The 106,052-nt window shown below is 39.1% G+C and carries 101 protein-coding genes and 1 rRNA gene (1 of these 102 cut by a window edge); 70 read left to right on the top strand and 32 right to left on the bottom strand.

The genetic code is table 11. The features are described from left to right. On the top strand, positions 1 to 592 hold a 592-nt coding region (locus tag LEP1GSC203_RS15320; RefSeq protein ID WP_039938190.1), incomplete at its 5' end, for an integrase core domain-containing protein. A 7-nt stretch (positions 593 to 599) separates the two neighbouring features. Here the strand turns inward: LEP1GSC203_RS15320 and LEP1GSC203_RS19795 are convergent. Together LEP1GSC203_RS19795 and LEP1GSC203_RS15315 are read right to left on the bottom strand one after the other, a co-directional pair. After that, positions 600 to 791, bottom strand: a complete 192-nt coding sequence (locus tag LEP1GSC203_RS19795) for an AraC family transcriptional regulator (RefSeq protein ID WP_084765008.1) — start codon at positions 789 to 791, stop codon at positions 600 to 602. 66 nt (positions 792 to 857) lie between these two features. Next, the gene (locus LEP1GSC203_RS15315; RefSeq protein WP_002974970.1) at positions 858 to 1,250 is read right to left on the bottom strand and encodes a VOC family protein; all 393 of its coding nucleotides are present in this window, start codon (positions 1,248 to 1,250) and stop codon (positions 858 to 860) included. Positions 1,251 to 1,503: 253 nt separating this feature from the next. On the opposite strand from LEP1GSC203_RS15315, the gene LEP1GSC203_RS15305 reads away from it, so the two are divergent. Further along, positions 1,504 to 1,968 (top strand): hypothetical protein, encoded by a 465-nt coding sequence (locus LEP1GSC203_RS15305; protein ID WP_002974885.1) that lies wholly within the window; start codon positions 1,504 to 1,506, stop codon positions 1,966 to 1,968. Positions 1,969 to 2,151: 183 nt separating this feature from the next. Next, a complete protein-coding gene (locus LEP1GSC203_RS15300) occupies positions 2,152 to 3,018 on the top strand; it encodes a DUF6544 family protein (protein WP_002974913.1) in 867 nt (288 codons plus the stop codon). 29 nt (positions 3,019 to 3,047) lie between these two features. Here the strand turns inward: LEP1GSC203_RS15300 and LEP1GSC203_RS15295 are convergent, their stop codons facing one another. Genes LEP1GSC203_RS15295 through LEP1GSC203_RS15285 form a run of 3 tightly spaced genes read right to left on the bottom strand, consistent with a single transcriptional unit; the run spans position 3,048 to position 5,163 of the window. After that, positions 3,048 to 3,776: a class I SAM-dependent methyltransferase gene (locus LEP1GSC203_RS15295; RefSeq protein WP_002974910.1), complete on the bottom strand. Its 729-nt coding sequence runs from the start codon at positions 3,774 to 3,776 to the stop codon at positions 3,048 to 3,050. Continuing rightward, positions 3,773 to 4,768 (bottom strand): hypothetical protein, encoded by a 996-nt coding sequence (locus LEP1GSC203_RS15290; RefSeq protein WP_002974920.1) that lies wholly within the window; start codon positions 4,766 to 4,768, stop codon positions 3,773 to 3,775. The genes LEP1GSC203_RS15295 and LEP1GSC203_RS15290 overlap by 4 nt, the downstream gene beginning before the upstream one ends. Before the next feature lie 53 nt (positions 4,769 to 4,821). After that, a complete protein-coding gene (locus LEP1GSC203_RS15285) occupies positions 4,822 to 5,163 on the bottom strand; it encodes a hypothetical protein (protein WP_039938178.1) in 342 nt (113 codons plus the stop codon). A 558-nt stretch (positions 5,164 to 5,721) separates the two neighbouring features. Between LEP1GSC203_RS15285 and LEP1GSC203_RS15275 the strand changes: the two genes are divergently transcribed. The 15 genes from LEP1GSC203_RS15275 to LEP1GSC203_RS15205 all read left to right on the top strand — a co-directional run bounded on the left by LEP1GSC203_RS15275 (position 5,722) and on the right by LEP1GSC203_RS15205 (position 22,106). After that, positions 5,722 to 5,955 carry a hypothetical protein gene (locus LEP1GSC203_RS15275; protein ID WP_002974969.1) on the top strand — a complete coding sequence of 78 codons (234 nt, stop codon included), beginning with the start codon at positions 5,722 to 5,724 and terminating at the stop codon, positions 5,953 to 5,955. Positions 5,956 to 5,957: 2 nt separating this feature from the next. Then, complete coding sequence (rpsB, locus tag LEP1GSC203_RS15270; protein WP_039938175.1) at positions 5,958 to 6,863, top strand: 30S ribosomal protein S2; 906 nt, start codon at positions 5,958 to 5,960, stop codon at positions 6,861 to 6,863. Beyond that, entirely contained in the window at positions 6,863 to 7,459 is a 597-nt protein-coding gene (gene tsf / locus LEP1GSC203_RS15265; RefSeq protein ID WP_002974916.1) for a translation elongation factor Ts, read from the top strand. Before rpsB ends, tsf begins: the two co-directional genes overlap by 1 nt. Continuing rightward, a complete protein-coding gene (pyrH, locus tag LEP1GSC203_RS15260) occupies positions 7,449 to 8,195 on the top strand; it encodes a UMP kinase (protein ID WP_002974914.1) in 747 nt (248 codons plus the stop codon). Before tsf ends, pyrH begins: the two co-directional genes overlap by 11 nt. Continuing rightward, entirely contained in the window at positions 8,185 to 8,736 is a 552-nt protein-coding gene (frr, locus tag LEP1GSC203_RS15255) for a ribosome recycling factor (protein WP_002974976.1), read from the top strand. Before pyrH ends, frr begins: the two co-directional genes overlap by 11 nt. A 6-nt stretch (positions 8,737 to 8,742) precedes the next feature. Then, complete coding sequence (locus LEP1GSC203_RS15250; RefSeq protein ID WP_002974932.1) at positions 8,743 to 9,456, top strand: isoprenyl transferase; 714 nt, start codon at positions 8,743 to 8,745, stop codon at positions 9,454 to 9,456. Next, a complete protein-coding gene (locus LEP1GSC203_RS15245; protein WP_002974898.1) occupies positions 9,453 to 10,364 on the top strand; it encodes a phosphatidate cytidylyltransferase in 912 nt (303 codons plus the stop codon). The genes LEP1GSC203_RS15250 and LEP1GSC203_RS15245 overlap by 4 nt, the downstream gene beginning before the upstream one ends. Before the next feature lie 30 nt (positions 10,365 to 10,394). After that, positions 10,395 to 11,555, top strand: a complete 1,161-nt coding sequence (gene dxr / locus LEP1GSC203_RS15240; RefSeq protein ID WP_002974911.1) for a 1-deoxy-D-xylulose-5-phosphate reductoisomerase — start codon at positions 10,395 to 10,397, stop codon at positions 11,553 to 11,555. Beyond that, positions 11,552 to 13,258: a site-2 protease family protein gene (locus tag LEP1GSC203_RS15235; RefSeq protein WP_039938171.1), complete on the top strand. Its 1,707-nt coding sequence runs from the start codon at positions 11,552 to 11,554 to the stop codon at positions 13,256 to 13,258. Before dxr ends, LEP1GSC203_RS15235 begins: the two co-directional genes overlap by 4 nt. 43 nt (positions 13,259 to 13,301) lie before the next feature. Beyond that, positions 13,302 to 15,062: a proline--tRNA ligase gene (locus LEP1GSC203_RS15230; RefSeq protein WP_002974945.1), complete on the top strand. Its 1,761-nt coding sequence runs from the start codon at positions 13,302 to 13,304 to the stop codon at positions 15,060 to 15,062. Positions 15,063 to 15,255: 193 nt separating this feature from the next. Further along, entirely contained in the window at positions 15,256 to 16,446 is a 1,191-nt protein-coding gene (gene trpB / locus LEP1GSC203_RS15225) for a tryptophan synthase subunit beta (protein ID WP_002974884.1), read from the top strand. Continuing rightward, complete coding sequence (trpA, locus tag LEP1GSC203_RS15220; protein WP_002974893.1) at positions 16,443 to 17,243, top strand: tryptophan synthase subunit alpha; 801 nt, start codon at positions 16,443 to 16,445, stop codon at positions 17,241 to 17,243. Before trpB ends, trpA begins: the two co-directional genes overlap by 4 nt. 90 nt (positions 17,244 to 17,333) lie before the next feature. Continuing rightward, positions 17,334 to 19,661: an adenylate/guanylate cyclase domain-containing protein gene (locus tag LEP1GSC203_RS15215; protein ID WP_002974912.1), complete on the top strand. Its 2,328-nt coding sequence runs from the start codon at positions 17,334 to 17,336 to the stop codon at positions 19,659 to 19,661. Between the two features lie 7 nt (positions 19,662 to 19,668). After that, positions 19,669 to 21,558 carry a 1-deoxy-D-xylulose-5-phosphate synthase gene (dxs, locus tag LEP1GSC203_RS15210; protein ID WP_002974921.1) on the top strand — a complete coding sequence of 630 codons (1,890 nt, stop codon included), beginning with the start codon at positions 19,669 to 19,671 and terminating at the stop codon, positions 21,556 to 21,558. Between the two features lie 62 nt (positions 21,559 to 21,620). Beyond that, positions 21,621 to 22,106, top strand: a complete 486-nt coding sequence (locus LEP1GSC203_RS15205; protein ID WP_002974979.1) for a tetratricopeptide repeat protein — start codon at positions 21,621 to 21,623, stop codon at positions 22,104 to 22,106. On the opposite strand, the gene LEP1GSC203_RS15200 is transcribed toward LEP1GSC203_RS15205, so the two are convergent. Next, positions 22,103 to 22,594, bottom strand: coding sequence for a hypothetical protein (locus LEP1GSC203_RS15200; RefSeq protein ID WP_002974905.1), 492 nt, complete (start codon positions 22,592 to 22,594; stop codon positions 22,103 to 22,105). The genes LEP1GSC203_RS15205 and LEP1GSC203_RS15200 overlap by 4 nt on opposite strands. A gap of 6 nt (positions 22,595 to 22,600) precedes the next feature. After that, positions 22,601 to 23,005, bottom strand: a complete 405-nt coding sequence (locus tag LEP1GSC203_RS15195) for a hypothetical protein (RefSeq protein WP_002974886.1) — start codon at positions 23,003 to 23,005, stop codon at positions 22,601 to 22,603. Positions 23,006 to 23,088: 83 nt separating this feature from the next. Here LEP1GSC203_RS15195 and LEP1GSC203_RS15190 point away from each other — a divergent pair, with 83 nt between their 5' ends. Next, positions 23,089 to 23,775 (top strand): hypothetical protein, encoded by a 687-nt coding sequence (locus tag LEP1GSC203_RS15190; protein WP_002974889.1) that lies wholly within the window; start codon positions 23,089 to 23,091, stop codon positions 23,773 to 23,775. Here the strand turns inward: LEP1GSC203_RS15190 and LEP1GSC203_RS15185 are convergent, their stop codons facing one another. After that, entirely contained in the window at positions 23,776 to 24,678 is a 903-nt protein-coding gene (locus LEP1GSC203_RS15185; RefSeq protein WP_002974919.1) for an NAD(P)/FAD-dependent oxidoreductase, read from the bottom strand. 38 nt (positions 24,679 to 24,716) lie between these two features. Beyond that, positions 24,717 to 27,254 (bottom strand): cyclic nucleotide-binding domain-containing protein, encoded by a 2,538-nt coding sequence (locus tag LEP1GSC203_RS15180; RefSeq protein ID WP_039938168.1) that lies wholly within the window; start codon positions 27,252 to 27,254, stop codon positions 24,717 to 24,719. Positions 27,255 to 27,341: 87 nt separating this feature from the next. Here LEP1GSC203_RS15180 and aroA point away from each other — a divergent pair, with 87 nt between their 5' ends. The 4 genes from aroA to LEP1GSC203_RS15160 all read left to right on the top strand — a co-directional run bounded on the left by aroA (position 27,342) and on the right by LEP1GSC203_RS15160 (position 32,206). Further along, a complete protein-coding gene (aroA, locus tag LEP1GSC203_RS15175; RefSeq protein ID WP_002974896.1) occupies positions 27,342 to 28,628 on the top strand; it encodes a 3-phosphoshikimate 1-carboxyvinyltransferase in 1,287 nt (428 codons plus the stop codon). A gap of 180 nt (positions 28,629 to 28,808) precedes the next feature. Then, positions 28,809 to 29,930, top strand: coding sequence for an AraC family transcriptional regulator (locus tag LEP1GSC203_RS15170; protein ID WP_002974946.1), 1,122 nt, complete (start codon positions 28,809 to 28,811; stop codon positions 29,928 to 29,930). Between the two features lie 137 nt (positions 29,931 to 30,067). Continuing rightward, positions 30,068 to 30,493, top strand: a complete 426-nt coding sequence (locus LEP1GSC203_RS15165; protein ID WP_002974915.1) for a hypothetical protein — start codon at positions 30,068 to 30,070, stop codon at positions 30,491 to 30,493. A gap of 111 nt (positions 30,494 to 30,604) precedes the next feature. Continuing rightward, positions 30,605 to 32,206 carry a hypothetical protein gene (locus LEP1GSC203_RS15160; protein WP_002974955.1) on the top strand — a complete coding sequence of 534 codons (1,602 nt, stop codon included), beginning with the start codon at positions 30,605 to 30,607 and terminating at the stop codon, positions 32,204 to 32,206. On the opposite strand, the gene LEP1GSC203_RS15155 is transcribed toward LEP1GSC203_RS15160, so the two are convergent. Further along, positions 32,184 to 33,716, bottom strand: coding sequence for a histidine kinase dimerization/phosphoacceptor domain -containing protein (locus tag LEP1GSC203_RS15155; RefSeq protein ID WP_002974987.1), 1,533 nt, complete (start codon positions 33,714 to 33,716; stop codon positions 32,184 to 32,186). The two genes, LEP1GSC203_RS15160 and LEP1GSC203_RS15155, sit on opposite strands and share 23 nt — an antisense overlap. A gap of 142 nt (positions 33,717 to 33,858) precedes the next feature. Between LEP1GSC203_RS15155 and cmk the strand changes: the two genes are divergently transcribed. The 7 genes from cmk to fabG all read left to right on the top strand — a co-directional run bounded on the left by cmk (position 33,859) and on the right by fabG (position 39,837). Further along, on the top strand, positions 33,859 to 34,611 hold the full coding sequence (cmk, locus tag LEP1GSC203_RS15150; protein WP_039938188.1) for a (d)CMP kinase: 753 nt from the start codon (positions 33,859 to 33,861) through the stop codon (positions 34,609 to 34,611). 20 nt (positions 34,612 to 34,631) lie between these two features. Next, the gene (locus LEP1GSC203_RS15145; protein ID WP_002974929.1) at positions 34,632 to 36,335 is read left to right on the top strand and encodes a 30S ribosomal protein S1; all 1,704 of its coding nucleotides are present in this window, start codon (positions 34,632 to 34,634) and stop codon (positions 36,333 to 36,335) included. Between the two features lie 4 nt (positions 36,336 to 36,339). Further along, complete coding sequence (locus LEP1GSC203_RS15140) at positions 36,340 to 37,086, top strand: tetratricopeptide repeat protein (protein ID WP_002974897.1); 747 nt, start codon at positions 36,340 to 36,342, stop codon at positions 37,084 to 37,086. 3 nt (positions 37,087 to 37,089) lie between these two features. Continuing rightward, positions 37,090 to 37,704, top strand: coding sequence for an ATP phosphoribosyltransferase (gene hisG / locus LEP1GSC203_RS15135; protein WP_002974892.1), 615 nt, complete (start codon positions 37,090 to 37,092; stop codon positions 37,702 to 37,704). A 67-nt stretch (positions 37,705 to 37,771) separates the two neighbouring features. Next, positions 37,772 to 37,972 (top strand): 50S ribosomal protein L32, encoded by a 201-nt coding sequence (rpmF, locus tag LEP1GSC203_RS19615; protein ID WP_015679024.1) that lies wholly within the window; start codon positions 37,772 to 37,774, stop codon positions 37,970 to 37,972. Positions 37,973 to 37,977: 5 nt separating this feature from the next. Next, positions 37,978 to 39,000 carry a phosphate acyltransferase PlsX gene (plsX, locus tag LEP1GSC203_RS15130; RefSeq protein WP_002974930.1) on the top strand — a complete coding sequence of 341 codons (1,023 nt, stop codon included), beginning with the start codon at positions 37,978 to 37,980 and terminating at the stop codon, positions 38,998 to 39,000. 75 nt (positions 39,001 to 39,075) lie between these two features. Then, complete coding sequence (gene fabG, locus LEP1GSC203_RS15125; RefSeq protein ID WP_002974939.1) at positions 39,076 to 39,837, top strand: 3-oxoacyl-ACP reductase FabG; 762 nt, start codon at positions 39,076 to 39,078, stop codon at positions 39,835 to 39,837. A 125-nt stretch (positions 39,838 to 39,962) separates the two neighbouring features. On the opposite strand, the gene LEP1GSC203_RS15120 is transcribed toward fabG, so the two are convergent. The 3 genes from LEP1GSC203_RS15120 to LEP1GSC203_RS15110 form a co-directional block, all read right to left on the bottom strand. Continuing rightward, positions 39,963 to 41,087 (bottom strand): hypothetical protein, encoded by a 1,125-nt coding sequence (locus LEP1GSC203_RS15120; RefSeq protein WP_002974944.1) that lies wholly within the window; start codon positions 41,085 to 41,087, stop codon positions 39,963 to 39,965. Between the two features lies 1 nt (position 41,088). Then, on the bottom strand, positions 41,089 to 42,993 hold the full coding sequence (locus LEP1GSC203_RS15115) for a DUF1538 domain-containing protein (RefSeq protein WP_002974952.1): 1,905 nt from the start codon (positions 42,991 to 42,993) through the stop codon (positions 41,089 to 41,091). 98 nt (positions 42,994 to 43,091) lie between these two features. Beyond that, on the bottom strand, positions 43,092 to 44,585 hold the full coding sequence (locus LEP1GSC203_RS15110; RefSeq protein WP_002974909.1) for a sulfurtransferase: 1,494 nt from the start codon (positions 44,583 to 44,585) through the stop codon (positions 43,092 to 43,094). Positions 44,586 to 44,964: 379 nt separating this feature from the next. On the opposite strand from LEP1GSC203_RS15110, the gene acpP reads away from it, so the two are divergent. The 6 genes from acpP to LEP1GSC203_RS15075 are packed head-to-tail and all read left to right on the top strand — an operon-like array spanning position 44,965 to position 49,143. After that, the gene (gene acpP / locus LEP1GSC203_RS15100) at positions 44,965 to 45,198 is read left to right on the top strand and encodes an acyl carrier protein (protein WP_002974954.1); all 234 of its coding nucleotides are present in this window, start codon (positions 44,965 to 44,967) and stop codon (positions 45,196 to 45,198) included. 53 nt (positions 45,199 to 45,251) lie between these two features. After that, entirely contained in the window at positions 45,252 to 45,980 is a 729-nt protein-coding gene (gene rnc / locus LEP1GSC203_RS15095) for a ribonuclease III (protein ID WP_002974934.1), read from the top strand. Continuing rightward, complete coding sequence (locus LEP1GSC203_RS15090) at positions 45,977 to 46,441, top strand: NUDIX domain-containing protein (RefSeq protein ID WP_002974960.1); 465 nt, start codon at positions 45,977 to 45,979, stop codon at positions 46,439 to 46,441. Before rnc ends, LEP1GSC203_RS15090 begins: the two co-directional genes overlap by 4 nt. Then, on the top strand, positions 46,438 to 47,529 hold the full coding sequence (gene aroB / locus LEP1GSC203_RS15085) for a 3-dehydroquinate synthase (RefSeq protein WP_002974981.1): 1,092 nt from the start codon (positions 46,438 to 46,440) through the stop codon (positions 47,527 to 47,529). Before LEP1GSC203_RS15090 ends, aroB begins: the two co-directional genes overlap by 4 nt. Positions 47,530 to 47,531: 2 nt before the next feature. Continuing rightward, on the top strand, positions 47,532 to 48,428 hold the full coding sequence (locus tag LEP1GSC203_RS15080; RefSeq protein WP_002974942.1) for a mechanosensitive ion channel family protein: 897 nt from the start codon (positions 47,532 to 47,534) through the stop codon (positions 48,426 to 48,428). Beyond that, positions 48,403 to 49,143 carry a toxin-antitoxin system YwqK family antitoxin gene (locus LEP1GSC203_RS15075; RefSeq protein ID WP_002974947.1) on the top strand — a complete coding sequence of 247 codons (741 nt, stop codon included), beginning with the start codon at positions 48,403 to 48,405 and terminating at the stop codon, positions 49,141 to 49,143. The genes LEP1GSC203_RS15080 and LEP1GSC203_RS15075 overlap by 26 nt, the downstream gene beginning before the upstream one ends. Positions 49,144 to 49,164: 21 nt before the next feature. Here LEP1GSC203_RS15075 and LEP1GSC203_RS15070 read toward each other — a convergent pair whose 3' ends face one another. Beyond that, positions 49,165 to 50,184, bottom strand: a complete 1,020-nt coding sequence (locus LEP1GSC203_RS15070) for an LIC_10230 family protein (RefSeq protein WP_002974968.1) — start codon at positions 50,182 to 50,184, stop codon at positions 49,165 to 49,167. 7 nt (positions 50,185 to 50,191) lie between these two features. Next, complete coding sequence (locus LEP1GSC203_RS15065) at positions 50,192 to 51,178, bottom strand: hypothetical protein (protein ID WP_039938161.1); 987 nt, start codon at positions 51,176 to 51,178, stop codon at positions 50,192 to 50,194. A 60-nt stretch (positions 51,179 to 51,238) separates the two neighbouring features. Here LEP1GSC203_RS15065 and LEP1GSC203_RS15060 point away from each other — a divergent pair, with 60 nt between their 5' ends. The 11 genes from LEP1GSC203_RS15060 (at position 51,239) to LEP1GSC203_RS15010 (ending at position 63,215) form a co-directional block, all read left to right on the top strand. Beyond that, complete coding sequence (locus tag LEP1GSC203_RS15060) at positions 51,239 to 52,591, top strand: ABC transporter permease (RefSeq protein ID WP_039938160.1); 1,353 nt, start codon at positions 51,239 to 51,241, stop codon at positions 52,589 to 52,591. Then, complete coding sequence (locus LEP1GSC203_RS15055; RefSeq protein WP_002974941.1) at positions 52,584 to 53,279, top strand: ABC transporter ATP-binding protein; 696 nt, start codon at positions 52,584 to 52,586, stop codon at positions 53,277 to 53,279. Before LEP1GSC203_RS15060 ends, LEP1GSC203_RS15055 begins: the two co-directional genes overlap by 8 nt. Before the next feature lies 1 nt (position 53,280). After that, positions 53,281 to 54,060: an ATP--guanido phosphotransferase gene (locus tag LEP1GSC203_RS15050; protein WP_002974972.1), complete on the top strand. Its 780-nt coding sequence runs from the start codon at positions 53,281 to 53,283 to the stop codon at positions 54,058 to 54,060. Positions 54,061 to 54,120: 60 nt separating this feature from the next. After that, positions 54,121 to 56,673 (top strand): ATP-dependent Clp protease ATP-binding subunit, encoded by a 2,553-nt coding sequence (locus LEP1GSC203_RS15045; RefSeq protein ID WP_002974926.1) that lies wholly within the window; start codon positions 54,121 to 54,123, stop codon positions 56,671 to 56,673. A 26-nt stretch (positions 56,674 to 56,699) separates the two neighbouring features. Next, positions 56,700 to 57,134, top strand: a complete 435-nt coding sequence (locus LEP1GSC203_RS15040; RefSeq protein WP_002974938.1) for a hypothetical protein — start codon at positions 56,700 to 56,702, stop codon at positions 57,132 to 57,134. Further along, positions 57,131 to 57,910, top strand: coding sequence for a tetratricopeptide repeat protein (locus LEP1GSC203_RS15035; protein ID WP_002974922.1), 780 nt, complete (start codon positions 57,131 to 57,133; stop codon positions 57,908 to 57,910). The genes LEP1GSC203_RS15040 and LEP1GSC203_RS15035 overlap by 4 nt, the downstream gene beginning before the upstream one ends. Beyond that, on the top strand, positions 57,907 to 59,196 hold the full coding sequence (gene mtaB / locus LEP1GSC203_RS15030; RefSeq protein WP_084765003.1) for a tRNA (N(6)-L-threonylcarbamoyladenosine(37)-C(2))-methylthiotransferase MtaB: 1,290 nt from the start codon (positions 57,907 to 57,909) through the stop codon (positions 59,194 to 59,196). Before LEP1GSC203_RS15035 ends, mtaB begins: the two co-directional genes overlap by 4 nt. A gap of 55 nt (positions 59,197 to 59,251) precedes the next feature. Then, complete coding sequence (locus tag LEP1GSC203_RS15025; RefSeq protein ID WP_002974887.1) at positions 59,252 to 60,022, top strand: efflux RND transporter periplasmic adaptor subunit; 771 nt, start codon at positions 59,252 to 59,254, stop codon at positions 60,020 to 60,022. A 1-nt stretch (position 60,023) separates the two neighbouring features. Further along, positions 60,024 to 61,277, top strand: a complete 1,254-nt coding sequence (locus LEP1GSC203_RS15020; protein WP_002974962.1) for an ABC transporter permease — start codon at positions 60,024 to 60,026, stop codon at positions 61,275 to 61,277. Further along, on the top strand, positions 61,278 to 61,946 hold the full coding sequence (locus LEP1GSC203_RS15015) for an ABC transporter ATP-binding protein (RefSeq protein ID WP_002974901.1): 669 nt from the start codon (positions 61,278 to 61,280) through the stop codon (positions 61,944 to 61,946). Between the two features lie 96 nt (positions 61,947 to 62,042). After that, positions 62,043 to 63,215 (top strand): trans-sulfuration enzyme family protein, encoded by a 1,173-nt coding sequence (locus LEP1GSC203_RS15010; protein ID WP_002974984.1) that lies wholly within the window; start codon positions 62,043 to 62,045, stop codon positions 63,213 to 63,215. On the opposite strand, the gene LEP1GSC203_RS15005 is transcribed toward LEP1GSC203_RS15010, so the two are convergent. The 8 genes from LEP1GSC203_RS15005 to LEP1GSC203_RS14970 all read right to left on the bottom strand — a co-directional run bounded on the left by LEP1GSC203_RS15005 (position 63,175) and on the right by LEP1GSC203_RS14970 (position 71,252). Continuing rightward, positions 63,175 to 64,338, bottom strand: coding sequence for a multiheme c-type cytochrome (locus LEP1GSC203_RS15005; RefSeq protein ID WP_039938158.1), 1,164 nt, complete (start codon positions 64,336 to 64,338; stop codon positions 63,175 to 63,177). The two genes, LEP1GSC203_RS15010 and LEP1GSC203_RS15005, sit on opposite strands and share 41 nt — an antisense overlap. A gap of 70 nt (positions 64,339 to 64,408) precedes the next feature. Continuing rightward, positions 64,409 to 65,857, bottom strand: a complete 1,449-nt coding sequence (locus tag LEP1GSC203_RS15000; RefSeq protein ID WP_002974966.1) for a rhodanese-like domain-containing protein — start codon at positions 65,855 to 65,857, stop codon at positions 64,409 to 64,411. 9 nt (positions 65,858 to 65,866) lie between these two features. Beyond that, the gene (locus LEP1GSC203_RS14995) at positions 65,867 to 66,823 is read right to left on the bottom strand and encodes a hypothetical protein (protein WP_002974971.1); all 957 of its coding nucleotides are present in this window, start codon (positions 66,821 to 66,823) and stop codon (positions 65,867 to 65,869) included. A 3-nt stretch (positions 66,824 to 66,826) separates the two neighbouring features. Next, positions 66,827 to 67,186: a hypothetical protein gene (locus LEP1GSC203_RS14990; RefSeq protein ID WP_002974928.1), complete on the bottom strand. Its 360-nt coding sequence runs from the start codon at positions 67,184 to 67,186 to the stop codon at positions 66,827 to 66,829. 82 nt (positions 67,187 to 67,268) lie between these two features. Beyond that, entirely contained in the window at positions 67,269 to 68,624 is a 1,356-nt protein-coding gene (locus LEP1GSC203_RS14985; protein WP_002974918.1) for a hypothetical protein, read from the bottom strand. Between the two features lie 225 nt (positions 68,625 to 68,849). Further along, a complete protein-coding gene (locus LEP1GSC203_RS14980; RefSeq protein ID WP_002974982.1) occupies positions 68,850 to 69,461 on the bottom strand; it encodes a helix-turn-helix domain-containing protein in 612 nt (203 codons plus the stop codon). After that, complete coding sequence (locus LEP1GSC203_RS14975; protein WP_002974943.1) at positions 69,445 to 70,761, bottom strand: hypothetical protein; 1,317 nt, start codon at positions 70,759 to 70,761, stop codon at positions 69,445 to 69,447. Before LEP1GSC203_RS14975 ends, LEP1GSC203_RS14980 begins: the two co-directional genes overlap by 17 nt. Before the next feature lie 14 nt (positions 70,762 to 70,775). Further along, complete coding sequence (locus LEP1GSC203_RS14970; RefSeq protein WP_002974964.1) at positions 70,776 to 71,252, bottom strand: DUF4395 domain-containing protein; 477 nt, start codon at positions 71,250 to 71,252, stop codon at positions 70,776 to 70,778. A 140-nt stretch (positions 71,253 to 71,392) separates the two neighbouring features. Between LEP1GSC203_RS14970 and LEP1GSC203_RS14965 the strand changes: the two genes are divergently transcribed. From LEP1GSC203_RS14965 to LEP1GSC203_RS14945, 5 genes are read left to right on the top strand one after another with little or no spacing between them, the layout of a single operon-like run. Further along, the gene (locus LEP1GSC203_RS14965; RefSeq protein WP_002974895.1) at positions 71,393 to 72,313 is read left to right on the top strand and encodes a sulfurtransferase; all 921 of its coding nucleotides are present in this window, start codon (positions 71,393 to 71,395) and stop codon (positions 72,311 to 72,313) included. Continuing rightward, positions 72,271 to 73,632: a multiheme c-type cytochrome gene (locus tag LEP1GSC203_RS14960; protein ID WP_002974973.1), complete on the top strand. Its 1,362-nt coding sequence runs from the start codon at positions 72,271 to 72,273 to the stop codon at positions 73,630 to 73,632. The genes LEP1GSC203_RS14965 and LEP1GSC203_RS14960 overlap by 43 nt, the downstream gene beginning before the upstream one ends. Next, the gene (locus tag LEP1GSC203_RS14955; RefSeq protein WP_039938154.1) at positions 73,610 to 74,341 is read left to right on the top strand and encodes a glycosyltransferase family 2 protein; all 732 of its coding nucleotides are present in this window, start codon (positions 73,610 to 73,612) and stop codon (positions 74,339 to 74,341) included. The genes LEP1GSC203_RS14960 and LEP1GSC203_RS14955 overlap by 23 nt, the downstream gene beginning before the upstream one ends. Positions 74,342 to 74,378: 37 nt before the next feature. After that, entirely contained in the window at positions 74,379 to 75,611 is a 1,233-nt protein-coding gene (locus LEP1GSC203_RS14950; RefSeq protein ID WP_051064183.1) for a hypothetical protein, read from the top strand. Continuing rightward, positions 75,571 to 76,167: a TIGR04282 family arsenosugar biosynthesis glycosyltransferase gene (locus tag LEP1GSC203_RS14945; protein WP_002974961.1), complete on the top strand. Its 597-nt coding sequence runs from the start codon at positions 75,571 to 75,573 to the stop codon at positions 76,165 to 76,167. The genes LEP1GSC203_RS14950 and LEP1GSC203_RS14945 overlap by 41 nt, the downstream gene beginning before the upstream one ends. Here LEP1GSC203_RS14945 and LEP1GSC203_RS14940 read toward each other — a convergent pair. Beyond that, positions 76,164 to 76,640 carry an OmpA family protein gene (locus tag LEP1GSC203_RS14940; protein ID WP_039938151.1) on the bottom strand — a complete coding sequence of 159 codons (477 nt, stop codon included), beginning with the start codon at positions 76,638 to 76,640 and terminating at the stop codon, positions 76,164 to 76,166. The genes LEP1GSC203_RS14945 and LEP1GSC203_RS14940 overlap by 4 nt on opposite strands. Before the next feature lie 102 nt (positions 76,641 to 76,742). Here LEP1GSC203_RS14940 and lpxD point away from each other — a divergent pair, with 102 nt between their 5' ends. Next, entirely contained in the window at positions 76,743 to 77,762 is a 1,020-nt protein-coding gene (lpxD, locus tag LEP1GSC203_RS14935; RefSeq protein WP_002974958.1) for a UDP-3-O-(3-hydroxymyristoyl)glucosamine N-acyltransferase, read from the top strand. 4 nt (positions 77,763 to 77,766) lie between these two features. Here the strand turns inward: lpxD and LEP1GSC203_RS14930 are convergent, their stop codons facing one another. Genes LEP1GSC203_RS14930 through LEP1GSC203_RS14915 form a run of 4 tightly spaced genes read right to left on the bottom strand, consistent with a single transcriptional unit; the run spans position 77,767 to position 79,634 of the window. Further along, positions 77,767 to 78,186 (bottom strand): SRPBCC family protein, encoded by a 420-nt coding sequence (locus LEP1GSC203_RS14930; RefSeq protein WP_002974927.1) that lies wholly within the window; start codon positions 78,184 to 78,186, stop codon positions 77,767 to 77,769. Then, positions 78,187 to 78,534 (bottom strand): arsenate reductase family protein, encoded by a 348-nt coding sequence (locus LEP1GSC203_RS14925; protein WP_002974899.1) that lies wholly within the window; start codon positions 78,532 to 78,534, stop codon positions 78,187 to 78,189. It lies immediately after the preceding gene. Continuing rightward, complete coding sequence (locus tag LEP1GSC203_RS14920; protein ID WP_002974937.1) at positions 78,531 to 78,770, bottom strand: hypothetical protein; 240 nt, start codon at positions 78,768 to 78,770, stop codon at positions 78,531 to 78,533. The genes LEP1GSC203_RS14925 and LEP1GSC203_RS14920 overlap by 4 nt, the downstream gene beginning before the upstream one ends. Positions 78,771 to 78,809: 39 nt before the next feature. Next, a complete protein-coding gene (locus LEP1GSC203_RS14915; protein ID WP_002974907.1) occupies positions 78,810 to 79,634 on the bottom strand; it encodes an LIC_11366 family protein in 825 nt (274 codons plus the stop codon). 35 nt (positions 79,635 to 79,669) lie between these two features. Between LEP1GSC203_RS14915 and asd the strand changes: the two genes are divergently transcribed. From asd to LEP1GSC203_RS14845, 14 genes are all read left to right on the top strand, one after another. Next, complete coding sequence (asd, locus tag LEP1GSC203_RS14910) at positions 79,670 to 81,916, top strand: archaetidylserine decarboxylase (protein ID WP_002974940.1); 2,247 nt, start codon at positions 79,670 to 79,672, stop codon at positions 81,914 to 81,916. A gap of 2 nt (positions 81,917 to 81,918) precedes the next feature. Then, entirely contained in the window at positions 81,919 to 82,242 is a 324-nt protein-coding gene (locus tag LEP1GSC203_RS14905) for a DUF971 domain-containing protein (protein WP_002974933.1), read from the top strand. 95 nt (positions 82,243 to 82,337) lie between these two features. Beyond that, positions 82,338 to 83,408, top strand: a complete 1,071-nt coding sequence (gene fliN, locus LEP1GSC203_RS14900) for a flagellar motor switch protein FliN (RefSeq protein ID WP_039938150.1) — start codon at positions 82,338 to 82,340, stop codon at positions 83,406 to 83,408. Positions 83,409 to 83,449: 41 nt separating this feature from the next. Further along, complete coding sequence (locus LEP1GSC203_RS14895; protein WP_002974903.1) at positions 83,450 to 84,193, top strand: FliO/MopB family protein; 744 nt, start codon at positions 83,450 to 83,452, stop codon at positions 84,191 to 84,193. Further along, positions 84,190 to 84,999 (top strand): flagellar type III secretion system pore protein FliP, encoded by an 810-nt coding sequence (gene fliP / locus LEP1GSC203_RS14890; RefSeq protein ID WP_002974894.1) that lies wholly within the window; start codon positions 84,190 to 84,192, stop codon positions 84,997 to 84,999. Before LEP1GSC203_RS14895 ends, fliP begins: the two co-directional genes overlap by 4 nt. Continuing rightward, on the top strand, positions 84,996 to 85,259 hold the full coding sequence (gene fliQ / locus LEP1GSC203_RS14885; RefSeq protein ID WP_002974890.1) for a flagellar biosynthesis protein FliQ: 264 nt from the start codon (positions 84,996 to 84,998) through the stop codon (positions 85,257 to 85,259). Before fliP ends, fliQ begins: the two co-directional genes overlap by 4 nt. Position 85,260: 1 nt before the next feature. Further along, complete coding sequence (fliR, locus tag LEP1GSC203_RS14880) at positions 85,261 to 86,043, top strand: flagellar biosynthetic protein FliR (protein ID WP_002974882.1); 783 nt, start codon at positions 85,261 to 85,263, stop codon at positions 86,041 to 86,043. Next, positions 86,040 to 87,308, top strand: a complete 1,269-nt coding sequence (locus tag LEP1GSC203_RS14875) for an EscU/YscU/HrcU family type III secretion system export apparatus switch protein (RefSeq protein ID WP_051064180.1) — start codon at positions 86,040 to 86,042, stop codon at positions 87,306 to 87,308. The genes fliR and LEP1GSC203_RS14875 overlap by 4 nt, the downstream gene beginning before the upstream one ends. Before the next feature lie 4 nt (positions 87,309 to 87,312). After that, positions 87,313 to 89,427, top strand: coding sequence for a flagellar biosynthesis protein FlhA (locus tag LEP1GSC203_RS14870; RefSeq protein WP_002974924.1), 2,115 nt, complete (start codon positions 87,313 to 87,315; stop codon positions 89,425 to 89,427). A gap of 10 nt (positions 89,428 to 89,437) precedes the next feature. Further along, on the top strand, positions 89,438 to 90,412 hold the full coding sequence (dusA, locus tag LEP1GSC203_RS14865; protein ID WP_039938148.1) for a tRNA dihydrouridine(20/20a) synthase DusA: 975 nt from the start codon (positions 89,438 to 89,440) through the stop codon (positions 90,410 to 90,412). A 328-nt stretch (positions 90,413 to 90,740) separates the two neighbouring features. Further along, entirely contained in the window at positions 90,741 to 92,438 is a 1,698-nt protein-coding gene (locus LEP1GSC203_RS14860) for a DNA repair helicase XPB (RefSeq protein ID WP_002974904.1), read from the top strand. Between the two features lie 8 nt (positions 92,439 to 92,446). Then, positions 92,447 to 93,664 (top strand): pyridoxal phosphate-dependent aminotransferase, encoded by a 1,218-nt coding sequence (locus LEP1GSC203_RS14855; protein WP_002974906.1) that lies wholly within the window; start codon positions 92,447 to 92,449, stop codon positions 93,662 to 93,664. Position 93,665: 1 nt separating this feature from the next. Continuing rightward, the gene (locus LEP1GSC203_RS14850) at positions 93,666 to 94,697 is read left to right on the top strand and encodes an SH3 domain-containing protein (RefSeq protein WP_002974965.1); all 1,032 of its coding nucleotides are present in this window, start codon (positions 93,666 to 93,668) and stop codon (positions 94,695 to 94,697) included. Positions 94,698 to 94,723: 26 nt separating this feature from the next. Further along, a complete protein-coding gene (locus LEP1GSC203_RS14845) occupies positions 94,724 to 95,533 on the top strand; it encodes an alpha/beta fold hydrolase (RefSeq protein WP_002974977.1) in 810 nt (269 codons plus the stop codon). A gap of 72 nt (positions 95,534 to 95,605) precedes the next feature. On the opposite strand, the gene LEP1GSC203_RS14840 is transcribed toward LEP1GSC203_RS14845, so the two are convergent. Together LEP1GSC203_RS14840 and LEP1GSC203_RS14835 are read right to left on the bottom strand one after the other, a co-directional pair. Further along, on the bottom strand, positions 95,606 to 96,079 hold the full coding sequence (locus tag LEP1GSC203_RS14840) for a Dps family protein (protein WP_269571000.1): 474 nt from the start codon (positions 96,077 to 96,079) through the stop codon (positions 95,606 to 95,608). A gap of 26 nt (positions 96,080 to 96,105) precedes the next feature. Beyond that, a complete protein-coding gene (locus LEP1GSC203_RS14835; protein WP_232225910.1) occupies positions 96,106 to 96,723 on the bottom strand; it encodes a CsgG/HfaB family protein in 618 nt (205 codons plus the stop codon). Positions 96,724 to 96,850: 127 nt separating this feature from the next. Here LEP1GSC203_RS14835 and LEP1GSC203_RS14830 point away from each other — a divergent pair, with 127 nt between their 5' ends. Continuing rightward, positions 96,851 to 97,765 carry an alpha/beta hydrolase gene (locus LEP1GSC203_RS14830; protein WP_002974967.1) on the top strand — a complete coding sequence of 305 codons (915 nt, stop codon included), beginning with the start codon at positions 96,851 to 96,853 and terminating at the stop codon, positions 97,763 to 97,765. Between the two features lie 42 nt (positions 97,766 to 97,807). On the opposite strand, the gene LEP1GSC203_RS14825 is transcribed toward LEP1GSC203_RS14830, so the two are convergent. Then, positions 97,808 to 99,508: a hypothetical protein gene (locus tag LEP1GSC203_RS14825; RefSeq protein WP_002974953.1), complete on the bottom strand. Its 1,701-nt coding sequence runs from the start codon at positions 99,506 to 99,508 to the stop codon at positions 97,808 to 97,810. Between the two features lie 11 nt (positions 99,509 to 99,519). Then, a complete protein-coding gene (locus LEP1GSC203_RS14820; RefSeq protein ID WP_002974948.1) occupies positions 99,520 to 100,548 on the bottom strand; it encodes an LA_0442/LA_0875 N-terminal domain-containing protein in 1,029 nt (342 codons plus the stop codon). Between the two features lie 577 nt (positions 100,549 to 101,125). Between LEP1GSC203_RS14820 and LEP1GSC203_RS14810 the strand changes: the two genes are divergently transcribed. Further along, positions 101,126 to 104,497 (top strand): chitobiase/beta-hexosaminidase C-terminal domain-containing protein, encoded by a 3,372-nt coding sequence (locus LEP1GSC203_RS14810; protein ID WP_002974959.1) that lies wholly within the window; start codon positions 101,126 to 101,128, stop codon positions 104,495 to 104,497. A gap of 1,208 nt (positions 104,498 to 105,705) precedes the next feature. Next, positions 105,706 to 106,052, top strand: a 23S ribosomal RNA gene (locus tag LEP1GSC203_RS14805); its annotated part runs 2,500 nt beyond the window's last position; the annotation flags it as partial.

The raw sequence follows: 106,052 nt of genomic DNA, 5'->3' as shown, positions 1-106,052 counted from the left end.
TGGAATGCCTCTTGCCATTCGAACTGACAACGGTCCACCATTTGCCTCGAATGCGCTGGCAGGGCTTAGTAAACTTTCTGTATGGTGGATCAAACTGGGAATCAAGTTGGAGCGGATTGAACCAGGCAAACCACAACAAAATGGTAGGCATGAAAGAATGCATAAAACCTTAAAGGAAGAAACGGCTTTGCCTCCAAGGTCTAGCTTAGAGACACAACAAAAAGCATTTCGAGATTTTCAGAAAGAATTCAATTACCTAAGACCACATGAAGGAATTCAAAATTCTTTTCCTGCTAACCATTACCAAAAGTCGAAAAGGAAATTCCCAAAACGGATTGTAAAAGCTTCTTATCCAACAAACATCATGATTGGAGAAATCAATGACATAGGGAATCTTCATATTGAAGGCCATCGGATCTTTCTATCTTCCGCGTTAGCAGATGAAGAAGTTGGTTTAGAGGAAATCTCGGACAGGCATGTAAAGATTCATTTTTATGGAGTTAGCCTTGGTGTGATCGATTTGTATACGGGAAAGTTGTTGCATTTTAAAAATCCAATGCAATCCTCATTACCGTCTGAATCAGGATTTTAATGCATCTTTATGTAAAGTATGTATTGAGACAAAACTGTAAAGGATGTACGAGTACACTCACTTGGATGGATTTAAATAAACGATGGAAGTGCCAGTCGCTATATCCTGTAAAAAATGCAATTTGGTTTAGGCCAATCGTTTCTTCCAGTTGGCTCTCCATTTTGTTCCAAATGGGATAGAGGTTGGGTTTTTGTGTCAAAGGAGGAACCTCTTTTTCTTTCCAGAGGAAAGATCGAAAAGGTTTCTCCTTTTGTCGTTCTAATTTTTAATTAGAATTTCTTTCCTGGACAATATCAATTCCAATTCCGTTTGGATCGACTAAAGTAAAATGTACATCTCCCCAATCTTCCGTAGTGAGAGGAAGGTCAATGGGTGCATTGTTTTGTTTCATTTTCTCAAACTCTTTCGTTACTTCCTTGGATTCGAATATAAACCAAATGCCTTTTCCTTGGTAAGAATTTTGGAAATATGATTTTCTAACCTGTGTTTGGTTAGGTTTCATAATAGCCAACTCCACCTCTGGACGATTGGGTAAACATAATAATACAAACCAATCGGATTCGAATTTTGTTTCTAACCCTAACCATTTTTCATAAAATACTTTCGTTTCTATTAATTTTTCGGTGATGATTCCCGTTTGGATTTGTTGGAATGCCATATTCTCTCCTTATGATTTTCCAGTATACATGGGTTCCAAAACCAAATTGGATCGTTTTTGCGATTTTTTTATATGGATATTCAACTTCTAGTGAATTGTATCAAAAAATTGTAATAGTCGGTGATAAGTTTTATTTGGCCTTTGTCACAGTAATGTATTTTCTCAATATAAAAATAAAAAACCAATTCCTCTTTTTTTGTAACTCTTAAAGAAAAAAATTGACCAACTTCAATTTTAACAACTGTTTGTTTAAATGATTCAATTTAAATTCCATTTGTATTTACAAAAAATAGTTTTTTTAGTCTCGTTTATATTTTTTGGATGTATCGGTGATTTATATTATGATTCGCGAGACGGTTTAGATGACAGTAAGGTTTCACGTTCTTATGCAGTCAGGAAATTTTATAGTGCATTACTCGTTAAACGTACCCTTTGTCCAGTTTCGATTGATACAACTTTATTTAGCGCTGCCTATTATACTACATCCTTGAAATCGGGTTGTAATGGGTTTTCAACAACGAAAGAATCTCAACGCACACTCCGTAGTTGTGGTTCGGTTTATGAATATGTGGAGAAAAAAGATCTAACAGTTTGTTTGAATGAAGTACTGTTTTTTCCTTGTGAGTCAATCGTGAAAGCCTCGGGTAATGTGGCTCCGAACTTCCCTGTTTGTCGTGGTTTGTTTGGCCCAGCTGATGCAGGCTCGGTATATTTGTAGAGTCAGGTCTAACTCATTTTTTCACTAAAAAGGTGGGTTGATACTGGCCAGCAAGCAGAAGTTTTGTTATTAGAATGATTCAAAGTAAGAATTTCTAATTGTAGGGAATCTCTTCTCTCTTGACTGCAATTTTAAATCATCTATCCTAAATAAGGTCTACAAGTTTTAGGTGATGGCGGTATCATGAAGTTTCAATTTTTAAAAAAGCAAAATCTTTTTCTTTTTTTCTGCGGTAAAATAAATCTTATCTTTTTACTCGGTTGCAGTAGTGTACAAAATTCTTTTTTTGCCAGAGTGGATAAAGAGTTTTCTACCCAACCATTGGTTTCTCCGGCAGTTCTTGCAGAAGCGGACATTCGACATATGCCTACTCCTGTTCGGAAATATTTAAAATACACCGGTGTCATCGGAAAAGCGAAAGTACAGAACATGCGAATTCTTTTTAAAGAGCAAATGTACAAAAGTCCTGAAGCAAATCCGATGGATTCTTCTTCTGAACAGTATAATTTTTTTATTCGTCCCGCTCGCCACTTCTATATGGAGGCAAGTATGATGGGAATTCCCTTTCGTGTCCTTCATTCTTATTCGGAAGAAAAAGCTACGATGTTAGTTCGTGTAGCTTCTCTTTTTGATGCTGTTAATTTAGATACGGAAGAGCTAACAATGGCAGAAACTGTCACTGTGTTAAACGACCTTTGTTTGTTTGCTCCAGCGGCATTGATTGATCAAAAAATCTCTTGGGAGCCAATAAGCCCATTGTCTGCAAAAGTATATTTTAAAAATGGAAAATGGAAAGTTTCTGCTATTCTTTTTTTTAATGAAACAGGTGAGTTGGTGAAATTTGTATCGGATGACCGTTCTGCTTTGCAAGATAATGGGAGTTTGCGAAAGGCTCGCTGGACAACTCCTGTGAGAGATTATAAAGACTTTAACGGAATAAAGGTGCCAAGTTATGGAGAAGCCATCTGGAATTATCCAGAAGGAGATTATATATACGGTAAGTTTTTTCTAAAAAACATCGAATATAATGTAAAAGAGCGAAAACCTTAAGTTGAACTATAAGGAACGAATCGTATCTTTTATTTTTTTGCAAGTATGGTTATCATTCTTTGAAACGTCTCTTCCCACTCCCAATGAAAACCTGCTTCTTTTAGATAAAGTAAACATTCTTCTTCAAGTAGTCGTACTTTAAAATAAGAACTCACTGACATTACCCAGCCCCCTTCTTTTTTTTCATATAACTGGTCTGTGACTCTAATTTTATTCTCTTCATATTCTAATACACAAGTATGGATTTTGGAAGGATCGGACATTACGGGAATGAATCGAGAATCACCAGTGAGAGGTTTGGAATAATCTCGAAAAGAGATTAGAAAGTTTCCTCCGGGAATTAATGATTCGTAACATGATTTAATAAAAACTTGAATCTCTTCTTTTGAATTAAGATGGGTAATTGTATCCCCACAACATAATATGAATTTAGGTTGTTTATCTTTCCATTGAACAACAGATAAGATATCATCGTCCACAATTTGGATGGATTGGTTCGAATCTTTTGCATTTTTTTCCAATTCAGAAAGAAGTTGTTTGTTAAAGTCAACTGCAATGACTTGATAACCTAATTTGGATAAGGCCAATGACTGAACCCCATTGCCTGCACCTAAATCAATCGCTACTTCATTTCTTTTTGCAGTTAAATTTTTTTTAAATAAAAACTCTCGAAACTCGGTTTCCTTAGTTTTCCAATCTCCGAGCATCCAAGAGTAAAAATTTCCAAGATGGTTTGCGTAATGGTTTTTTGTATTCATTGGGTAATATCCTTTAATACTTCCAAAGCCCATAATTTTTTTGTATAGAAGATCATTCTTTCAAAGTTTTCTTTTTCTTGGTGAATTTTATCTTTAGATTCTTTTGTTTTCAGAAGAATGGATAAATCTTCTTTGAATGTTTTAAAACACTGCCTTTCCTTTTCAGCATTTCTTTCTTCTAAACAATCAGTTTTCTTTTTGCAAAGGGCATCCAATCCATAGCGATCAATAGGACATTGAGAGTAGATGAAAAAATCAGAATTTTTTCTGCAATAACAACCGAAGTAGGTTTTATCCTTTGTTGTATTGATTTTTTCTAGGAGTAGATTTGAAAAATTAGTTGGATTTAGATTTAGTTTTGCATTCGCAGTGGTTCTCGAACGAATTTCTTGAATGTAATTTTGATCATTTACACATTCATATGGAAATTCCAAACAATAATCAATCAGTTGATCATTGGGTATATATACAAGTTCTGATTTTGATTTAGAATCCCAGATTTTGGGTTTATAAAATTGTTCCTTATGTTTGCTGTAGCCACGTTCTTGTTTTTTCTCTCTTAATTCTTTGATTTTTTGTGATAGAATTTTTTCATCGATTAAACTGTATTCTCGAAATGCCTTGATGGGACCATTGGACCCAGTTGTTTTTGTTCTATCCTTTTCAAGTTTAGCATTTAATTTCTCTTTTGAGTTTGGATCTAAATAGAGTAAGTAACCTGTGAGGTGGTATTGGTCACAATAGTAACCTGAGAATAAAGGTATAAAAGAAATATACCAGGTATAATCATGGGATTGGTAAATTCGTAAATCTTCAATGATATCAAAAGGTTCGTTATTTAAAAAAACATTTCGAAACTCTCCATTCTCCCAAATACGGATGATTAAGTTTCTTTCGAGTATGTTATTGGAAAAAACTGCCTTTCTGTCACAAGTGTTAGCAATGAAGGGAAGTCGTTTTGTGGTTTGGTATTCATTTTTTGAAATTTCCACCTGTTGAAAGGTTTGGTGGCTAAGACAACAAAAGAAGAAACAAAAAAATGAAACTAGTAATATTCGATACATAGATAACTGGAAGATTCGTAAATGGAGACGATTGTCCTTTCATCTAAAAAATCTAATTTTTTGATTAATTCCGTTTCGTTTCTTTCACAGAATCTTTTTTTCTGTTTTTTGGAATCTATTTGTTTTGTTTCACCAATTACTACTTTTCCAAGTTTGATGATGTTTCCGCGAAAATTAGGTATCGTTTCGAAGCTTTTGGTTTTTTCATCAAAGTAAACTCGATTTTGGTTCCTTGCTGAATCCATATTCACAAATCCATGAAAACTGGATCCAATGAGACAGTTTTGAAAGCAAAACAGAAATAAGGTGGTAATCCTTTTCATTTTGTTCCGAGTTTAAATTAATTTCATCAATGGATCAAGCTTCTTTTGTTCAGGAAGGTTATCTGATCTGAAATTAAAGCTGTTGCCTCTTTAAGATTCACATGTTCGATTCCGCGAAAAATATGCAGAATACCTGCAGCTCCTAGATAAAGTCCTCCGACGGTAGCCGCCATGTGAAACGAGGGGAAAGCTAACGATAGAATGGCGAGCCCTCCCATAAGTAGATTCGCAAATCGTTTGTTTCGAAAAATCTTATTGTAGAGGCCAAATCCTAGTCGAGGTTTTATTTTGCGCCAGGGATCCGGAGGGCGTAAGGTCCGAAGGACGGGAGCATTCGCGGACCCCGGAGGGAGCCCGGTCCTTTTTGGATTTCCGGTTCCATTTTTACGGAGAGTGGAGGCGCCCCCGCAAAAAAAGAGAGTTCCTAGCACTATGGAATGCGGATTTTCCTCTGGATGGGGTCCAAACTCTGTTTTCAGAACTTCAGAATTCCTTTCCCCTTGACAATCTGCCCAAATTCCAAATTCTGACAGGGAAGCTTAACAAAGGTGCTTTTGGATGAACAAAACCCAAATCGGGAACCTACTTTTGGTGCTTTTTTTGGGACTGATGGCGGGAGCCGTGGCGGGAGTGGTCCTTGACCGACTTCTTGGCACAACATACCTCTCTCGGTTTTTGTTCGAATCACCAGTATCACTTGAGCTTTACATAATTAAAGTCGAGTTCCAGCTAACCCCTGCAAGTATCGTTGGTCTTGTAGCGTCTGGATATCTCGCACTAAAAAAGGGGTAACTATGTCAGTAATTTCCATGAAAAGTCTGCTAGAAGCAGGCGTACACTTCGGTCACCAAACACGTCGTTGGAATCCAAAAATGAGCCCGTATGTCTATACAGCTCGTAACGGAATTCATATCATCGACCTTCAAAAAACCGTTCAAAAAACGAAAGAAGCTTACGACGCTTTGAAAAAACTTACCGGCCAAGGTAAGAAAGTTCTTTTTGTAGGAACTAAAAAACAAGCTCGTGGTGCTATCGAAAGAGCAGCGCAAGCGTGCAGTATGTACTATGTATCTAACCGTTGGTTAGGTGGACTTCTCACTAACTGGAACACAGTAAAGAAGTCTATTGCTCGTTTGAAAAGACTTGAGCAAATGGAAGAGAACAACTCTTTCGAACAAGAAGCTAGAACTAAAAAAGAAGCACTCTCTTTGAAACGTGAGTTGGAAAAACTCCGCCAAACACTTGGTGGGATTAAAGATATGGCAGTTGTGCCAGAAATTCTTTTTGTAATCGATCCTAAAAAAGAAGAAATTGCAGTGAAAGAAGCAAAAAAACTTGGTTTGAAAGTGTTCGCAGTGATTGATACAAACTGTGACCCAGAGCCAATCGATTACCCAATTCCAGGTAACGATGATGCGATCCGTGCAATTTCATTATTCCTTGATACTATGGCAAATGCTGTACTCGAAGGAACAGGTGGAGAAGTCATTCAAACTAATTTTGCTGAAGATATGGACGCAGAACAACTTGCTCTTGAATACCAAGGTGAGTATGATGAGTCCGGAAAATTCATTATGGACGATGAACTTCCTCCAGTAGCAAAAGACATCCCTGTCGATCCTGAAGCAGCAAAAAAAGCAGCGGAAGTAGCAGCAGCTACGGAAGCAGAAGTAAAACCGACTACAGAGGTGAAAGAGTAATGGCAGTTAGCTCCGAACAAATTAAAGATCTCCGCGAACGTACAGGCGCGGGGATGATGGATTGCAAAAAAGCCCTCGAAGAAAACGGTGGCGATGTTGAAAAATCGGTCACTTATTTGAGAGAGAAAGGATTGGCTAAAGCGGCGAAACGCGCAGGTCGTGAGACTGGCGAAGGAAAAGTAATCGCATACATCCACGGAACAGGAAAAACAGGAGTTCTCGTTGAACTTAACTGTGAAACCGATTTCGTTGCCAACAATGAAGCATTTGAAGCTCTTGGAAAAGAAATTGCCCTTCAAATCACTGCGATGAACCCACTTTATGTCAGTGAAGAATCCATCCCAAAATCAGAAATTGATAGTGAGATGAGTGTTCAAAAAGCCCTTCTCGAACAAGAAGGCAAAAAACCGGAACAAATCGAAAAGATCCTTCCTGGTAAAATGAAAAAATACTTTGAAGAGATTTGTCTCATTCACCAAAAATCGATTCGTGACAACTCCAAAACCATCAATGACCTTCTCCAAGAGGCCATTGCAAAATTTGGAGAGAACATTACTGTTGGTAGGTTCTCGAGGTTCCAAGTAGGTGGGAACTAGTCCGCGTTTCAAAAGAATTTTAATCAAACTCTCCGGCGAGGCTCTTGCCGGTGAGGGTGAGCTTGGTATTGATACCAATAAAACATTTTCTCTCGCCGGTCAAATCAAGGAAGTTCATGACTTAGGTCTCGAAGTTGCTGTAGTTGTTGGTGGTGGAAATATGATCCGTGGCGAAACTTTAGCAAAGTCCGGAATGGACCGAGCGACAGCAGACTACATGGGAATGCTTGGCACCATAATGAATGGTCTCGCCTTACAAGATGCATGTGAAAAACAAGGAATGTTTACCCGAGTTCTTTCTGCCATCGAAATGAAATCTGTTGCTGAACCTTATATTCGTAGACGTGCGGTTCGCCATTTAGAAAAAAATCGTGTTATTATATTTGCTGGTGGGACAGGGAATCCGTATTTTACAACGGATACTACTGCATCCCTTCGTGCAGTGGAAGTCGGGTGTGAAGTCATCCTCAAAGCCACAAAAGTAGACGGTGTGTATACTGCGGATCCGAAAAAAGATCCCAATGCAAAACGTTACTTAGAAGTTTCTTTTATGGAGTCCATTAAACACCGGTTAAAGGTTATGGATTCAACTGCTTTAAGTCTCTGCATGGACAATAATATGCCCATTATCGTGTTTGATATCTTTAAGGCAGGGAATTTAAGGAAACTAATCGATGGGGAACCTATCGGTACGTTAATCTCCAATTCAGAGGAAGTGATTCTAGATGGTAGATGAAATTATAAAATCAATGCAGTCCAAAATGGACAAAACTGTTGATGCTTTGAAAAAAGACTTCGGTACGATTCGTACGGGAAAAGCAAATCCTATGATGGTAGAAGATGTAAGAGTGGACTATTACGGTACACTGACTCCGTTAAACCAACTCGGTAAAATTGCCTGCCCAGAACCTCGTGTGATTCTTATCACTCCTTTTGAAAAAGGAATGTTGAAAGATATCGAAAAGGCAATTTTTGCTGCAAGCCTTGGCCTTACTCCGAATAACGATGGTTCTAGCATTCGAATTAATATCCCTGAGCTAACAGGGGAAAGACGAAAGGAACTTGCAAAAGTTGTAAAACAAAAGGCCGAAGAAAAAAAAGTGGCGATTCGTAACATCCGACGTGATGCAAACGATGAGTTAAAAAAACAACAGGCAGAAATGTCCCAAGATGAAGTAAAAGGCCACCAAGATAAGATTCAAAAAATTACAGATTCTTATATTGCCAAATTGGGAGAATTGGAAAAGGAAAAAGAAAAAGAGATCACTACTCTTTAATTTCCTATGAAGTTTAATACAATCCCCGCACACATTGCTGTCATCATGGACGGAAATGGAAGGTGGGCTGAAAGCCAGGGGAAAAAAAGAACCGAAGGCCACAGAGAAGGGGCGAATGCAATTGATCGCCTTTTGGATGTGGCTTTGGAATATAAAATCCCCAACATCTCTCTTTATGCATTTTCCACAGAAAACTGGAAACGTCCCATCACAGAAATTCAAGCCATCTTTGGTTTGTTAGTTGAATTTATCGAAACAAGACTTGATACCATTCACGAAAAAGGGATTCGGATTCATCACAGTGGTGCAAGAAACAAACTTTCTAAAACAGTTTTAACAAAGATTGACCATGCCATGGCGGTCACTAAAAAAAACAAAAAACTCACTGCTAACTTTTGTTTGAACTATGGTGGGCACGAAGAGATTTTGAGTACCTTTTCTAGGATCATGTCAGCTCGTAAGTCCAAAAAAGAAACTTTGGACAAACCGATTAGCCCTAAAGATTTTGAAAAATATTTGTATACATCTCCTTTACCACCCGTAGATTTATTGATCAGAACTGCGGGAGAACAAAGGATTTCCAATTTCCTTTTATGGCAGAGTGCGTATGCTGAAATGTATTTTACGAATACACTTTGGCCGGACTTTGGAAGGACCTCTTTAGAGGAAGCCCTTCTCTTTTTTGATTCCCGAAAACGTAAATTTGGTGGTTTGTTATGAGTGAGACAACACTCCGTATCCTATCTGCAATCGTATTGACTTTTGTCTATGTGTTTATGATCTTCCATAGTTCCTTTTACTATTTGGAATTCTTTTTGTTTGGTTGTGTGACCATCTACTTGGGTTTAAAAGAACTCTATGCCTTTTGTAAACGGGAAGATTCTAAACCCTTCTTTGGGACTGGGCTTTTCTTTTCGTTATTAATCTTTTCAGTTTATTACATCCAATTTTTAGGGCTCCAATTCCAAGTGACTCCTCCTTCTTATATTTTGGAATTGTCTAAAATTTTGAGAGAAGGGTTCCATCCTGTTCCTTTTTTATTAATCGCTCTCTCGCTAACTGTTTGGATTTTGCAAATTCTGAAACGCCCGTTAGATGGTGCGTTATTCTCTGCAAGTGCGACTATTCTTGGCCCCATTTACTTAGCAATTCCCATTGGCCATTTTTTGCTTCTCTTGGCTTTCCCATTTGGAGCCTATTATATCTTTTTAGTTTCTGTGATTACGTTTATGAGTGATGCAGGAGCCTACTTTGGCGGTCGTTGGTTTGGAAAACACCCAGCTGGTCTAAAGATCTCTCCTAAAAAAACTTGGGAAGGATATGTGACCGGAAATATTACAGCCGTTTTGGGTGTACAAATTCTCAATGTAACTTGGGAACATTTTAGCGGAGTCAAATTGCCCATTGGTGTGATCGAATCCATCCTTGTTGCTTTTGTAGTTTCTATCATTTCTGTGATGGGTGACCTTGCTGAGTCTGCAATGAAACGAGATGCCAAAATTAAAGATTCAGGAAGCTTAATCCCTGGCCACGGTGGGGTGCTTGATTTAGCAGATGCACTTCTATTTACCGTTCCTGTGATTTACTATTATTTTCTATTTAAGGGAATCCTCGGATACTCGGTCTGATTCTCTTCTCGAGAACGGTCTAACAGTTACATGGTTGGTGTATCCGTATTAGGAATTTCTGGTTCTGTTGGTTCTTCCACCGTGAAGGTCTTACGCCAATTTCGGGATTCCTTTTCTTTACGAAGTTTTTCAGTTCATTCCAATTGGGAACTAGCCAAAACACTGATTGATGAATTTTCCCCAGAAGTGGTGTCTGTCACAGACTCTCAGTTAGCTGGTAAGTTTGGTTCGAAGTATAAATCCACTACGATTCTTTATGGAGAAGATTCTCTCATCGATTTGGTTCAACTAACCAGTGTAGATGTGGTAGTGACAGCGGTTGTCGGGGCACGCGGGGTAAAACCGACGATTGCCGCCATTGAAGCAGGTAAAAAAATTGCCATCGCCAATAAAGAAACTCTTGTTACTTTTGGGCCGCTAATCAACCGTTTGGTTGCAAAACATAATACTCTTATGGTTCCAGTAGATTCCGAACACAATGCACTTTTTCAATTGATTGAACGAGAAAAAAGATCCAATATCCGCGCCATTACTCTTACCGCATCGGGGGGGAGTTTTCGCACTCTCCCTATCGAAGAGTTGGAGCATGTTTCCGTAAAACAGGCATTAAATCATCCGACTTGGTCCATGGGTCCAAAAATTACTGTGGATTCTGCTGGTCTTATCAATAAAGGTCTCGAAGTCATTGAAGCTCATTTTTTATTTGGATTTTCATATGATGAAATTGAAGTTGTGATCCACCCACAATCTTTGACTCATGGGATCATAGAAACAGTAGATGGTGCTTGTTTGCAATACACAAGCCATCCAGATATGATTTTCCCCATCGCTCATTCCTTATTTTATCCGACACCAACACCCAAAATGCTGATGGAAAGAAAACCATCCACATGGAAGACATTGGAATTTTTTTCGCCAGATTTGGGTCGGTATCCCGGTCTTTCGCTTGCTTACCAAGCAGGTAGAGCAGGCGGTGTGGCTCCTTCCGTATTCAATGCAGCGAATGAAGAAGCTGTGGCTTTGTTTTTAGAAGAAAGAATTTCTTTTACCGCCATACCTAAGTTAATTGAAAAGGCCTTAAATAAAATTTCCAATTCCTTTCCAGAAGATTTGGAAGGGTATTTAGAAAAAGATAAGGAAACTCGTAGTTATATTCAAAAAGAATTTGTGAGAGGGGGAGTGACTATATGATAGTAATGATACTCGGCGCCGTATTCATGTTAGCGGTTTCTATTTTTATCCATGAATTGGGGCACCTCTTATGTGGAAAGTTGGTCGGAGTGGAAGCTCGGATTTTTTCGTTAGGTTATGGTAAAGGAATCTGGAAAAAAAGAATTGGGAAAACCATCTACCAAATCACTGCCATCCCCATTGGAGGATATGTACTTTTCCGTGGTGACGACTATAGCAAAAACAAAAAACCAAGACAAGGGGATTTACTCTCAACGCCACCACTTCGTCGTATGATACCCGTTCTTGGTGGTCCATTCGCAAATTTAGTATTAGGTTTTGTTTTGCTATTTATTTTGGAACTGTCTGGAGATAGTCCTTCTTCCAATCGCATTTTTATTGAAGATGCCAATAAAGTATCAAGCCCTGCTTACACAGCGGGTCTTCGTACTGGTGACAAAATTGTTTCCATCAATGGAAAATCAACCGAAAGTTTCGAAGATATTTTTACCAATGTAAGTTTGACTTCTGGTGATCCTGTGGAAGTCACCTATAAACGTAATGAAGAGATCAAATCCGTACAAATTGTACCAAATTTATATTCTGCGGGTGGACATCCTACGATTGGTGTGATGCCTTTTGGGGAAAGAAGAGTCGTCGCTACCTTCACATACGGGGAACAAATCGGCCATTTTATGGCAAATCTACTGGATCGAGATGATAAGTCTTCTATCTACTTCCAAGAAAAAATTGAAGAAAGAAAAGAAGAAATTCCAGAAGAACTCTTAAAACAAAGAGAGATTCAAGAAAGGGAAAAATCACTCCGTAGACGTGCTCTCTCCTATTTGAAAGACGGGGATATGATTTTGCAAGTGGCAGGGGTGGACGTGCATACTGTCCCTGAATTGCAAACGGAACTGGGGAAACACCAGGGAAAAACCATTCCTGTAGTAGTTGAAAGAAAAACCTACCCGTTACTTACTCCTTGGGCTACCGAAACTGTAACGATCCAAATTCCTGTGTTAGGTGCCAATGTTTTTGAATTTTGGGATATCAAACACCCTAAATTTCCAGAGTTAGGAATTTCTTATTTTCGATTGGATAGTTATGATTCTGAAATTGAAAATCGACTTTCGAATCTAAAAATCCAAGACAAAACCTTCGACAAAGCGGACTCTCTTTCTGAATATTTGAAAGACAATTCAGGTAGAAAGGATGTCTGGATTGGAAACATGAAGTATTCCGCAAATGTCAATTTGAAGCCCATAGGATTACTCGGTTTTCGAGCTTCAATGAAATTTGAAGCGGAAAAGTTACAGAAAGAGTCTACTGTATACTCCTCGTTTGTTGGAGCATCCAATAAAGTTTATGAAAACGTATCCACAACCTTAAAAGGAATTGGGATGCTTTTTTCTGGACTCCTCTCTCCTAAAGAGAATTTATCTGGTCCCATTGGAATTGTACAAATTGCTGGAATTAGTTTGGAATATGGTTGGGTGACTTACCTTGACTTTGTCGCAAAAATTTCACTAGCCCTTATGGTTATGAATTTGCTTCCGATTCCTATGGCTGATGGAGGACACATTGTACTCTATGCATATGAAGCAATCACGGGAAGACCACTTCCTAGAAAGGCAATAGAAGCTATTTTTCGATTGGGATTTTTCTTTCTCATAGGACTTGGTCTCTATGTTTCCTTTAATGACGTGATGCGTATTTTTTAATTTCTGTTTTTACAAGTTATCTATAAATTTAAGAGAAATATCGATGAAAGCTAGTGCCTATTTAATCCCAACTGCAAAAGAAGATCCGCAAGATGCCGTTGTTGCATCACATAAACTCATGATGAGAGCAGGGCTTGTCCGTAAATCTGCTGCTGGACTCTATTCATATTTACCATTGGGACTTCGGATCTTAAAAAAAATTGAAGGGATTGTTCGTTCCGAAATGGACCTTGCTGGTGCATTAGAATTCCAACTTCCGATTTTGACTCCAAGTGAAATTTGGAAAGAGTCAGGTCGTTGGGATAAAATGGGAAAAGAGATGTTTCGTTTAAAGGATCGTCACGACAATGAGAGTTGCCTTGGTCCAACCCATGAAGAATCTTTTTGTGTTCTTGTGAAACCTATGGTTCGTTCTTATAAAGACCTTCCTATTAATGTATATCAAATTCATACGAAGTTTCGAGATGAAATCCGTCCGCGTTTTGGTGTGATTCGTTCACGTGAATTTACAATGAAGGATGCCTATTCCTTTCATTTAGATGATGAGTCTCTGGACAAAACTTACCAAACCATGCGTAAAACGTATCGCAGAATATTTGCGGGAATGGGACTTTCCACCATACCAGTGCAAGCTGATTCAGGAAACATGGGTGGATCTGCCTCTGAAGAATTTATGGTCGTGTCACCTATTGGTGAAGAAACACTTACGATTTGCCCATCTTGCCAGTATTCAGGAAATATTGAAAAAACTCCTGTAATTCTTAATCCAAAATCCAGCAAACAACCGTTTGTCGGTTCGGAAAAGATTCACACGCCTGCTAAAAAGACTATCACAGAAGTTGCTGAGTTTTTAAAGACAAAAGAAGAAAATTTACTCAAAGCAGTGGCATTATGGGCAGATGGAACTTACGTTCTTGTCTTTTTAGAAGGAGACCGTGAACTTAATGAAAACAAACTTAAGAATCATTTGGGTTGTAATGAATTAAGACCTATGGGACCAAAAGAAATGGAAACTTTAGGTCTTGTTCCAGGGTTTATTGGTCCTGGTTTTCCCAAATCAGTGAATCTGAAAGTGATCATTGATTCTCTGATCGATTGGAACTTTGCTTACATCTCTGGAGCCAATGAGGTGGACTACCATACTTCCGGAATCCAGATTTCTAAATTTTTTAAAGACGATGAAGTCTCAAAAATTGATGTATCGCAAGCGATAGAAGGAGATCCATGTCCGAATTGTGGAACAGGTCTTACTGCTGAAAAAGGAATCGAAGTAGGACATATTTTTAAATTAGGCCAAAAGTATTCGAAAGCTTTCGACATAACAGTATTGAATGATAAAGGTAAATCCACTACAACGACTATGGGTTGTTATGGGATTGGTGTGAACCGTTGTATGGCCACTGTAATAGAACAATGTAATGACGATAAAGGGATCTATTGGCCAGTATCCATAGCTCCGTTTACTGTTTGTTTGGTGAGTATTGCAAAAAATCCTGAAGACATCGCAAAAATTGAATCCATATACAAAGCACTCGTTGCTGCAGGGATTGAGGTTCTTTGGGATGATCGTGACTTAGGTCCTGGTTTTAAGTTCAAAGATTCGGAACTCATAGGTTTTCCAATTCGCCTTACGCTTGGAAAAGGATTTTTAGAAAAAGGTGAGATCACTATCCTTGATCGCAAATCCATGGTTGAGGAAACAGTTCCTTTCACTACCAATGAAGATTTAGTTGGAAAACTACAAAATCAAATCCAAGCACTCCATGAGACCCTTAAGAAAGAAGTGGAACAAGCAGGAATATGAACTTCTTTTGATTTTTTCTGTAGAATCCAGAGAAGGGATGGTGAGAATTCGGTCTTTGTGATAGAAGGAAGCCATTGGGTGGCGGGTCTAGTTCCCCACCCTTAGATCAGGGCGGGGAGAGTGTACCCAAAAACCCCCACCCCCACCCAAAGAAGCAGTTTTCATATTCCCCCATTCCCGTATCTTGGGATATATGGGCAAAAACCTACCTGGATATTTTGGTGAATTCGGTGGCCGTTACTCTCCTGAAATTTTAACGGAAGCATTAGAAGAGCTTGAATCCACCTATCAAAAGTTAAAGAAAAGTAAGAAGTTCAAAAAAGAACTCGAATACTATTTACGGAACTATGTCGGAAGACCTAGTCCGCTTACCTATGCCGAACGTCTCACCAAACATTGGGGAGGTGCTCGTATCTGGCTAAAACGCGAAGATCTAAATCATACTGGTGCTCATAAAATTAATAATGCGATAGGACAGGCTCTTATTGCAAGGTTTATGGGTAAAAAAAGAATCATAGCGGAAACAGGTGCCGGACAACACGGACTTGCGACTGCCACTGTGGGTGCTATGTTCGGAATGGAAACGGTTGTTTATATGGGTGCCGTGGATGTCCAAAGACAAAATCTCAATGCCAAAAAAATTGAGATGTTAGGTGCAAAGATTCTTCCTGTAACTGCGGGAGAAGCCACCCTCAAAGAAGCAACAAGTGAAGCTATGAGAGACTGGGCACTCAATGTTTCAACTACACATTATATTGTCGGTTCCGCCATTGGTCCTCACCCGTTCCCCACAATTGTGCGTGATTTACAGGCGGTCATTGGAAAGGAAGCGAAGTCACAATTTAAGAAAGAAAATAAAAAACTTCCAAGTGCAATTGTTGCCTGTGTGGGTGGAGGATCCAATGCCATTGGAATGTTTCACGCCTTCCTTAAAGACAAACAGGTTGCCATTTACGGAGCCGAAGCTGGGGGACTTGGTCCAAAACCAGGAGAACACTCTGCAACTTTAACCTATGGCAAAACGGGATTTTTACACGGAACAAAAACCTTAATCATCCAAGATGAATTTGGTCAAATTGTTCCTGCCCATTCTGTTTCTGCGGGTCTTGATTATCCGGGAGTGGGGCCTGAACATGCCTTTCTTTCTCAAACAGGAAGAGTTGACTACCGTATGGTGACAGACGAACAAGCGTTAGACTGCTTTTTGGAAGTATCTCGTATTGAAGGAATTATCCCTGCATTGGAAACGGCTCATGCCTTTCATGTAGCAAGGGATGTTGCTCGTGATCTTGGAAAGAAAAAAGATTTAATCATTTGTCTTTCTGGTCGAGGTGACAAGGACGTAACGGAAGTTTTGCGGTTATTAGGTGAAAGAAGTAAATGAGTAAAATAAAATCGTTATTCGATAGTGCTAAATTTAAGTCCGCGTTCATCCCCTATTTTACTTTAGGGGATCCAAATTATAATGATTCTATCGAATTCGGAAAAACCATTTTAGACAACGGAGCCGATATTTTGGAACTTGGGATTCCTTTTTCGGATCCGGTTGCCGATGGGCCAGTCATCCAAAGGGCTGTGGCTCGTTCCTTAAAAAATTCCTTTTCCTTCGATGAAATCTTTCGTGTTACAAAAGCCATTCATGACCACAAACCAGAAACCCCTCTAGTCTATCTTACTTATTTCAATCCCATTTACCATTGTGGGATTACGAAATTTTTAGATCGGGCAAAGGAATCTGGCATTGTTGGACTTGTGATTCCTGATTTGCCATTTGATACTGCGGAAAGCGAAACCTTGTTTCGAGAGCTTAAAGTTCGCGATATGGATTTGATCCATTTGGTGACACCGGCATCCGAGAAAAAAAGAATCCAAGCCCTTGCAAAAACATCCTCTGGTTTCATCTATTACGTTACCTCTTTTGGTGTTACTGGTGAAAGACGTGAGTTCTCATTGGATTTGAAGGAACGGATCCGGTTTTTGAAAGAAACCATCCAATTACCCATTTGCGCTGGATTTGGAATCTCTACCCCGGACCAAGCGAACCAAATTTCGCAGTATGCAGATGGGATCATCATCGGTTCTGCCATCCAAAGGATCATCGAAGAAAACGGTTCGGATCGTTCCAAGGTCGTTTCTGCATTGGCAGATTACATTTCGAAGATCAGAACATCGATTTCTTAAATTTTTTTCCCTTATCTATCAAAAACATTTGAGTCTCTTTAAAAAATTCGGGAAAATGGTCGGAAATTCCCAAACGAATAAAGAGGCTCTATGTCCGACAAAGAATCAAAATCGCTTTCGATTTTGGACTATCTCAGTGTTACCGTTGCCGCACTAGGAACACTAGGTGTGATCATTTCTGTCGTAATGACAGGGTGGGAATACGAATTTTCCTTCCTTATTGGCGGTTTGCTCACCCTTCTTACTTCTTCCTACTTTGTATACAAAACCATTGAAAAGGTTTCTAAAGACAAACAGAAGTCAGGTGCTATTTGGTTGTCCTATGTGATCGCCATTTTTATGTATACCTTGGTAAATACTTTCCAACCACTCAAGGATTTGGAAGAAAATTCTGTTTCCACAAGGTTTCAGTTTTTACGCGGATCTAACACAAAAACAGAAAGTGAAGGGGACACTGGTAGAATTGAATACATTCAATTCCAACCACCAGCAAAAGCTCGGAAAGATATCAATATCATTGGTATCACAACAGAATCATTGGAGAAACTACAAGGAACTTGGCCCCTACCTTGGAGTTATTATGCTGATATCATAGATACTTTTAAAGAATCGAACAACATTCTAATGTTCGATATTTTCTTCGTAGATTACAAACCCGGTCAATCGGAAGAGATGGCAGCAGCTCTTCAAAAGAACCGGAATGTCCTCTTTGACTACCCTATGGAAGTCAGTGCGGAGTCAAAAGAAGCGGTTCTCAATTTAGAAAAACGAATCGATATTCTAAGACAATTCCAATTAAAGAACGTAATCGATGAAAACGATGGCGGAATTTCTTGGGTTAAGTTTCCACAACCGCCCATTGAACCAATCGCTGAATTGTCAGCTGGTCTTGGTTTTGCGAACGTAAAAAAAGATGAATCTGGTTTGAACCGTAAGATGCCTCTCGTGGTAAAGGTTTATAACTCAGGTAGAGACAGAGAAACAGAATATTTCCCTTCCATCGACTTACTCATTGTTTGTAAATACTACGGAATTGATGTACAAAGAGATGTGGAAGTTAATATGGGGCACTATATCAAATTGTCCAACATCCCAAAAAAAATCATCCGTGAGTTCAACATCAAAGAACGTAAGTTTGAAGAACGAGATGTAATGCAAGTTCCGAATGAGAAAAGGGAAGTTGTGATCCCAATTGATTGGGAAGGGCAAATGGAAATCAACTTTGTGGGAGGAAGGTATTCCTTCAAACAAAATGAAATTTTCGAAGTTACCAATGATTGGGATGCTGAATTATTAGAAGCAAACCAAATTAACAACAAAATCTTTCTTGTTGCCATGTATTATGCAACAGGACGCGGGGCATCAAAAGACTCTCACTTATCTCCCTTTGGTGATATGTCTGGGATTGAACACCACGCTCATGCGATCAATACCATTCTAAATCAAGACTTTTTATCTACAGTTCCCAATTGGGGAATCTTTCTCATTTATGTAGGTCTTGGTGTGATGATCGGATTTTTGCAACCGCGTATGAAAACTCATATTGGATTTGCGATTATGTTGACTCAGTTATTACTTTACGTAGTTGCTGCGCTTTATATCTTCCAAGCATTTAACCTGATCACAGTACTTCCTTCCGTAACAATTGAACAGATTGTGGTCTTTGTTGCCATCATCGGTTTTAGGATTTTGACGGAAGAAGAAAACGTAAAATACATTCGCCAAACCTTTTCCAAGTTCGTTTCCAAAGATGTTGTGGATGAACTTCTCAAACATCCTGACAATTTAGCTCTGGGTGGATCCAAACGAGAAATCACCATTTTCTTTTCCGACGTTCGCGGGTTCACTACTATCTCCGAACAGTTGGGTCCAGAAGATTTGGTGAAGTTACTCAATGAATATCTTTCTGCAATGACGGACATCATCATCGAATACAAAGGAACCATTGATAAGTATATGGGAGATGCGATCATGGCTTTTTGGGGAGCACCAGTGCCCTTGGAAGACCACGCATACTATGCTTGCGTTGCGGCCCTTGCACAACTAGACTATTTGAAGGTGCTCCAGCAGAAATGGGCAGAACGAAATGTTCCTGTGATCGATATTGGTTGCGGACTCAACTCAGGTCCAGCCGTTGTTGGAAACATGGGTTCCTCTCACAGGATGGAATATACCTGTATGGGTGACACAATCAACTTAGGATCCCGTTTAGAAGGATCCAATAAAATGTACACCACAAATGTGATCATCTCTGAGTATACTTACGAAAAAGTGAAAGACCGAGTGGTCACTCGGGAACTAGATTTAGTGCGAGTAAAAGGAAAAACCCAGCCTGTTCGGATTTACGAATTGCTTGGAATCACAAACCCAGAAGATATGGAGAAAATGAAGCGGCCTCTCCAAAAGGCGGCAACATGAAGTTTACATGCCATCGTATCCTTATCTCGACAAAATCCAATTTCCGGAAGACCTTAGAAAGATAACAGAAGCAGAACTCCCCGAGGTCTGCCATGACCTTCGGGAATACATCATCGACACCCTCTCCGATGTGGGAGGGCACTTTGCTAGTAACCTAGGTGTTGTGGAACTTACTGTTGCCCTACACTACGTCTTCCAAACTCCAACAGATAAAATCATTTGGGATGTGGGTCACCAAACCTATCCTCATAAAATCCTTACTGGTCGTAAAAAAGAGCTCCCCACTGTTCGTAAGTGGCAGGGTCTTTCTGGTTTTCCCAAACGAGAAGAGTCTGCATACGATTTGTACAACACAGGCCATGCGGGGACTTCGATCTCCCAAGCATTGGGTGAGGCTTGTGCCCGTGACCTTCTAGGAAAAGATTATAAAGTAGCGGCAGTCATTGGCGACGCCTCCATCGCTACAGGAATGGCACTCGAAGCCATGAATCATGGCGGACATATCAAACCGAATATGTTAGTCATTTTGAATGATAACTATATGTCGATTTCCAAAAATGTGGGATCCATTTCCAATTATCTCAATAGAATTATTTCATCTCAAATCTATAACAAAGGTAAGACGGCATTTTATAGTTTTTTAAAATGGATTCCTCTGATTGGGCCCGCTTTACAAGCGCTAGCCCACAATATGGAAACTTCGTTTAAACATTTTATGATGCGTCCCGGTGGACTTTTTGAAGATTTGGGATTCACCTACTTTGGACCTATTGATGGACATGATGTGAACCGTGTGGTTCAGATGTTACAAAATCTTTCTAAAATTCAAGGTCCCATTCTTTTGCATGTATTAACCCAAAAAGGGAAAGGATACAAACCTGCAGAAGCCGATCCTATCAAATACCATGGTGTGACACCGTTTAACAAAGAATCTGGGAAAATGGCTTCTTCCGATTCAAATAAGATTGGCCTTTCCAAAATTGTTGGAAAAACACTGACCGATTTAACCGACAAAGACAAACGGATCGCAGTCATTACGCCTGCGATGATTGAAGGGTCGGGTCTACGCGAATACCAAGAAACATATCCATCTCATACCTTTGATGTGGGAATAGCCGAACAACATTCCGTTGCATTTGCCGGTGCTATGACAAGCGGTGGTGCCATTCCGTACATGTGTATTTATTCCACATTTCTAACAAGGGCTATGGACCAACTTGTAGAAGATGTATCCCTTATGAATTTGCCTGTTCGGTTCGTGATCGATAGGGCAGGGATTGTTGGCCCCGATGGAGAAACTCACCAAGGACTCTCGGATCTTGGGTATTTGGCTGGCCTTCCGAATATGGACATCATTGTTCCCAGTTCTGCCCAAGATATCATTGATAGCCTTCATTTTATGAAGGATTATACGGATCATCCTATTGCCATTCGTTTCCCGAAAGACAACGGCGACTTACGCGAGTTAAAGTTTGATTCCCCATTTTCAGTGACCAAAGGAAAGGGAAGACTGATAAAGGAAGGAGAGGATTTGCTAATTCTTTCCGTTGGATTTATGTTACCGATTGCCAATTCGGTCGCAGAAATTCTGAAGGCAAAGGGAATGAACGTTTCCGTCGTGGATCTTTTTTGGTTACGACCTTATGATACGGACCTGGTCCATGGACAAATTCAAAAGAACAAACGGTTTGTGATTCTGGATGAAAGTTACATCCATGCCGGTGCCTCTGGATTCCTTCTGAATGAAATCCCATCTTCTCTTTTGGGTAAGTTCTTAAAAACCTTCGCACTTCCTCCCGAACCCATCCACCATGGGGAAAGGAATCAGATTTTGGACCATTACCGACTGACAGCGACCCAAATCGCAGATGAATTGGTAGAGACCTTAAAAAAATAAAAATTAGTTTTACTGAGATTTTTTAAGACATCCGAAAATGAAAGAAAAGTGTGAGGATCTCATTGTCTTCTAGTTCTTTCCAACTTTCATTAGATTTAGCAAAAGACCATTTTAAAATCGGCGATTTAGACCGAGCTGAATTCCATCTCCGTTCCAGTTTAGAATTGGAAGAATCCGAAGAAGCCTATTTTTATTTAGGTTTGGTGCAAAATGCCCTCGGCCAATGGAGTGATGCTCTGACTTCTTATTATAAGGCAGTCAGCTTAAACCATGAATACGGCAATCCTTGCAATGAAATCGGAGTTCTATTGTTACGTATGGGCAATGATAAGGAAGCCGTATATTGGCTTAAAAAATCCATTCGTTGCGAACGTAACGATGCCCCGCATATTTCTTATTTTAACTTAGCTACACTTTACAAATTGTGGAATCGACCAGAAAGATCCTTACAATACCTTCACAAAGCCTTAACTCTTAAAAAAGATTTTTTAGAAGCCAATGACCTTTGGAGAGAATTGAAATCGGATGAAGAGGCTCCTTCGAATTAAGTATAGTCGATAGGGAGAGGCACTAAAATCTCTCCCGTGTACTTGGGAACTTCCATTTTCACCCCGTTCCATTCTAAATAGGTGACACCACCTTCTTCTTCTAAATGATCAGAAAGTTCTCTTGCTGCATTCCAGGTAAATCTATATTTTACTTTTTCTTCTGTAGATCTAAGTCCTAAAAGTCCACCATCACTTGTTTCATAAATTTCAAATTCACCAAAAGGATAACTCCTTCCATCATCGGTAAAAAATACCATTCCAGAATTTGTAAGTTCGACATGGAGGACATGGCATGGAAAACCATCGATGCGAATGTATCCATGTTCGCTTAAGTCACCAAATTTATTTTCGATATAAACACCTTTTTCGTTACCGTGCAGATTGTTACGAAAATACTGTAAGATTTCTTCTTTATCGATTTTGTTTTCTCGAAAGATCCACTCATCTGTTGGGGAAATATAAATTTCAGAGTCAAAGATTCTAGCCATACAATTTTATTTGTACCTATACGCATAACCCTTCCAATAGGGAAGGTTTGATTTTTGTAAATAAGAGTTTGTGGAACGACCTTTTTGATCCATTGTTTCTACAGTCACCGCATCAACCGTATTTTGGTTTTTTTCTGTCATCCAAACTCCGTCAATCTTTCGTCGAAACATATCCTTTTTGACTCGGAGTTCATATTCATCCCAAGTGAGATCTTCTGTATTGCGTATGATTACTTCACCCACGATTTTGAAGAGACGTTTAGGCCTTTCACGTAGGATTTCGACTTCTTCCCAGGATTTCACCTTATAACGGGAATCATTTGGCCTGTAGTCAGGTTCTGGGATAAAATCTACCGTAGAACAACCAATTACGAGTAAGAGTAGGGGAAATAGGGAAAAATTAAACCTCATTCTATTCCTTAGACAAAAATATGCTATACATTGGTAGAATTGCCATAGGATAAGCAATACAAAGATTTAGGCACCAAGCTTTCATGGAAGAAACAGACATAGGGAAACGCAAACGGGAAAATGTACTTAAGATTGGTTACTCAACCTTGGATGAAATCGAGGAAAAAGTAAAGGCCTTTCGAGTCATGAACCAAAATGCCGTAAAAAAACGGTATCTGATCACGCGAGATCCCATCCTAGACCCGCAAGGGAAGGTTCTCCTCGCCAAAGCCCAAGAAATCGATGTATCTGCAGCAAAACTCCTCCGTCGCCACTTTAAGGGTGTCGATATGTTCAAAGTTTTCCAACCGGACGAGGGGCTTGTCATCATTTCTGATATGTCCACCATGGAAGGAGTTTCTTTTTCCATGGACATCGTGACCCAAATCATGAACTTGGGGGGTGGGGCTTACGAAGGTTTTATTGACCGAGTTGATAGTTTTGAAGACTTCATCGGACTACTCAAAAAAAACCTATTCCCCCGCATGATCATTGTTGGTTATTTACCAAAAGAAAAAATCCAAAATGAAATCATCAATTTTGTAAAAGTAAAACGATTGGATAATTACCTTCGGGCTTTGGAACTCACTCATACTGTTTTTAAACCCACCGCTTATTTCCCAAAAATCAAACAAGTGAATATCTCCCAAGAAGACCCCAAATCCTGGGGCCGGTTTGTTGTCGAGATTGTCAGAGAATACACAAGACCTTATTTTGTAGAAGAAGTCTAATTACGATAGAATCATCGAACGGTTGAGCATGGCTCCTGCTATGTTTCCGGAGTGGACTGCATGAGCAACCGATCGAAACATCGATGCCATGTCTCCCACTGCACAAACTCCCGGAACACTCGTTTCATAAAAATTGGTTACTTCGATATGCCCACTAGGTAGAAGCTTACAGCCAAGTTGTTCTGGTAGTTTTGAATTTTGTACAATTGGTAATCTTGTATACAGTGCTTGGATTGGAATTTCCTTTCCGGAAGCCAATTGGATAGCAGAGATTACTCCTTCATTATGAACAAGAGACTTTACCACTTCTGTAATGATAGAGATCCCTTCTGTTTCTAATTTGATTTTTTCTTCTTTCGAAAATTGTATCGGTCCGTTTGTATAAACAGTCAATTGTTTTGACCAGTGCTTTAGAAATTTAGAATGTTCGAATACTCCTTCTTCATTCATCCAAAGCCCGGTTGTATTGCCTATGTTTTCGTAACCATGGCAATAGGGGCAGTGAATGACAGATTTTCCCCAGGAGGAAAGAAATCCTGGAATCTCCGGAAGGATGTCTTTCAGGCCAGTAGCAAAAATAATTTTATCTGTTTGGACTTTTTTAAATCCATTTCCTTGCAAAATAAAACCACCATCTACTGTTTCAATGGATTCAACTTCGCCTATCGTTAGTTGAAAATTCGAATACTGTTTTAAATCTTTTAAAGCCAAAGCCCGAATTTCGCCCGGAGGTTTTCCATCATGGGTGATGAAGTTATGCGAGGCAGGTGTGTTGGCGTTACATGGTTTTTCTGAATCAATGACAAGAACCTGTCTTAATGATCGAACTAAAGACAAAGCGGCGGAGAGTCCGGAAAAACTTCCCCCAATGATGGCAACATCGACTTTTTGAATGGCTTCCATAGATGCAACTTAATTGCATCTATGGAAGTTGGCAAGGATTAAACTTCGTAAAAAGTCAAATTCTCATAAAGTTCTTTGGGCAGGTTTCCGCTGGCATCCATATACTTTTTGTATTTGTTTTCGAATTCCTTGTGTTGGCGAGTGCGCACGTTTTTGAATCGGTTGTGGAGTTCTGCGTAGGCCGGTTGTGTGCTCACCTTTTCTCTGATGTTTTTATGGAATGGGATGTGGCGATAAAAGATGGAGCGAACCACACGGTTGACCCTTTGTACGCCTTCTGCTTCATAACGAATCCACATAGAGTAGTCGTAAGCAAATTTGTCGCGGTCTGTACGGAATCGTTTGAATTCCGAGGAAATTTTCTCTTTGAGTTCTGGGGAAAGGTCTTTACTCTTTTTGAAGAACTGCACATAATCCGTGTAATCTGCTGTAATGGATGGAATACCGACGTTGTTCCAATCGGGACCTAGGATATTTTTACAAAGTTCCCAACGAAAAGCGGCGATGGCTTCCAACATAAAGGTTTTTAAATCTCCCGTCACAAAGTGTGGGATACAAATTCTACCTCTAGATTCTTTGGACCCAGCACCACGGAAAATGGAAAGGTCTTGCCACATCATAATTTTGGGACCAATCGACGGTACGAGGATGAAGTCTGGAATGATGGACCTTTGTACAAATTCACTTTTGATTCCGAGTTCTTCATTGCGGTAAATCACTTCTCGGTTGAAGGCAGTATAATCTACACCTAAGATGTATTGGAGTGCTTTTTCCACATCATCTTTGGAAACAAAACATTTTTCCAAGGGGATCGTAATATGGTATTTTGTCAAAATAGGGAAGTGACTCGCAATATTACCTGAGGTCAAACGTACGTTAGGTTCATACATGGAAGAGATTTCAGATCCAAGCCTTGCGTCCCCTGTATCATAATCAGGTGGGATGTCTTTTTCCGATTTAATCCCTGAATCTTTTAAATCCATTTTGAGTTTTTCAAAGAATGTTTGCCCGAGTTCGTCCACTGAAGTGGGGACTTCCCGTGAGTATATTTTTTCAAGCCAATCCGTTCCGTAGTGGATGGGAGCTGTTGGGTTTCCTCCCCCTTGGTGCAATCGACTCACTAATTCTACAATATGGCCTTCGTCAAGTAAGCTTTCGTCGAAGTAACCGTAACGTAACATAAGTTCCACGGCTTTAGGGGCTTGTTTGCCCGACTGTAGCCATTTGGAGAAAGATTTTTTATACACTTCCCAATAAGTTTTAGCAATGGTTCTTCTGATTTTGCGATTGTCTGGTTCTGGATCCAAAGGGTTTTTAAAGGATTTGAGTTTTACCATTAGGGTAGAAAACTCTTTTACTGAATCTGGATCTGCTTGGGAATAGTTTAGAATTTGGCTTGCCGAATTCATAAGTTCCACTTTAAGAGCTTTGGTATCGATCCCCGCGCGAATGGTTTCACTTCCCTGTGAAGCCATCTCATCTTTATTTTTTTGTGCTGAAAGTTCGTGACCGTATTTGGCAGTGAGTTCTGTTTGTTTTGTTTCTAGTTTGTCTAAACTATTGCCAACACCAGAATAAGGAGAACCAAATATCTGTTTGTATTCATCTAACAAAGATTTGGATTTTTTTAATGCCCATTCTGTTACAGGTAACAAAACAGTGGATGGGATAGTAGAATAACCCGTATTAAACAAATCTAAAGTTAAATTAAATTTTTCAATCAGAGCATTTTCACCAGTAAACATAGTGTTCATCATTTCTGAGAGTTCGTATGTTTCTTTGCTTAATAGTTCAAATAACTCGCGATAGGTTTTCACATAACTTTCTGCAGCACTTTGTAGTAATGTAGGATCTGCTTCGAAGAGTGCCTGCGAAATTTTTGGATTCACTGAAAGTATTTTTCTGATGAAATGAAATTCTGCATCGTTCCATTCCACAGCTTCGCTATAGTTACGCTCAAAAAATTCACCATGATCTTCTTCTAAAAAATTCACAGTGGGTTTGTCGGGAAGCATTCCCCCATGTTCTTGGAACCCAGCCAAGTTGTTTCGGATGAGTTTCATCACTGGGTCAATGATGTTTTCATCTCTTGTGATGAGAGACCCAGGAGTGACATCAGAAAAGATGGAGGGATTTAGGATATAATACACGGCACCTAAGTTGTCCATGGTTTGTTCGAATTTGGATGCCAGTCCTTTGATGGAAAGGACACGTTTGTAGAGTTCGCCAATTTCTTTCAGTAAGGTTCGAACGGCCATCACACCCACTGAAACTTTGGAAGTGAGAGTTTTTTTTGCATTGGCTTGGTTCATCACGTAAGTGGATACAACACAAGATGTTTTGGCGCGAATGGTATAAGGATAAGGAGTTCCTTCTAGAAGAGCAAAGATACCTGGTGTTAGGTTTGCACCTTCTAAACTATAGAGAACAATGCTTATATCTCCGAGAGTGGTTTCCACTCGAACCGATCCTTCATGTAGGATGTTCATGGAAGTCGAGGCTTTGCCCCCGATGAAAAGGACTTCACCTGGATTGACTGGGATCTTTTGGTTATTTTTACTGGTATCTAGAGGCATTTGGTTGTTCGTTTGAGAAACCTTGGTTTCCGTCAAAAGCTACTAAAGAAGCACCAAATTGCAAAATACTTTTTAGAAAAATACAACATGTTGCAGCCCCAAATCAAATTAAGTGCCAAAAAAGAAATTTATGTCCCTGGAGATAAGTCGATCTCGCATAGATCTGTTCTCTTTAGTGCACTCTCCCAAGGAAAATCGGAAATTCATGGTTTTTTAGAAGGAGAAGATCCTCTTCATACCTTACATTGTTTTGGAAGCTTAGGGCTTTCGGTGGAATCCATAGGAAAAGGAAGTTATTCCGTACAAAGCCCAGGAAAAAATAACTTAAAATCTCCTGTTGGTGATTTGGATTTTGGAAATGCAGGGACGGGGATCCGTCTTTCTGCAGGTCTACTGGCAGGGCTTCCACAAATTTCGGCCACTCTAACGGGAGATGCCTCTCTTTGCAAACGTCCGATGGCAAGGATCATGAACCCACTGCGGGAAATGGGTGCTGACATTGTTTCTGTAGAAGGAAATGATAGGGCTCCCCTTCGTGTGACAGGAAAACAATTAACAACTTATTCTTATACAAGTCCTATTGCTTCGGCACAAATCAAAAGTGCTTTGGTACTTGCGGCCTTGGCTTCTGAAATTTCTATCGATTACAAAGAGTCAGAAGTTTCGAGAGATCATACAGAAAATATGATTCGGTTTTTGGGTGGAAATATCACACACCATTCGCCAGTACATTTTTCTGTTAAACCACCATATCATTTTACAGGTGCTAAATTTGTTATTCCTGGTGATATCTCCAGTGCTGCCTTTTATATTGTATTTGGTCTTTGTGCGGGGGGAAGTGAACCTCTCCTCATACGCAATATTGGCCTCAATCCTTCTCGAGTGGGAATTTTAACTGTCTTAAAAAACATGGGGGGACATATTGAAGTCACCGCCAAACGACAGGAATGTGGTGAAGAGATTGGCGATTTACTAGTATATCCATCAAAACTAAAACGGTCTGTGATCACCGAAGATCTCATCCCCTCAATCATTGATGAAATTCCTATTTTAACTATTGCTGGCCTTTTTTCGGAGGGCGGATTTCAAATCTCTCATGCAGAAGAACTCCGCGCTAAAGAATCTGACCGAATCCAGTCCATGGTTACCAATTTGGAAAGACTTGGAGTGAAGGTAAACGAATCGAAAGATGGATATGAATTCGGGGAAGTGAAAGACATTCAAACTTGTGCCATAGAAACTTTTATGGACCACAGGATTGCAATGAGTTTTGCCATTCTCTCTAAACTTTCGAACGTTGAACTAACGTTTGATGATACGAGTTGGGTGGACACAAGTTTCCCTGGGTTCTTCGATATTCTAAAATCATTTTAAAAATCCGTTTCGATCGAAACGGACAAATTGTGTTTAAATTATTTTAGTCTATGTCTATTTGTATTGTGATTATATTTCTTTCCTGAAGGAAAATGAATGGTAGTCGAATCAGAATCAAATTCTCTTCTAGTCTAAAGAGAACAAATAAACCCATCATCTGCGATGGAAACTGGTGTAACGATGTCTTTCTTTTCTCAAAATTACAATGATTCCATAAACTTCTTTCTTTTGTTTTCATCACTCCTCGGTTTATTATATGCGATCGGTGAATTCTTCAGTTACCATAAAAGTAGAAAACAAATCCTCCTTGGAATCATCTTTCTCGGAACAAGTTTTCTTTTATTTCACTTTTATCTAGTTTCCTCAGGCACAATCAAAGGGTTGTATTATCTTTTTCTCACTGACTTACCTGTTGTAGCAGGCATTGGTGTTTTGTTAGATGAATATTTTCTTACCGTTTTAGAAGGGAAATTTCGTTCTTTTCGCAGATTATCTTATCGAATGGTTCCTTTGTTTTTATTCCTCGTTTCGATATTGATCTGGAATGTTTGGCATAAAGATTATTACTTAGGAAATTCTGAAACACCTGCTCATTCCTTTTTGGATCGTCCACTTCTACTCGTTTTGCCTGCGATTCTAATTTATATTTGGTGTATGTTACGAATCTTTAGAAGGATATCAAAACAAATTCGTTTTAGTACACTTAGGAAAAAACCCACTTTAAAGATTGGCCTTTTGATTGTTGGTTTTTGTTTGGCACTCTCTCTACATGGTTTAAAAACTTTGGTTTTTGGCGGCCAAAATTCTCACCAAGTAACCGGTGTGGCCATTGGACTTTTTTTCTGTTTTTTATATGTGCTTAGGCAATCCTATCCTGATTTCTTTTTGGAAGTTCGTAAGATTGTAGAAGAAGAAAAAAAAGAAAGAATTTCTCAAATTTCCAAACTGGATCACAACCTAATTCGTAACAAATTACAAGATCTGTTTGAAACAGAAAAGATATACCGAGAAGAAAAACTTAGTCTCCGCGAACTTTCCGAAAGAATGGATCTTAGTTCTCACCAACTCTCTGAATTTCTAAATATGGAAATCAAACTGAGCTTCTACCAGTATACAAATCTATACCGAGTGAAAGAAGCTAAGGAAAAAATAGAAAAAGAACCGGAAAGGTCGCTTCTTGCGATTGCTTATGATGTAGGTTTTGGTTCTAAATCTACTTTTAATGAAGCCTTCAAAAAAGAAACAGGAACCACTCCGAGAGAATATAGAGAAAAAATCCTAAAAAAACATCCATCTCGATAAATTCGGACGTAGTTTTCATTCCAATTCGATCGAACCAGACGATTTGGATTCTTTTTCGTAGTAGGATGGATTCAAGTTTTTAGCGCAATGGTTTGAAACATTCTACTAAAAACAAATTTGATTCAAAGGATTATCCCATGAAAAAGAAAATTAGTTTAATATTAGCAATCGTGTTTGCAACTCAAGCAGCATTCGCAGCGCAACCAAATCAAATGAGCGTAAGAGAAGCCGCAAACGTACTTGTAAAGAACGGAATGACAGCTAAAGAAGCGAACGAGTATCTTAAGGCGCATATCACTCCACAAGAATTTGTCAGAATTAGCAGAGAAATTAAAAATGCTGAATTTGCAGGTACTCTTGATCAAGATATGGATAAGATCGTTTCTTCCATTCAGTTAAAAAAATCTACAGGAAACTACCTTCACGGAAATAACTTCAAAGTTTTTGAAAACGTACTCGCTTCGGTGACTGTGGTTGCAGTAGTAGGTATCCTCATTCATACTGGTGGACTAGGAAACGTGGTCTCTGGTGGAATGTATGATTCTGTGGGACTTGGATTCTAAGTCTTATTGAAACTTCAAAATAAAAATTTAAGAATCTTGTTTCTAGACATTCATCATGACAACTAGAAACAAGATCTCTTTGTAAAAATAAATTCAATAGAGTAATAAACAATGAAGAATACACAGTCTCGAAGTGTTCTTTGGATACAAAGAACCTACATCTTATTTTCTATTTTCGCTTTATTCTTTGGGTTACAACTAAATGCAGAAGGAAAAAAAGAAAACCAAGTTTTGGATTGGGAAGGAGAACGAAAGCAGTTCGTTCACAAAATCATAAATATAGAAGAACTAGGCCTAAAATCCCAAACTCATTATATTCTAGAAAATTTTGCCATCCACTCTGGTGTAGACCAAACACCAATTCCCATCGAACAAGTGGAAGGAAATCTGAAATACCTAACTTTAGGTTACCAATTACGTAAAATCGAATCCAAATTTAAATCGATTGCCCTTACATCAGGTTCCAAAGAAAAAATCACTGAATTTAATCCTAAAGTAAGAATTCGAGTGGATGCACCTTACGCTTATTCACCGACAGATTATTTTGATACCAAAGTATCTCTGAAAAATACAGCTTTAGCCATTCCCCCTTCCGAATCTAAAGGAAGTTGGAACAGTGAGTTATGGTTTGCTCCTAAATGGGATTTCCCTTTTTTTGGAAGATTTGCATTTGATCGAATTATAGATACTGCCTCTTGTCCTGATGCCATTTATCATGAGTATACTCATTTGATTACTGGAAAATATTTGGGAAACAATGCGATCGGTCGTTCGCTTGCAGAAGGGATTTCGGATTATTATGCAGCGTCTTTAATAGATCATCCAGAATTATACACTCACAAAACATGTGAAGCGGTGAAACGCCAACTTCTAGTTTCTTCTTTTCGTTTGGACAAAGAAATTGGGTATTATGATTCAACGATTGAATCAGATTTCAAAAAAGATTTTGTTTATATACCATCATTACTTTGGCAATATAGAAAATTTGTGGGTACTGAGTTAGCAGATGTTACCATCTTTCAAGCCATCGCCAAAACAAATGCGGGAGATCGTTTTTTCCCCGAGTTTATCAATACTCTTTCTACTTCTCTTTATAAAGAGATAAAAAAAAGAAGTGGAGAACAAATAGCTACCGAGTTGGTTCAAAAATTAGAGAATACTGTTTGGATTCCTCATGGAGTGTATTCGGAGTACAGTCAAAAACAAACCGTATTTTCCATTTTCCCCAAAAACATGGTTCGTATTCCAAATTCTGATGAAAAGTCTAATGAGTTGTGTAGTGATAAGAATGAATTGGAATTTTTTTGGAAAGAAGTAAATTTGGAAGAACCCACACTTAGGTTTTATTGGAATTGTAACCAAGTAAAACTCCCTCTAGTCATCCAAATGGACCAAACAAATCCTGCTAATTATTTGATACAGTCTAATTTGCATTTTATCAATGGAAAACTTAGGTTTGCAAGCCAAAGTGCAGAGAATCCAAATCCAAAATTATCAGAAGAAAATAAAATTTTATATCTTATCATGTACAATTACATTAAGGATAATTATTTCTATCGGAAGACTATGGAGAAGGAAATTCGTTTGTACTTAGATAGTGGAAACGATCTTAGTCATGTAGAAAATATTCGTATGGAATTTGCCTACCTTGGAAATTCCAAAAAAAGATTTCGATACACATTCCCAGTTTCTAAGGATGGGTGGTTCGAATAGGAAATACAATATGAAACTCTGCTCCGGCATCTCCATTAAACATGAGTTTGCCGGCGAGTTGTTTGGCTAACATCATCACCAAAGTCAAACCAAATCCAAATTTGTCTGAATTGGAATCCTTATGTGCAAATCCCTTTCCATTATCCTTAACCAACAAATGAATTTCGTTATTTTCTTTCCAAGCTTTGATTTGGACTTCTAACTCTTTGGCATTTCCACCAGCATATTTTAAACTGTTGGTAAGAAGTTCGTTGGTAATAATTCCTATAGCCTGAAGTTGTTCTGCAGTGAGAGAAAAGTTCCCGATTTCGATATTTATATGAACTGGATAGGGGAACAGGGATATGATCTCGTTGGTCAATGGGATAAGGTATGCATCTAAAGGGAGTTCATGGAATGCCATTTGTAAGTAAAGTTTATCATACAATAGGGCCATGGTTTTGATACGACTGGTTGCATCTTTTAATGAATTTCGTAAAGCTTCGTTTTCTTGTGACCCTGCTTGGAGATCCAAAAGATTGTAAAGGATTGTCATGTTGTTTTTGATTCTATGGTGTACTTCTTTTAGAATCATTTCCTTTTCAGAAAGAAGGGATTTCACTTTTTCTTCCGCTATTTTCCTTTCAGTAACATCGTGGATGATGGAAAATAATAAGTGGCGGTTGCTTGTGTCAATAGGCGTAGAGTAAACTTCTACTTGTTTGATGATTCCATTGGCCAATTTGTGTGGAAAAGAAAAATAACTCCTTTCTTCGGCGAGTGCCCGCATCCTCTCTTGTTTTATCTCCTCTTCAGGAAGCATATTGATTTCATTAATTTTCATTTTTGTTAGAATTTCATGAGGATATCCGTAAAATTGAACGGCCGTTTGGTTGGCATTGATGATCTCACCTGAATTTGGTTCGATGATGAGCATTACTGAAGAATTCTTTTCGAAAAAATCACGGAACCTTCTTTCGCTTTCTGTTAGTTTGATTGATACATTGAATTTTTCTATGGTTATGCTAACTAGGTCAGCAGTCTCTGAGATGATAAAGATATCAAATTCATTGGGGCTAGCGATCTCATGGTGGTAAATAGCAAAGGTACCAATGGTTTCATTAGTGTGGGATTTGATTGGTTCCGACCAACAGGATGCAAGTCCGACACTGAGAGCAATTTCTTTGTAGTTTTTCCATAAAGGACTTGTTCCTATATCTTCTACAATGACTCGTTTCCCAGTGTAAGCTGCCGTTCCACAAGAACCAGTTTCAGGTCCTATGCTCACTCCTTCAATGGCTTCGTTAAAAATTTTGGGGAGAGAAGGGGAAGCCCCCATTCTGATTTTAGAATTTTCAATAAGCACTACAGTGCAAATCATGCTCGGGTTGAGAGTTTCAATCCCAAGAACAATTTCGTTTAGTATCTCTGTCAGTGGTGTATTTTTGACAATGAGCTCTAAAATTCCGCTACGGAAACATTCGAAGTCAGCAATTCGTTCTGGATCCAGATTGCGGTTTCTAAGTTTCACAAGTATCCACCGAGTGCCACTGATCCTATAATGAAAAATATACATGTCAAGGGAAAATCGTTTACCATCGGTTAGCCTTTCCTTGCCCAAAGAATTCCTCTGGACGAAATCAATTCCCGTTCTACCATTAGATTATAAACTTATGAGTACTCTGAATATTGAAAATGTCATCGCCATTGATGGACCAGCCGGCTCTGGAAAAAGTACACTTGCCCGTATGATCGCCCATAAAATTGGGTATCTTTACTTAGATTCAGGAGCCTTTTATAGAGCATTAACGCTCGCTATATGGGATAAGTTTTTGGAAACCAAAGAGGATGAGTCTAAGTTTCCTTTTTATACAGAAAAATTGGCAGATGCCAGTCTACTCGAAAAGGACGAAGAAGAGTTTGGCTATTCCGTGGCAAAAATTCCCGTACATTGTGAACTTTCTTCTACGGGAGAAAATTTAATGTATTTGGGAGAACGAGACATAAGTCATGAAATCCGCGATCCTGAGATCACAAAAAAAATCCGTTACATCGCCCCCAGGCGAGCCTTTCGAGAGATTCTAAACCACCATATCCGCGAATTCGCAAAAAGCCATAAACTGGTCATGGACGGTCGGGATATTGGAACCGAAGTTTTTCCCAAGTCGAAATTTAAATTTTTTCTGACCGCCTCTGTGGAAGTGCGGGCCAAACGCCGATACGATGAATTAGTTACAAAAGGCTTTAAAGCCGACCTAAAACACATCCAAGAGGAGATTGTGGCTCGGGATGAAAGTGACACCACCCGTACTGTGGCCCCCCTGAAACAGGCTTCGGACGCAATCCTGATTGACACGAGCACCCTCGACACGGAAACTGTCCTAAATACTATCCTGTCCAAGGTTTCATCCTCTGGGCAAATCTAAGTTTTGTATCCCGGTAACCATTGAATTCAACCAACCCATCCTCCCCCAAAAATGAGACCACTTCTTCCTTCGGCGAATTATTAGAGAAGTGGGAATCGCAGTCACAAGCACAAGAACAAGAGAACTCCGCAGGAAAAGGTACCCTCATTGAAGGGACTGTAGTCGATGTCATCGGTGACACTGTTTTCCTCGATATCGGAGAGAAATTGGAAGCTCGTGTTTCTCGTGAAGACTTCTCAGAAACGCCAAAACGCGGTGAGAAAGTCAGTGCGATCATTAAGAAGCGGGTCGACGGATACTGTGTCCTCTCCAAAAAAGAAGCGGACCAAAGAGTTGGTTGGGAAACCATCAAAGACGCAAGTCAAAACGGATACCCCCTTTCTGGAAAAATAGTAGGAGAAGTAAAAAACAAAGGTTACCTCGTAGAAAGCGAAGGCATCCAACTTTTCCTTCCTGCCTCTCACGTAGGGGTAAGGTTTAAAGAATCCACAGAAGGTGGAAAAGAATTTTCCTTCAAAATCATTGAATTAAATGAAAAAACGAGAACCGGTGTGGTCTCTCGCAAAACCCTTCTCGACGAAATCAACGGTGAGAAGTGGGAAGAACTCCTTGGCAAAGTAAAAGTGGGAGACAAAGTAAACGGGAAAGTGGTGAAGATCGCCAACTTTGGTGTTTTCCTTTCTGTTTACGATGTGGTAGGTCTTCTTCGCCAAAACGATATTTCTTATAAAAAATTTGCTCCTTTCAAACAGTACTTCAACATCGGCGCCGAAGTCGAAGTGATTGTTCTTGAAGTAGATAAAGAGAATAACAAACTCTCTTTAGGGATCAAACAACTCTATGAAGATCCATGGATTTGGGCGAAAAAAGAACTCGAAAAAGGTATGGTGGTGCGAGGAATCGTTACCTCTCTTACTAACTTCGGTGCTTTCGTTGAACTCAAAGAAGGATTGGAAGGTCTTATCCATACTACAGAACTTTCTTGGGCAAAAAAACCACCACATCCAAAAGATGTTTTGAAAAAAGGCCAAGAAGTTGATTCTGAAATTTTAGACATCGATTTCGAAGCAAGACGTTTGTCTCTCGGACTCAAACAACTTCTTCCTAACCCTTGGGAAGCTCTTTCTGCTAACGTTCGTGCCGGAAACGTGCTCGAAGGAAAAATCACTGGAATCACTAAATACGGTGCTTTCGTGGAAGTAGAAAGTGGAATCGCAGGACTCATTCATATCTCCGACATCACTTGGGATGAAAAAGAAAAGAATCCTTTAAACCTTTTGAAAAAAGGCCAATCGGTTCAGTACAAAATACTCGATGTGAACTTAGATGCACAACGAATCAGCTGTGGTTTAAAACAACTATCAGAACACCCATACGAAGCTCTTCGCAAAAAATACCCACCGGGTACTCTGGTAGAAGGTCGTGTGAAATCCATTGTTAGCTTTGGAGTGTTCGTAGAAGTAGAACCAGGTTATGAAGGACTTGTTCACATTTCAGAAATTCCAGATGGTCGTAACATTAAGTTAGAAGATCTTTACAAAGTGGGTGAATCCGTTCGCACAGTGGTTGTAAAAATTGAACCTAACAATAAGAAGATTTCTCTCTCTATCAAAGATTTTGATAAAGCGGTAGAACGTGAAGAGATGGCAAAATACATGAAAGAAGACAACCAACCTTCTCGTGAATCCATCGGTTCTTTTATGAATTTAAACCAAAACCGATAGGTCCATGGATAAGTTTCATAAAAAAAACCCACTCGAACAAAAGAAACAAGCCGAACTCATCCAAAAAGATGAGTTCGCTGATTTTGAAGGTTCCAAAGCAGAACTCGCTTTTTTAAAGTTCACACATTTTTTAGCTCGAAACCGTAAGTCTGTTTTTATCAGTCTTGCTTCCGCTATTGTTGTGTTAGCTGTCATCATCGGATTTTTCGAATACCGTGCTTATCTTTTTGAAAAAGAAACGGTAACTTTGGAAGATTTGAAACTCACCCACCAAAAATCAAAAGTGGGGCTTGATGCTCAAATCCAAAGTTTAGAAGTGTTTTTACAAAACCAAAGTACCGGTAAAATGGAACTTCGGGTTTGGAAAGACCTCTCGAAACTCTATGCGGAAAAAGGGGAATTCGGAAAAGCTGCCGGATACTTGGAAGATGCTGCTAAAAAAATTGATACTCCTAAAGAAATCAAAGCCCTTTATTTTTACATTGCTGGCAATTACCGAGAACGGGAAAAAAACAATGCGAAGTCTTTAGAAAACTATAAGATTGCTGCTACCGTGATTGAACCTGCTAGAGAACTGAATGGATTTAAAGCTTGGGCTTATTACCAAGCGGGACGATTGTCTTACCTTAACGGGGATAAGGCGGGAGCCAAGCAGTATCTGGAAAAAGCAGTTAAGTTGGAAAGTGCAGAATCTGGAGAAGATGTGAAACTCCTTTCCAGTTATTTACTCTTAAAACTCGGGAAAAACTAACCTATGTTGACTTTGGCTCTTCCGAAAGGTAGGCTTGCCGAAGAAACTGCAATTCTTTTGCAATCCAAAGGATGGCTAAACACTTTGCCATCCGAAGGTTCAAAAGAACTTACCTTTGTCTCAGAAGACAAACGTCTTCGTCTTTTATTTGTCAGATCCCAAGATGTTTGCACCTATGTGGAAGAAGCTGCCGCTGACGCCGGAATTGTAGGTTGGGACATCCTAAAGGAAGGGGGATTTGACCTGATTGCTCCAGTGGATTTAAAACTGGGAGCCTGTCGGCTCTCTCTTGCCTCTTTTCCCGACTTTGATCTATTTGCAAAACGCTCCAAAGTGCGAGTGGCGACCAAATACCCTAACCTGACTCGGGAATATTTTTTTTCCAAAGGGATTTCTTGCGAAATTATCAAACTTTATGGTTCGATTGAACTGGCGCCGATTGTAGGGCTTTCCGACTGCATTGTGGATTTAGTTTCTACCGGGGGGACATTAAAAGCCAATGGACTGAAGGAATTTGAGTCCATTTTATACAGTACAGCCCGTTTGGTATGCAATCGCTCCGCTTTTTATCATAAACACACCGAATTACGGTCTCTTATCGAGAGCCTAGAAAATTAAAATATTGTTTTCACATTCGTTTTCCAAAACATAGTAAAAACCAGTTATAATTCCATAGAGGATAGCCATGGCAGTCCCAAAGAGACGTAAATCAAAATCGAAAGTTAGAACGAAAAGAGCCCATCACGCGATAGGCAAGCCTAACTTAAACCCGTGTTCCAATTGTGGTTCATTTGTTCTGTCCCACCGTGTTTGCCCTTATTGCGGTTTTTATAAGGGAAAACTCGTAGTCGCTCAAAAAGTTAAAAAAACGACCGAAGATAACTAACCATTATGTGGGTCGCCGTGGACGCGATGAGCGGAGATTACGGCCCTGAAGGTATCGTCGAGGGCGCGGTACTGGCAGTACGAGAATTCGGACTGTCAGTTTCCTTAGTTGGCGACGAACAAGAGTTACTTGATATCCTGTTAAAATTTGATTATGACACTGAGAAAATCCGTGTCATTCATTCTACCGAAATCATAGGTATGAATGATTCTCCATCCATAGCAGTCCGCGCTATGGAGGATTCTTCCGTAGTCAAAGCAGTTCGTTTAGTGGCAGATAAAGAATGTATCGGTGTGTTTTCTCCGGGAAACACAGGTGCTACTATGGCTGCCGCATTACTTCACTTAGGTCGCCTGCCTGGCGTTCTACGACCTCCCATAGCTGCTCATATTCCTAGAGAAGAAGGACCACCTGTTCTTTTGTTAGACGCTGGCGCAAACGTTGATTGTAAACCTGAATACCTTGCTCAATTTGCTGTGATGGGTGAAATTTATGCCCGTGAACTTTTTGGAATCCAAAATCCAAAAGTTGGAATCCTCTCTAATGGGGAAGAAGATAAAAAAGGAAATACAGTCTCTGTCAAAACCTTTGACCTGTTAAAAAAAATACCATTTAACTTTGTCGGAAACGTAGAAGGCCGCGATCTTTATGGTGGTGGGCGTGAAGTGGATGTTGTTGTTTGCGATGGATTTATAGGGAACATTGTTCTGAAAGCAACAGAAGGACTTGCTAAATCTATATTCAATGTTTTAAAGAATTCTATAAGACAATCAAGTCTTGCTCAAACAGGAGCATTGCTTTTAAAATCAACTTTTACAGCTGTAAAAAAACGTTTAGACTATGCGGAATATGGTGGTGCCCTTCTTCTTGGTGTAGAAGGGATTTGTATGATTGGTCATGGTTCTTCAAATGCACTCGCAGTAAAAAATGCAGTGCGTGTCATCTCAGAGTGCGCCAAACACGGAATTAACGATCGAATTCGAACAAGACTTGGCGAATACAAAACTCTTTTGAGTGATTCGGTATAAATACAAAAGGATTCATTTAGATTCATTTCATTTAGAAAATACTTTAGGAATTAGAAAAGAAGAGGAAAAAACCAAATGATTAGTTTATCAGGAAAAACAGCCATCGTAACAGGCGGGGCAAGAGGAATTGGAAAAGCAACTTGTTTGAAACTTGCTTCTCTTGGAGCCAACATCGTTGTAGCGGATATGAACCCAGAAGCAACCAATGCTACTGCGGAAGAATTAAAATCCAAAGGTTACAAAGCGATTGCAGTTGTGGCAAATGTTTCTGTTGAAGAAGATGCACAAAAACTAATTGATTCCGCTAAAAAAGAATTTGGAACAGTGGACATCCTTGTGAATAACGCTGGGATCACTCGTGATACACTCCTTATGAGAATGAAAAAAGAGCAGTGGGATGCTGTCATTGCAGTGAATCTTACTGGAACTTATCTTTGTACACAAGCAGCCATCAAAGTCATGATGAAACAAGAAAATGGTGGATCTATCATCAACCTTTCCTCTATCTCTGGTGAAAACGGAAACATTGGACAAACAAATTATTCTGCATCCAAAGCAGGTGTGATTGGTTTTACAAAAGCTGTGGCTCTTGAAATGGCTTCTAGAAAAGTTCGCTGTAATGCGATTGCTCCCGGTTTTATTGCGACTGAAATGACAGAAGCTATCCCTGAAAATATCAGACATGGTATGGTACAAGCAATCCCACTCAAACGTGCTGGTCTTCCAGAAGACATCGCTAACGGAATTGCATTCCTTGCATCGGATGCCTCATCCTTTATCACAGGACATATCTTAGATATCAATGGTGGTGGATTTTTACCAGGTGGCGGTCACTAAGATAAAATAGATCTTATGGATTGTTGGTCAGGATGAAAACATCATGGGCAACATTTAAAGTAATCCAAATATGATTGATTTAACAATACCCCTCTTTCCGGATAACGACCGTTTTGAGGGGTATTTCATTTATTTTTGGTGAGTTTCGATTGGTAAGAAAATGCTTTTGGGATCTCCATTGTATAGGCAATTCCTTCCATTTCTTCCCCGAAAAAACCAAGTTCATCTAATTCACTGAGTACTTCAGGTAGATTTTTTTTGGGGATGAGAAGGTTTGCCACTTCTCTTGCCGGAGTGAAAGCATTCTTTTCATTTTGAGAATGGATGAGTTTGTTTATTGAAATTGTAGAGCTAGAAACTCCTACTTTTCTTAAACTCACAAGGGCAGTTTCCATTGTTTCTTCCTTACAATTGAGGACAACATTCACCCCTTCGAAATAATTTCTATGGCGAGTGGATTGGCGGAATTGGTTGGACTTTTTTCTCCAATCCATATTTCCATATAACTGATCTAATGCGGAAATGATTTGGTCCATACTTGCTGCTTGTTTAGGACCTTCCAAACTTACCTTGGTATTGAGCAATCCACGTCCCACCGGAAATTCAAAGATAAATCCGCGCCCAGGCAAATCGAGTCTACCCACTTCAATAATAAAATCCATCGCATGTTCTGCGTCAGACGAGTGGACGATGAGTTTTAAAATTTCTTTTTCTTTCGGAATGGTGATCCGTAATAGGCCCAACTTATCACGCAAACCCGTTCCTGTTCCATAACTGATGGTAGGAACAGCCACTCCATTTTGTAAAAGCAAACGAGCAATGGGTTCTGCCGATCCGCGAGGAAGGATACAAAAAAGACCAGTGAGTCCAGAAAAACCAAAGGCTTTACTTTTTTCGTCCGTTGTAAAGATATAATCAATAGGAACGGGACTGTGTAAGTCGACAGTTTCCGAATATACTGTTCCATGTCCTGGGATATTTAATTCTGCGGCATCCCGAAAGAGGGTGAGTAAAAAGTTTTCTGCAATTGGCTCAGATAAAACCTCAAAGATGGTCACAGGTGTGTCAATGATGGAGTGGTTTTGGTAAAAATCGAATAACAACCGACCACGTTTAGCAAGAACGGGATACCTTCCCGCTTCCATATGAAAATAGTGGATTTTATTTCTTTTTAAAGCAGAGACAACGAGGTCAGTTAAATCTCTATGAACTATGGCTGTAATTCTTATCGCTTTTTGTTTTGAATTCATTTTATTTCTCTTTTAACTCGGAATCACGTAACGAGAGTTTGTGGGATTTTTCCACCATCATACCCATAAGTAAAACAGAAAGAATGGGAAACGCAGAAGCTGCAGCAAGGATTCCGAATCCATCCACTGTGCCCATTTGGTTTCCAATCCCGAGTCCCATGGCGATGATTAATGGAACTGTGATGGGACCCGTCGTGACACCGGCACTATCCCAAGCAATATCGATAAACTCTGATTTACTGAAGGTATTTAAAACAAGTAAGGATAGATAAACCGGAACTAAGATCCATACCAGTGGGATTTCTAGTAAAATCTTTAACATCCCGAGTAAAGTACCAAGGCCAACACCAACAGCCACTGATTGGATGAGGAGGGATTTACGAAATGTTCCTACAGTTGTTTCTTCGACTGTTTTTCCAAGAGCAGATAATGCTGGTTCTGCGAGGGTGGCGCTGTATCCCAAAAAGAAAGCAAATACTAAAACAACTAAGTAACCTAATAAATTATCTTCTTTTCCAAATATGGGACCATGGATGGGAACGTATTCGTAAACTTTATTGGTTCGGTTCCAATTCTCTTCATGGAAAGGAATTCCTGTGTAGGATTTTCGTTCTTTGAGATAGAAAAATTTTTCTTCTTTACCTTCTTCGTTTACGGCTTTTAAAACTGATTTTGGATTGAAGTTAGGAATGAATTTTGTAGAGTCCACAAGTTCAATCGAACGAAATGTAGAGGGAAGTTTCCCTCCCACTTGGTCTCCTAGTTTGTTTAGTCCAAAGATAATCCCAAAATTAAAAATGGTAAGACCAATAATGGAAAAACCAATTCCTAAAAAAACTTCTTCTGGGTAAGGGATTTTTTCTCTAAGTATGAATGCCAAAAATAAAAATAAAAAAATCGAAAGGGGAAGAATTGCTCTTATTGCTAGTTGTACGGCACCGAAAATAATCTCTTTAGCTTTTTGATATAATTCCGGTGCAGAAGTAGTTTTCGGTAAGGATACTTTTTTTATAGGAGAAGTCCAATGGGAATCACCAAGCAGTAGTTTTGCTTGCGCTAAAGTGATGCCTTGTTTGAAAAAAGTTTCTTCTGGCATTGGTTTGGGTAATTGATTTGAAAAATACATTCCCACAAGAAATACAGAGAGCACTGGGAAAAGAGAAGCAAGAGTCACAACTCCATAGGCGCTGCTTTGTTCGTTTTTTTCAGCAACCTTAGAGATTCCAATACCTAAAGCCACTACCAGAGGAACTGTCACGGGTCCTGTGGTGACGGCACCTGAATCCCAAGCTAATCCTGAAATGAATTTTAAGTTTTCATCGAAATAGGCGTAAATACTTACACCTAACAATATAAATATGGTTGGGACAAGGATCCTCATCAAAGAAAATCCAAATAAAAATCGCAACATCCCAAACACTACTGAAATTCCCACACCGATGGCTATGGATAAATAAAGATAAAGAGATCCTTCATTGAGTAAAAAGTAAAGGAGAGGTGCCTCCCAAGGTAGAACTTTACTACCGCATGCACGTAGTATGGATATGGCAGGTTCGGCAAGAGTTGCCCCAACTCCCATAAAAACAGAAAATAACATGATGCTAAAGATTCCTAATTTTTGTGGCAATCGTAATCCTAAGGCCTCACCCAAGGGCATAAGTCCAAGAAACAATCCTTCTAAAAAAAATGTGAGACCTAGGACTACAGCAGAGATTCCCAAGGCGATGAGGCCAGCTTCTTTGATAGGGATTCGTAAAATAAATAATTGAAAGAGCGCAAGGTATAAGACAATCCAGACGACTGCTTTGATCTGGCCCCAAATTTTTTTCTGAAAATATGGTACTACTAGGGTGATGGTTTCTCTAAATCCAATTTGGATGGATTCTTCTTTTTCGTTCCTTGCCATAAAGACAAACTGACTAGGAAAAACATTCTTGCAAAGGGAATTTCAAAAGAATGTCTCCCGGCAGATGCCAGGAGACCAAGTGTAAACTGGGAAAGAGATTAGAACTTGTAAGCCTTATCTTCTTGGATGAATTTTTTTGTGGTGGTTGCCGTGAGATTGACTGTCGGTCGAACTACATGTGTTGGTTCGTTATACCAAAGGAAGTTGGAAATACTTGAGGTATCAGTTCTCCATTTAAAATCAGCTGGAACTTGGTTTACCGCTCCTGTTCCATGTCCTGCGACAAGTGCGGTCCATTCCACAAGGGATCCATCATAATATACAGTTGGATATCCGAGGATATTTAAAGAAGCAAATCCATTTACTTGTGCTTCAAAGTTTGTACGGCATTGGCTGACAATGGTAGTTCCTGGTGTGTAAACAGCACGAGTAGTATCAAAAAGTGTTTTGATTGCTGCTTTGTCTAAGAACTCATAGCCGTCTGCATTGTCTCTGAGTAAGTCAGCCCAAGGGAATGTTTTTGAGGATTTGATACTTCCTTCAAAAGGAACAAATGTTTGGTTCCCTGCTGTTGCAGACGGTGCCCCAGAAGATTGGTAGGAAGTTGTGATATAAGCTGCGCTTGCTGGATTCACAACTAGAGCGTTTCGTGCAACATTTAATCCTTGGGCTGTCCCATCATACTGTGCTGCTGGCCTTGCATCAATGATCTGTTGTTTAGATGTAAGTCCGGCAATTGTTGCTGCTCCTCCGGTTTTTGCTATCTCATATACATCTTCTAAACCTAAGGTTAGGACTGTGTTATCCACACGGAGTTGTTTTACTGAAAATCCTGCATTTCGTTCTAAGTTGATTCCTGAACGACTTGTAGATAGAGCAATTCCTGCACCAGTTGCTTTTTTGTTCAGGTTTCCATTGAGGATGGCGAGGTTTTTAATGTCTGCACCCCAATAACGTAACCAATAAACTCCTCGTGTTACATCTTGTACGGCACCAGCTCCCACTGCTTTGGCAGGATAGGCACCAGCGGTGATTCCGTTTCCTGTTCCCACAGCAAAGACAACTAAGTCTTTAGAAAGATTGATTCCAAAAGTTTTTAGCCAATCATCCACAAAAGCTCCATTAGCTTGGTAACGTACTGAACTGGAAAAAAGTCCTGTATCTCTTGTTTGGTTGAATCGAAATCCGCCACTTGGTAAATCCACTGGTTTGTAATCATCCAATAGATAGACATAAACGCCTTGGCTTGGATTTTCTGCGACGTATGGGGAAGCGGCACCACCTGCCACGCGGTCTGCTGCATCGGTTTGTAATATGATTAGGTTTCCTGTAATATGGCTTGGTTTGTTTGCCTGCCAGTTACTTTGAAATCGAGCCAAAGTTTGCGGTGTAATCAGACCCCAATTGTTTTGGTTATAATCATCTGCCGATTCGTTTACCAAATCACTAGCTGTATTCACTTTGATTTGGTTGGCAGCAAATAAAAGTAGTCCTGCCAGTAGAGTGTTGTTGTCTTCTTTCTTTTCTGCACAGGATACCGAGAAGGAAAGTAGGAGGGAAGTTGCGAGTGTTCGAGTCCATTTTTGAATCATGGAGTTCTCCTTAAAAAAATATTCTTGGAATTGTTTTCTGAATAAGGTAGGGATAAGGGAAGCCGTTTCTGCTATAGCAGAAGTTAAATCTGTTAAAATAGAGCAATGGATTGGAAATCAGGCCAGGATTTTGGAAATTGCCTGGAAGCTGAGGCCTTCTGTTCTCTTTTCTCAGCAAATCGGACGATTTCAAACCAAGTTAATATATGTTAGGTGATGTTAGAATGATGTCAAAGGTTTCAAGAGGAAAATAATCTATTTAGACTTGCCAAAAATTCCGACAATTTCATTTTAAAAAAACGCTAGGCGTACATATATACCTAGCGGAAAACGATTTAACACTTGCCCCACTGATTAACAGTGGCCTGGAGGATATAAAATGGCAGATTTCGAAAAAATTAAGTCAATCATCGTAGAACAACTTGGTGTTGATGAATCAGAAGTTACACCTGAAGCTCACTTCATCAATGATCTTGGTGCTGACTCTCTTGATACAGTTGAACTAGTTATGGCTCTTGAAGAAGAGTTTGGTGTGGAGATTTCTGATGAAGACGCAGAAAAAATCCAAACCGTAGGCGATGTAATTAAATTCATCGATAAACTTAAGGGGTAATTCCCAATCCAAAAACCGGGTTCCCCGAATAGAGGAACCCGGATCTTTGTACCTTGTCCGACTCGATTCGTATTAAACTTCCTCCCGAAAGAATTTCCTCTCTCAAAGAACTTCAATCTCTTACCAAAACTAAGTTTCAGGATATTTCCCTCCTCCACCTAGCATTTGTTCATAGGTCTTTTGCAAACGAGGACTCGGATCGTTATCTTTCTGATAATGAACGTCTAGAGTTTTTAGGTGACTCCGTTCTCGGTATCCTTGCAGCCGAATTTTTATACAGATCCCTCCCAAAAGGAAAAGAGGGAAAACTTGCCAAATTAAAAAGTAAAATGGTTTCTGCCCCTGCCATTGCCAAGCTTGCCAGATCTTACCATTTCCCTGATTTTTTGCTTCTAGGCAGAGGAGAGAGGGAAAAGGGGGAATCTAATACCAATCTCCAAGCAGACTGCTTTGAAGCCTTTCTAGGGGCCTTGTATCTCGACCAGGGACTCGAGAGTTGTCGTAAATTTCTTACTCCCCACTTTCAGATCATGGAAAGGGATGTGGATGACGCTGAAGAGACAAAAGATTATAAAACCATTTTGCAGGAATTTTGCCAAAAGAAATGGAAAAAATTACCAGAGTATTCCGTTATGAAAGAAGAGGGTCCTGACCACGACAAAGAGTTCCTTATTTCTGTTGCTTGCGAAAATCATTTTCAGGCAAGCGGAGATGGAAAGAACAAACGTCGGGCAGAACAGATGGCAGCAAAAGCCGCTTTACGATTTCTAAAAATACTATGATCGACTTTTTAATAAAATCCAAATCGATGCGGGTTCGCGTTGCAGCCCTCATCCAAGATCCAAAGGGTAAAATTTTACTTGTACAACAGCAAAAAAAACAATCGGGGTATTGGTTACTTCCCGGTGGTGGGATTGAATTTGGTGAGTCAGGAGAAGAGGCACTCAAACGAGAACTAAATGAAGAGTTGTCTCTGGAAGTAAGCCAAATGGAATTTATTTTTTTAAATGAATCCATTGATCCAAATAAAAAACGCCACTTGATCCAAATCGTTTTTTTAACGAAAGTAAAGGATTTGTTACCGATCCTAAATCCAAAGGAAAAAGCAATTTCTGGATTCGGATATTTTACCACCAAAGAAATATTATCCATGGACATTCGTCCGGACATAAAACATTACTTCCGGGCCAAAAGCACAAATAAACCTAGATATATTTCCAGCCCATGGGTGAATGAACCATGAAGTTATCGGAACGTGAAATTATCGGACAGGGTTTTCGTTACCCGATCGAGTTACACGAAGACTTCCAGGGCCTAACGGAAAAATTAAATTCCCTACCCAAAGTTTCCAAAGTTTATGTCCTAACAAGTCGCGAAATAGCCGGCATCTACGAAAAATACATTACCAAAGAACTTAGGTCACTCGGCGCCCCTTTCTCCTTTATTTATCTGAAACCCGGAGAAAAGAACAAACATATCGATCGAGTCAAAAAAGTATACAACCAACTTATAGAAACAGATGCGGATAGAAAGGCAGTAGTCATTGCCTTTGGTGGGGGAGTCGTTGGAGACTTTGCTGGATTCATTGCTGCCACCTACCAAAGGGGGGTGAGGTTTGTCCAAGTTCCCACAACTCTCCTCGCCTGCGTTGATTCTTCTGTTGGTGGAAAAGTTGCGGTCAATGTAGATTCTGGAAAAAACATGGTGGGAGCTTTTTACCAACCAGAGTTTGTATTTGCCCCTCTTTTTACTCTATCCACTTTACCTGAAAAGGAATGGAGTTGTGGTCTTGCGGAAATCGCAAAACATGCGTTTCTTGATGGCGGCGATTTTTTTGAAAAAATATCTAAATCAAAGCGTTCGGATTATTCTGCGGATTCACTAACTCTTCGTTATGCGATTGAAGAGTCAGTCCGAGTTAAGTCAGGAATTGTCTCACAAGATGAAAAAGAATCGGGGCTTCGTGCCGTTTTAAATTTGGGACATACAACAGGTCATGCGATTGAATCTTTAACCCAATATAAAAAATACTCTCATGGGGAAGCAGTTGCTGTGGGTCTTGTGACAGCTTTACTTTTGTCACGGGAACTTGTCGGTTTTTCAGAATCGAATTTTCAAAAAGCCATTTTTCTTATGAAACAATTGGAACTTCCAACACGATTAGAGGAAAAACCAGAAGAGATTCTTAAACATATGGAACATGACAAAAAAAAGGAAGGCACTTCTTTAAAATTTGTTCTATTAGAAGATTTTGGAAAACCAAAGTTTGGTGTTTCTGTGGAACGTAAAACCATCCTTGAAATTCTAAAACGTCAGAAAGGAAAGTTATAAAAATGGGTGGAGGAAGTCTAAAAGAATTCTATTTGGATTTAAATCCATTAACTTTACTCCAAAGCTCCGGCCGTGATTTTGCAGAAACTATGATCCTATTCGGATACATGGTGGTATTCGCAATTTTCTCTTATAAAATTACTATGATTCTCGTAGAAAGAATCAAACCAGCTCCTGATGCAGTTCACGAATACAATCGCAGAAAGGTTGCTCGTATGGGATTCCTAATGGTCTTTGGAATCGCATACCTCCCGATTATTTTTTCTAGTTTATCACTCCTGCCTACGGTCCTTGGTCTTGCCGGAGCGGGGATTGTCATTTCACTGAAAGAAGTGTGGCTCAATATGGTGGGTTGGTTTATGATAATGGGAGCCAACGGTTTTAAAGTAGGTGACCGTATTGAACTCGACAACATCAAAGGTGATGTTGTGAATATTGGTTTTTTTAAATTCACTCTACTAGAAATTGCCTCTGATCCAAGATTTGAACAATCCACAAATAGGCTCATTCACTTCCCTAATTATAACGTTGTATTACATAGATTTTTTATCGTTTCTGAAACTATGGATTTTGTTTGGGATGAGTTTCGTGTGTATTTGGATTTAAATTCAAATTGGGAAAAAGCAGAGAAAATTTGTGCCCAAATTCTCCAAGAAGAATTGGTTTTAGCACCTGAATTAGTAGAATCTAAAATTAGAGAAATGTCAAAGAACTATCTAGTAAGACTTGGCAAAACTACTCCGATTGTGTATACTTCTTTAGAACCAGAAGGCACTATATTAATGTGTTTACGTTATTTAACTCCCATCAGGTCGAAACGTCTCAATCGAATCCTTATCTCGAAAGAAATTCTTACAAAGTTCAAAAATGAAAATGACATCCACATCCACACCCATTAAAGACAATTCGATTTGGATATTTTTATCCTTATTAGTTTTTATTTTCGCTACAGGCTTTTTGATTGGACCTTGTAAATCAACTACATCCAGACCTGGTTCTGTTCCCAAAGAAGCAAACTTTGAGAAAAAAACAAACCTCTACCAAAGCACTGCTGATGGATTCTATCGGGAATGGTATGATAATGGAAACTTAATTGCCGAAATTCCTGTGAATGCTTTGGGGCAACCTAACGGGTATGGAAAAAAATTAAACTACCTGACTGGAATTACGATCATGGAAGGAAATATGATCAGTGGAGAAAGAGACGGCCTCTGGAAGTTTTATTTCTCTGATGGTAAACTTTATATTGAACAAAATTACAAAGCAGGGAATCGCAAAAAACAATTGTGGATTCGCTCTGCGGAACTTGGAAATGAAACAGGTTCTTACCAAAGATACTTTCGTAATGGTCGTTTGAATGAAAAGGGTTACTTTGACGGCGGACTCCGCACTGGGGATTGGGTGCGTTATTACCCGGATACTAAAGTAGAAGAAAAGGGAAGTTACCAAAACGATAAAAAAGTGGGTGAGTGGTTCTATTATTATCCCACTGGAACCAAAGAGGCCTCTGAACTTTATTCCGACGAAGGAGAGTTAATTGCTAGGTCTACATACTATCCAAATGGAAATGTTTGGTGTTTGGTGCGTAAAGGGAAAGATCCGGAGTGTCATTAGACACTCCTTTGTTTTGTTGGATTAGAATTCGGTAGCTTTTCCGAAAAGGCCTAAATGGTTTTGGATTAAATCAATATTAAAAAGTAACAGACTAAATAAAAACGTTACAAACAATACAATCAAAATGGTGCTAAACACCGCAAAAAAACTATTTCTCAAAAACCTAAATTGTAGATAAGCAAAACTTACAGCTAAGTTTATCCAGTTACTACTATTCTCTTCTCCACCCACTTTTTTGTAATTGAAGATATAAAATAAAGATAAAAGTCCAAGTAAAAAGAAAATAAAGTAACTAAATTCAGTTACATAATGTTTTTGTAAGAGAAAGAGCGGAATGTAAATTAAGTTTCCGATTAATATTCCAATTAGAATGATAAACACCACATGAAAGATCGGACCGAAGATAGATCCAGTTTTTGTATTACTGGGAGATCTGCCTTCTTCTTCTAAAGATGAAGAAAACTGTAAAGACTGAAATCCTTCCGCTAATTCTTTGTTTTTTAAAATCATGCGGTATGCTATCACGCTGATTCCATAAGTGATTATTAAATAAACAAAATAGAAGTAAGCCAAAACTTCCTGTTGTAAGATCAAATTGAGTTGGTAAAATACTTTGGGAGCTAATACAACAAAGGATACAGGATAAAAAACATTTGCCAATGATTTATGAAACCAAGCTCTAAATGCATACGAAACAGCTGTCGAAAAAGTTAATAGTAAGTAAAATAAAGAAAGACCCAAGACTAATTTTTGACCCACTAATACTCGTTTGATATTTTCTTTTGTCTCTTCTTGTTCTGTATCAACAGGGAGTTCTCTTGATTCCAACTCTATCAAAAATGATTCTAAATAAGAAATTCTATTTAAAACTCCATTTTCAGAAACTACCTTCGGTTTCATAGATTCCGCTGTAGATTCAGAGGATTCGGTAGATATAAAATCCGGGAATTGGACTGAGTAATCAACAAAGAGAGAGTGTAGGATTACAATAGCAATCAATAGAGAGGCAATGATCGGGAGTTGTTTATTCAATTTTTTCATAAAAAGACTATAGAATTACAAAAATCGTCATCATACCAATGGCGAGTACCACTAACATGATTATGTAAGGCCATAAATGGAAACTTTCATCAGCAGAAAGTGTCGGATTTTGTTTGGCTTTTGAGACAGCAACAGTCGGTGAAGCAACCGAATTCATAATATTGGCGGCACCATGTTGGGTGTCAGTTGTTTTTATTTTTACTGAGTTTTCTTCTTCAATGATTTTTCCATAGACTTGTTCATTGATTTTGATGACAACTTCCGAGAAATTCTTGTTATTCGAGATGTTTACAATTTTAGCTGGGATTTGTTTGATCGCACCAGACTCTTCTTTTAATTCCAATGTATTGATAATAGAATCTGTAACTCCATCTCCAGGAACCAAACGGATGTACACATTGTCACCTGCTTTGAGTTCTACGAGAGGGACTCCATTGACTGGAGAGAGTTGAAATTTGAATTGAACAATTTGTTTGTCTGCAGGAATTAAAAATCCTGAGGCTTGTGGCACAGGCGTTACTGGAGGAGCTTCTTTTTTTGCAATTTCCTCTTCGTCAACGGTAGTTTTGGCAATATCATTTGGATCAATCAGTTCAAAATGGAGTTCTACCTTGGGTTCGGAGTTTCCAGAGGTCCTTTTGTGTATTTCGCTGAAAACAAAGTCTAAACGGTCTGTTAGGTTGTGATCCATATAATGGAGGATTTCTTCCAAAAAACTTTCAGAACCAAATTTAGTTTTGATCAGCTCTTGGAGGGACTTGGTAATGTTCTTTTGTTGTTCCCCTTTGTAGATCACCCGCTGCATTCGGTTGTAAAAGTCCTGAAATGTGGACCGAACAGGCAAAAGGGATAGTGGGCTTGTACACGAAACTCCCTCAAACTTCACCGATTTGGTTTCAACCGGGTCAATGACTGCAGCAATCATGGTATAAACCATGTTGGCCTCGTCTCGAAGGTTTACTTTGACAGAATAATAGTTTGGTGTCTCAGGCATAAGGTTCTTTTTTGACAGTATCCATCTTTAGAAGAAAGCTGTCAAAAAGATTAGGTCATCATGGGAATCGTCTCTTTAATCACAATCCGTTACATCCGAGGGTCCAGAGTGCTGGGTTTCCTCTCCATCAAATCCAGGCTGTCGTTCATTGTTATGGCAGTCGGAGTGGGTCTCCTAGTAGTAGTCCTCTCCATTTTCAACGGATTCCAAAAACAAGTAAAGGAATCGCTCTGGCAAGGAGGACCTCATATCACGATTGAGAACTCTTATGGTTCAGGGGCGATATATGATTTTGAAAAGGTCATTCACCATCTCAAGTCCGACCCGAAACTGGCAGAGTCCTTTGTTTCCGTAGAAGGAAATATCACAAGTCACGGTCTCATCCAAAGTAATAACAATTTTAATCCTATTATGATTCGCGCAGTCCCCGTGGACTCGATAGAAAAATTAGTGGAGAATGGATTGCCCAACTTTCCTCGGATCTTACAATATGATCGCGATGAAATCCAAGCCATCAATACGAAGAAACTCGTGGTGGTGGGAAAAGAGATGAGTGCCATTTACGGATACGGACTTGGTCGGGATATCACGATGGCTGTTCCTGGAGGAAGGTTTACTGTCGAACGAGGCGTTCAAGTGAATGTACAAACCTTTCGTTTGGTTGGTCTATTCAAAACGGGATATTATAATTACGACTCTAAGTTCGTGTTTTTGTCTCTCCCTCAAGCCCAAGAGTTTTTTAAAATGGAAGGTGCGGTAAACCAAGTGGCAATCAAGGTTCGCTCCCTTGATGATTTAAAACTTACCAAACAAAGAATTTTGTCTCGGTTAAACGAAGATAATTGGAATAGTAAAATTCAAGATGAAACTTCTTGGTCAGTCAGAACTATTGCTGAAGAACAGGAAAACTTTTTGGCTGCCCTAAGACTTGAAAAAACTATCATCTCCATTATTGTTTTTCTTTTTATCGTTCTTGCGGCTCTTGGAATGGTTGCTACCGTTCACTCTCTCATCCGTGCGAAACGTAGGTCCATTGGAACTTTAAAAGCACTCGGTCTTGCTTCAAATGATATTTTGCTCATCTTTACATTGAATGCAATGATCGTGGGAATTTTATCTTCACTTGTTGGTGGTATGACCGGGATATTCATCGCAACAAAATTAGAAGTCATCATCAATGTTATCTCTGAGATCATTAATGGGATTGGTGGTTTACTCAATCCAGGCGATTGGGATCCAGTGGAACTTGTACCAAAAGATATTTATTATTTTGATCATATCCCTGTCGATATTGATATTTCTTTTATCTTTATGGTAACAACTGCAGCAACTATCCTATCCGGCCTTGCTGGATATTTTCCGGCACGAATGGCCGCTAATCTAAACCCTGTGGATACAATAAGAAATGACTGAAATTAATGTAAAACCAACTGTTTCTGTTCGCAAATTAGAAAAATACTACCAGGTTGTAGACAAACGTTATCATATCATTTCAGGTCTCGACTTTGAAGTGTTGCCTGGTGAAATTGTGTCTGTGGAAGGAGCTTCTGGTGTTGGAAAGTCTACACTTCTCAATATCCTTGGAGCCATGGATTCGTTTGACGACGGTGAGGTGGAAGTTTGCGGAGTAAGTCTTAAGAACTTAAACGAAAAACAGAGAGAAACTTTCCGTGCTGAAAAAATTTCTTTTATCTTCCAACAACACCTTTTGTTACCGGACTTTACCGCCTTAGAAAATGTGATGATGCCTCTTCTCATAGCAAGGATGAATCCTTCCTTAGCGAAACAACAAGCTACTGAAATTTTGAAAAAAGTAGGTCTGGGAGAAAGGACAGAAAGTTTCCCTTCCCAACTCTCTGGTGGAGAAAGTGCCCGTGTGGGAGTGGCACGAGCCCTTGTGGGTAGAAGGCAACTCATATTGGCAGACGAACCAACAGGGAACTTGGACCGAGACAACTCAAGGCATTTGATGGATCTTATCAAGGAACTCCAAAACGAATTTAAGTTTTCTTTGATTCTTGTGACTCATGACTTGGAGCTTGCCTCCATGGCTCATAAACGAAACAGGATCGTGTCGGGACAACTAACCCCAGTTAATTGAGATGAAATTTTGTCGTTTTTGCGGAACCAAAGAAATTCAGTTTCGTAAAAGCGGCAAGTTTGGCTGTGTCCACTGTGCTCAAATATTTAATTTTCCTAAACCGAATCGCAAAACAAAAATCCAAGAAAACAAAATTAAAAACTTAGAATCCTTTCTTAAAACTAATACAAACTCAATTCAGCTTTTGTCTTTTCGAACTCGAATCACAAGAAATCTAAAATCGAGTCTTTTTCCCTATTATGATCCAATGATTGACAAATCAAAACAATTGTTAGTTGAAAATGGGTTGGGTTTTGATTTAGTTCAGGATACGGATTTTTCTTTTGAGAATTCCGTTGGGGATTTTGAACCAAGGACAGGTTTTTATCTTGGATCGGAAGACCATATCCGTTGGGAAGTAATTACTCCCCATTCTCTCACGAATGGGAATCAAAACTTACTTTGGGAAAAAAAGAAAATTTCTATCTTTCGATTTTTGTTCCGCAATTCCCTTTGGGCGAAGCTTCCTGGGATTGGGTTTGTTTCTTCTTGTCCTAGCAATTTGGGGGCGGGAAGGAGGGATTCACTCCTTCTTGGACTAGATCCGGAGGTCGTTTCTGAGTTTTTTTCAATTTTGCAAACATTGTCTGAATTTGGTATAGAATTTGCTCCTTCCACCGATCATAGAATGAGGAACATCGGAAAAGACCGAGTTCTTGTCGTAAAAATCTCGTGGAAGAACGCTTTGGCAGTTCAAAAACGTCAGTTTTACAAAATTCTTGGTTTACTAGGCTCCTATTAAACCGGTACGGTCATGATGGGAACAAGGACGTTCGTCTAATTAACAAAGGCAGGGTGCGGCATGTTGGAATTCACCAAAAGAGCAAAAAGAGTCATCAACGAAATCGCCCAAGATGAGGCTAAACGTTTAGGCTCCGATTTTATCGGTCCTGAACACATTCTACTTGGGCTTCTCCGGGAGGAGGACTCTGTCGCGATTAAGATTCTTACGAATCTAAACATCAATTTGAACGAACTCCGTAAAGAAGTCGAAAAGAGAACTCGTGAGGGTTCCGGTGCCTTGTTATTGGATGTAAGCCAAGGACAAGACAAATACCAAAAAATGATCGAAGTTTCTAAAGAGGAAGCAAAACGCCTCAAACATAACTATGTGGGAACAGAACATATTCTTTTGGCACTACTTCGCGATAACAATAATATCGCCGGTGGATCGTTATCATCTTTCAGCGTAAATTATAACGTCATTAAATCTGAGATTTTACGACTTCTGGGAGCACCTCCTTCGGGGGCTGTGGGTGGAAACACGGGGACTCAATCGGGTCCGCAAAGCCAAACCCAACAAACGGCAGCTCCTAGACAAGAAAAGAGTAAAACTCCTATTTTAGATGAGTTTGCACGGGACTTAACGCAACTCGCTCGCGAGAAAAAATTAGATCCAGTGATTGGTCGTTCCAAAGAAATCGAACGGGTCATTCAAATCCTTTCTCGTAAAACAAAAAATAACCCAGTTCTCGTGGGAGAGTCCGGTGTCGGTAAAACTGCCATCGTAGAAGGACTTGCCCAAGCAGTGATTGAAAAGTTGGTTCCAGATCTCCTTTTCGACAAACGAGTGTTATCCCTTGATTTGGCAAGTCTTATTGCAGGTACTAAATACCGTGGTGAGTTCGAAGAACGATTGAAAAAAATCATGAAAGAAATCGTTACTTCGCAAAACATCATCATCTTTATTGATGAGTTACATACTCTCATTGGAGCTGGGGCCGCGGAAGGGGCAGTGGATGCAGCAAACATTTTAAAACCAGCTCTTGCCCGTGGGGAACTGCAATGTATTGGTGCGACAACCAATAACGAATACCGCAAGTACATCGAAAAAGATTCTGCTTTGGAAAGAAGATTCCAAATGGTAAAGGTGCTTGAACCTTCCGTTGATGATGCGGTTCTGATTTTAGATGGTTTGAAAAAAGCTTACGAAGCCCATCATAAGGTTCGTTATACGGAAAAGGCAATCGAACAAGCGGTGAAATTATCTCATCGTTATATCAACGATCGATTTTTACCGGACAAAGCGATTGATATCATTGATGAAGCAGGTGCTAAAGCTCGCCTTGCCAATTGCCAACGGCCAAATGAAATCAAAGAGATCGAAGAAGAAATCAAAGCTCTTTCTGTGAAAAAAGAGGATTTAGTTCGTAGCCAAGAGTATGAAAAGGCGGCTGCAGTTCGAGATGAAGTGAATCGTAAAAAAGGCCTTCTGGATGAAAAAACCAAACAGTGGCAAGAACGAATGGAAGGATACGCGGTTTCCATCGAAGAAGAAGATATCCTATCAGTAGTTAGCCTCTGGACTGGAATTCCTTTGAAAAAGATGGAAGAGTCTGAGAATACAAAACTTCTCAATTTGGAAGAAGACATCAAAACTCGCATTGTGGGACAAACCGAAGCCATCGAAAAAGTGGCACGTGCCGTTCGCCGTTCCCGTACAGGACTCAAGAGCGAAAAACGACCTACGGGATCGTTTATTTTCCTTGGACCAACAGGTGTGGGAAAAACGGAACTTGCAAAAGCACTCGCAGAACAACTCTTTGGTTCTGAAGACAATATGTTACGTATTGATATGTCAGAATACATGGAACCACATGCGGTTTCTCGTCTGATTGGAGCTCCTCCAGGTTACGTAGGATATGATGATGGTGGCCAACTTACCGAATTCGTGAGAAGAAAACCATACAGTTTGGTTCTCTTGGATGAAATCGAAAAAGCGCACCATGATCTTTTTAATATTCTACTCCAAATTATGGAAGAAGGGAATTTAACAGATACCAAGGGACGTAAGGTAAACTTCCGCGATACCATCATCATCATGACATCGAACATTGCAGCGAAAGAAATTTCGAAAGGTGGACGATTGGGTTTTGAGGATTTTGCCGATGAAAGAGAAACTTACAAAGCAGAACAAGCTAGGGAACAATTGAAAAAACATTTCAATCCTGAGTTTCTAAACCGTGTGGATGAAGTCGTTTACTTTGCTCCTCTCAAAAAAGAAGAGATCGTAAACATTGTGGATATCATGTTGAAAGACTTCAACAAACGCCTAACGGAAAAGAAAGTGCTTGTGGATCTTTCATTTGCTGCTAAAGAACATTTTGCTACCATTGGATATGACCAAAACTATGGAGCACGCCCACTCAGACGTGTGTTCCAAAGAGAATTGGAAGACTATATGGCAGTTCAATCTCTGAAAGGTGTCTACGACAACCCAACTAAGATTTTTGTAGATTTAGCAGAGGGGAAACTTGTGTATTCAGAAACACCGTGGACGGAATACACTGAGGCACCCAAAAAGGATGACGGTTCTTCTCCAAGTGCCGAGGAAAAAGATTTGGCTCTCGTTTAGAGAGCCTTTCGGAAAGGCGAACGGAAATGGCTATCCTCATTCCCCTCGTCTTTCTGTTTTCCTATTTTTTTATTCGCAAAGTTTGGTTCCAACTTCGGAAAATCCGCACGGTGGGAACCATCGAGCGGATCGAATTGGGTTACATTCGCCCTAATCTTATTCTCCCTGAAGTCAAAGTTTATTATAAATACTACTTCCAATCGGGACTCTACTTTGGTTCCGGTTATCTCAATTTATCAGATTTTCTACCAAATCAGGAATTTCACGTCCATATGGGCCTCGGTGAAAACCCAATACTCTATACTGCCGATTCCGAGATCATCACTGAGGAACATATCGAACATTACTTGCTTTCCAAGGGGGGCAGCGTTTTCCTATACCTGGACCCCATCGAACCCTACCATTCCAGGATTGATTCGGTCAATTTGAACTCCATTACAGTTCCTTCGGACCTTTTATGAAACATTTTATTCACATTGCCGCTGTTACTTGTCTACTCGTAACATCTCTTTTTGCACAAGAAAAGGAACAAGTTGGTTCCGCATACTTTCAAGCTGTTGATGAATACAAGGTAAAAAATTACAACAAGTCGATAGAACTTGTAAAAGGCCTTTTGACTGATGGCAAATCGTCTTATGAATTCTATGCATTGCTTGCATTTAACTATGATAAGTTGAATGACTTTGAAAATTCCTATAAAAATATTTTAGAAGCAAGAAAACGAAAACCTGATGATGAGGATCTTTTGCAAGCAAGCCTCGCCATTTTGACTCGTCATAAAAAATGGAAACCAGCCATTGAACTGGCTGAAAAAACCATCCCACTCTATCCCCAAAATCCCGAAGTTAGATATTTTTATGCTTTAGCACTTTCTGAAAAAGGGGCATCTAAAACCGCACTTTCCCAAATTGAAAAAGCAAAGGCTGGAAGCCCCAGTGATTTTCGGATGTTGGAGTTAGAAGGAAAAATTTATTATAATTTAAAGAACTATGACAAAGCAGATGTTAGTTTACGTTGGGCATCAAGTTTAAACCAAAACTCTGCGGAAATATGGAATAATTTAGCTCTTGTGCAAGAGTCCTTATACAAATCGAATAAAAAATTGGGTAAAAAATCCCAAGCAAATACTTATTTAACAGAAGCTAAGGATTGTATCAAAAAAGCATCTGATTTAAATGGGGAAAGTAATACGATCAAAGAAAATTCTAAACGGATTGTAGCACTGAACGAACTGTGAAAATAAAGTTTCATACACTCGGTTGCCGGTTGAATTTTTTTGAAACCGATGGTATGTACTCCGTTCTAAAAGAAAAAGGTTTTTCCCTTGCTCAGGCGGAAGAAGAAGCTCAGTACATCGTTGTCAACACATGTACTGTAACCAATAAAGCGGACGTAAAAAATCGGAATATCATTCGTAATGCCATTCGTACGAATCCAGGTGCTAAAGTTTATGTAACAGGCTGTTATGCAGAAACGGATAAAGAAGTATTGCAAAATATCCCTGGAGTTTTTGGTGTTTTCGGAAATACGGAAAAAAGTGCACTACCTTATAAAATTTTAGAGGATTGGGAAGGAAAAGAATTTTATCCCCATAAAGCACTCGATCGTTTTTCTTATTCCGATGTACTTCCCGAAGGCCATACCCGTGCTTATTTAAAAATCCAAGATGGTTGCAATAGAAAATGTTCATATTGTAAAATTCCTGCAGCAAGAGGCCTTGGTGTCAGTAGAAACTACAATGATGTTTTAGACCAAGTTAAATACCTTCAAGACAACGGGGTTGGTGAAATTCAACTAACTGGCGTTAATTTGGGTTGGTACAGATTAGAAAATGGTGAAAAAGGATTTTTAAACCTTTTGGAAGATATTTTAAAAGTTTTAGAATATTCTCGAATTCGACTCTCTTCCATTGAACCACCGGATGTAGGATCAGGCCTACTTGACCTTATGAAACATCCTCGGTTTTGTAAATTTTTGCATATTCCTATTCAAAGTGGAAGTCGCAAGGTTTTAAAAGATATGCGAAGGACTTACCATCCAGATGCCTTTCGTACAAGAATCGAACTAGCGAAAGAAAAACTTCCCAATTTGTTTTTAGGAACAGATGTGATCGTTGGTTTTCCCTCGGAAACAGAATTGGAGTTCCAAGAAACTAAACAACTATTAGTGGAACTTGGTTTTGCAAAACTTCATGTTTTCCCTTATTCAGTTCGTAAAGGAACAACGGCCGAAAGTTTTGGAGATCCCATTCCTGGTGATGAAAAAAAACGCAGAGTGCTCGATTTGATGTCACTCAGTTCTGAATTACATACTCACTATGCAGAATCAGTAATCGGAAAAACTTATGAAGCCATTTTGGAAAGTGACGGTAGGTTTGTTACCGACAACTATTTGAAAGGAAGACTAAACGATTCTTTCCGGTTTGATACTTTACAAACTGGCCAATTTGTAGATGTTAGGTGCTTAGAATACAAACCAGCCAAAGATAGAGAAGGTGAGTTTGTGTTCGGATTGTCACTTTAGTTTTCCTTAGAAAAAGAATTCCCAAAAATAATCGATTCGATATGATTAGGTCAACATGGATCGTAAAAAACTGTATATCATTGGTTCCGTTCTTGTAATCGTTCTAATTGTTACTTCTTACTTTTTCATTCGAAATTCTCAATCGAATCGTCTCGGAATCGAAAGAGGTTCGTTAGTAGAAGCTGTTTATGCTTTAGGAACTGTGAGGCCAGTCGATAGTTTTAGCTTAAAATTTGGTATTGCTGCTTCGGTCCGTGAAATTTTTGTGGAAGAGGGGCAAACAGTAACCAAAGGTGAAGCTCTCCTTGTCAATGATTCAGGAATTACATTTCGTTCTCCTTTCAATGGAACCTTAACGAAGTTAAACGTAGCCAAAAACGAAACGGCTATGCCTGGAATTCCTATTTTGGAAATTCAGAATTTAAAAGAAGTTTATATATCTGTTTCTCTCGATCAAGAATCTGCATTACGTGTCAAACCTGGACAAGCTGTCCAACTTAGTTTTGAATCCATTCGCGGAAATGTTTATAAGGGAAAGGTGGAAAGGATTTATCCATCAAATGGTCAGTTTTTAGTTCGAATAGAACCACAAGAACTACCACAAGGAATTTTACCAGATATGACAACCGATGTTGCCATAGAAGTATCCTCTAAAGAAAATGCAATATTGGTTCCGTTAGTTGCCGTTGATCGCGGAAAAATTACTCGGTTTCGCAATGGGAAACGTGATAAAATTGAAATTCGCATTGGCGCCATCAACTCGGAATATGGGGAACTTCTCCAGGGAGATTTGATAGAAGGCGACGAAGTATTGGTTAAAAACTAATATGTTGTTTCTTGCCTTAAGACAAATCCTTTCTAGGCCTCAACAATCCATTCTCACACTCATTGGGATTATACTTGGAACTGCAGGATATATTGTATTTTCGGGGATTATGCTTGGGTTTCAAGCAGTGATCACAGACCAACTTGTGAATTCAGATGGACAAATCAAAATTTCTCCCAAAGACGAATTAGTTACAGAACGTACTTTTGAAGATGTTTTTTTTCAAGGAAAAACTGTCCGTTGGCTTTCTCCACCTTCCGGAAGGACGGACAATTCTCGATTAACGAATGTTCTTGGGTGGATGGAAAAATTATCCAACGATCATAGAGTTATTTCCTTTGCCCCTCAACTCACTAAAGAAGTTATTTTTGTTAATGGAAAAGCAACGGCACCAGCCAGGTTTGTCGGTGTTGATCCCAATATCCAACCAAAGGTTACTAATTTAAGTGATTATATCGTGGAGGGAAAATTATCGGATTTGTCGAGAGGAACTTCCCTTGCCATAATGGGAGAAGGGGTATTGGGTAAACTAGGTGCAAAAATTGGAGATACCATCTCAGTATACATTCCGGGAACTGATTTAATCCCACTCAAGGTTGTTGGTATTCTGAGTACGGGCAACCGATTAGTTGATGAAGTGACTGTTTACTCTTCCTTATCAACAGTACAAAGTATCACAAAATCAAGTGGGGAAATCTCCCAAATCATTGTAAAAATTAAGGACATTCGTGCAGCAGCACAAATAGCAGAAGATTGGCGTTACTTTAGCAAAGATAAGGTAGAAAGCTGGGACGAAGTGAATGCAAGTATTCTGCAGGTTTTTAGAACACAAGATATCGTTCGTAACTCAACAACATTTACGATTATACTTGTAGTAGCCTTCGGAATCTATAATATCTTGAATATGGTGGTGAACCAAAAGAAAAAGGAAGTAGCTATTCTTCGTTCCATTGGTTTTGATGAAAAGGATACAATTCAATTATTTATATTTCAAGGTTTGTTTTTAGGAACACTCGGTGCAGTAATTGGTATTTTTGTAGGACTTCTCGGTTGTTATTATATCGATGGTATACCCATCGGTGATCCAAAACAAAATTCAAAAGCATTAATGAAAACCATGATGATATCTTGGGATATAATGATCTATGTTAAAGGTTTTTCTATTGCAGTACTCAGTGCGTCTATTGCAAGTTATATCCCTGCGCGAATGGCAAGTCGACTTTCACCAGTTGATATCATTCGAGGAGCAACATAAATGATTGGTATTGAGGCCAAAAATATTTTTAAGTCATTTGGCGAACCTCCCCAAGTTGTGTTAAAAGATGTATCTTTGGAGATTGAGGTTGGGGATTTTGTGGCTCTTACAGGAAAATCTGGATCAGGAAAATCGACTTTGTTATACATAGTGAGTGGGCTTGACAATCCAACCAGTGGTGAAGTCAAACTGGGTGGAAGTTCTCTTATAGGAATGGGCAGTGCAGAGATTCATCGGTTAAGAAATTTATCGATTGGTTTTGTCTTTCAGTTCCATTACTTACTTCCTGAACTTACTGGACTTGAGAATATTACTATGCCAGCTAGAAAAACCGGTTCTCATAAGGCGATGGAAGAATATGCTCTTCATCTTATGGAAAGTTTTTCTGTCTTACATTGTAAGGATAAGTATCCAAACCAAATGTCTGGTGGAGAAGGGCAAAGGGTTGCCATTGCAAGGGCACTTGTTCAAAAACCAAAGTTTCTTTTTGCTGATGAACCGACCGGTAACTTAGATACAGCAAACGGTGATAAGGTGATGGAGATATTCAAACGAATCAATCAAGTGGATGGGACTACCATCCTTTTTGTTACGCATGACCCTGATTATGCGGGTCTTGCGAGTCGAAGGGTCCACATGATTGACGGTAAAATCGCAGAAATTTCTTAAAAATTCTGTTATATTAGTTTAAATTCGATTCTATAGCAGATATTTTCCAAAAAAAATGATGAATTCGAACGTTCATCACCAACCTTGGTAGAAGATATGTTTGAACACTTTGAAACTGACGCCATCCGCATCCAAACCAAACGCACTGGGGAAAAAGAACATTCCACCCCTCTATTTTTAACTTCAAGTTTTGTTTTTGATGACGCGGAACATGCAAGGGCTCTCTTTGCGGAAGAAGTTACCGGAAACCAATACACTAGATTTTCGAATCCCAATACAACAGAACTAATCGATAAACTTTGTTCTTTGGAACATACAGAAGATGGAATTGCAACGGCATCAGGAATGTCTGCAGTGTTTACTTCTGTGTTTGGACTTATCAAATCAGGTGATCATATCGTATCGGCTCGCGCCATTTTTGGGTCCACACATCAAATTTTTGCGAACATCCTACCTCGTTTTGGTGTTACTACAACCTATGTTGACATCAACAAACCAGAGTTATGGGAAGATGCCTTTCAAGAAAACACAAAATTGGTATATATTGAAACGCCTTCCAATCCAGGCCTTGATATAGTCGACTTAGCTTGGGTATCATCACTCTGTAAAAAGAAAAAAGCGATCCTTGTCGTAGACAATTGTTTTTGTTCTCCTTACATCCAAAGACCAGCTGACTTCGGAGCAGATATTGTAATTCACTCTGCAACCAAATATTTGGATGGCCAAGGTAGGGTCATTGCTGGTGTCATTTTAGGTAAAAAAGAATTCATCCAACCGATTCGTTATATGGCTCGTAATACTGGTCCATCCCTTTCCCCGATGAATGCTTGGATTATTTCAAAAAGTTTAGAAACACTTGCTATACGAATGGAAAGACATTCTGAGAACGCAATGAAGTTAGCCGAGTTTTTCGAACAATCACCAGAAGTAGAACTAGTTCGGTATCCGTTTTTGCCAAATGATCCAGGTTATACGATTGCGAAAAAACAAATGAAATTGGGTGGTGGAATTGTTTCTTTTGTCATCAAAGGTGGAGTGGATAGAGCTAGGAAATTTTTGGATTCATTAAAATGGTTTTCTCTTACTGCAAATTTAGGGGATACAAGAACTACTGTTACTCACCCCACTTCAACAACACATTCAAAGTTATCAGAAGCAGAGAGACTTGCAGTAGGAATTTTACCTGGACTCATTCGAGTTTCTGTAGGTTTGGAACATATAGATGATATCATTGCGGAAGTGAAGCAGGCACTTTTAAACTCAAAGTAAATAATAAATAACGAGATTTCCTTTTTGTATCAAGGGACTCTTGTAAAAACTTTTTGGATTGTTTGGAAAGTAGGTTTCCTTTTTCTACTAATTGTTCTTCAAAACTCCTGATGTACTGCTCATCAGGATCTACTTCAATTTCCCACAAAAATTCTTTTATCAATTTTCCTTTTGGTTCATAATCAAAACGTACAAGATGAGATCCTTGAGGTTTGATTCTCGTATCAAAGTATTCTTCGGTTAATTGTGTATTCACAAACCTTCCCACTACCGATTCTTCGAGTAGGATCCGTGGAGCAGTTTTTTGTATGGCATAAAAACGTAAGTAAATTTTGGGAACTATGTAAGTCGGAAACTCATGGCCAATTCCGATAGATTTTAGTTCCGCTTGGATTTGGTAGTTACCATTTTTTTCTATAATGTTCCATGTAGGTTGTAGAGAATTTTGCACAAATGTTTTATCATGGATTCCCTTCCATGAATGTTCTCTATCGGGCATATGACAATTTTGGCATTGGATTCCTTGTTTTGCAAATGGACTTTTTTCCCATTCCGTATAGACTTCCATAAGCCTCTTTCCATTGAGTTTGACTCCCGTTTCCTTACTTGTATGACAAGACTTACAAAATTCGGAAGATTCAAATTCCTTTTTCGCAATGTATCCGTTATGCGGAAGTTGATTCGACGGAACAGTATTGACTAAATTTGTCTTTGGCGGCGGGCCAAATCGAATTTGATTCCGAATGTGGCAAGAAGCGCAAAGGATGGATGGATTAGAAATTCCCTCGGGAAAATTATGCAATTTTGAATTTAGAATCTCTGGTGTTTGGAATTCAACAGAAAGTTCTGATTTTGTTTCTGCCAATGGTGAATGACATTGCAGACACGATTGGTATTCCTTTGAAGACAAAATTTCTTTTTGCCATAAGAAACCTTTGCTGATAGATTTTGAATGATAACTTTTTCTCCAATTTTGAAATTGCTCTTTATGACATGAGCCGCATCCTTTTGGATCCAAATTTTTTTCTAGAGTGGAGAAATGTAAGGGAGGAAGGCCTTGCTCGGAAATGGGATGGTTCCAATGAGATTCAAAAAAGTTTTTTTCTGAACAGCTTACGAACATTATCATTAAGAGAGATAGGTTCGTAAGCTGAAATCTTTGGATTGTCATTCAGTAGATTTTATCTAAGGGATTATCCTCCGCAAGCATTTCCTCCGCCACCAGTAGGAGATCCTCCGCCACCAGAACCTGCAGAAGAGGAAGTCCCTCTTAAGAATCCTTTGTCTTCGGTTCTTAGTTTATTTGCTGTTTTAGAAAACTGTCTCGAAATATCTAACAGATAATTGGGAACATTCGCATCCGCATTTGAAGTATTACTTTCAGAAAGGGTTACAATGTCTGTTCTCCAATAGGAAGCAGGTTGTGTGATTGCACTGGGACTTGATCCAGACGAAGGGGAACGAAGTCCAAGCGCACCAAATTGTTTCCAACCACCCTCATATAGCCGAGTTGGTTTCCCTAGAATTTGGTGTAACACAAACCAAACGAGAGAACCTTTCGTTGCATCCTCACCATAAACATAGATTTGTTTGTTAGTGGGGTATCCTGTGTTATTCAAATATGTTTGCAACTGACTAAAGGATTTAAATTGAAACGTGGTTCCATCATAAAGATCTGTTGGGACTAAATTTGTCGCAGACTTAATCCTGCCTTCGTAAGTGACAACACAAGTATTTGATACAAAGGTAGAATTTGTTTTGCTTGTACAGTTGGCATACTTAGATCCAGAAGCAGTGGAGTTTACAGTCCCTGTATAAGATGCATTCGGTCTACCATCTATGATGAAAAATCCTTCCGTAGGGATTGGATCTACTTCTTCTAAATTCGTAGTCCCATTTTTTATTGCATGTATCAAATCTCCGATTGTGAGTTGCAAAACTGTATGGTCTCGGTAAAGATTTTTAATACTTCCTGCACGATTACTGTTTGTATAGGTGTAGGATGGAGTCGTAAAAAGACTACTGGCAGCTGTCAAATCGGCAATAGAGCCATTTAGAATAGCCAGTCTTTCTTTTGGAAATCCCCAATACAATAAAGAGTAATAAGCAAATGTTGCTGAAGATAGATTTGCGAGTGAAGAAGTATCCTGTGCAAATACAATATAATCAATCGCTGGATCAATTCCGTAGATCGCAAAAAAATCCGAAATCTTTTTTCCTTTAGGAACTACTCCATCAATGGATAACACGCCATCATCTCTTGTATCTGTTAACAAATCCGGTAAATTGGCAATTGGGTAAGCAAATGTTTGTTTCCCGTCAAAAAACACATAACGTCCGCTACTAGATCCAGAAGTTTGAATTTGAAACAAAACCAAATTTCCAACGACACCAGAAGGACGATTGTTGCTCCAGTTCGAAAGGTAACGTGAAAACTTTGTAGATGTAATTAATCCACTTTCATTTGCGTTAAAATCAGAATTAGATAAGGTGGCCAATTCTGAGGGAGAGTAAACGCGGAATAAAAATGGAGTTAGATCTAGTTTCATACTTTGTGGAAGAAACAGATATTCCGGTTGGCCTTTACAACCAAGAATCTGAAGGAATAAAAGGCTTAGTATTGTTAAGTAATTAATTTTCATGGTTAGACCTCAAAGATTGTATGGGAGAGTTACGGCAAATCCCACGGTTTTTAACCTTGCGGTATTGTATCCAGCGATCGTTTCTGAGTAAAAAAGTGTATAAAAGTTTCCGAAACTATCTGAATAACTTAATCCTACTTCAGCATTATGGAAACTTTCCTTTCTACCCCAAGCAGGGCGTTCGTTTTGTACATAATAATCATAAGGGTTGATACCATACACTGACGGTTGAGGGTAACGAACCATATTTAATGGTGGTTGTTGCCTTGGATCAGCATAAGCATAACCACCTTGACCTACTTGTCCACGAAGACCAACTGTTATGAATAGTGATTCAAAGAATCGTTTGTAAATCGCAGAGTAATATAAAATGTCATCTGGAACTGGATTTTCTCTTTTTCTATAAGAGAATTCACCTAAGGAACCAAGACCCCAAACTCCAAAATCTTTTGCTAAGTAAAGATTGACCTCACCGCCACTAGCACCATCACCTAATGATTGTGGGTTGCGATCATAATCTCCTCGTTTGATTCCTCCCACACGAAGAGAAATAGTTGGCATCCAGCGGTATTTAGAATCGAACTCATCTAAAATTTTATAACGCAGTCCAAACCTTGTGTCCATAAATCCGTATTTATCTGGAACATCTGGCGTTTGTTGTAAACCTAAATATCGATTGAATATTCTGTGACGACCTAACTTTCCAAATCCAATAGTTAAATCCGCCGTAAGTCTATCGGTGATCCCGTATTCCAATGCTAAGTTTGCTACAGACAAACGAACGTTATCGTCATACTTTGCTTTTTGGCCAGCTAAAAACGCACTATCGTATTCCGAATGAATAAAAACGGGTCGAACCCAAAGTTGTCTTTCATAAGGTGCCCAAGCTTGTTGTGCGTAAAGAGTTGGTGCTATGAAAATAGATAAAAAAGAAATGTTTTTTATAAAGTGAAAGAAAGATTTCATAGTTTATTCCTTCTTTTTTTCTGGAAGTTTTACATTGAATCTAACTTGAACAAAATACTCGAGTGCTTGCAGTTGTTCTTCTGTGAGTTTTCCTGCAAAATCGGGAAGATTGACTCTTCGTTTTTCCGTATTTGGCAAACTCCCTTGTAAATACTCTAATCGTTCTTCTTGTTCGACTAACTTTACACTTGTTTGTTTTTCTAAGCTTAAGTCTTGATTGTAGACTGCTTTTCCTAAGTGGTATTTTTCTCTATCTTGGCCTTGAGGAATGTTGGCAATTCCACCACCGCCAATTCCGCCCGATGCCTGTAATCCTGTGAAGAAAAGTAGGCCTGTGATTAAAAAATTGATTAAGTTCTTCATATAACTTTCCCTGTTCATTCGATATTTTTATTTTAAGAGAGGAATGTCGGAACATCCCTCTCTTGATTCGTTTTCAATTTTTTTAGCGTTTGTAAGCTTTGTCTTCTTCCACAATCTTTCTTGAAGTTGTAGCGAAGGTGTTTAGATTTGTAGGCAAAGTAACATCAACATCACTTGCGATGTTATATGTGATTACTTCTGATAATTCCGGTAAATCTGTGCGGAATGGAGAATCTGCTGGCAATTTTGCTGCTGGTCCGCCACCGGTTAAGCTACCCCATTCAATCCAACTTCCATCATAATAAGTAGAAGGGTATCCAAGGATTGCAATGTATGAAAATCCAGTCACCTGTGATCTGTTATTGGTTCTGCATAGTTGGATTGCAGTTTGACCTTCTTGGTAACCTTTTCCAGCATAATATGCTTTTAGGTCTGCTTTGGATTTGAATCTGAATTCAGTATCAAGTAAGTCGGTCCATCTAACTTCCTTTGCACCTTTGATTCTTCCTTCAAAACCAACATATTTACCTGCCACTTCGGTTGCAGTACTTTTGATGACACCATTGTATTCGTTACTTGATCCCGAAGAAGACCTTGCGTCAGAAATAAAAACACTAGAAGTAAGTCCGGCAATAGTCACATTGTTTGGTGCTTTAACTGCTGAAATTACATCTTCTAATGGTAACATTAAGATTGTATTATCTACTCTAAGGGATTTGATCGTGTAACGGTTTGTGTAACTTGGAGGAGTGTTTGTTGTAGAGCTGAATGGAACAAAGTTTCCATCAGTCACAGCAAGTCTAGGGAGCGTTCCATTTAAGAAGGCAAGATTTTTTGCATCAAATCCCCAATAGCGGAATGAATAAAATCCTCGTAAGGTCGCTTGCACATGGCTATTGGCATTAGCTGAAGATACAAACACAACCAAGTCATTTACGGGATCAATTCCATATCGGTTAAGAATAGAATCAATTTTTGTTCCATTTGCAATGATTGAAATAGTATCACTTAAACCACTATTTCGCTTTTGGCTGAATCCATCTCCTCCATCAAGTGCACTTGCTCCATCAGCAAAAGTAAAGGAATACACAACAACATCGCTACCATTACCACCAATGTATTCTTTTCCAACAGTAGCACTGGCACCGTTTTGTAAGATGACAAGTTTACCATTAATGCCTGCAGGTTTAGTTCCTGCCCAATTGTTCACCCACTTACCCAAAGTGGAAGGAGTGATTAAACCATATTCGTTTAGATTGTAATCATCATTCGATTCTTTAGCTAATTCCGCAGCAGTATTGACCTTAATTCCGGAGGAGAGGGCAAGAGCTGCTAAGAGTAAACTCTCTGTATCGTTGTTTTTGTTGGCTCCACCGCAGGCTCCGATGAACCCCGCGGTAATAAGAGCAATCAGCTTGTAAAGTAGATTGGTTTTCATTTGTTAATCCTTAGATTTTATTCCTGTTTCTCTTCTGTAGGGGTTGCACCAGAAGAGAGAAACAGGTTAAGGTCAGTCTTTAAATGGGGGAGAAAATCAAAAACAGTAAATCTTATATATTGAACATAAAATCCTATATAACGCACAATATATTCTCGTGATGTACATTCTTTTGTCGGGTTTATCTTTCTTAGATCGTATCTCTCCGGGTTCGATTTTTCCTTTTTAACGTGCCTTTTTGGAGGCTATCCAAAGAAATTTGGACTCTTCTGCAAAATCATTTTCAATGGATTCTAATTCTGCAATAGGAAAGAAAGCGCTGTCGGAAGGTTCTAAAACTAATTCTTTAGTTTTTAGTTTGATCCGTGATCGTCCTGACACTTGGTAGATTTTGATATCAAAAGCAGTTGGTAGATGACTGAATTGTGTTACTTTGCCTATTGTAAGTTTCCACTCAACAATACTCAGACGGTCTCTTTCTTCTTGGTAAAAAACGCGAGATTCTGCTATATTTTTCGCAGAAATCCAGCGTTTCCCTTCATTTGCACCGATGAAACGGGGAGATTGAGCAAATAGATCCGGTATCATTTCTCCGATAGGAATACGAAGAGATTTAGATAGTTTCCATAAAATTCCGATACTCGGAGTTGTTTTCCCAGACTCAATGAGGCCCAACATTCCTCGACTAACAGTCGAAAGTTGAGATAGTTTTTCCATTGATAAACCTAATTCCAGCCTTCGCCTTTTTAAGGTTTCTCCAAGAACAACCGTCAGGACTTCATCTACATTTCTTTCATTCTCTGTTGCGGCCGAAAAGCTTTCAATTTCTGTTTCCATACCCAATACTTCCCTTAGGGGCTATGTTTGATATATTGGATATTTTGTAAAGTAAAATGAATATTTGCTTGAAATGCCATAGGAGGCAGAATAGAGAAAGGAAAGCTTCTAGGAGGAGGATGGAGTCTGGAATTTCATAGAAATAACTAAACTCTATACCCAACCTTGCCCCAGTTAGGTAGGACAACTGGGGGATAGAGATCAAAATCCATGGAGAAATATGATTCGATTTTGAGGTAACTAAAAAGGGAAGTAGGATCAAAAAGTACCAAGGGTTATAAACTGGTAGTAAAGAAAGTAATAAGTAACTTAACAAAAAGTAAAAATCATACCTTCTTGAGATCGATTGAAACTTACGTAGCCGATTCTTTTTTTCTAAAGAAATAAATACATAGAATATGATTGTAATGAAATGTAGCAAAAAAGGCAAAGTTTTTAGATCGATAGTTCCCAATATTCGCCAGAAAGGTTCATAAAATTGGTTAAATTTGAAATGGGCACCAAACTTGAATAAATTGGTAATTCCAAAATCATTAGTACTTGGAAAAAAGAGATAATAAATAAGATAATAAATAAAAAACCCTATAAAAAAAGAAACAATGGATTGAGTCCATTGAATCCAATTACGTCTCCATTGTTTATATTTCATGCTCTGAATGGAATAGAGTGAAAATAGAATAGAAAAAATTTTAATATGTACGATTAGCCCTAATATAAAACTAGAAATGATGATTTTTTTGTTTTTGAGGAAACTTAAGTAGATCCAGGTTAGTGATAAAACCAATATCTCAAAGTGGAAATTGATATAAATTTCTTTTATAAGAATTGGAAACAACCAATACAATAGATGAGTTTTACGAAACCTTCCTTTTGAAAAAAAGAGAAAACTCGAAGTTTCAAAGATTAAATAAGTTAGTTTTAAAAAAATTCCCGAAAAACCTGCAGAAAATAAGGCAAAAAAGAATAAAACGAAGGGGCTATAAATAGTTGTCCAATCGGGATGATTGATTTGGGATAAAACTTCCGTTTCTCTATCACTCAAATTGGATCGTTGAAAATACTCCAAAGGAGAAATTTGATAAGGTGATTCCCCGTTCCGAATTAAATTTCCTTCCCATAAGTATCTCGACCAATCATCTTCCCAAAGAGGTGGGAAAAAAATACACAGGATACGGATACCAAATCCTACGATAAGAATTTGGTTTTTGTATTTTTTAAAAAAATTTTCGGAGAGGGTTACCATCCCCAAAAAAAGAAAGGTAACCAAAAAGAAAACAGAAAATAAAATCCACTGTTGCAATGTCTTACAACAAATTATTTATTGAAGTTTAGGTTATTGCATCGTTCACAAATTTCTTCAGGGATAACTCCGAGTTTCATAAGTAAACCAAAAGCAAAACACCCAGCACACCAACCTAAAAACGATTCTAAAGAGGCAAAGAAAACTAAAGTGGCAAGGGTGATTTGGTAAGCTAACGAAAACCCGAGACTATAGAATACAATCGCACTAAGACTAAAAAGAAATCCAATGAGCTGAGCAAATCGTTTTGGTGGACCTGCAGTTCCTACAAAAGAAATCCCAAGCCATGGAACTAAGTAACGGGAAGTAAAAAAAGCAAATGGTTCGAACTTGGGCCCGTAACTTAACCTTGCTGTGAATCCAAAAAGAAGGAAGCCGAGTAAATAAGGATTTGGAAATAAGATGGCAATGACGCCGAGGAATACGACAGTGGAAGCGACAATCCTTGTGACATTTTCATTGACCACATCCGGATAATAACCAATCTTCATATTGCCCTCCATTTGCTTCCAAAAATACGAAGAGGGTCATTCCAGGCAAGAAAAATTCGTTTTCTTGGATGAATTGTTTATTTTATTGACGGAATTTCGTCTTAAAAGAGAAAGAATTTAGGAATCGGGAGGGTTTTATCATGAAAATACTGCGTGGGTATGGCATTTCTCTATTTTCTCTCTCTATACTTTGGGCTTTTTGGCTCCAATTGAGTGCTGGCCCAACGAAAGCAGTCCCCGCAGCAATCAAAGAGACTCCTTGGTTTTTGTCTGCTAATGCAGCTCATTCCTTTTCTAAGTATTCGATTCTTGACACACGTTCTGCCACAGAACGTTGGAAAAACAAGGTAGCCAATTCTAAGGTTCTCTCCTGGGAAGATCTCTCTCGAACCGATGCTCCTCATAAAGGAGAGCTATTGGATTTGAAACTAGTTCGTAAAAAATTGAATGAGTTAGGAATCAAACAAAACGAAACCATACTGGTGTTAGGCGATGGTGTTTCAGGTTGGGGGGAAGAAGGTAGACTTGTCTGGAGTTTACGAGAAGCAGGATTTCTGCAGTCTTATTGGTTGGATGGAGGGTATGCTGCTTTTGAAAAAGAGATCCAAAAGAATCCAAAAATAAAAGAAAACAAAGAGACCAGTTTTAGTATTCCTGAAAATAAAAAGAACCAATCATCTGCAATACAAAAGGAAGAGATCTTAAAGGGATTACCATCAAAACAATTCCAAATTCTTGATACAAGGGAACCCAGAGAATTTTCTGGAGCTACACCTTATGGCGAAACTAGAGGAGGTCATATTCCAGGTGCAAAATCTGCTTTTTACCAAAATTTATTTGATGGGAATGGAAATATTAAATCCAAAGCTGAGGTGGACCAATATTTGAAACAATTAGGAATCCAAAAAGAGAAACCAATTGTTGCTTATTGTACAGGTGGAGTTCGTTCTGCTTTTGTCGTTGGAATTCTTCGGACTTATGGATATAATGCTTATAACTATGCCGGTTCTATGTGGGAATGGTCACACGATCCGAAACTTCCGTTGGAAACTGGAAATTGAAACGAAACATTTACATTTCATTTTTTTTATTCCTAGTATTGGGAATTATTATTTATCTCTACCAAAATCAGAGAGAAATTCCCATCGAACAAGTGTTCCCTGGCAAAATTTGGGCAAAACCAATTGAAAATCTCCCAAACTTAAAAGGTGTAGGTGCTCCCACTGCAAAAAACTGCGGAAGTTGCCATACAGAAATTTATGAAGAATGGACGCGGTCCACTCATGCCAATGCACTTTCAGATATACAGTTCCAATCCGAGTTAGCTAAACCAAGCTCCCCGAAGTGGATTTGTTTGAACTGCCATATTCCTGTTCAAAATCAAAGAGAAACTATCATCACGGGTCTAAAAAATGGAGATTATTTTAGGCCAGTCGAAATACCTAATCCAAATTTTAATCCAGAAATGAAAACTGAAGGAGTCACATGTGCTACTTGCCATGTCCGTGTGGACTCAGAAACTAATGAAAGTTATGTGATTGGAGCTTTAGGAGGAACATCTCCTCCTCATCCAATCAAAATTGATCGCAAACAATTACTGAATCGTTGTAACGATTGCCATAATGAAACATATACATTAAATGAATCACTTGTTTGTTCCTTTCAAACTGGAACTGAATTAAGGGCAACCAATTCAAACCAATCTTGTTCTTCCTGTCACCAAAAAGAAGTTTTGCGATCTTTGGTCAAACCATCATTACACAAACCAATACGAAAATCGCATAAACATGGATTTATTGGTGGAGGTGTTCCAAAAACTTTTGATTTATATCCTGACCAAATCCGACTGGGTTATCAGCCGGGGATCGTGCTAACTGATTTAAAAGTAGAAAACAATAGAATTGAAGTTCTGCTAACTAATACCAAAGCTGATCATCATGTGACAACGGGTGACCCCGAACGGTTTTATCGATTGGTTCTTGTTGGTTTAGATCAGAAAGGAAAAGAAATTTTCAAAACAGAGACTAAAATCGGACAAGAATGGGCTTGGTCCCCTGTGGCAAAAAAAGTGAGCGATCAACGAATCCCTTCTGGAAAAAGTTTTGTTTGGAAAGTGGAACAAAAATATTCCGAGTTACCGATTGTATCTTACCAATTCAAAGCAGTCCATGTTCGTTTAAAAGATATTACTTCTGACTATATGATTCAATCTTCTGGTTATCTCTCTTCACCTTACAAAGAAAAGGTAGAAAAAATGAAAGATTTGTATCCTCATAGTTCAGTAGTGATAGAGTCTTCGTATCAGATAAAAACAAAATCTAGAAAAGACACTCCTCTGGAAGACTTATTTAAAAGGAATGCTCTTAGAAAAGGTGAATAATGTTTTTTGTATCATTCCTGCACGAGATGAAGAAGAAGGTATAAAACGTGCGTTAACTGGAATACTTGTTGGTTCAGGATTACCTAAGTCTCAATTCATTGTGGTAAACAATGCATCGAAAGATCAAACGCCAAACATAGTCAAACAGATGGGTTTTTTATCCTTGGATTGTCCTAAAATAGGTTACGGAAATGCTTGTTTGGTGGCTTTAAACTGGATCAAACAATCGAAGTTAAATCCAAAATACATAATGTTTTGTGATGCAGATGGTTCTGATGATCCTTCTGACATTCGAAAATTGATCCAGGTGATTGAGGATACTGGTGCTGATTTAGTGATTGGTTCAAGGACGATTGGAGTAGTAGAAAAAGGATCACTTTCTCCAATTCAAATATTTGGAAATGCCCTCACTTGTTTTTTAATACTCATTTTTTTTCGACGTAAATTTACTGACATGGGACCTCTTCGAATTATCAAATATTCTTCTATTTTACAAATGAAGATGGAGGATCCAACTTGGGGCTGGAACATTGAGATGCACGTAAAAGCTTTACAACTAGGAATTGACATTCGGGAAATCTCAGTTAACTATCGGAAACGTTTTGCTGGAGTTTCTAAAATATCGGGGACAATTTCTATGTCGATTCGTGTTGGGATCAAAATTTTATATACCTTCTTTCGGTTGTTAGTTTTCCGTGTTCATCCTTAATTCATTCCTGAAATTTATACTCTTTCTTATTTATCCAATGTTATTGTGGGTTTCGACTCATTTTGGCAATAGAAATGACCTCAGTATTATTCTTGTTGTTTCATTTGTTTTACCTTTGTATTTTTATTTTTTATCGGATTTGGTTTTGTTGTTTGGTAAAAAATTTTATTTCTTTTTCCTTTATTGTATTTTTTTGCGAATGGTTGTTGTTGGATCTCCAGCCGTTTGGAGTGATGATATCTATCGATATTTATTCGATGCAAAGTTATTTTTGAATGGAATCTCACCTTACCATGATACTCCTGCGGAGTTAGTGGGACTTGTTAATACAAAAATCTTTGGGTTAGAGTTTTTAATTTCAAAGATGAATAGTCCGAATTACTTTTCCGTTTATCCTTTTTTGATGCAGTGTTTTTTTTCTTTAGGGACTTTGTTCGGTTTAGTTTTTGGGAATCAATTTGTAGGTGTTCAAGTTTTACTTTTGATCTTCGATGGATTAAATTTGTTTTTAATTCGAAAATTATATCCTGAAATAAAAAATTCATCTTATTGGTTGTATTTCGGAAATCCCATCGTCCTTGTGGAAGGAGTTTCTCAAATGCATCCTGAGATTTTGTTGGTGACTGTATTTTTGTTTTTGTTTTTGGCAAGATCAGTTGGTTCTCGTTTGGTTTCTTTTTTTATTTTGACGCAACTAAAACTCAATACATTTCTTTTTACACTGGGTATGCAATGGAATCGGGATGGGTGGAAACGAATGATTCCTATTTTGATAGTGTCCTTGGTTATTTGGAAACTCACGGTATTTTCTGATTATGTTTCACAAGGGAGTGCGGGAATAGGTCTTTTTTTTCATTCGTTTCGTTTTGCAGGTATCTTAGAACCTATATTTTATTTTATTTTATATTTATTCGACGGAGAATATTTATCGGGAATACTATCTTTTTTAACATTAATCATTCTTCTCGTATTGAGTAAAAGATTAGATCTCTTTTTTTCTTTAACTCTCTCGAATCGTTTTTTGATTCTTTATTCCTTGTTTCTTTTATTTTCTCCAGTAATTCACCCCTGGTATTGGATTCCGTGGTTTTTATTTGTTATTGAAAAAAGAAATGAGGTGCTTCTTGTTTCCTTAGTTTCATTTATTGCTTTTTTATCTTATGGATTGTATGTAGATCTTAATTTTATGTACATTCATTGGATGATTTCAATTTTAGTTTTAGGTTTTTATGGAAAAAAACAAATTAATTATCTTCGCAAAACAACCTGAATTAGGAAAAGTCAAAACAAGGCTTTCTGAGAGTATCGGTGAAGAAAAAACATTAAAGATATACTTAGAATTATTGGAAATCACGAAGTCGGTAACTTACTCTCTGGACATTGACAAAATCGTATATTGGAACCATTTAACGGAAGTTTTATTTGGTGGCTTTGGTTCTGGGTATCGTGCCGAAGTTCAGGAGGAGGGGGATCTTGGATGGAAAATGCAAATAGCCTTTCAGAATGAATTCCAAACAAATCCAAATAAAGTTTTAATCATTGGAACTGATTGCCCATTTTTAACAACAGAAATCTTGCACAAAGCTTATCAAAGTTTAGACCAAACTGACTTTGTATTGGGTCCTGCGCGCGATGGCGGGTATTATTTATTGGGGATGAAAGAGTTTTCGCCTTATTTGTTTCATTCAATCCCTTGGAGTACAAAAGACGTTTTATCTTTAACATTAGCTAAGATTCAAAACCATGCCAAAACAGTTTCATTACTTGAAGAATTAGATGATATCGATGATATTAATGATTTTAATTATTGGAAAAGTTTAAATTAAGGGATTTGTTGGATTTTTATTTCAACTCGTCTATTGAGTGCTTGGTGCTCTTTTGTTTTGTTTTGTAATTTTGAGTTTCCGTAAAATAACCTTCTGATTTGGTTAGGTTCCACAAAATGGATTAAAAAAAAACGTTCTACTTCTAAAGATCTTTTTTCACTGATTGTCAGATCTTCTTTGTTTGATTTTCCTTCGTTTGCATGAGCATGAATGTAAATTTCAAAGTTTCTGTTCTGGTTTAAAAAATCTGCTGCTGTTTGTAAACGGACTAAATCTGATTTTGAGATTTTAGAAGATAACTTCGGGAAGTACAATGAGAAGTTTTTATCATCATTCGCTGTTTCTGTCTTTTTATAGGGATTTTCAAAGACATACCCTTCCTGTGCGACCAACGATTCCGTGAATATGCAGTATTGAACGGTGTAAGTTAACAAAAGCAAACGAAGCCCTTTGTTCAGCATTGGTTGGAGCATATTCTAATCATCGGATCAATTTAAAAAATTCAATATGATAGATTTTAAAAATATGATTGAAATATGTCCCTTCCAGATATTTTTCAAGACTAAGGTGTATAAATGAAACTAAAAGAATTGGCTGAACAATTAGGTGCAAGTTTCACCGGCTCTGGTGATTTAGAAATCAATGGAATTAAAGACTTGGAGCATTATTCTCCCGTAGATCAAAATAGCATATATTATGTGGCTTCAAAAAAATACTTAGCGAAACACAAAAAAGCTTCCGATGTGAAAATCGCACTTACTGTAGATTCTTTAGCTTCCTTGTTTCCCAATGCAATCATTATACCCGAAGAAGGTTCAAAAGTTAAATTCATTCAAGTTGTATCCCTTTTTGAAAAAAAACCAAAATATACTGCTTCCATCTCAACAAAGGCAAGTATTCATCCTACCGCCAAACTAGGTAAAGATGTAACCATAATGGATTTCGCTGTGATTCAAGAAAACGTTGTGATTGGTGACAGAGCTGTAGTTTATCCAAATGTTGTTTTGGAATCTGGTGTGGAAATCGGAGAGGAAACGATTTTAAAATCGGGGGTAATTGTATATTATAATTGTAAATTAGGGAAAAGAAATTTGATTCACTCTAATACTGTCATTGGCGCAGATGGATTTGGTTTTTATGACTATGCGGGAGTGCGGTATAAGGTTCCTCAAATTGGAAACGTAATTATCGGTGACGAAGTGGAAATGGGTGCTCATTGTACGGTGGATCGTGCTGCCCTCGAATCCACTACCATTGGAAACTTTACTAAATTTGATGACCATGTTCATGTTGGTCATAACTGCCGTGTTGGAAATTATGTTTATATTGCTGGTGCCACTGTCCTTGCAGGTTCCGTAACTATTGAAGACGGTTGTTTTCTTGCAGGACAATCTGCGGTCGCAGAACACTTAACGATGAAAAAAGGATCCATTCTTATGGGTCTTTCTGGGCTTACAGAAGATTCAAAAGAAAAAACAGCTTACTTTGGAATTCCAGCAAGACCAGCATTGGAAATGCACAGAATTCATAGTTCCCTTCCTATGTTACCAGAGATATCGAAGGATTATTCGAAACGAAAGAAACTAGAGTCTTAAAAATTTAAGATTCTAAAATTTTCTTTAGTGCGTTTAAATTTGCAGTCATTTGTGATTTAAGGTTCATTTTAACAAGGCCTTCGCTTAATTTAAAAAGGCCCTTTAGTTCCATTTTGTCTGAGATTGTTAGGTGGCATTTCCCATCAGAATTTTTGAATTCATATCGATCAGTAAATTTCATAGAATTAGAATGACAACTAGCAACTATCAATTGGTTTTGAATGATTTCTTCTAGTTTGTAGATTTCTGTAAGTTTTAGAATCCCCAAATCAATTTGGATTTTGAATTCATTGGGTGTATCAGCTACCGGCTCAGAAGAGGAGATACTGGAATTATATGCAGTTTGGTTTTGCATATTACAAATATAAGCAAACACTTCTGAGACTGGTTTATTGATGACCGTTGATACGGTGGTTTCTATCATTTATTTTTTAGATTCTAAAATCCATTGTTTCCAAACATCGGGAACAAATCCAATGGTGGCACGTTTGCCATCTCGAACAATTGGTGTTTTGAATAGAAGTGGGTTTGAGAGTAGGGCCTCTTCTTTATCATATAACATATATTTCAGATTTTTGTCTTCGTAAACCTTAGATTCCGTATCAATCAAATCGTCCAAACGGACACTTCCGAGGATTGATTTAAGTTCCCCTTTACTCATTTCCTTTTCTTGGAGATTGATAAATTGGAAAGTCACACGACGTTCTTGGAAGAACAACTGTGCCTTCTTAGTCTCTTTGCATTTTTTTGTTCCGAAAATTTGGAGGTTCATCCAAATATAGACTTTTTGAAATCCTCTAAAAGAGGTTCTGTTCCGGACAACATCAACTCGATTTGATCTTTGTCCAAATCATACATCACATGTGCTTGTAGGTATAAAGTGAATTCTTCTGCAGAAACTTTTTTGGCGTCGAAGTTTTCTTTTAGAAAGTTGTACCAAGCAGCAAGGATGACTTTTTGGTGAGCCAGTTCTTTGATACCGATGGTAATGATTTTAGAAGGTTTCATGTAATTTTCTTAAAGAATGATACTCTTCCCAAGAGATCGTCAATCCAAAAACCGCTGGAACACTGAAAAATAGAGAACCCATGATCCCGAATTCATATCTAACCTTCGAAAAGTTTGTGCAGTGCTCACTGTTGCATCAATGATTCTTGTATCATCGATAACTCCCACCTTCCCATCGGCGCGAATATAAAAACTTGAGGTTTCCCCATTATAGTTTCCGCTAAACTTGTCTATGGCGACATGATGATACCCTAGACCGATTTGAAAAAAAGTATCTTCGTATAACCGTCGATTGATGGCAGTTTCAAACCGGTAAGCTAGTCCACTTCCCCTAAGCCTTCCTTTTTGATTAAAATACTGTGTATCTGGAGATAATTCCCCAACCGAATACCCTCTGATATTCCAGTCCGCAGACGTAAACCCTAACCCAAGTCCATTTTCCCATTCCCAGTTTTTATAGATAGGCATGGTAAAATAATACATAGCGAGAACATGATAAGAATAAATTTCCGAACGGAGTTTTGTATAGTAGTAGTCGCTTGTAACTTCCGTTAGGTGAAGCATTTGCCAGTCATTCCGTCCAACAACAAATCCTACCCTAGATCTGGAGTCCAAAAGAAACCGAACAAATCCTTCGTATAAATTAGAAGATCTCCCTCCGCTTAAATTTACATCAGACAAAACGAGAGGGTTAAAGGTAGATGAAAACTGTTTTAAATCTCCATCAAACCGGCCGGGAACTCTTTGTCCTGCACCGTAGCGCATCCCCACTTCGATCCCTGAGGGCTCCGCACTTAAGTAACCAAAGGTAAGAGAAGAAATCATAAAAACCAGAAACGAAAGGATCACAATACATCTTGACATAACAATTTCATCCAATTTCGTGAGGAAGAACCAATATGGAAACACTCTTTCAAAACGGATCTAAGTTTAATCTGATTTTAGGATCGGACATCCTGAGCCCTTATTTCTATCTCATCCTCGTTGCCTCGGTCTATTTGAGCATTCGGTTGGGATTCCCACAAATTCGTTTTCTCTTTCTTTCACTTAAGATCCTAACGGGCAATATGGACTTCAAAGGTTCCAAGGGCCAATTAGTTCATTCGCAAGCCTTCTTTGCTGGGATTGGATCCTCCCTCCTTGCCGGTTCCGTCATTGGAACAGCCCTTGCCATCGCTTATGGTGGAATAGGCGTTCTTTTTTGGATTTGGGTGATGAGTTTGTTAGTGATGCCCATCCGTTTTGTTTCCTCTACTTTGGCGGTGAAGTTTCGTAACCAACTGCCGAGTGGCCGTTATCTTTCAGGTCCCATGTATTTTATCGAAAAGGCCTTAAGAGCTAAGTGGCTTGCTGTGGCATTTTCATTAGCGAGTATGGTGACTGTACTTTTGTTTGGTGGAATTTTCCCTTTTGTCGGTCTCACTTATATCACAAAAGAGGGTCTAAATCTTTCGGGTCTTTCCGGTCCCATTTCTATTTCTGTTATTTTACTTTTTATCGTTATAGGTGGTGTTAGGCGAGTAGGTCGCGCTGCCTCTATTTTGGCTCCCATCGGGATTATTCTTTTTATATTTGGATATATCTCTCTGTTTTCTAATGGAATGATTTCCTTTTTCGGATTTTTATCTGATGTTACTAAAGAAGCTTTTTCCATCAAGGCGTTGCAAGGTGGTGGTGCTTTTGGGATTTTACGTGCCTTATCAGTTTCTTTGAGTACATTCTTTTTGTCTACGGAAACTGCTGTTGGAAAGTCTTCTGGAATTGCAGGTGTGGTTCGAACTGATTACGCCGCAAAACAAGGATTAGTGAGTATGCTTGCTTCCTTCTTTGAAGGTTTTATAATGGCCACTCTTGTGGGTTTTGTTTTGTATTCATATGGTGCGGTAAATTTAGACACCATCCTTTCTTTTCCAGATCGAATATTGGAACAGAAAGAATCCTTATCCGCTATTTTGTTCTTTGTATCCTTCCTTTGTTTTGGGATCTTAAGCCTTGCGGGTTGGTTCTATAGCGGGGAACAAAATGCATTCTATGTATTTGGAGAAAAGTTTTCCAATTTTTTTAGAATGTTATTTATTGGTTCCACACTTGGATTTGCTTATCTATATGTAAAGTTCGGAATTGATGTGCTTGTTTTTGTGATGCATTGGGGTTATATTGCAGCAGTCATCACAAGTGTTCCTCTACTTGTATCCCTAATGTTACTTGGGAAATCTGCCAATTTAGAGCTTAAAAAATACCTTTCCGAGTCAGGAGCTAGGTATGAAATTTTCAAAGATATTTATCTTTTGTTTTTAACCTTACTTCCTAAAAATCTTATCTCCAAAATTTTCGGATATTTCTCCACTCTAAAGTTACCACGTTTTATGATGATCCCCATCTTAAAGGCGTTTGCAAAAGTTTATAAAATTAACTTAAGTGAAGCGGAATTAGAAATCAAAGAATACGCATCCTTAAATCAGTTCTTTACTCGTGCTCTGCGTGCTGAAGCAAGGATCATTGATTCAGCTGCCAATGCCGTTGTTTCGCCTACAGATTCCAAAATCACAAGTTTTGGAAATATCAATCAGTCCACTATCATCCAAGCAAAAGGGATCGATTACTCCGTAAAGGAATTGTTAGGTTCTGAAAAGTATTATCCACATTTTACAAACGGAAAATACATTACCTTTTACTTGTCCCCACAAGACTACCATCGAATTCACAGTCCATTCGCAGGCCAAATTTTAGGATACTATTATGAACCAGGAAAATTGTTTCCAGTGAATGATTTGGCAGTTCTAAATATTCGTGGGCTTTTCCCGAAAAACGAAAGGCTCATTACCTTCTTACAAACTGAATACGGTAAAATCGCCGTGATCAAAGTGGGGGCCTCGAATGTAGGAAAGATTCGAGTGACTTATGATAATAAAATTGTTACAAACAATTGGATCCGTTTTGCGAAAGAACACCATTACAAAGATGTTTCCATAATGATCGACAAAGGGTCAGAGCTTGGTCGTTTCGAAATGGGTTCTACCGTCATTCTTGTTTTCGAAAACGATACCATTGATTTGACAAACATAACCCTGGGTGACAAAATCCAATACGGAACCACTGTGGGAAATTTTCGTTCTAAAACGACAAAACTACCGGTGAAAGCATAAAAATGCCAAACTCACAATTAGCTACCTTCCCGAAAGATATCTCATTTGATGATGATTCGCTCTATATTGAGTGGAAGGATGGCCATGGTTCCAAGTATTCGCTCCTCGATCTCCGTAAAAAATGCCCCTGTGCCACTTGTCGCGGAGGTCATGGGGGGAGTGTGGGGCAGGCAACGGGTCATATTGAGTCCATCAAACTCCTATCTTGGACGAAAGTGGGCCGTTATGCGATTTCGATTGTTTGGAGTGACTACCACAACACGGGAATTTACTCCTATGACAATCTTCGTGCCTATTCGGACGGACTAGCGAGTGCTTTTGACTAGATCCGTTTACTTTTTGTCAATTCGGAAAAAAACTGAGTGACAAAAAGATTCATATTATGTCTCATTATCCTAAGTTTTTCCGGAGATAAAAGGGTATGGGTGAAGGTTCACTCTCACAAGACGAGATAGACGCATTACTACAAGGTGCGGATGATACATTCGACCTCTCTTCCTTAAGTGGCGCCTCCAGTTCGTCATCGGACAACCTATCCCCTATTGACCGCGACATTATATCCGATGTGATCGGCTCTGCATTCCAGGTGGCGGGGAACACACTTGGCACGATCTTGGCAAAAAACACTCGTTTTATGAACCCTGCCACCGAATCGAGCTCCTCTGCTGATGTCCAAAAAGAACTCGGAACCAAATCTGTTAGTTTATTTTCAACGATTAGCGGTAGTTTGGCGGGCAGAGCTTGTCTTATTATGGCTCAAGAGAATGCCGCAAAAATTGCTGGTGTGATGATGGGGGGAATGACTCCTCCTGGACAATTAGATAACGCTCAGCTCCAAACCCTAAAAGATTCATTATCCCCAATTCTCGGAACGGTAACAGCACAAATTGGAATGAAACTTGGTGGCACCATGTCTGGCAGTCCACCGGAAATTGCGCTCGTAAATTCAGGTCGGGATTTGCAATTACCAGATGACAATAGTTTGGTGAAAACTTCTCTCAGTTTGAATATTGATGGGGTTGGTTCTTTTAAAGTTTATTATGTAGTTTCTCTCTCTATGGCGAATTCCATACTGGATATTCAAAAAGGGGGAGGCCAAAAACAACAACAACAGTCCGGCGGAATGAATGTCAACATGCAACCCAATATGGGAATGGGTGGTGGACAAGGTTCTGTTGGGATCAAAGGTGTTAATTTTCCTTCTCTTGCCACTGCGGGTGCTGGCCCTGGGCAAACCAATCTCAATCTCCTCATGGACGTACAAATGGCTCTGACCGTGGAACTCGGTAGAACCAAAATGTACATCAAAGACATTCTAGGTTTGGGTGAAGGATCTATCATCGAGTTAGACAAGTTAGCTGGGGAACCTGTGGATTTACTTGTTAACGGCAAACTCATTGCTAAAGGTGAGGTTGTGGTCATCGATGAAAACTTTGGTGTTCGTGTTACCGATATCGTAAGTCCTACCGACCGACTCAAAGGCGAAAAATGATCCATTTAGGTAAGAGAGTACAAAAACGAAAGGGGCAAGTTATGTACTTTTGCCTAACACTCGTATTTTTTGTATCTCCTCTCCTTTCCCAAAACGTGGGAACAAAAGAACTTGACCAAATCCTTCGCCAAGAGTTGGGAGATTCAAAAACCAAACCAACCGATTCAAATAATTCCAGTTCAGCTCCTAAATTCGAAGGTTCTTCCGACTCTAACAAGACTAAGACGGAAGAGGGAACTAAGGTTTCTGAAGAAACCAACCTTATCCAAGAGCGTTATGCAGAAAATCCAGATGATTCTCCTTCTGCGACTTGGATCTTATTAAAGATTTTATTTATTTTAGCCATTTTAGTAGGTGCAGGTTATTACCTGATCTTACAAATGCAAAAATCAAAATCGGCAAAGTATCCTGTAAAGGGATTTATGAAGGTTTTGTCTAGCCTCTCTCTTTCTGCGACACAATCGGTACAAATCGTAGAAGTAGGTGGTCGTACGCTTGTGTTAGGTGTAGCAGATGGATCTGTGAGTTTATTAACAGAAGTCACTGCTCCTGATGAAAAATCACAGATTCAAAAGATGAAAGAGGAAGCCGATCCTTATGTTCCGAATTTTTTAGAAACGGTTCTCGAGAGTTTACAATCCAAGGCACAACGAAAAATTCGAATCAATCCATCCAAAATGGAAAGTTTAGAATCTGATGGAGCGGCAGAAATCCAAAGAAAGGCCAAAGAAGGTCTCGAACGTTTACGTAAACACAGGGAATTGTTAGAGGGAGGAGAATCATGAGAGATCGTTTTTTTTCCTTTTGTAAGAGACATAAATCTATTATTTTTCTCATTAGCATTCTATTTCTCATCACTGCAGGTGGGTTTACAGGCCTTATGGCCCAGGATAAGGGCACAAGGATTCCGATTCCCAATCTATCATTTAACGTAAATGAGGCGAAAGGTCCCAAAGACACTAGTCTTTCGCTGATGATTTTATTTCTTGTGACTATTCTTTCTTTGGCGCCAGCCATCGTGATGAGTGTCACTTCGTTTACAAAAGTTGTAATTGTATTTGATTTTGTGAGAAGGGCTCTTTCGCTCCAAAATTTACCACCAAACCAGGTGATGATGGGTCTTGCACTTTTTGTCACTTTCTTTATAATGGCACCTACTATTGGTAAGGTGAATGACGAAGCACTCCAACCTTACTTAAACGGAAAAATTGATCAATCCACATTTATGGAAGGGTCAATGAAACATTTACGTCAGTTTATGATTCGTCAATTAGGAAGGGATGGAACAAAAGACGTAGCCTTGTTTTTGAAAATCGGGAAGGTTCAGAATGTGAAATCCTTTGAAGATGTTCCTTCTTATGTTTTGGTTCCAGCTTTTATGTTAAGTGAAATCAAAAAGGCATTTATCATTGGTATTTATATATTCATCCCTTTTATTGTTATCGATTTGATAGTAGCTTCTGCGCTCCTGGCAATGGGTTTTATGATGTTACCTCCGGTAATGATTTCCCTTCCGCTTAAGCTCATACTTTTCATTTTAATTGATGGTTGGAACTTACTCGTCCTTGAACTCGTAAGGAGTTATAAATGACAGAAGTCGACGTAGTCAATTTACTGAGAGAAGCATTCATCGTGACTCTGAAAATATCCAGTCCGATCCTCATAACCGCTCTTGTTGTGGGCCTTATCGTTGGTATTTTACAAACCACTACTTCCATTCAGGAACCAACCATTGCTTTTGTGCCAAAACTTGTTTCTATCTTTGCTGTGATAGTGTTTTTTTCGGCTTGGATGGTGCGAGTGATGACGGACTACACTCGTGAAATTTTTTTTATGATAGAAAAGATATGATATGGAACCATTTGTTTTACACTTTCAATCTTTTCTTTTGGTCTTAGTCCGCCTCCTCGGCCTCTTTCTTGTTGCGCCTTTTTATTCTTCTGAATCGATCAATTTTTCCCTAAGAATGATCTTTTCCTTTATGGTTTCACTCATAGTGTATCCAGTTGTGGCGACTTATATGCCACAAGTTCCAGGTCATATGATTAACTATGGAATCCTTGTAATATCTGAAATGTTGATTGGAGTGTTTATCGGATTTCTCGTCTCACTAGTGTTTGCTGCATTCCAAATGGCCGGTGAATTCTTTAATAACCAAATTGGCTTCGGGTATACGGAAATTTTAGATCCTGTCACACAAAACTCACTCCCAGCTATTGGAACTATGAAGAACCTAATGGCTACAGCTCTTTTTCTTGTGATCGGCGCACACCGGTTTCTCATTGAAACACTTGCCTATTCCTTTGAAAAAATAAGAATCATATCTTTTACAGGGCAAGTAAATGCAGGATTGTATCGCCTGATGGAAGAAGCTATTGGCGCCATGTTCGTAGTCGCTTTTAAAATTGCCCTGCCTGTGATGGGAATTCTATTTTTGGTTTCTCTGGCAGAAGGCCTTATGGGAAAGGCAGCTCAACAAATGAACGTGATGTCTATGTCGTTCCCACTCAAAGTATTTATCGGAACTTTGACACTCATTGCGACTTTAACTTTCATCGCCACACAAATGGTGCAAGGAATCCAAATTTCTATGGATAAGGCAAGTTTACTCATTCGGGAGTGGCCAAGTCTATGAAGATGAGTGGATTCAAAAGATTTACATTAAACTGGGAAAGTTTTCTCGATTGTATCAAATCATTGTATGGTGGGTTTGATTCTTTTTGTTTGGCCAATTCAATTCCCTTTGGCTTTCCATACGTGGCAGAGAAAGATAGAAGCATTGTGCACTCTGGTTTTTCCTCTGGATACTATGAAATAGAACTTCAACTCTTTGCTGCGGCTGATGAAGGTAGAACCGAGCCTCCAAGTGAACGTCGTAGGAGAGAAGAAAAAGAGAAAGGGAATGTTCCTAAATCGAATGAAGTGGCTTCCACCTTGGTTTTATTAGGTGGGACGGGCGTTTTGTTTGTTTTAGGTGATACATTCATTCGTAACACTGCCATTTTTATTAAAAAATACCTACCGATGGGAATGAAAATGGACCGGTTTGGGGCAGAAGAGTTTCGAGTGATCCTCTCCGGAGTTTCACGAGATTTTTTTAATCTTCTCTGGCCGGTCCTTGCGATTACATTGGTATTTGCAGTCGTAGGAAATGTAGTGCAAGTGGGTTTTATGTTTTCACCTAGAGCATTATCCTTTCGATTTGATCGCATCTCTCCCAATTTTAAACGGGTTTTACCAAACCGCCAAACATTGTTTAACTTAGTTAAATCTTTGGCAAAGGTTGTACTTATCGGTATTATTAGTTATATTTTGATTTCTGGTGATTTTTTAAAAGTGCTCCTTACTGGAAATATGGGAATGATGCAAGCAATCAAACTCATTACCTATTCAGGATTTAAGATTATGATGGCCGCAGGACTTTTGTTACTTGGGATTGCAGTGGCTGACTTTTTTTTCCAAAAGTCAGAATTTGAAGATTCCCTAAAACAAACTCCTTCAGAAGCCAAACGAGAGATGAGGGAAGATTCTGGCGATCCAGTAATGAAAAATCGCAGGATGCAACTAGCAAGGGACATGATGCAAGGCAATATGCTTCGTGAAGTTCCAAAGGCCGATGTGGTTATTACTAATCCTACACATTATTCGGTGGCATTGTCCTACGAAATGGGAAGGGATTCGGCACCGCGAGTGATTGCAAAAGGTGAAAACCGCCTAGCACTCGAAATACGAAGGATCGCAAGAGAAAATGATGTTCCAATCGTAGAAAGCCCCAAACAAGCACGTCTTTTATATGCACAAGTGGAAGTGGGAAAAGAAATCCCGCAAGAGTTCTTCCATGCAGTGGTTCAAATCCTAATCACTCTTGAGAAGTTTAAAAAAAAAGTAGGAATGGCATAAGCAAATGAACTTTAGAGACATACTCAAACAATCCGATGTGGTTTTAGGAGTGGGAACACTTCTGATTTTGGGAATGTTGATTGTCCCATTACCAGGTTTTGTCTTAGACGTTCTAATTGTGATCAGTATTGGTCTCGGACTACTCATACTAATGACAGCACTTTCTGTGACTGAACCCAGCGAGTTTTCTATTTTCCCAAGTTTACTGCTTATCACCACCTTATTTCGGTTAGCCCTTAACGTATCTACAACAAGACAAATTTTGTCAAAGGGACCTGCTATGAATTCGAGTGTGATAGAAGCATTTGGAACCTTTGTGGTGGGTGGAGAATCAGGACTTGGTAAGTATGTTGTGGGCCTCATTATCTTTATCATCTTAACAATTGTGCAAGTTCTTGTAATCACAAAAGGTGCAACTCGAATCTCGGAAGTGGCAGCAAGGTTTACATTGGATGGATTGCCTCAGAAACAAATGTCCATTGATATGGAACTGAATAGTGGTGCGATTACTGAAGCGGAAGCTAAAGTAAAAAGAAAAAAAGTCCAACGCGAAGTAGACTTTTATGGGGCCATGGATGGAGCTTCAAAATTCGTTCAAGGAGATGTGAGAGCAGGTCTTATCATTACCGCCATTAACTTGCTAGGTGGGATTTTGATTGGATCTACTATTCGCGGGGAATCATTCCTCGCATCAATTGAAACTTACGGAAAGTTTACGATTGGGGATGGACTCGTATCCCAAATTCCGGGACTACTTTCTACAACGGCAACCGGTATCATTGTCACACGTTCTAGTTCAGAAAAGAAACTCACCGTAGAAATCAAAGACCAACTTTTTGGAAATGCCAAAACTTTGTATGTGGTTTCAGGTGCCCTCGGGCTTTCTAGTTTGATTCCTGGACTTCCTTTCTTTTCACTTTTGTTTTTAGCAGGAGCCATTGGGTATTTGGGTTATTCGATTGAAAAAGTAGCCAAAGAAGAAATCAAAAAAATCGAAACTGTTGCCCAAGAAAAAGTGCAAGAGAAAAAACCAGAAAACTATATCAAAGAAATCTCAGTCGAAGCCATCCAGGTGGAACTCGGTCGCGACTTACTTCCGTTAGTGGATTCATCCTCAGGTGGGCATTTGCTCGAACAAATTGCCAATACTCGTAAAAAATTTGCAATTGATTTTGGTCTTGTAATCCCTGCCATTCGAATCATAGACAATCTAGAAATTCCGCATGATAACTATAGCATTCGGATCAATGGTGTAGTTGTAGGTCAGTCCGCAGTCAGAGCCGACAGACTAATGGCCATGAACAATACAGCCAGAAATTTAGAACCTATCATTGGGGAACCATTTACAGAACCTGCCTTTGGACTCAAAGCGACTTGGATTGATCCAAATGATAAAATTGAAGTGGAGAACAAAGGTTATTCGGTAGTTGATCCGTCTACCGTCATTATCACTCATTTGAAAGAATTGATTTCCAATTATGCTTCTCAACTTTTAGGAAGAGAAGAAGTAAAAGCCCTTCTCGAACATTTGAGACAAACCCATCCAACTCTTGTTGGCGAATTGGATTACGACAAACAGGGAAGGCTTGGAATCATCCAACAAACTTTACAAAATCTTTTGGCAGAAGGTCTTTCGATTAAAAACCTTCCCAAAATTATGGATGCCATTGCCAACCACCTTCCAAGGACAAACAATCCGTTTGATTTGGCAGAACATGTGCGCCAAGCTCTCTCTCGTCAAATCATCAACGACTTCCTTTCTCCTGATGGAAAGTTACATGTGGTAACTATCGATCCAAGGATCATTGATCGTATGAACAAAAGTATCACACTCGATGAAACCGATGGAAGTAAGATCATCATCCTTCCTCATGATGTGCGTGTGCGAATTTTAGAATCGGTGTACAATGAACTTCAGAAAGCTTTGGATGAAAACAGATTCCTGATTTTTGTAGTTTCTCGTTACTTGAGACAAGCCTTTGCATTCTTTTTGACAAAGGAACTCCCCCCCAGGAACTTTGCAGTAATTGCTTCTGAAGAGATCCATCGAGGGGTTCCGACAGAAATCGCCTCGGTTCTTAGCCTTCCGTCCAGAGAGGAACATCCACAAGAAGCATAGGAGAAAGTCTTTGTTACCACAGGTTCCTATCAGTCGAATTTCCGTCGCTCCGATGATGGACTGGACTGATAGGCATTACCGCTTCTTTATGCGGTTAATCTCCAAACATGCACTTTTATATACAGAGATGGTTACTACTGGTGCCATCCTACGTGGAAAAGACAATCATAGATACCTAGATTTTTCTAAAGAAGAACATCCCGTCGCCCTTCAGTTAGGTGGTGATTCGCCGAGCGCTCTTGGTGAATGTGCCAAAATAGGGGAAGATTACGGATATGATGAAATCAATTTGAATATAGGTTGTCCCTCCGACAGGGTCCAAAGTGGAAGTTTTGGGGCTTGTCTTATGAAAGAACCAGACCTTGTGGCCGAGATGGTGGCAGTCTGTAAGTCCAAAGTAAAGATTCCCGTGACTGTAAAACATCGAATCGGCGTAAATGGAAAAGAAAGTTACGAAGACTTACAGGATTTTGTATCTAAGATCCGAGCCGCTGGTGTAGACCAAATCATAGTCCATGCAAGGATCGCTATTTTAGAAGGGTTGTCTCCCAAAGAAAATCGAACCATCCCACCACTTCGGTATGAAGATGTCTATCGACTCAAAAAAGATTTTTCCGATCTGTCCATTGTCATTAACGGGGGAATCAAAACCCATGAGGAAATTGGTAATCACCTAACTAAAGTAGATGGTGTGATGATCGGGCGGGCGGCCTATGACAATCCTTTTCTTTTTAGCGAAGTAGACTCTCTGTATTATCATTCGAATGAGACTTGTAGAACCAGGGAAGAGGTTTTATCGGAACTGATTCCTTATGTTCATTTTGTACTAAAAAAAGAAGGAAAGATTCATTTTGTCCTGCGCCACCTTTTGGGTTTATACCACGGAGAAAAAGGGGCAAGGGAATACCGAAAATTTCTTACCGATAGAATGCACCAAAGTTCAGCCAGTGAATTTATTATAAAAGAATACCTTTCTTTGCGTTAAGGATACTTAGGGCGAAGGTCACCTGCCATCGTTAGAAGGCGGGGGACGGAAGCGTTAGCGCACCCCGTAGTAGCCTGACCCTGGAAAGATAGAAGTTTGGTTTAAGATAAGATTGGGGAACGCACATTAAAAGGGAAAAGTCAAATCAAATAATTTTAACGTTTGCGTATAGAATAACGTGAATTAGACGGTAATCCTTGGTGATTCGTTCGAAATTTTCTGGATTTGCCTGAAAAAGGGCACGAAAATGCATCCAAAATCTATTAAAATCAAATGAGTTGACAGGGCGGTTTCCGTTCCCAGCCTGGTTAAATTGAGAGGGAATACCATGACCAAGCCACTCACCGTACAAAGTGACAAAACGATGCTTCTTGAGGTGGATAACCCAGAATTTGAAGCCTGTCGGGACCTCATTGCCAAGTTTGCCGAGCTCGAAAAAAGCCCGGAATATATGCATACTTATCGCATTTCTCCACTTTCTTTGTGGAACGCTGCCTCCATTAAAATGACTGCCGAAGAGATCATTGAAGGTTTAACTAAATTTGCCCGTTATTCCGTTCCTAAAAACGTTATGAATGAAGTGCGAGAACAAATCTCGCGTTACGGAAAAGTGAAACTGGTAAAAGAAGAATCTGGGGAATTGTATATCATTTCCAATGAAAAAGGATTCATTACAGAAATTGCGAACAACCGTGCCGTTCAACCCTTTGTGGATGGAATGGAAGGTGATAAAATTCGTATTAAAAAAGAATACCGCGGTCACATCAAACAAGCGTTAATCAAAATTGGTTTTCCTGTGGAAGACCTTGCAGGTTATGATGAAGGGAACAAATACCCATTCAACTTACGTCCTACTACCAAAGGTGGAATTAAGTTTGGAATGCGCGACTACCAAAGAGCATCTGTCGAAGCGTTTCATGCTGGTGGGCGAAATGAAGGGGGATCGGGTGTAGTCGTTCTTCCATGCGGTGCGGGAAAAACCATCGTGGGTATGGGGGTGATGCAAATTGTGGGAGCAGAAACTCTCATTCTCGTAACGAACACATTGTCCATTCGTCAGTGGCGAAATGAAATTTTAGACAAAACGGATATTCCTGAGTCGGACATTGGTGAGTATTCAGGTGAGATGAAAGAAATCAAACCGATCACCATTGCGACATACAATATCTTAACTCATAGAAAGAAAAAAGGTGGGGATTTTACTCACTTCCATATCTTCAGTGCCAACAATTGGGGACTCATTGTGTATGATGAGGTTCACTTATTGCCAGCTCCAGTTTTTCGTATGACATCAGAACTCCAAGCCAAACGTAGGTTAGGTCTTACTGCGACTCTTGTTCGGGAAGATGGACTAGAAGAAGATGTGTTCTCACTCATCGGTCCTAAAAAATACGATGTACCTTGGAAAGAACTCGAAGCGAAGTCTTGGATTGCAGAAGCCAATTGTGTGGAGATTCGTGTTCCAATGGAAGATGATCTTCGTATGAAATATTCTGTCGCTGATGACCGTGAAAAATTTCGTTTGGCTTCGGAAAACCCAGAGAAACTCCGTGCGATTAGTTATATTTTGAAGAAACATTCGACTAACAACATTTTGATTATTGGACAATACATCAATCAGTTGGAAGAAATTTCTCAAACTTTTAAAATCCCATTGATTACTGGAAAAACTCCACTTCCTGAAAGACAGGAACTGTACCAAGCATTTCGTTCTGGCCAAATCAAACAACTTGTGGTGTCAAAGGTGGCAAACTTCTCGATCGACTTACCAGATGCCAACATTGCCATCCAGGTGTCGGGAACTTTTGGTTCTAGACAAGAAGAGGCGCAAAGGCTTGGTCGGATCCTTCGTCCGAAGTCCCAAGACAATACAGCCATTTTTTACTCACTGATTTCGCGTGATACCAATGAAGAGAGGTTTGGACAAAACAGGCAGCTTTTTCTCACCGAACAAGGGTATGAATATGAAATTTATACTTTGGATCAGTTTAAAGAAACTGTATCGGAAGAATTACTCACTAAATAGAGGATAAAATGAAACTTGTAGCAAGACGACTGGATGTCGTAGAACCTTCCCCCACACTCGCGATCACTGCGAAAGCAAACCAATTGAAAGCGAGTGGACTTGACGTTGTTGGATTTGGTGCAGGAGAACCTGACTTTGATACGCCAACGCATATCAAAGAAGCTGCCAAAAAAGCAATGGATCAGGGGAAAACCAAATACACTCCCGTGAGTGGAACTGTTTCTTTGAAAGAGGCAATCATTCGTAAATTCGAAACCGAAAACGGTCTGAAATACGAAAAGAACCAAATCATCGTAGGAACAGGGGGAAAACAGGTTCTCTACAATTTTTTTATGGCTACTCTCAATCCTGGAGATGAAGTCATCATTCCTGCACCGTATTGGGTGAGTTATGCGGACATCGTTCGCCTTGCGGAAGGAACTCCTGTGATTGTGCCAACGGATATTTCCAGTGGATTTAAAATCACAGCAGACCAATTGGAAAAAGCGATTACTCCTAAAACAAAAGTTTTTATTTTTAACTCTCCTTCGAATCCAACAGGAGCCGCTTACACTCGTTCGGATGTAGAAGCATTGGTAAAAGTTTTGGAACCAAAAGATATTGTTACCGTGTCGGATGATATCTATGAAAAAATCATTTATGATGGATTGGAATTTGTAAATCCAGCGATGATTTCAGCTAAGATGAAGGAAAAAACCTTTGTAGTGAATGGAGTGTCCAAAGCTTATTCCATGACAGGATGGAGGATTGGATATGGGGCAGGGAATGCAGAGATTGTGAAAAACATGGATACCATGCAAGGCCAATCGACAAGCAACGCCTCTTCCATTTCGCAGGCAGCTGCAGAAGCGGCACTCGCTGGCGACCAAACTCCTGTAGCCGAAATGCTAAAAGCATTTGATAAACGTCGTAAACTTATCGTGGGACTATTACGTGAGATCCCGGGTGTGGAATGTCGGATGCCAGAAGGTGCTTTTTATGCTTTCCCTTACATCACTGGTGTTTATGAAACTAAAGGTTTCCAAAAATTAGTGGCAGAGAAAAAAGAAAGTTCTTACTCCAAACTTTTTTGTGATATTTTACTCGATAAATACAATGTCGCTGCAGTTCCTGGAATTGCTTTCGGAGATGATAAAGCCATTCGATTGTCTTATGCGTTAGGTGAAAAAGACATTGAAAAAGGTGTGGCTCGCATCAAACAAATGGTTGAGGATTTACAAAAGTAAAATGAATTCCCGCCCTTTACTGAAAATGATTCGTAGAGGGTTGGTTTTTTCTCTTTTTTTCAGCTCGCTTTTGGCAGCACCGACGATCCAGGAAAAAACCAAACAAACAAAACCATCCGAAATTTATAAACGTGATTCGAACACTCAAATTGTAATCCCTGTCATAGGTTTAAATTTACATTTGTTTGCTGACCAGAAAAGTGACGTTCTGCGTAAACTTAAGTTTGGCGAATCTGTTACTTTTGATCGAGACTCACTAGAAAGCCCAAAAGAAGATTGGATTCCAGTAAAGTTAGAAGATGGCCTTTCTGGTTTTATCAAACGTTCTGTGGTGCGATCTGTCCCTCCTAAACAATATCTTTCTACTTTGTTGTTTGAAGCAGAACGAATGATTTTGTCGAAGAACATTGATTTTGTGGCAAAACAGGAAATTACGGATTCCATATTTCAAGTTTCCGGCTCTGGAAAGTATACTGGAGATGATTTTATCTTTCTTCGTGCAAAAGCAGGCTTTTTTCTAAAGAAAACAGTGGATCTTATGAACGAAAAAAGTATCAAACCTGATAATGATCCTTCTACTCTAGAATTTTTAAAACGTCACCAAACCAAGTTATTGTATGATTATTCATCAGGGAAATATTACGTTGATTCAAATTACTTTTGGAAACTTCTCGAGTCTTATCCTAAAACAAAACATTCTGATTATGCTGGTTATTTAGCTTCAGAAAGTATTCCTCTTGTAGATTGTGGGACCGATTTAAAATGCAGATTGGAAGAGATGCGGAAGGGAAAACTTCGTTATATATATCTTTTTCCTACAGGTAATTATGTAAATTTATACACTAAGGATTTGGTAGCAAATTTGTATTCTATGACGAAGGATCCAGATTCCATTCCTTGTTTTTTGCCAGTGAGTGAAGGAATCAAATCGGAAATCAACCAAATGATTCGGTATACCTCAGAAATTGGACCTAGAGAAAAAAAACAAATCCTCCCTCATTTGCAAATTTTAAAGAAAGAATGTTTTCGATGATGAGTTTTTGATAATCGGTTTTTTCCTTGAAATTAAGTTTTAAACATTATCCATTTTTAAAAGGTACGGAAAATCAAAAATCAATCGGCGATATTATCATATTGCACGGGTTATTCGGTTCTTCGAAAAATTGGGTTACAGTGGCTAAGGCCCTTTCTGAATTTGGATCTGTTTATACCATCGACCAAAGAAATCACGGCGACTCTCCTCATAGTTCTGAACATTCCATTAAGCTGATGTCAGAAGATTTAGAAGAATTTTTCACAGACCATCAAATCAAAAATCCAATTTTACTTGGGCATTCTATGGGTGGGCTTGTGGCTATGTACTTTGATTTTACTCATCAGGGTGTTTTGAAGGCACTTGTAGTACAGGACATTGCACCTAGATCCTATCCCTTTGCCTATGACAATGAAATTCAATCGATGTTGTTCCCATTGGATGGATTTAACTCCCGAACTGCAATTGACCAAGAGATGGCAAAGTATTTACCTGATACTTTCATTCGTCAGTTTTTACAGATGAGTTTGGATCGGTTAGATACGGGCGAATATCGATGGAAACTGAATGTAGCCGGATTAAATCAGGCGCGTCGAGTTTTTGATCATCCTTTCCCAGAGAAGATATTTTCTAATACCATAACTTTGTTTATACTTGGTGGGGCTTCGGAATACATAACGGTGAAAGATAAGTTATTGATTCAGGAAACTTTCTCTCATTTAACCATGGTAAGTATTCCTGGAGGTGGACATTACATCCACTACACTCATCAGAAAGAGTATTTGGAAAATTTACTTCAGTGGTTTCAAAATCAACAGCAAAAAGAAAACACTTGAATTCAGTGAAAGAATTCAAATGTTCTTTGTTAAGTTTACGTCTTGTAAACTAAGGAAAGGTTTTTATCTTTTCTAATCTTCGAGTAAAGAACGCAACATCCAAGCAGTTTTTTCATGAATGTCAAGTCTCTGTGTGAGTAAATCCAAAGTAGCTTGGTCATTTCCTTTTTCTGCTGGTTCGTAAGCCGCTCTTGCGGTACGAATGACTGCTTCATTTCCTTCCACTAAATGTTTGATCATTTCTTTAGCCTTAGGAACTTCTTTATCTTCTGCGATACTGGAATACTTTGCAAACTCCCATCCACCCATAGGTGCATAATATCCTAAGGATCTGATTCTTTCTGCAATGGGGTCGATTGCATTCCAAAGTTCTGTATACTGCGTCATAAACAAAATATGTAGAGTTTGGAACATAGGCCCTGTAACGTTCCAATGGTAACTATGTGTTTTTTGGTACAAAGTGTACGTATCTGCCAAAAGTTTTTTTAATGACTCTGAGATTGCACTTCTTTCTTCTTCTGGAATTCCAATATTAATTTTCATGATTTATCCTTTTTATCAAATCTAAACGACTATTTACGAATTTCTGTAGCAATGCGTTCCACTAAACTTTCAGCAACGAAGTCGTATTGGCTTGTCGAAATTAAAATATCCTCTCGGCTCCAGACAAATCCAAATCCCAAACTGTATTGTAAAATTCGACCCATAGTCCAATCGGCACCTGGTTTTTTGCGAGCATTGACAATGACATGTCCTGATTCGATATGTACTACTTTCAAGGAGACAGTATCCACTAAATTGGGGATGAGTTTTCCTTTTTCATCATATTTTTTGAGTGCAGATCCTCTACCAAAAACGAGTGCATCCACACCTAAAACTTTTCCTAGGCGAACAGCTGTTTGTGTGTCAATGATCCCCGTTTTTGAAAAACTTTGTTCGTTTACCACTTTGGAAAGTTGTTCCCTTTCTATGACCTTGACGGGAAGGAGTTTTGCAATTTGCAAGGATACGGCATCGGTAAACTCATCTCCCCATTTCGCCTCTTCAATGTCAAAAAGCAATACAGCCACTTTGGAAATTCCTAGATCCGTTTTTCCTGATTCCGGATATTGGACGGCGACATCCATGGTACGACAGTTTGTAAATGTGAGGCTCAGGAGGAGGGAAAGGCACGCTAAATATAGTTTCATAGATTTCCTTAAGAAATGAGGGAAGGATCGTCAGTAGGCAATTCTTTTTCGGGTCAAAAACTGGCATTTTGGAAAATTCGCTTTTCCTATTGTGGTCTCTCCTAGATTTTTCCAACTAGGTCCTTTAATGAAAAAGATTCTCAGTTTATTTATAATCATTCTCACCTTTTTTCTGCTAGGTGCAGGTTATTTTTTTTCATCTTCCATTGTATCCTTTCCCATCACTACCTTAGAAGAAGATAAGACGAAATTAAACATCAATTCCGTTGTCGAATTTGGACTGCCCGAGCCAGAATCCATTCGATTCCAAAACGGAATTTTACGTCTTCGCGGTTGGTATTTTAAAAATCCTAAACGTAAAAAATGCGGTGTGGTTTTACTTCACGGGCACAAACGAACTCGATATGGTGTTTTAAAATACGCACCCTTATTTTGGAAACAAGGCTGCAGTTTGTTTATGTACGATGCTCGCCATCATGGGGAGAGTGCAGGAGAATACGGAACGTACGGATTTTATGAAAAAAGTGATTTGGAACGTGCGATTGAATTTTTTTCAGAAATTAGCACGGTTCCGGAAGAAAAAATAGGGATTTTTGGTGCTTCTTTCGGTGCTGCGACTGCTTTGCAATATGCGGAAGGTCGTAATGATTTTGCTTTTGTCATTGCTGATTCACCTTATATGGACATGCGCTCGATCGTAGAAAAAAGGGCCGTTGACTTGTATTCCCCCCTGATCTTATTTCTTTCTCCCATTGCGCTTTCGATCGCAGAAATTCGAGCTGACTTCCTTGTGGATGAAGTCTCCCCGAAAAAGGCAGCAAAGTACATATTCCAACCAGTTCTTCTTATCCATTCTAATTCTGATGAAATCACACCGGTTTCTCATTCGGAAGAGATTTTTCAAAATTTAAAATCAAACAGAAAACAGTTGTTCATTACTGACTGGGGAGCTAGCCACTGTAAGTCGATTGATACTCGCTATAAGGAGTATGAGTCAATTGTGAATTCCTTTTTAAAGGAAAATACAACCTTTCTCAAATAATATGAATTGAATATCACCTATAGCAAGATAGGTGGTATTTTTCTAACGAATTTTGATGAGTCTTGGCAGAGCTTCCCAGTTTCCATCGTCTTGTGTGAAATGTGTAAGGTAGACTGGTCTTGAATCAAACCCTGTTCCTGCACCGATTGAACCACTATAATTTAATTTTCCATTTGCCGATTGTAATTGTTCAGGATTGGTAATGCCTCCAGCAAAGTATGTTGTTGGTAGAACCCCTACTGTTGACGCACTTGCAAAAGAATCGTTCGACTTGTAAATTACTATTGTTGGTGACAAAAATGTTGCGTTAGTTGATAAAATCATATAATCGGAATTTAAAGATCCTTTGATTGATCTTAATAAGGTAGAAGTTGATGTCTGCGAAACTGAAATTCCCGAAATAATTGGAGTGTTCCTGGCGATTGTCGGAGAGGGAGATGTATAGGAATCCGAGGGAAATGTATAACCGTTGTATGGTTGGGTTCCGTTAGCTAATGCGATCAACTGACCTTTATAAGGGTATACGTATGATTCAAAGGTAAGTCCAGCATTAAAATTAATTGTATTTGATGCTAAATCAGACATACGTATTGATCTTATTGGTAAAGAAGTGACCAAATAATTTGCTGTGGTAGGGCATTGTAAATACGAAATTCCATTCATATTGAAAACCTGGTAACCCGGCAAATGAAGATCGGGATTGGTAACTGAACAACTAAATCCTGCACTTAAATCGTTTGTTGATGTAGAATTAAAACTGATTAAAGTTGGACGGTACTGCGAAGAAAAATAAGGAGTTACGAGAAATCTATCGTTACCTGTATAAAGTGCAGGATATTGCCAAGAACGGTCATCTTGTGTAAACAGGTGATAATTTGTAGGGAGTCCTAACGTTTCAACAGCAACCGAAGATGGTGTAGAAAAAGCCGGAATTCGGAGAACTAAATCTTTGTTGGATTGGTAAACGCCAGACAAATCTGTTTGTTCCGAGAGGAAAAAAACATACTGACTTCCATCAAATGATGGTAGTGATATTTTTAATCGTTTTTGGGTGGTGCCTTTTGTATTGATAGTAACACCCTCAATGGCAGTTACCTGGTCATAAGTTTCGCCATCAGCACTAGAGATTATATATCCTTTATAATCGTTGTCTGAGATTGAAATATAGGATAATTGAGTTTGTATAAAAATAAACTGTCTTCCATTTGCTGACCCAAGGGGGGTAAATGTTGAAATTGATCCCATCCCATTTCTATAGTTTGCTAAGTCTTCAAGAATGAATTGGGTTGCTCCAGTTTGGCTTAAAATAGAAAAAGATTGTTTGGTGATTCCGTTATAAATTCGGAAATTGACTGTCCCAACATTATTTCCTGAACTTTTAACAGTAAGATTCGCAATTCCTCTTTCAGAAAAAAACAGAAAACCTCTTCCGTTGGCATCTAATGTAACTGTTAATGGTTGTATATTGGCCCCATAGAGCGAGACAGGAATTCCATTTTCATCTGCTTCATTGAAAACTGAATACTCTACTGTTCCCGTACTATATGGTGTTCCATTGGAATCAGTAAACTTCATAAAAACAACCGTTTGGCTGTATGTATTAAAGGCATCGGCCAAACTCAACAATCGAAGCAAGGATTGCAATGAACCTAGATCTTCTCCTGGGTCAAGGCTGGATGGTTTAAAAATTCTGCATTGAAAGGTAAATAAAAGAAGGATCAGTGTTGTAAGTATGCGATTCATTTGGGTTCTCCTTAGAATAGAATGGAATACCGAACTTCCGCATAGATGGAGTTCGTTTGAGGTCGAATGCCAGTGATAGAATAAGGTTTGTCCCATCCAGTTTCCCAATCCAAACCATCCTTAAATTGTTTTCCACCTGTGCTGACAGTAGGGCGGTCTGGATATCGGTCACGTCCGATCATAAAGGCATGAACTACATTCGTAATATAAATGATTCCCGCAGTGCCAAGCCCCGCTAGGTATTTGGCATTTGCCTCTTTTGCTTCATTTTTACTTTTTGCAATGAGATCTTCTGTAATCGAAGTTTCCACAAATCCTCCAATGAATTCCGAAGGCAAACTTACATTTTGTGCATTGAATCTGGTGCCTGGACCACCGATTTGGTTGAGTAAAACCATGGAGTCGTAATGTGACTTTGCATTTTGTTCACCAGTGCGAAGTGGACCAAGTGAATACAATAGAGTTCCGAAAAATAAAGTGCCAAATGTCCCCGCTGATACAGTATAACCTCCACAATATTGCCCCCATCCAGGGATTAAAGCAGATCGCCAAATCAAAGCTAGTCGGCCTCCGCATTGGGTGGCTGCCGGAGAGGGACCTAATTTTCTTGTGGCAAGCCATTCTGCTTCGGCTCTTGCTTCTCTTTCTGCTTGTGTCTCTTTGTTTTTTTCTTCAGCAAGTCTTGTTTGTTCTGCAAGTTTAGCTTCTTCTTCTAAACGTTTTTGTTCTTTGGCTTCTGCAAGCAAACGTTCCTTTTCTAGTTTTGCTTTTTCTTTCTCTTCTTTTTCTTTTAGTTTTTTCTCTTCAGCGATTCGAATTTTTTCTGCTTCTTGGTCGCTTACATCTTTATAGATTACTTTTAAAATCTGAGATTTAGTTATCGTTTGTGCACCCTCTGTAGTTTGGACAGTGAGTCCACGTTCGTTTTGGTCCGTCACCTTTCCTTTGAGTGTTTTCCCGTTTTTAAGGATGACGGTATTGACTGCGAGTAGGGGGAAGGAAAGAAGGATGAGGAGAGATAAGAATAGTATTTTTTTCATTTATAGGAATCCATTCCAAGTTCCTGAAATTCTTGCATTCATTCAAGAAATTGCAAGAGAATTTTGGGGATTGTGTTGGTGGATTGTCAACAGGGATAATCGAACTTCCTAAGTAAAAATGCAATTTTTTAGTCTCTAATTTGCAATGATTCATTTTTTCCTAAATAATTAGCCGATTTCAGATCATTTTTAGATTCTCACTACTATGCTTATTCATCAATCGATTTGAATTTCCTTCTCCACCAGTAATTTCTTGGTCATACTGAACAATTTCCCATAGTAAACTAATGTAATAAGACTTCCATTTGTTAGGTTCCCGCTTTTTCGATCATTCTGATATAGATTTTTTAGCAGAGATGGAAATCACAAAAGTAATTTCTACAATAATTTTTCCTGCCATATCCTTGAAAGCTGTTCTTATCACAACTGTTATGTTTTCTAAAACTGCTGAAAACGGTGTGAATCCCTTTTTCGAACATTTTTAGACAAACTAATGAAAATTAGCTGTTCGTAGGAGAAATTCGAAACCACATTAACATTTTCGAATATTAATGCGAATTTTTAGGAAAAAAGTAAAATGCGAATCCCAAAACAAATCTATCTCCTTTCTTTCTTAGTTCTATTTATCAGTAATTGTGTTCTTTTTTTACCCAATGGTGGTAGCCAAACAGACTTTAGTTTATTTGGTTTCCTACTGGGCCTTGTTGGAGGTTCTCCAACTTCTGCTCAAAATCTAACACCAGGAGCCGCCGTCGATCTGTCAGGTGATGGAAACCCCGAAGGAACGTTAGTCGATTCCGATGGCGACAGTATTTCCGATGGAATCAATCTCACTGGTGGAACCACTCCCAACCTCATTCTGATCGACACCAATGGAGATGGAGTTCCTGATGCAGTTGATTCCAACGGAGATGGATTACCTGATTATTACATTAGTCCCAATCCACCTGGATTTCTCACAACCGGACCAGGTGGAACGGGAAATCCAGTGGTCATCGTTGTGGATGCAAATGGGAATCCACTGGGCTTTGATACTGATGGAGACGGGACACCCAACGATACTGCCATTGTTACTATCCTCAGTGATACAACTCCCCCAACTATCACCAGTTCCTTGTTAACTGGGACATTTTCAACGACTCAAACTACAACTCTCACATGTTCGGATAACAAAGCACCAGGATCGATTGTTTATACTTTGGATGCTTCAGCACCCGCTTTCTCACCAAAAAATGGAACCCTCATTGTAAAATCATCCAAAGCAGTTTCTCTTTCTACAGAAGGAACTCATACCCTCCAAGCTATCTGTCGTGATTTAGCAGGAAATGTTTCTTTACCCACAAACATTGTTTATACGATCAATACGAAAATCCCTGCTCTCAGTATTGTCAGCCAATCTTCGACTTCCATCAGTGCGAGTGCGGGTGCCATATCTAGCTCGTCAGCCACTTGGCGAACCGATAGGTCCGGGTCTTTTACTATCAGAGAAGGTAGCTCTTGTGATTCAGGAACTATTGCCACGACTGGATCTGCTACCGCAAATGTCGACCAAGGATTTGTTCGTTCGCATACTCATTTTACAAGTGAAGGTACGAAGACTTATCGGATTTGTGTAACCGGTACGAACGGTCTCACCGGATTTGTATCTGTCACTCTACAAAGAGATGATACCGCACCCGTTGTCACTGCTACCCCTGGTACTGGAAATTATGGAGTAGCCACTTCAGTCTCTCTTTCCTGTTCAGATACTGGTGGTTCCGGTTGTGACCAGATTGCTTATGCAGTTCAAGCCGGTTCAGCACCAACAAATCCAGCCATCCAAGGAACGACTGGAACGGTAAGCAGCGGAATTTTATACACCGCAGCTTTTTCCATCACTGATGCTTCAGTCACCTATATTAAGTTTGTGGCTCGTGACAAAGCAGGAAATGTTTCTGGTGTCAGTTCTCAAAACTATACTGTAGATACTCAGGTAGCTACTATCACTGTGAACTCTCATACTGCAGCCATCGGTGGTGTAGCAAATGCATCGTTAAGTTGGCAAAGTTCGAAAGCGGGTTCTTACCAAATCCGTTTGGGTGGAACTAGCTGTTCCACGGGAACGGCTTTAACGAATACAGGAAGCAATGCGAATGTTACAGGAAATATTACGGCAACGACGGAAACAACTTCCACCATCGCAAACTCTCATTTTGTGGAAGGCGATAATACCATTCGTATTTGTGTCGCAAACTTAATCGGTAGCTTTGGATCCACCACTCGATATACAAACAAGGACACTACAGCACCCACCTTGACGATGGCATCTCCTTCTGGAAGCGGGCCATTTGCTTCGGGAACTCAACTCCAACTCAGTTGTTCTGATACTAGCGGTAGCGGATGTGATAAAATCATTTATACTTTGAATGGCACAGAACCCACGTTTGATGGGAGTGGGGCCGTGACTAATGGGACTGTGTATTCGTCACCAGTGGCTTTATCTAATGGTAGCAACCAAGTAAAATATTTGGCTCGTGACTTGGCAGGAAACTTAAGCACTTCAGGAAATCAAAGCTTTCATGTAGGTCCACCGAGTTCTCCTGTCTTTGTAGAAGCACATGCGGGGGGAACGAGTGCTATCGTACAATGGTGGCCGGTAACAGGAGCCACATCGTACACTGTATACTATAGCACAAGTCCTGGCGTGACAACTTCATCGACAAGTTTTGGGCCAGTGACTGATCCACATGCAACGATTACGGGACTTACTGGTGGGACATTGTATTACTTTCGAGTGGTAGCTAGCAGTGCATTTGGGAGTAGTGGGGTAAATCAGTTTGAGGCTATGGCATCTACTACGGCAACGCAGCCTGGAACAAGTGAAAGTGGAATACACATAGATCTTTCAGCAGGATTCATAAATGTAAATGCGGGTAAACCTGTCGCTATCATTGATCCTTTTAATTTCAAGATACTTGTGGTTGCGGAAATGCAATATAAGCCTGCCCTATACCGCTGTGAATTGAATGGTTCAAATTGTACTTATCATGATATTTCGGTCGGACAAATTGAGAAAGGTAGAGGTGGACATGCCATCATTGATCCTATCAATAAAAAACTATTAGTTCTAAATACGAATTATGATCACACGAAAAGTGAACTTAATTTATTTAGGTGTAATCTTGATGGCAGTGGTTGTATTTATAAGGAAATTTCTAATGGTCAAGAAGTTAATGGTAGCCATCCTCCGAGTATGTTATTTGAACCGATTCACGGCAAACTTCTTGTATTTTTCTTAAATAAAACTAATTATAAATACAGTTTACTTAGATGCGATTTAGATGGGACAAGTTGTGAGTTTAGAGACATTTCTGCTGGCCAAGGCAATGGTCAAAGAATGGTTCCGTTATTAGATTCAGTGAATAGAAAATTGCTAGTCGTTTCCGGGAATAGCCTTAATCAATTTAGACCCAATTTGGTTAGGTGTAATCTCGATGGAACGTCTTGTACTTCTCATGATATTTCTGCAGGGCAGGGTTATGGCTCTGGTTCCTATCCAAGTGCAGCCTTAGATTCATTAAATGGAAAACTATTAGTTGTAACCATGAACCAAAGTAATAGTTCAAAACCCAGCTTATTTAAATGTAATCTAGATGGATCCTCTTGTACTCACCAAGACATTTCTGCGGGGCAAGTTTCTAATTATGGTCAATATCCAAGTATTGTATTAGATTCATTAAATGGAAAACTGCTTACATTTACAACGAATGCCGGGGGTGGACTCAGCCAATTCTTGTGCAATTTAGACGGATATAGTTGTGTTCATAAATTGATTTCTGTTGGACAGGGTTCTAACTCAGGCCTCCTTCCAAGCGCTGTTTTGGATTCTATTGGAGGAAAGTTATTCATCGCGACTATGAACTCATTTAATCCCTATGTTAATTACAGATCTTCTCTCTACATTTGGTAACCAGACTTTAGCCTTGGTTAATGTTTTGTTGCAGTCTCTCAAGGTGGATGAGGCATGATTATTTATGAAACATTCATCAGTCTGATCATTTTTAGTAAGACCTAATTTTCACTTGTCGAATATGAAACGGCAATTTGGTTTAGTATTGTCTTTGCAAGAAATGCATTATAAAGATTCGAAGGTAGGAGCAAATATTTGTTTCTTATTGAAACTGTCTGGCAAATTTTTTTCTTATGTATTTTGAATTTCGAACAAGCTAGAAATTGTAGGATTACTCGAGATATGATGGCTGTTATATACCGTTGAACCCATCTTCTGCCAGTTACGGTCAGAATTCGCGGGATGGCTATGTTTACATGCAGTTTAACGTGTGTTATTTGAGAATATGGTCACCCCGCCCTGATTGTAGGGTGGGGAACTAGACCCGCCACCCAATGACTTTCCTCTATCATGGCCACGCTTAACAGACAACAAACAATCGACACTAATCAAAATTTTTACAAATAAGTTCACCTTTCTGCCGTTATAGATCCATTCCAATGATTTCACAAGTCGCTATCATTGGAGGAATTCACAACCTAACACGAAAAACCTGCTATCCTTTGTCCCTAAAAAAATGCTGTGGTTTTCTTTCCAAAGAACGAACCGACTATGTCTCTAGTATATAGATAACCTAACAGGAAATAAGCTCCCGTGCCATACCTTTTCACCTGATCTTTTCTCCATTTGCTCTCTCCCTTGTCCCATCCCACCGAACTCACATTAAACGCCCATCTTACCAGCCGTACCGATCACCCGAATTATGTCTCATTACTACCATCTTACCTTATAAAAAAAATCAAATCTATCCGCATGAACTACGAACTTTTTTATAAAACCGAGTTGACTGCTTAGGTTTTGAAATTACTTTGGTTTTTACCGCATGGATCTTTTCGATCTATGAAACCGGTAGCTTGCAGGCGACTGTGGGCGGAGGGAGAGGAAGATCTTCCTTTGCGCAAGCAAAACGAATAACCGACATTTTAATTTTCCACGAGAATACTCCTGGGTGATTAGTCTGTAGGGAAACATTCGTTCTTTGACAACATATATACGACATTGTAAGAAAACAGACAATGCGCCGAGGGCCATACAGACGCCGAGTCATGTATGGTTCATCAAAAAGACGAACAAAAAAACTTTAAGGATATTGCTCATAAGAGTAATATGGTCAAGTAATTAAGGGCGTACGGTGGATGCCAAGGCACTAGAAGGCGATGAAGGACGTGGTTTGCTGCGATAAGCGCACACAGGAGTTGTAAACAAGCTTTGATCCGTCGATTTCCGAATGGGGGAACCCTACTAGGCAAAACCTAGTAACACAGCAATGTGGGCAAGACCCAGGGAATTGAAACATCTTAGTACCTGGAGGAAGAGAAAGAAACCTCGATTCCGTCAGTAGCGGTGAGCGAAAGCGGAACAGCCTAAACCTCTGACTACGTTACAGATCTGGATCGCTGTAGCAGAGGTGTTGTAGGACTTACGGGTGCAGTTCAGAATGCATCAAGGAGTTACA

It is taken from the genome of Leptospira terpstrae serovar Hualin str. LT 11-33 = ATCC 700639 (assembly GCF_000332495.1).
In the GTDB taxonomy this organism is placed as follows: domain Bacteria; phylum Spirochaetota; class Leptospiria; order Leptospirales; family Leptospiraceae; genus Leptospira_A; species Leptospira_A terpstrae.
Note: the sequence above shows the minus strand (reverse complement) of the source record. Positions and strands in the feature narration are given on the sequence as shown.

Coding starts and splice junctions, on each gene's coding strand:
- LEP1GSC203_RS15315 (WP_002974970.1), bottom strand. CDS start 1,250: ATGGCATTCCAACAAATCCAAACGGGAATCATCACCGAAAAATTAATA.
- LEP1GSC203_RS15305 (WP_002974885.1), top strand. CDS start 1,504: ATGATTCAATTTAAATTCCATTTGTATTTACAAAAAATAGTTTTTTTA.
- LEP1GSC203_RS15300 (WP_002974913.1), top strand. CDS start 2,152: ATGAAGTTTCAATTTTTAAAAAAGCAAAATCTTTTTCTTTTTTTCTGC.
- LEP1GSC203_RS15295 (WP_002974910.1), bottom strand. CDS start 3,776: ATGAATACAAAAAACCATTACGCAAACCATCTTGGAAATTTTTACTCT.
- LEP1GSC203_RS15285 (WP_039938178.1), bottom strand. CDS start 5,163: ATGAAAAGGATTACCACCTTATTTCTGTTTTGCTTTCAAAACTGTCTC.
- LEP1GSC203_RS15275 (WP_002974969.1), top strand. CDS start 5,722: ATGAACAAAACCCAAATCGGGAACCTACTTTTGGTGCTTTTTTTGGGA.
- rpsB (WP_039938175.1), top strand. CDS start 5,958: ATGTCAGTAATTTCCATGAAAAGTCTGCTAGAAGCAGGCGTACACTTC.
- tsf (WP_002974916.1), top strand. CDS start 6,863: ATGGCAGTTAGCTCCGAACAAATTAAAGATCTCCGCGAACGTACAGGC.
- frr (WP_002974976.1), top strand. CDS start 8,185: ATGGTAGATGAAATTATAAAATCAATGCAGTCCAAAATGGACAAAACT.
- LEP1GSC203_RS15250 (WP_002974932.1), top strand. CDS start 8,743: ATGAAGTTTAATACAATCCCCGCACACATTGCTGTCATCATGGACGGA.
- LEP1GSC203_RS15245 (WP_002974898.1), top strand. CDS start 9,453: ATGAGTGAGACAACACTCCGTATCCTATCTGCAATCGTATTGACTTTT.
- dxr (WP_002974911.1), top strand. CDS start 10,395: ATGGTTGGTGTATCCGTATTAGGAATTTCTGGTTCTGTTGGTTCTTCC.
- LEP1GSC203_RS15235 (WP_039938171.1), top strand. CDS start 11,552: ATGATAGTAATGATACTCGGCGCCGTATTCATGTTAGCGGTTTCTATT.
- LEP1GSC203_RS15230 (WP_002974945.1), top strand. CDS start 13,302: ATGAAAGCTAGTGCCTATTTAATCCCAACTGCAAAAGAAGATCCGCAA.
- trpB (WP_002974884.1), top strand. CDS start 15,256: ATGGGCAAAAACCTACCTGGATATTTTGGTGAATTCGGTGGCCGTTAC.
- trpA (WP_002974893.1), top strand. CDS start 16,443: ATGAGTAAAATAAAATCGTTATTCGATAGTGCTAAATTTAAGTCCGCG.
- LEP1GSC203_RS15215 (WP_002974912.1), top strand. CDS start 17,334: ATGTCCGACAAAGAATCAAAATCGCTTTCGATTTTGGACTATCTCAGT.
- dxs (WP_002974921.1), top strand. CDS start 19,669: ATGCCATCGTATCCTTATCTCGACAAAATCCAATTTCCGGAAGACCTT.
- LEP1GSC203_RS15200 (WP_002974905.1), bottom strand. CDS start 22,594: ATGGCTAGAATCTTTGACTCTGAAATTTATATTTCCCCAACAGATGAG.
- LEP1GSC203_RS15195 (WP_002974886.1), bottom strand. CDS start 23,005: ATGAGGTTTAATTTTTCCCTATTTCCCCTACTCTTACTCGTAATTGGT.
- LEP1GSC203_RS15190 (WP_002974889.1), top strand. CDS start 23,089: ATGGAAGAAACAGACATAGGGAAACGCAAACGGGAAAATGTACTTAAG.
- LEP1GSC203_RS15185 (WP_002974919.1), bottom strand. CDS start 24,678: ATGGAAGCCATTCAAAAAGTCGATGTTGCCATCATTGGGGGAAGTTTT.
- LEP1GSC203_RS15180 (WP_039938168.1), bottom strand. CDS start 27,254: ATGCCTCTAGATACCAGTAAAAATAACCAAAAGATCCCAGTCAATCCA.
- aroA (WP_002974896.1), top strand. CDS start 27,342: ATGTTGCAGCCCCAAATCAAATTAAGTGCCAAAAAAGAAATTTATGTC.
- LEP1GSC203_RS15170 (WP_002974946.1), top strand. CDS start 28,809: ATGTCTTTCTTTTCTCAAAATTACAATGATTCCATAAACTTCTTTCTT.
- LEP1GSC203_RS15165 (WP_002974915.1), top strand. CDS start 30,068: ATGAAAAAGAAAATTAGTTTAATATTAGCAATCGTGTTTGCAACTCAA.
- LEP1GSC203_RS15160 (WP_002974955.1), top strand. CDS start 30,605: ATGAAGAATACACAGTCTCGAAGTGTTCTTTGGATACAAAGAACCTAC.
- cmk (WP_039938188.1), top strand. CDS start 33,859: ATGAGTACTCTGAATATTGAAAATGTCATCGCCATTGATGGACCAGCC.
- LEP1GSC203_RS15140 (WP_002974897.1), top strand. CDS start 36,340: ATGGATAAGTTTCATAAAAAAAACCCACTCGAACAAAAGAAACAAGCC.
- hisG (WP_002974892.1), top strand. CDS start 37,090: ATGTTGACTTTGGCTCTTCCGAAAGGTAGGCTTGCCGAAGAAACTGCA.
- rpmF (WP_015679024.1), top strand. CDS start 37,772: ATGGCAGTCCCAAAGAGACGTAAATCAAAATCGAAAGTTAGAACGAAA.
- plsX (WP_002974930.1), top strand. CDS start 37,978: ATGTGGGTCGCCGTGGACGCGATGAGCGGAGATTACGGCCCTGAAGGT.
- fabG (WP_002974939.1), top strand. CDS start 39,076: ATGATTAGTTTATCAGGAAAAACAGCCATCGTAACAGGCGGGGCAAGA.
- LEP1GSC203_RS15120 (WP_002974944.1), bottom strand. CDS start 41,087: ATGAATTCAAAACAAAAAGCGATAAGAATTACAGCCATAGTTCATAGA.
- LEP1GSC203_RS15115 (WP_002974952.1), bottom strand. CDS start 42,993: ATGGCAAGGAACGAAAAAGAAGAATCCATCCAAATTGGATTTAGAGAA.
- LEP1GSC203_RS15110 (WP_002974909.1), bottom strand. CDS start 44,585: ATGATTCAAAAATGGACTCGAACACTCGCAACTTCCCTCCTACTTTCC.
- acpP (WP_002974954.1), top strand. CDS start 44,965: ATGGCAGATTTCGAAAAAATTAAGTCAATCATCGTAGAACAACTTGGT.
- LEP1GSC203_RS15090 (WP_002974960.1), top strand. CDS start 45,977: ATGATCGACTTTTTAATAAAATCCAAATCGATGCGGGTTCGCGTTGCA.
- aroB (WP_002974981.1), top strand. CDS start 46,438: ATGAAGTTATCGGAACGTGAAATTATCGGACAGGGTTTTCGTTACCCG.
- LEP1GSC203_RS15080 (WP_002974942.1), top strand. CDS start 47,532: ATGGGTGGAGGAAGTCTAAAAGAATTCTATTTGGATTTAAATCCATTA.
- LEP1GSC203_RS15075 (WP_002974947.1), top strand. CDS start 48,403: ATGACATCCACATCCACACCCATTAAAGACAATTCGATTTGGATATTT.
- LEP1GSC203_RS15070 (WP_002974968.1), bottom strand. CDS start 50,184: ATGAAAAAATTGAATAAACAACTCCCGATCATTGCCTCTCTATTGATT.
- LEP1GSC203_RS15065 (WP_039938161.1), bottom strand. CDS start 51,178: ATGCCTGAGACACCAAACTATTATTCTGTCAAAGTAAACCTTCGAGAC.
- LEP1GSC203_RS15060 (WP_039938160.1), top strand. CDS start 51,239: ATGGGAATCGTCTCTTTAATCACAATCCGTTACATCCGAGGGTCCAGA.
- LEP1GSC203_RS15055 (WP_002974941.1), top strand. CDS start 52,584: ATGACTGAAATTAATGTAAAACCAACTGTTTCTGTTCGCAAATTAGAA.
- LEP1GSC203_RS15050 (WP_002974972.1), top strand. CDS start 53,281: ATGAAATTTTGTCGTTTTTGCGGAACCAAAGAAATTCAGTTTCGTAAA.
- LEP1GSC203_RS15045 (WP_002974926.1), top strand. CDS start 54,121: ATGTTGGAATTCACCAAAAGAGCAAAAAGAGTCATCAACGAAATCGCC.
- LEP1GSC203_RS15040 (WP_002974938.1), top strand. CDS start 56,700: ATGGCTATCCTCATTCCCCTCGTCTTTCTGTTTTCCTATTTTTTTATT.
- LEP1GSC203_RS15035 (WP_002974922.1), top strand. CDS start 57,131: ATGAAACATTTTATTCACATTGCCGCTGTTACTTGTCTACTCGTAACA.
- LEP1GSC203_RS15025 (WP_002974887.1), top strand. CDS start 59,252: ATGGATCGTAAAAAACTGTATATCATTGGTTCCGTTCTTGTAATCGTT.
- LEP1GSC203_RS15020 (WP_002974962.1), top strand. CDS start 60,024: ATGTTGTTTCTTGCCTTAAGACAAATCCTTTCTAGGCCTCAACAATCC.
- LEP1GSC203_RS15015 (WP_002974901.1), top strand. CDS start 61,278: ATGATTGGTATTGAGGCCAAAAATATTTTTAAGTCATTTGGCGAACCT.
- LEP1GSC203_RS15010 (WP_002974984.1), top strand. CDS start 62,043: ATGTTTGAACACTTTGAAACTGACGCCATCCGCATCCAAACCAAACGC.
- LEP1GSC203_RS15005 (WP_039938158.1), bottom strand. CDS start 64,338: ATGTTCGTAAGCTGTTCAGAAAAAAACTTTTTTGAATCTCATTGGAAC.
- LEP1GSC203_RS15000 (WP_002974966.1), bottom strand. CDS start 65,857: ATGAAAATTAATTACTTAACAATACTAAGCCTTTTATTCCTTCAGATT.
- LEP1GSC203_RS14995 (WP_002974971.1), bottom strand. CDS start 66,823: ATGAAATCTTTCTTTCACTTTATAAAAAACATTTCTTTTTTATCTATT.
- LEP1GSC203_RS14990 (WP_002974928.1), bottom strand. CDS start 67,186: ATGAAGAACTTAATCAATTTTTTAATCACAGGCCTACTTTTCTTCACA.
- LEP1GSC203_RS14985 (WP_002974918.1), bottom strand. CDS start 68,624: ATGAAAACCAATCTACTTTACAAGCTGATTGCTCTTATTACCGCGGGG.
- LEP1GSC203_RS14980 (WP_002974982.1), bottom strand. CDS start 69,461: ATGGAAACAGAAATTGAAAGCTTTTCGGCCGCAACAGAGAATGAAAGA.
- LEP1GSC203_RS14970 (WP_002974964.1), bottom strand. CDS start 71,252: ATGAAGATTGGTTATTATCCGGATGTGGTCAATGAAAATGTCACAAGG.
- LEP1GSC203_RS14965 (WP_002974895.1), top strand. CDS start 71,393: ATGAAAATACTGCGTGGGTATGGCATTTCTCTATTTTCTCTCTCTATA.
- LEP1GSC203_RS14960 (WP_002974973.1), top strand. CDS start 72,271: ATGGTCACACGATCCGAAACTTCCGTTGGAAACTGGAAATTGAAACGA.
- LEP1GSC203_RS14955 (WP_039938154.1), top strand. CDS start 73,610: ATGCTCTTAGAAAAGGTGAATAATGTTTTTTGTATCATTCCTGCACGA.
- LEP1GSC203_RS14950 (WP_051064183.1), top strand. CDS start 74,379: ATGTTATTGTGGGTTTCGACTCATTTTGGCAATAGAAATGACCTCAGT.
- LEP1GSC203_RS14945 (WP_002974961.1), top strand. CDS start 75,571: ATGGAAAAAAACAAATTAATTATCTTCGCAAAACAACCTGAATTAGGA.
- LEP1GSC203_RS14940 (WP_039938151.1), bottom strand. CDS start 76,640: ATGCTCCAACCAATGCTGAACAAAGGGCTTCGTTTGCTTTTGTTAACT.
- lpxD (WP_002974958.1), top strand. CDS start 76,743: ATGAAACTAAAAGAATTGGCTGAACAATTAGGTGCAAGTTTCACCGGC.
- LEP1GSC203_RS14930 (WP_002974927.1), bottom strand. CDS start 78,186: ATGATAGAAACCACCGTATCAACGGTCATCAATAAACCAGTCTCAGAA.
- LEP1GSC203_RS14925 (WP_002974899.1), bottom strand. CDS start 78,534: ATGAACCTCCAAATTTTCGGAACAAAAAAATGCAAAGAGACTAAGAAG.
- LEP1GSC203_RS14920 (WP_002974937.1), bottom strand. CDS start 78,770: ATGAAACCTTCTAAAATCATTACCATCGGTATCAAAGAACTGGCTCAC.
- LEP1GSC203_RS14915 (WP_002974907.1), bottom strand. CDS start 79,634: ATGTCAAGATGTATTGTGATCCTTTCGTTTCTGGTTTTTATGATTTCT.
- asd (WP_002974940.1), top strand. CDS start 79,670: ATGGAAACACTCTTTCAAAACGGATCTAAGTTTAATCTGATTTTAGGA.
- LEP1GSC203_RS14905 (WP_002974933.1), top strand. CDS start 81,919: ATGCCAAACTCACAATTAGCTACCTTCCCGAAAGATATCTCATTTGAT.
- fliN (WP_039938150.1), top strand. CDS start 82,338: ATGGGTGAAGGTTCACTCTCACAAGACGAGATAGACGCATTACTACAA.
- LEP1GSC203_RS14895 (WP_002974903.1), top strand. CDS start 83,450: ATGTACTTTTGCCTAACACTCGTATTTTTTGTATCTCCTCTCCTTTCC.
- fliP (WP_002974894.1), top strand. CDS start 84,190: ATGAGAGATCGTTTTTTTTCCTTTTGTAAGAGACATAAATCTATTATT.
- fliQ (WP_002974890.1), top strand. CDS start 84,996: ATGACAGAAGTCGACGTAGTCAATTTACTGAGAGAAGCATTCATCGTG.
- fliR (WP_002974882.1), top strand. CDS start 85,261: ATGGAACCATTTGTTTTACACTTTCAATCTTTTCTTTTGGTCTTAGTC.
- LEP1GSC203_RS14875 (WP_051064180.1), top strand. CDS start 86,040: ATGAAGATGAGTGGATTCAAAAGATTTACATTAAACTGGGAAAGTTTT.
- LEP1GSC203_RS14870 (WP_002974924.1), top strand. CDS start 87,313: ATGAACTTTAGAGACATACTCAAACAATCCGATGTGGTTTTAGGAGTG.
- LEP1GSC203_RS14860 (WP_002974904.1), top strand. CDS start 90,741: ATGACCAAGCCACTCACCGTACAAAGTGACAAAACGATGCTTCTTGAG.
- LEP1GSC203_RS14855 (WP_002974906.1), top strand. CDS start 92,447: ATGAAACTTGTAGCAAGACGACTGGATGTCGTAGAACCTTCCCCCACA.
- LEP1GSC203_RS14850 (WP_002974965.1), top strand. CDS start 93,666: ATGAATTCCCGCCCTTTACTGAAAATGATTCGTAGAGGGTTGGTTTTT.
- LEP1GSC203_RS14835 (WP_232225910.1), bottom strand. CDS start 96,723: ATGAAACTATATTTAGCGTGCCTTTCCCTCCTCCTGAGCCTCACATTT.
- LEP1GSC203_RS14830 (WP_002974967.1), top strand. CDS start 96,851: ATGAAAAAGATTCTCAGTTTATTTATAATCATTCTCACCTTTTTTCTG.
- LEP1GSC203_RS14825 (WP_002974953.1), bottom strand. CDS start 99,508: ATGAATCGCATACTTACAACACTGATCCTTCTTTTATTTACCTTTCAA.
- LEP1GSC203_RS14820 (WP_002974948.1), bottom strand. CDS start 100,548: ATGAAAAAAATACTATTCTTATCTCTCCTCATCCTTCTTTCCTTCCCC.
- LEP1GSC203_RS14810 (WP_002974959.1), top strand. CDS start 101,126: ATGCGAATCCCAAAACAAATCTATCTCCTTTCTTTCTTAGTTCTATTT.